118 protein-coding genes and 2 tRNA genes (2 of these 120 running past the window's edge) are annotated in these 109,456 nt (G+C 63.0%); 53 read left to right on the forward strand and 67 right to left on the reverse strand.

What is annotated here, in order from left to right; genetic code table 11:
* The 7 genes from BM045_RS12545 to pyc all read left to right on the forward strand — a co-directional run.
* Nucleotides 1–759, forward strand: partial view of a glycine betaine ABC transporter substrate-binding protein gene (locus BM045_RS12545; RefSeq protein WP_092183769.1) — the 3' portion only. The gene continues 264 nt to the left of window position 1, outside the view; 759 of the gene's 1,023 nt are visible here — the last part of the coding sequence; its start codon lies off the left edge, out of view; its stop codon occupies nucleotides 757–759.
* A gap of 259 nt (nucleotides 760–1,018) precedes the next feature.
* Nucleotides 1,019–2,047 carry a glycine betaine ABC transporter substrate-binding protein gene (locus BM045_RS12550; protein ID WP_092183771.1) on the forward strand — a complete coding sequence of 343 codons (1,029 nt, stop codon included), beginning with the start codon at nucleotides 1,019–1,021 and terminating at the stop codon, nucleotides 2,045–2,047.
* Between the two features lie 152 nt (nucleotides 2,048–2,199).
* Nucleotides 2,200–3,039 carry an ABC transporter permease gene (locus tag BM045_RS12555; RefSeq protein WP_244523003.1) on the forward strand — a complete coding sequence of 280 codons (840 nt, stop codon included), beginning with the start codon at nucleotides 2,200–2,202 and terminating at the stop codon, nucleotides 3,037–3,039.
* Nucleotides 3,040–4,107, forward strand: coding sequence for a quaternary amine ABC transporter ATP-binding protein (locus tag BM045_RS12560; protein ID WP_348271250.1), 1,068 nt, complete (start codon nucleotides 3,040–3,042; stop codon nucleotides 4,105–4,107).
* Nucleotides 4,108–4,299: 192 nt separating this feature from the next.
* Nucleotides 4,300–5,808: a putative bifunctional diguanylate cyclase/phosphodiesterase gene (locus tag BM045_RS12565; protein ID WP_092183775.1), complete on the forward strand. Its 1,509-nt coding sequence runs from the start codon at nucleotides 4,300–4,302 to the stop codon at nucleotides 5,806–5,808.
* 100 nt (nucleotides 5,809–5,908) lie between these two features.
* Nucleotides 5,909–6,322, forward strand: a complete 414-nt coding sequence (locus tag BM045_RS12570; protein WP_092183777.1) for a protein tyrosine phosphatase family protein — start codon at nucleotides 5,909–5,911, stop codon at nucleotides 6,320–6,322.
* A gap of 106 nt (nucleotides 6,323–6,428) precedes the next feature.
* Nucleotides 6,429–9,869 (forward strand): pyruvate carboxylase, encoded by a 3,441-nt coding sequence (gene pyc, locus BM045_RS12575; protein ID WP_092183779.1) that lies wholly within the window; start codon nucleotides 6,429–6,431, stop codon nucleotides 9,867–9,869.
* A 37-nt stretch (nucleotides 9,870–9,906) separates the two neighbouring features.
* On the opposite strand, the gene BM045_RS12580 is transcribed toward pyc, so the two are convergent.
* Complete coding sequence (locus tag BM045_RS12580; RefSeq protein WP_092183781.1) at nucleotides 9,907–10,209, reverse strand: YkvA family protein; 303 nt, start codon at nucleotides 10,207–10,209, stop codon at nucleotides 9,907–9,909.
* Between the two features lie 53 nt (nucleotides 10,210–10,262).
* Nucleotides 10,263–10,475: a DUF4287 domain-containing protein gene (locus BM045_RS12585; RefSeq protein ID WP_092183783.1), complete on the reverse strand. Its 213-nt coding sequence runs from the start codon at nucleotides 10,473–10,475 to the stop codon at nucleotides 10,263–10,265.
* 139 nt (nucleotides 10,476–10,614) lie between these two features.
* Between BM045_RS12585 and ispG the strand changes: the two genes are divergently transcribed.
* Complete coding sequence (gene ispG, locus BM045_RS12590; protein ID WP_092183785.1) at nucleotides 10,615–11,856, forward strand: flavodoxin-dependent (E)-4-hydroxy-3-methylbut-2-enyl-diphosphate synthase; 1,242 nt, start codon at nucleotides 10,615–10,617, stop codon at nucleotides 11,854–11,856.
* Nucleotides 11,853–11,993: a hypothetical protein gene (locus BM045_RS18930; RefSeq protein WP_170848493.1), complete on the forward strand. Its 141-nt coding sequence runs from the start codon at nucleotides 11,853–11,855 to the stop codon at nucleotides 11,991–11,993. Before ispG ends, BM045_RS18930 begins: the two co-directional genes overlap by 4 nt.
* Here BM045_RS18930 and BM045_RS12595 read toward each other — a convergent pair.
* Genes BM045_RS12595 through BM045_RS12605 form a run of 3 tightly spaced genes read right to left on the reverse strand, consistent with a single transcriptional unit; the run spans nucleotide 11,990 to nucleotide 14,009 of the window.
* Nucleotides 11,990–12,463, reverse strand: coding sequence for a YbaK/EbsC family protein (locus BM045_RS12595; RefSeq protein ID WP_092183786.1), 474 nt, complete (start codon nucleotides 12,461–12,463; stop codon nucleotides 11,990–11,992). The two genes, BM045_RS18930 and BM045_RS12595, sit on opposite strands and share 4 nt — an antisense overlap.
* Before the next feature lie 9 nt (nucleotides 12,464–12,472).
* On the reverse strand, nucleotides 12,473–13,105 hold the full coding sequence (locus tag BM045_RS12600) for an MOSC domain-containing protein (RefSeq protein ID WP_244522987.1): 633 nt from the start codon (nucleotides 13,103–13,105) through the stop codon (nucleotides 12,473–12,475).
* Between the two features lies 1 nt (nucleotide 13,106).
* The gene (locus BM045_RS12605) at nucleotides 13,107–14,009 is read right to left on the reverse strand and encodes a polyprenyl synthetase family protein (protein ID WP_092183790.1); all 903 of its coding nucleotides are present in this window, start codon (nucleotides 14,007–14,009) and stop codon (nucleotides 13,107–13,109) included.
* Between the two features lie 79 nt (nucleotides 14,010–14,088).
* On the opposite strand from BM045_RS12605, the gene BM045_RS12610 reads away from it, so the two are divergent.
* Nucleotides 14,089–14,796 (forward strand): transglycosylase domain-containing protein, encoded by a 708-nt coding sequence (locus BM045_RS12610; RefSeq protein ID WP_092183792.1) that lies wholly within the window; start codon nucleotides 14,089–14,091, stop codon nucleotides 14,794–14,796.
* Here BM045_RS12610 and BM045_RS12615 read toward each other — a convergent pair.
* Nucleotides 14,793–15,341, reverse strand: a complete 549-nt coding sequence (locus BM045_RS12615; RefSeq protein ID WP_092183794.1) for a gamma-glutamylcyclotransferase — start codon at nucleotides 15,339–15,341, stop codon at nucleotides 14,793–14,795. The two genes, BM045_RS12610 and BM045_RS12615, sit on opposite strands and share 4 nt — an antisense overlap.
* Nucleotides 15,342–15,487: 146 nt before the next feature.
* Between BM045_RS12615 and BM045_RS12620 the strand changes: the two genes are divergently transcribed.
* Complete coding sequence (locus BM045_RS12620) at nucleotides 15,488–16,459, forward strand: DUF2125 domain-containing protein (RefSeq protein WP_170848494.1); 972 nt, start codon at nucleotides 15,488–15,490, stop codon at nucleotides 16,457–16,459.
* A 101-nt stretch (nucleotides 16,460–16,560) separates the two neighbouring features.
* Here the strand turns inward: BM045_RS12620 and BM045_RS12625 are convergent, their stop codons facing one another.
* The 3 genes from BM045_RS12625 to BM045_RS12635 all read right to left on the reverse strand — a co-directional run bounded on the left by BM045_RS12625 (nucleotide 16,561) and on the right by BM045_RS12635 (nucleotide 19,429).
* A complete protein-coding gene (locus BM045_RS12625; protein WP_092183798.1) occupies nucleotides 16,561–17,532 on the reverse strand; it encodes a prephenate/arogenate dehydrogenase family protein in 972 nt (323 codons plus the stop codon).
* Nucleotides 17,529–18,629, reverse strand: coding sequence for a histidinol-phosphate transaminase (hisC, locus tag BM045_RS12630; RefSeq protein WP_092183800.1), 1,101 nt, complete (start codon nucleotides 18,627–18,629; stop codon nucleotides 17,529–17,531). The genes BM045_RS12625 and hisC overlap by 4 nt, the downstream gene beginning before the upstream one ends.
* Before the next feature lie 68 nt (nucleotides 18,630–18,697).
* Nucleotides 18,698–19,429, reverse strand: a complete 732-nt coding sequence (locus BM045_RS12635; protein ID WP_092183802.1) for a class I SAM-dependent methyltransferase — start codon at nucleotides 19,427–19,429, stop codon at nucleotides 18,698–18,700.
* 105 nt (nucleotides 19,430–19,534) lie between these two features.
* Here BM045_RS12635 and gloB point away from each other — a divergent pair, with 105 nt between their 5' ends.
* Together gloB and BM045_RS12645 are read left to right on the forward strand one after the other, a co-directional pair.
* Nucleotides 19,535–20,302, forward strand: coding sequence for a hydroxyacylglutathione hydrolase (gene gloB / locus BM045_RS12640; RefSeq protein ID WP_092183804.1), 768 nt, complete (start codon nucleotides 19,535–19,537; stop codon nucleotides 20,300–20,302).
* 160 nt (nucleotides 20,303–20,462) lie between these two features.
* On the forward strand, nucleotides 20,463–20,711 hold the full coding sequence (locus BM045_RS12645; protein ID WP_092183806.1) for a hypothetical protein: 249 nt from the start codon (nucleotides 20,463–20,465) through the stop codon (nucleotides 20,709–20,711).
* Here BM045_RS12645 and BM045_RS12650 read toward each other — a convergent pair.
* The 8 genes from BM045_RS12650 to ftsE form a co-directional block, all read right to left on the reverse strand.
* Nucleotides 20,708–21,139, reverse strand: a complete 432-nt coding sequence (locus tag BM045_RS12650) for a hypothetical protein (RefSeq protein WP_092184190.1) — start codon at nucleotides 21,137–21,139, stop codon at nucleotides 20,708–20,710. The two genes, BM045_RS12645 and BM045_RS12650, sit on opposite strands and share 4 nt — an antisense overlap.
* A gap of 121 nt (nucleotides 21,140–21,260) precedes the next feature.
* Nucleotides 21,261–22,661 (reverse strand): class II fumarate hydratase, encoded by a 1,401-nt coding sequence (gene fumC / locus BM045_RS12655; protein WP_092183808.1) that lies wholly within the window; start codon nucleotides 22,659–22,661, stop codon nucleotides 21,261–21,263.
* A 122-nt stretch (nucleotides 22,662–22,783) separates the two neighbouring features.
* Nucleotides 22,784–22,963 (reverse strand): 50S ribosomal protein L32, encoded by a 180-nt coding sequence (gene rpmF / locus BM045_RS12660; protein ID WP_092183810.1) that lies wholly within the window; start codon nucleotides 22,961–22,963, stop codon nucleotides 22,784–22,786.
* A 148-nt stretch (nucleotides 22,964–23,111) separates the two neighbouring features.
* Nucleotides 23,112–23,453 carry a hypothetical protein gene (locus BM045_RS12665; protein WP_092183812.1) on the reverse strand — a complete coding sequence of 114 codons (342 nt, stop codon included), beginning with the start codon at nucleotides 23,451–23,453 and terminating at the stop codon, nucleotides 23,112–23,114.
* A gap of 129 nt (nucleotides 23,454–23,582) precedes the next feature.
* A complete protein-coding gene (locus BM045_RS12670; protein ID WP_092183814.1) occupies nucleotides 23,583–24,392 on the reverse strand; it encodes a lysophospholipid acyltransferase family protein in 810 nt (269 codons plus the stop codon).
* Between the two features lie 37 nt (nucleotides 24,393–24,429).
* Complete coding sequence (locus BM045_RS12675) at nucleotides 24,430–24,960, reverse strand: YcxB family protein (protein ID WP_092183815.1); 531 nt, start codon at nucleotides 24,958–24,960, stop codon at nucleotides 24,430–24,432.
* Complete coding sequence (locus BM045_RS12680; RefSeq protein WP_092183816.1) at nucleotides 24,960–25,889, reverse strand: cell division protein FtsX; 930 nt, start codon at nucleotides 25,887–25,889, stop codon at nucleotides 24,960–24,962. Before BM045_RS12680 ends, BM045_RS12675 begins: the two co-directional genes overlap by 1 nt.
* Entirely contained in the window at nucleotides 25,882–26,544 is a 663-nt protein-coding gene (ftsE, locus tag BM045_RS12685) for a cell division ATP-binding protein FtsE (protein WP_092183818.1), read from the reverse strand. The genes BM045_RS12680 and ftsE overlap by 8 nt, the downstream gene beginning before the upstream one ends.
* A 217-nt stretch (nucleotides 26,545–26,761) precedes the next feature.
* On the opposite strand from ftsE, the gene BM045_RS12690 reads away from it, so the two are divergent.
* The gene (locus BM045_RS12690; protein WP_092184192.1) at nucleotides 26,762–27,727 is read left to right on the forward strand and encodes a zinc-ribbon domain-containing protein; all 966 of its coding nucleotides are present in this window, start codon (nucleotides 26,762–26,764) and stop codon (nucleotides 27,725–27,727) included.
* Entirely contained in the window at nucleotides 27,727–28,137 is a 411-nt protein-coding gene (locus tag BM045_RS12695; RefSeq protein ID WP_092183820.1) for a response regulator, read from the forward strand. Before BM045_RS12690 ends, BM045_RS12695 begins: the two co-directional genes overlap by 1 nt.
* A gap of 3 nt (nucleotides 28,138–28,140) precedes the next feature.
* Here the strand turns inward: BM045_RS12695 and lysA are convergent, their stop codons facing one another.
* The 3 genes from lysA to argH form a co-directional block, all read right to left on the reverse strand.
* Nucleotides 28,141–29,400: a diaminopimelate decarboxylase gene (lysA, locus tag BM045_RS12700; protein ID WP_092183822.1), complete on the reverse strand. Its 1,260-nt coding sequence runs from the start codon at nucleotides 29,398–29,400 to the stop codon at nucleotides 28,141–28,143.
* Nucleotides 29,401–29,465: 65 nt separating this feature from the next.
* Entirely contained in the window at nucleotides 29,466–30,185 is a 720-nt protein-coding gene (locus BM045_RS12705) for a gamma-glutamylcyclotransferase (protein WP_092183824.1), read from the reverse strand.
* A gap of 53 nt (nucleotides 30,186–30,238) precedes the next feature.
* A complete protein-coding gene (gene argH / locus BM045_RS12710; protein WP_092183826.1) occupies nucleotides 30,239–31,687 on the reverse strand; it encodes an argininosuccinate lyase in 1,449 nt (482 codons plus the stop codon).
* Nucleotides 31,688–31,709: 22 nt separating this feature from the next.
* On the opposite strand from argH, the gene BM045_RS12715 reads away from it, so the two are divergent.
* Nucleotides 31,710–32,372: a TlpA family protein disulfide reductase gene (locus BM045_RS12715; protein ID WP_244522988.1), complete on the forward strand. Its 663-nt coding sequence runs from the start codon at nucleotides 31,710–31,712 to the stop codon at nucleotides 32,370–32,372.
* On the opposite strand, the gene BM045_RS12720 is transcribed toward BM045_RS12715, so the two are convergent.
* Complete coding sequence (locus BM045_RS12720; protein WP_092183828.1) at nucleotides 32,369–32,584, reverse strand: hypothetical protein; 216 nt, start codon at nucleotides 32,582–32,584, stop codon at nucleotides 32,369–32,371. The genes BM045_RS12715 and BM045_RS12720 overlap by 4 nt on opposite strands.
* A gap of 27 nt (nucleotides 32,585–32,611) precedes the next feature.
* The gene (locus BM045_RS12725; protein ID WP_092183830.1) at nucleotides 32,612–32,794 is read right to left on the reverse strand and encodes a putative motility protein; all 183 of its coding nucleotides are present in this window, start codon (nucleotides 32,792–32,794) and stop codon (nucleotides 32,612–32,614) included.
* A gap of 214 nt (nucleotides 32,795–33,008) precedes the next feature.
* On the opposite strand from BM045_RS12725, the gene BM045_RS12730 reads away from it, so the two are divergent.
* Nucleotides 33,009–34,166, forward strand: a complete 1,158-nt coding sequence (locus BM045_RS12730) for a GGDEF domain-containing protein (RefSeq protein ID WP_092183832.1) — start codon at nucleotides 33,009–33,011, stop codon at nucleotides 34,164–34,166.
* A gap of 8 nt (nucleotides 34,167–34,174) precedes the next feature.
* Here the strand turns inward: BM045_RS12730 and BM045_RS12735 are convergent, their stop codons facing one another.
* From BM045_RS12735 to BM045_RS12745, 3 genes are read right to left on the reverse strand one after another with little or no spacing between them, the layout of a single operon-like run.
* Nucleotides 34,175–34,771 (reverse strand): cob(I)yrinic acid a,c-diamide adenosyltransferase, encoded by a 597-nt coding sequence (locus tag BM045_RS12735; protein WP_092183834.1) that lies wholly within the window; start codon nucleotides 34,769–34,771, stop codon nucleotides 34,175–34,177.
* 54 nt (nucleotides 34,772–34,825) lie between these two features.
* A complete protein-coding gene (locus tag BM045_RS12740; protein ID WP_092183836.1) occupies nucleotides 34,826–35,026 on the reverse strand; it encodes a twin transmembrane helix small protein in 201 nt (66 codons plus the stop codon).
* Between the two features lie 6 nt (nucleotides 35,027–35,032).
* Nucleotides 35,033–35,938, reverse strand: a complete 906-nt coding sequence (locus BM045_RS12745) for a LysR family transcriptional regulator (protein ID WP_092183838.1) — start codon at nucleotides 35,936–35,938, stop codon at nucleotides 35,033–35,035.
* Nucleotides 35,939–36,024: 86 nt separating this feature from the next.
* Here BM045_RS12745 and BM045_RS12750 point away from each other — a divergent pair, with 86 nt between their 5' ends.
* Nucleotides 36,025–36,972 (forward strand): NAD-dependent epimerase/dehydratase family protein, encoded by a 948-nt coding sequence (locus BM045_RS12750; RefSeq protein WP_092183840.1) that lies wholly within the window; start codon nucleotides 36,025–36,027, stop codon nucleotides 36,970–36,972.
* Here the strand turns inward: BM045_RS12750 and gluQRS are convergent.
* Nucleotides 36,969–37,826 (reverse strand): tRNA glutamyl-Q(34) synthetase GluQRS, encoded by an 858-nt coding sequence (gluQRS, locus tag BM045_RS12755; RefSeq protein ID WP_092183842.1) that lies wholly within the window; start codon nucleotides 37,824–37,826, stop codon nucleotides 36,969–36,971. The genes BM045_RS12750 and gluQRS overlap by 4 nt on opposite strands.
* Before the next feature lie 13 nt (nucleotides 37,827–37,839).
* On the opposite strand from gluQRS, the gene BM045_RS12760 reads away from it, so the two are divergent.
* The 5 genes from BM045_RS12760 (at nucleotide 37,840) to BM045_RS12780 (ending at nucleotide 40,412) form a co-directional block, all read left to right on the forward strand.
* On the forward strand, nucleotides 37,840–38,499 hold the full coding sequence (locus BM045_RS12760) for a DNA-3-methyladenine glycosylase family protein (RefSeq protein ID WP_092183844.1): 660 nt from the start codon (nucleotides 37,840–37,842) through the stop codon (nucleotides 38,497–38,499).
* Nucleotides 38,496–39,155, forward strand: coding sequence for an alpha/beta hydrolase (locus BM045_RS12765; protein WP_092183846.1), 660 nt, complete (start codon nucleotides 38,496–38,498; stop codon nucleotides 39,153–39,155). The genes BM045_RS12760 and BM045_RS12765 overlap by 4 nt, the downstream gene beginning before the upstream one ends.
* 89 nt (nucleotides 39,156–39,244) lie before the next feature.
* Nucleotides 39,245–39,802: an HNH endonuclease gene (locus BM045_RS12770; RefSeq protein WP_092183847.1), complete on the forward strand. Its 558-nt coding sequence runs from the start codon at nucleotides 39,245–39,247 to the stop codon at nucleotides 39,800–39,802.
* 59 nt (nucleotides 39,803–39,861) lie between these two features.
* Nucleotides 39,862–40,122, forward strand: a complete 261-nt coding sequence (locus BM045_RS12775; protein WP_092183849.1) for a type II toxin-antitoxin system ParD family antitoxin — start codon at nucleotides 39,862–39,864, stop codon at nucleotides 40,120–40,122.
* Nucleotides 40,122–40,412 (forward strand): type II toxin-antitoxin system RelE/ParE family toxin, encoded by a 291-nt coding sequence (locus BM045_RS12780; protein WP_092183851.1) that lies wholly within the window; start codon nucleotides 40,122–40,124, stop codon nucleotides 40,410–40,412. The genes BM045_RS12775 and BM045_RS12780 overlap by 1 nt, the downstream gene beginning before the upstream one ends.
* Here the strand turns inward: BM045_RS12780 and BM045_RS12785 are convergent.
* From BM045_RS12785 to BM045_RS12815, 7 genes are all read right to left on the reverse strand, one after another.
* Nucleotides 40,409–40,918, reverse strand: coding sequence for a disulfide bond formation protein B (locus BM045_RS12785; protein WP_092183853.1), 510 nt, complete (start codon nucleotides 40,916–40,918; stop codon nucleotides 40,409–40,411). The genes BM045_RS12780 and BM045_RS12785 overlap by 4 nt on opposite strands.
* Nucleotides 40,919–40,997: 79 nt before the next feature.
* A complete protein-coding gene (locus BM045_RS12790; RefSeq protein ID WP_170848495.1) occupies nucleotides 40,998–41,834 on the reverse strand; it encodes a DUF72 domain-containing protein in 837 nt (278 codons plus the stop codon).
* Nucleotides 41,835–41,907: 73 nt separating this feature from the next.
* On the reverse strand, nucleotides 41,908–42,753 hold the full coding sequence (locus BM045_RS12795; protein ID WP_092183857.1) for an ABC transporter ATP-binding protein: 846 nt from the start codon (nucleotides 42,751–42,753) through the stop codon (nucleotides 41,908–41,910).
* Nucleotides 42,750–43,778, reverse strand: coding sequence for an ABC transporter ATP-binding protein (locus tag BM045_RS12800; protein WP_092183859.1), 1,029 nt, complete (start codon nucleotides 43,776–43,778; stop codon nucleotides 42,750–42,752). Before BM045_RS12800 ends, BM045_RS12795 begins: the two co-directional genes overlap by 4 nt.
* Before the next feature lies 1 nt (nucleotide 43,779).
* On the reverse strand, nucleotides 43,780–44,637 hold the full coding sequence (locus BM045_RS12805) for an ABC transporter permease (RefSeq protein ID WP_092183861.1): 858 nt from the start codon (nucleotides 44,635–44,637) through the stop codon (nucleotides 43,780–43,782).
* Nucleotides 44,638–44,641: 4 nt separating this feature from the next.
* Complete coding sequence (locus BM045_RS12810; RefSeq protein WP_092183863.1) at nucleotides 44,642–45,646, reverse strand: ABC transporter permease; 1,005 nt, start codon at nucleotides 45,644–45,646, stop codon at nucleotides 44,642–44,644.
* 69 nt (nucleotides 45,647–45,715) lie between these two features.
* A complete protein-coding gene (locus BM045_RS12815; protein WP_092184197.1) occupies nucleotides 45,716–47,614 on the reverse strand; it encodes an ABC transporter substrate-binding protein in 1,899 nt (632 codons plus the stop codon).
* Between the two features lie 362 nt (nucleotides 47,615–47,976).
* Between BM045_RS12815 and BM045_RS12820 the strand changes: the two genes are divergently transcribed.
* Nucleotides 47,977–49,581 carry a GH39 family glycosyl hydrolase gene (locus BM045_RS12820; protein ID WP_092183864.1) on the forward strand — a complete coding sequence of 535 codons (1,605 nt, stop codon included), beginning with the start codon at nucleotides 47,977–47,979 and terminating at the stop codon, nucleotides 49,579–49,581.
* 256 nt (nucleotides 49,582–49,837) lie between these two features.
* Here the strand turns inward: BM045_RS12820 and BM045_RS12825 are convergent, their stop codons facing one another.
* A complete protein-coding gene (locus tag BM045_RS12825; RefSeq protein ID WP_092183866.1) occupies nucleotides 49,838–50,455 on the reverse strand; it encodes a GntR family transcriptional regulator in 618 nt (205 codons plus the stop codon).
* A gap of 69 nt (nucleotides 50,456–50,524) precedes the next feature.
* Nucleotides 50,525–51,544 (reverse strand): Gfo/Idh/MocA family protein, encoded by a 1,020-nt coding sequence (locus tag BM045_RS12830; RefSeq protein ID WP_092184199.1) that lies wholly within the window; start codon nucleotides 51,542–51,544, stop codon nucleotides 50,525–50,527.
* Between the two features lie 202 nt (nucleotides 51,545–51,746).
* Here BM045_RS12830 and BM045_RS12835 point away from each other — a divergent pair, with 202 nt between their 5' ends.
* From BM045_RS12835 to BM045_RS12850, 4 genes are read left to right on the forward strand one after another with little or no spacing between them, the layout of a single operon-like run.
* On the forward strand, nucleotides 51,747–53,441 hold the full coding sequence (locus tag BM045_RS12835) for an IlvD/Edd family dehydratase (protein ID WP_092183868.1): 1,695 nt from the start codon (nucleotides 51,747–51,749) through the stop codon (nucleotides 53,439–53,441).
* Complete coding sequence (locus BM045_RS12840; RefSeq protein WP_092183870.1) at nucleotides 53,438–54,295, forward strand: amidohydrolase family protein; 858 nt, start codon at nucleotides 53,438–53,440, stop codon at nucleotides 54,293–54,295. Before BM045_RS12835 ends, BM045_RS12840 begins: the two co-directional genes overlap by 4 nt.
* Nucleotides 54,296–54,318: 23 nt before the next feature.
* Nucleotides 54,319–55,251, forward strand: a complete 933-nt coding sequence (locus BM045_RS12845) for a dihydrodipicolinate synthase family protein (protein WP_092183872.1) — start codon at nucleotides 54,319–54,321, stop codon at nucleotides 55,249–55,251.
* On the forward strand, nucleotides 55,248–56,033 hold the full coding sequence (locus tag BM045_RS12850) for an SDR family oxidoreductase (protein ID WP_092183874.1): 786 nt from the start codon (nucleotides 55,248–55,250) through the stop codon (nucleotides 56,031–56,033). Before BM045_RS12845 ends, BM045_RS12850 begins: the two co-directional genes overlap by 4 nt.
* 42 nt (nucleotides 56,034–56,075) lie before the next feature.
* Here BM045_RS12850 and BM045_RS12855 read toward each other — a convergent pair whose 3' ends face one another.
* On the reverse strand, nucleotides 56,076–56,972 hold the full coding sequence (locus tag BM045_RS12855; protein WP_092183875.1) for a LysR family transcriptional regulator: 897 nt from the start codon (nucleotides 56,970–56,972) through the stop codon (nucleotides 56,076–56,078).
* A gap of 139 nt (nucleotides 56,973–57,111) precedes the next feature.
* On the opposite strand from BM045_RS12855, the gene BM045_RS12860 reads away from it, so the two are divergent.
* Nucleotides 57,112–58,092, forward strand: a complete 981-nt coding sequence (locus BM045_RS12860) for an aldo/keto reductase (RefSeq protein ID WP_092183877.1) — start codon at nucleotides 57,112–57,114, stop codon at nucleotides 58,090–58,092.
* A 178-nt stretch (nucleotides 58,093–58,270) separates the two neighbouring features.
* Here BM045_RS12860 and BM045_RS12865 read toward each other — a convergent pair whose 3' ends face one another.
* Genes BM045_RS12865 through BM045_RS12885 form a run of 5 tightly spaced genes read right to left on the reverse strand, consistent with a single transcriptional unit; the run spans nucleotide 58,271 to nucleotide 62,550 of the window.
* Nucleotides 58,271–58,633 (reverse strand): hypothetical protein, encoded by a 363-nt coding sequence (locus BM045_RS12865; protein WP_092183879.1) that lies wholly within the window; start codon nucleotides 58,631–58,633, stop codon nucleotides 58,271–58,273.
* Nucleotides 58,634–58,655: 22 nt separating this feature from the next.
* Nucleotides 58,656–59,813 carry an aldo/keto reductase gene (locus BM045_RS12870; RefSeq protein ID WP_092183881.1) on the reverse strand — a complete coding sequence of 386 codons (1,158 nt, stop codon included), beginning with the start codon at nucleotides 59,811–59,813 and terminating at the stop codon, nucleotides 58,656–58,658.
* A gap of 44 nt (nucleotides 59,814–59,857) precedes the next feature.
* The gene (locus BM045_RS12875) at nucleotides 59,858–60,850 is read right to left on the reverse strand and encodes an aldo/keto reductase (protein ID WP_092183883.1); all 993 of its coding nucleotides are present in this window, start codon (nucleotides 60,848–60,850) and stop codon (nucleotides 59,858–59,860) included.
* A gap of 55 nt (nucleotides 60,851–60,905) precedes the next feature.
* The gene (locus tag BM045_RS12880) at nucleotides 60,906–61,643 is read right to left on the reverse strand and encodes an SDR family oxidoreductase (protein WP_092183885.1); all 738 of its coding nucleotides are present in this window, start codon (nucleotides 61,641–61,643) and stop codon (nucleotides 60,906–60,908) included.
* Nucleotides 61,644–61,668: 25 nt separating this feature from the next.
* On the reverse strand, nucleotides 61,669–62,550 hold the full coding sequence (locus tag BM045_RS12885) for an aldo/keto reductase (RefSeq protein ID WP_092183886.1): 882 nt from the start codon (nucleotides 62,548–62,550) through the stop codon (nucleotides 61,669–61,671).
* Between the two features lie 248 nt (nucleotides 62,551–62,798).
* Here BM045_RS12885 and BM045_RS12890 point away from each other — a divergent pair, with 248 nt between their 5' ends.
* Nucleotides 62,799–63,836, forward strand: coding sequence for an alpha/beta hydrolase (locus BM045_RS12890; protein ID WP_092183888.1), 1,038 nt, complete (start codon nucleotides 62,799–62,801; stop codon nucleotides 63,834–63,836).
* Here the strand turns inward: BM045_RS12890 and BM045_RS12895 are convergent.
* The 4 genes from BM045_RS12895 to BM045_RS12910 form a co-directional block, all read right to left on the reverse strand.
* Nucleotides 63,833–64,522 (reverse strand): DUF4405 domain-containing protein, encoded by a 690-nt coding sequence (locus BM045_RS12895; protein WP_092183889.1) that lies wholly within the window; start codon nucleotides 64,520–64,522, stop codon nucleotides 63,833–63,835. The two genes, BM045_RS12890 and BM045_RS12895, sit on opposite strands and share 4 nt — an antisense overlap.
* Entirely contained in the window at nucleotides 64,522–64,980 is a 459-nt protein-coding gene (locus BM045_RS12900) for a cytochrome P460 family protein (RefSeq protein WP_092183891.1), read from the reverse strand. Before BM045_RS12900 ends, BM045_RS12895 begins: the two co-directional genes overlap by 1 nt.
* 108 nt (nucleotides 64,981–65,088) lie before the next feature.
* Nucleotides 65,089–65,997, reverse strand: coding sequence for a LysR family transcriptional regulator (locus BM045_RS12905; RefSeq protein ID WP_092183893.1), 909 nt, complete (start codon nucleotides 65,995–65,997; stop codon nucleotides 65,089–65,091).
* Nucleotides 65,998–66,097: 100 nt separating this feature from the next.
* Nucleotides 66,098–67,519 (reverse strand): MFS transporter, encoded by a 1,422-nt coding sequence (locus BM045_RS12910; protein WP_092183895.1) that lies wholly within the window; start codon nucleotides 67,517–67,519, stop codon nucleotides 66,098–66,100.
* 310 nt (nucleotides 67,520–67,829) lie between these two features.
* On the opposite strand from BM045_RS12910, the gene BM045_RS12915 reads away from it, so the two are divergent.
* Together BM045_RS12915 and BM045_RS12920 are read left to right on the forward strand one after the other, a co-directional pair.
* Nucleotides 67,830–68,699, forward strand: a complete 870-nt coding sequence (locus BM045_RS12915) for an FAD:protein FMN transferase (protein WP_092184201.1) — start codon at nucleotides 67,830–67,832, stop codon at nucleotides 68,697–68,699.
* A gap of 8 nt (nucleotides 68,700–68,707) precedes the next feature.
* The gene (locus BM045_RS12920; protein WP_244522989.1) at nucleotides 68,708–69,088 is read left to right on the forward strand and encodes an FMN-binding protein; all 381 of its coding nucleotides are present in this window, start codon (nucleotides 68,708–68,710) and stop codon (nucleotides 69,086–69,088) included.
* 388 nt (nucleotides 69,089–69,476) lie between these two features.
* On the opposite strand, the gene BM045_RS12925 is transcribed toward BM045_RS12920, so the two are convergent.
* From BM045_RS12925 to BM045_RS12940, 4 genes are all read right to left on the reverse strand, one after another.
* The gene (locus BM045_RS12925) at nucleotides 69,477–69,773 is read right to left on the reverse strand and encodes a putative Ig domain-containing protein (RefSeq protein ID WP_092183897.1); all 297 of its coding nucleotides are present in this window, start codon (nucleotides 69,771–69,773) and stop codon (nucleotides 69,477–69,479) included.
* Between the two features lie 25 nt (nucleotides 69,774–69,798).
* The gene (locus BM045_RS12930; RefSeq protein WP_092183899.1) at nucleotides 69,799–70,107 is read right to left on the reverse strand and encodes a putative Ig domain-containing protein; all 309 of its coding nucleotides are present in this window, start codon (nucleotides 70,105–70,107) and stop codon (nucleotides 69,799–69,801) included.
* Nucleotides 70,108–70,270: 163 nt separating this feature from the next.
* Complete coding sequence (locus BM045_RS12935; protein ID WP_092183901.1) at nucleotides 70,271–70,954, reverse strand: outer membrane protein; 684 nt, start codon at nucleotides 70,952–70,954, stop codon at nucleotides 70,271–70,273.
* Between the two features lie 166 nt (nucleotides 70,955–71,120).
* Nucleotides 71,121–72,287, reverse strand: coding sequence for a D-alanyl-D-alanine carboxypeptidase family protein (locus BM045_RS12940; protein WP_170848496.1), 1,167 nt, complete (start codon nucleotides 72,285–72,287; stop codon nucleotides 71,121–71,123).
* Nucleotides 72,288–72,445: 158 nt separating this feature from the next.
* Here BM045_RS12940 and BM045_RS12945 point away from each other — a divergent pair, with 158 nt between their 5' ends.
* Complete coding sequence (locus BM045_RS12945) at nucleotides 72,446–73,048, forward strand: DJ-1/PfpI family protein (protein ID WP_092183904.1); 603 nt, start codon at nucleotides 72,446–72,448, stop codon at nucleotides 73,046–73,048.
* 38 nt (nucleotides 73,049–73,086) lie between these two features.
* On the opposite strand, the gene BM045_RS12950 is transcribed toward BM045_RS12945, so the two are convergent.
* Nucleotides 73,087–75,543, reverse strand: a complete 2,457-nt coding sequence (locus BM045_RS12950) for a beta-glucosidase (RefSeq protein ID WP_092183906.1) — start codon at nucleotides 75,541–75,543, stop codon at nucleotides 73,087–73,089.
* Between the two features lie 139 nt (nucleotides 75,544–75,682).
* On the opposite strand from BM045_RS12950, the gene BM045_RS12955 reads away from it, so the two are divergent.
* Entirely contained in the window at nucleotides 75,683–76,102 is a 420-nt protein-coding gene (locus BM045_RS12955) for a winged helix-turn-helix transcriptional regulator (protein WP_092183908.1), read from the forward strand.
* A 54-nt stretch (nucleotides 76,103–76,156) separates the two neighbouring features.
* On the opposite strand, the gene BM045_RS12960 is transcribed toward BM045_RS12955, so the two are convergent.
* The gene (locus BM045_RS12960; protein WP_092184205.1) at nucleotides 76,157–77,515 is read right to left on the reverse strand and encodes an MATE family efflux transporter; all 1,359 of its coding nucleotides are present in this window, start codon (nucleotides 77,513–77,515) and stop codon (nucleotides 76,157–76,159) included.
* A 555-nt stretch (nucleotides 77,516–78,070) separates the two neighbouring features.
* Here BM045_RS12960 and BM045_RS12965 point away from each other — a divergent pair.
* The 3 genes from BM045_RS12965 to BM045_RS12975 all read left to right on the forward strand — a co-directional run bounded on the left by BM045_RS12965 (nucleotide 78,071) and on the right by BM045_RS12975 (nucleotide 79,200).
* On the forward strand, nucleotides 78,071–78,790 hold the full coding sequence (locus tag BM045_RS12965; RefSeq protein WP_092183910.1) for an AzlC family ABC transporter permease: 720 nt from the start codon (nucleotides 78,071–78,073) through the stop codon (nucleotides 78,788–78,790).
* A complete protein-coding gene (locus BM045_RS12970) occupies nucleotides 78,780–79,088 on the forward strand; it encodes an AzlD family protein (protein WP_092183912.1) in 309 nt (102 codons plus the stop codon). Before BM045_RS12965 ends, BM045_RS12970 begins: the two co-directional genes overlap by 11 nt.
* 28 nt (nucleotides 79,089–79,116) lie before the next feature.
* Nucleotides 79,117–79,200 (forward strand) — tRNA-Leu (locus tag BM045_RS12975).
* 14 nt (nucleotides 79,201–79,214) lie between these two features.
* Here BM045_RS12975 and BM045_RS12980 read toward each other — a convergent pair.
* On the reverse strand, nucleotides 79,215–79,466 hold the full coding sequence (locus BM045_RS12980) for a hypothetical protein (protein WP_092183914.1): 252 nt from the start codon (nucleotides 79,464–79,466) through the stop codon (nucleotides 79,215–79,217).
* A 170-nt stretch (nucleotides 79,467–79,636) separates the two neighbouring features.
* Between BM045_RS12980 and BM045_RS12985 the strand changes: the two genes are divergently transcribed.
* Nucleotides 79,637–80,530 carry an SDR family oxidoreductase gene (locus tag BM045_RS12985; protein ID WP_092183916.1) on the forward strand — a complete coding sequence of 298 codons (894 nt, stop codon included), beginning with the start codon at nucleotides 79,637–79,639 and terminating at the stop codon, nucleotides 80,528–80,530.
* On the opposite strand, the gene BM045_RS12990 is transcribed toward BM045_RS12985, so the two are convergent.
* The 3 genes from BM045_RS12990 to BM045_RS13000 all read right to left on the reverse strand — a co-directional run bounded on the left by BM045_RS12990 (nucleotide 80,527) and on the right by BM045_RS13000 (nucleotide 81,458).
* Complete coding sequence (locus BM045_RS12990; RefSeq protein WP_244522990.1) at nucleotides 80,527–80,754, reverse strand: sulfurtransferase TusA family protein; 228 nt, start codon at nucleotides 80,752–80,754, stop codon at nucleotides 80,527–80,529. The genes BM045_RS12985 and BM045_RS12990 overlap by 4 nt on opposite strands.
* Nucleotides 80,744–81,241, reverse strand: coding sequence for a CAP domain-containing protein (locus BM045_RS12995; protein ID WP_092183919.1), 498 nt, complete (start codon nucleotides 81,239–81,241; stop codon nucleotides 80,744–80,746). Before BM045_RS12995 ends, BM045_RS12990 begins: the two co-directional genes overlap by 11 nt.
* 140 nt (nucleotides 81,242–81,381) lie before the next feature.
* Nucleotides 81,382–81,458 (reverse strand) — tRNA-Arg (locus BM045_RS13000).
* Between the two features lie 149 nt (nucleotides 81,459–81,607).
* Here BM045_RS13000 and argJ point away from each other — a divergent pair.
* Genes argJ through BM045_RS13020 form a run of 4 tightly spaced genes read left to right on the forward strand, consistent with a single transcriptional unit; the run spans nucleotide 81,608 to nucleotide 84,199 of the window.
* Complete coding sequence (gene argJ / locus BM045_RS13005; protein WP_092183921.1) at nucleotides 81,608–82,843, forward strand: bifunctional glutamate N-acetyltransferase/amino-acid acetyltransferase ArgJ; 1,236 nt, start codon at nucleotides 81,608–81,610, stop codon at nucleotides 82,841–82,843.
* Between the two features lies 1 nt (nucleotide 82,844).
* On the forward strand, nucleotides 82,845–83,591 hold the full coding sequence (locus BM045_RS13010) for a GNAT family N-acetyltransferase (protein WP_170848497.1): 747 nt from the start codon (nucleotides 82,845–82,847) through the stop codon (nucleotides 83,589–83,591).
* On the forward strand, nucleotides 83,588–83,995 hold the full coding sequence (locus tag BM045_RS13015; protein WP_092183925.1) for a (deoxy)nucleoside triphosphate pyrophosphohydrolase: 408 nt from the start codon (nucleotides 83,588–83,590) through the stop codon (nucleotides 83,993–83,995). The genes BM045_RS13010 and BM045_RS13015 overlap by 4 nt, the downstream gene beginning before the upstream one ends.
* A 15-nt stretch (nucleotides 83,996–84,010) precedes the next feature.
* Nucleotides 84,011–84,199 carry a Flp family type IVb pilin gene (locus BM045_RS13020; protein WP_092183927.1) on the forward strand — a complete coding sequence of 63 codons (189 nt, stop codon included), beginning with the start codon at nucleotides 84,011–84,013 and terminating at the stop codon, nucleotides 84,197–84,199.
* A 9-nt stretch (nucleotides 84,200–84,208) separates the two neighbouring features.
* Here BM045_RS13020 and BM045_RS13025 read toward each other — a convergent pair whose 3' ends face one another.
* From BM045_RS13025 to BM045_RS13035, 3 genes are all read right to left on the reverse strand, one after another.
* Nucleotides 84,209–85,687, reverse strand: coding sequence for a M48 family metalloprotease (locus BM045_RS13025; RefSeq protein WP_170848498.1), 1,479 nt, complete (start codon nucleotides 85,685–85,687; stop codon nucleotides 84,209–84,211).
* Nucleotides 85,684–86,520 carry a thermonuclease family protein gene (locus BM045_RS13030; RefSeq protein WP_210185016.1) on the reverse strand — a complete coding sequence of 279 codons (837 nt, stop codon included), beginning with the start codon at nucleotides 86,518–86,520 and terminating at the stop codon, nucleotides 85,684–85,686. The genes BM045_RS13025 and BM045_RS13030 overlap by 4 nt, the downstream gene beginning before the upstream one ends.
* Nucleotides 86,521–86,723: 203 nt before the next feature.
* A complete protein-coding gene (locus BM045_RS13035; RefSeq protein ID WP_139198786.1) occupies nucleotides 86,724–86,960 on the reverse strand; it encodes a putative antibiotic biosynthesis monooxygenase in 237 nt (78 codons plus the stop codon).
* Between the two features lie 100 nt (nucleotides 86,961–87,060).
* Here BM045_RS13035 and BM045_RS13040 point away from each other — a divergent pair, with 100 nt between their 5' ends.
* The gene (locus tag BM045_RS13040) at nucleotides 87,061–87,672 is read left to right on the forward strand and encodes a TetR/AcrR family transcriptional regulator (RefSeq protein WP_092183936.1); all 612 of its coding nucleotides are present in this window, start codon (nucleotides 87,061–87,063) and stop codon (nucleotides 87,670–87,672) included.
* Nucleotides 87,673–87,676: 4 nt separating this feature from the next.
* On the opposite strand, the gene BM045_RS13045 is transcribed toward BM045_RS13040, so the two are convergent.
* Nucleotides 87,677–88,603, reverse strand: a complete 927-nt coding sequence (locus tag BM045_RS13045; RefSeq protein ID WP_092183938.1) for a peptidylprolyl isomerase — start codon at nucleotides 88,601–88,603, stop codon at nucleotides 87,677–87,679.
* Nucleotides 88,604–88,989: 386 nt separating this feature from the next.
* On the opposite strand from BM045_RS13045, the gene secA reads away from it, so the two are divergent.
* A complete protein-coding gene (gene secA / locus BM045_RS13050) occupies nucleotides 88,990–91,734 on the forward strand; it encodes a preprotein translocase subunit SecA (protein WP_092183940.1) in 2,745 nt (914 codons plus the stop codon).
* 55 nt (nucleotides 91,735–91,789) lie between these two features.
* On the opposite strand, the gene BM045_RS13055 is transcribed toward secA, so the two are convergent.
* From BM045_RS13055 to BM045_RS13075, 5 genes are all read right to left on the reverse strand, one after another.
* Nucleotides 91,790–92,461, reverse strand: coding sequence for a hypothetical protein (locus tag BM045_RS13055; RefSeq protein WP_092183942.1), 672 nt, complete (start codon nucleotides 92,459–92,461; stop codon nucleotides 91,790–91,792).
* Nucleotides 92,462–92,503: 42 nt separating this feature from the next.
* Nucleotides 92,504–93,514 carry a L,D-transpeptidase family protein gene (locus BM045_RS19070; RefSeq protein ID WP_210185017.1) on the reverse strand — a complete coding sequence of 337 codons (1,011 nt, stop codon included), beginning with the start codon at nucleotides 93,512–93,514 and terminating at the stop codon, nucleotides 92,504–92,506.
* Nucleotides 93,515–93,702: 188 nt separating this feature from the next.
* On the reverse strand, nucleotides 93,703–94,656 hold the full coding sequence (locus BM045_RS13065) for an acetyl-CoA carboxylase carboxyltransferase subunit alpha (RefSeq protein WP_092183944.1): 954 nt from the start codon (nucleotides 94,654–94,656) through the stop codon (nucleotides 93,703–93,705).
* Nucleotides 94,657–94,919: 263 nt separating this feature from the next.
* Nucleotides 94,920–95,861: a site-specific tyrosine recombinase XerD gene (locus BM045_RS13070; protein ID WP_280139466.1), complete on the reverse strand. Its 942-nt coding sequence runs from the start codon at nucleotides 95,859–95,861 to the stop codon at nucleotides 94,920–94,922.
* On the reverse strand, nucleotides 95,858–96,085 hold the full coding sequence (locus BM045_RS13075) for a hypothetical protein (RefSeq protein WP_210185023.1): 228 nt from the start codon (nucleotides 96,083–96,085) through the stop codon (nucleotides 95,858–95,860). Before BM045_RS13075 ends, BM045_RS13070 begins: the two co-directional genes overlap by 4 nt.
* A 148-nt stretch (nucleotides 96,086–96,233) precedes the next feature.
* Here BM045_RS13075 and BM045_RS13080 point away from each other — a divergent pair, with 148 nt between their 5' ends.
* Nucleotides 96,234–96,818: a shikimate kinase gene (locus BM045_RS13080; RefSeq protein WP_092183946.1), complete on the forward strand. Its 585-nt coding sequence runs from the start codon at nucleotides 96,234–96,236 to the stop codon at nucleotides 96,816–96,818.
* Between the two features lie 4 nt (nucleotides 96,819–96,822).
* Entirely contained in the window at nucleotides 96,823–97,935 is a 1,113-nt protein-coding gene (aroB, locus tag BM045_RS13085) for a 3-dehydroquinate synthase (RefSeq protein ID WP_092183949.1), read from the forward strand.
* Here the strand turns inward: aroB and BM045_RS13090 are convergent.
* The gene (locus tag BM045_RS13090) at nucleotides 97,932–98,219 is read right to left on the reverse strand and encodes a BolA family protein (RefSeq protein ID WP_092183951.1); all 288 of its coding nucleotides are present in this window, start codon (nucleotides 98,217–98,219) and stop codon (nucleotides 97,932–97,934) included. The genes aroB and BM045_RS13090 overlap by 4 nt on opposite strands.
* A 42-nt stretch (nucleotides 98,220–98,261) precedes the next feature.
* On the opposite strand from BM045_RS13090, the gene BM045_RS13095 reads away from it, so the two are divergent.
* The 4 genes from BM045_RS13095 (at nucleotide 98,262) to BM045_RS13110 (ending at nucleotide 102,985) form a co-directional block, all read left to right on the forward strand.
* Nucleotides 98,262–98,894: a J domain-containing protein gene (locus tag BM045_RS13095; RefSeq protein ID WP_092183953.1), complete on the forward strand. Its 633-nt coding sequence runs from the start codon at nucleotides 98,262–98,264 to the stop codon at nucleotides 98,892–98,894.
* 99 nt (nucleotides 98,895–98,993) lie between these two features.
* Nucleotides 98,994–99,977: a cobaltochelatase subunit CobS gene (cobS, locus tag BM045_RS13100; protein ID WP_092183955.1), complete on the forward strand. Its 984-nt coding sequence runs from the start codon at nucleotides 98,994–98,996 to the stop codon at nucleotides 99,975–99,977.
* 132 nt (nucleotides 99,978–100,109) lie between these two features.
* Nucleotides 100,110–101,996: a cobaltochelatase subunit CobT gene (gene cobT / locus BM045_RS13105; protein ID WP_092183957.1), complete on the forward strand. Its 1,887-nt coding sequence runs from the start codon at nucleotides 100,110–100,112 to the stop codon at nucleotides 101,994–101,996.
* A gap of 44 nt (nucleotides 101,997–102,040) precedes the next feature.
* A complete protein-coding gene (locus BM045_RS13110) occupies nucleotides 102,041–102,985 on the forward strand; it encodes an esterase-like activity of phytase family protein (protein ID WP_170848499.1) in 945 nt (314 codons plus the stop codon).
* Between the two features lie 192 nt (nucleotides 102,986–103,177).
* Here the strand turns inward: BM045_RS13110 and BM045_RS13115 are convergent, their stop codons facing one another.
* Complete coding sequence (locus BM045_RS13115; RefSeq protein ID WP_092183961.1) at nucleotides 103,178–103,864, reverse strand: queuosine precursor transporter; 687 nt, start codon at nucleotides 103,862–103,864, stop codon at nucleotides 103,178–103,180.
* Nucleotides 103,865–104,002: 138 nt separating this feature from the next.
* Nucleotides 104,003–104,287, reverse strand: coding sequence for a 50S ribosomal protein L28 (rpmB, locus tag BM045_RS13120; RefSeq protein ID WP_092183963.1), 285 nt, complete (start codon nucleotides 104,285–104,287; stop codon nucleotides 104,003–104,005).
* A 255-nt stretch (nucleotides 104,288–104,542) separates the two neighbouring features.
* On the opposite strand from rpmB, the gene BM045_RS13125 reads away from it, so the two are divergent.
* From BM045_RS13125 to BM045_RS13135, 3 genes are all read left to right on the forward strand, one after another.
* Nucleotides 104,543–105,277: a DUF3108 domain-containing protein gene (locus BM045_RS13125; protein ID WP_092183965.1), complete on the forward strand. Its 735-nt coding sequence runs from the start codon at nucleotides 104,543–104,545 to the stop codon at nucleotides 105,275–105,277.
* A 231-nt stretch (nucleotides 105,278–105,508) separates the two neighbouring features.
* Nucleotides 105,509–105,757, forward strand: a complete 249-nt coding sequence (locus BM045_RS13130; protein ID WP_092183967.1) for a hypothetical protein — start codon at nucleotides 105,509–105,511, stop codon at nucleotides 105,755–105,757.
* Nucleotides 105,758–106,562: 805 nt separating this feature from the next.
* Nucleotides 106,563–109,456 carry the 5' portion of a helicase-related protein gene (locus BM045_RS13135; protein ID WP_092183969.1) on the forward strand. Its footprint extends 124 nt past the window's final position, so only the first 2,894 of its 3,018 coding nucleotides appear in the window; its start codon is at nucleotides 106,563–106,565; its stop codon lies beyond the right edge, outside the window.

Below are 109,456 nucleotides of genomic sequence, written 5' to 3' on the forward strand. Positions count from 1 at the left end.
CTGGCGGCCACGGGTTCATCCATGGGTTCGACCGGCCAACCGGCGGTGGCGCCGGAAATGTGGGTCAATCGCATTGCCGACGTCTGGAATGCCGGTATCGAAGCGCAGATGCTGCGGCCTGCGGCGCAGAGCTATGTGGAAAGCCAGTTCGAAGGCTGGTTCATGCCGGACTATCTGGCGGCCGAACATCCCGAGCTGCAGGCAGCCAGTGGTCTTGCGGCGGCCCTGCCGGCGCTGGGTAAGCTGCGCTTTATCTCTTGCCCGGCCGACTGGGCCTGCGCGGTGATCAACCGCAATCTGGTCAGGGCCTGGGGGCTGGGTAATCTGGTGGAGCTGGTCGAGCCGGCAAATCGCTTCGAGATGGACACGATGATCGCCGAGGCGGTCAATCTGCGCCAGCCGGTGCTGTTCTATTATTGGCAGCCCAATCCGGTGCTGGCGCAGCTCAATTTTGTGGCGCTGGACATGGGGGACTACAACGAGGAGGCAGCACGCTGCCTGGCGCAAGTGGCTTGTGCCAGTCCACAGCCCAGTGCCTTTGCCAGCGACACCACGGTGATTGCGCTGGCCGAATGGGTGTTTACCGATATTCCGGCGATCGCCGGCTACTTCCAGCGCGCCAGCATGCCGCTCGGCACGATGAACAGCCTGCTGGCGCAGCTCAGCGAACCGGGTGCCACCGTCGAGGGTGTGGCGGAGCGGTTCGTCGCCACGCAAGAAAATCTCTGGCGCGACTGGGTCGGCGCAGGCGCGCCCTGATCGCCGGAAGCTGGGCTATTCTGCGGCAAAATCGCGGCGACAAAATATTTTTTGCTTGGTCAGTGGTGCTGACATAACTTGCTGTGCGATTTTTGAGAAAGTTTTTCTGCGCCGACAGTTTTGTCACAGTACTCACTAGTTGGCGCCCCAAGAAAAAATCGCGATATTTTACAGTCATCTGCCAAGTATTGGCTGATTTGACAGTGCTGTATTGCCATCGCTATGGTCCGGCCATCGCAAAAATCCAGGAGACGACCTGATGATATTGAAGTCCGGTGGCATTGCCGCCGCGATTGCCGTTGCCCTATTGTCGGCAGCATCTGTTCCCGCGCTCGCCCAGGAGGCTGATGCGCCCGCCTGCGGCACCGACCGCACCATCGACATTGCCGAGATGACTTGGCCCTCCGCGGCCGCCTTGGCGCATATTCATGCTACCATTCTCGAAACGGGCTTCGGCTGTGACGTCGAGATCGTCACCGGCGATACCGTTCCGACGGCCTCGTCCATGCTGACGCGCGGCACGCCGGCCGTGGCGCCCGAGCTGTGGACCAGCGCCGTCGAACAGCCCTGGGCCGAAGGCCTTGAAGCTGGCGATGTGGTGCAGCTGGGCGATGCCATCACCGATGGTACGGTGGAAGGCTGGTTCATCCCGCGCTACCTGCAGGAAGAGCATCCCGAGCTGACCTCGGCCGAAGCCGTGCTGGCGCGGCCGGACCTGTTTGCCGATCCGGAGGATTCCGCCAAGGGCCGGCTCTATTCCTGCCCGCCGGGCTGGGCCTGCGAGCTGTCGACCTCGGCGCTCTATGAGGCTTATGGCGTGGCCGATAGCTGGAACCTGTTCTCGCCCGGTTCGGGCGGTGCGCTGGATGCGTCCATCGCCCGCGCCTTTACCCGCGAAGAGCCAATCCTTTTCTACTACTGGGGCCCGACGGCGATCCTCGGCAAGTATGACGCGGTGCAGCTCGATCTCGGCGAGACCAAGCCGGAGGTCTATGTCTGCAATACCGATCCCGATTGCGTCGAGCCGGCTGGCATAACCGCCTATCCGTCTTCGCCTGCCGTGGTGGGCGCTGCCGCCTGGCTGCAGGACGAGGCGCCGGAAGTTGCCGCCTATTTCGCCAAGGTGGGCCTGAGCAATGCCGAGATCAGCGAATTGCTGGTCTATGGCGACGAGAACCAGGCCGATGCCGCCGCAACCGCGCAGAACTTCCTGCTGACCAAGCAGGACCTCTGGACCGGCTGGGTTTCCCCGGCTGTGGCCGAGAAGGTCAAGGCCAGCCTCGGCTGATCTTCCGCTGACAAGAGATATCGCGCGGCCGGGTTTCGATCCGGCCGCCTTTCGCGTGATGCCCGAGAGCGCCGAGGAACGCCCTTCGGCATCGCGCGCCAATTCCAGACAAGAGAAGACGCGTGTTCCCTGAACTGTTTGATACCAGACCCATGCGCCGGGCTATCGACGATAGCCTCAACTGGGTCGTGCGCCATTGGGGCGACGAATTCGAGGCGGCTGCCTATCCCCTGCTGATGCTGCTGAAAGCCATCGAAGACCTGCTGATTGCCACGCCCTGGTGGCTGATCATGGCAATCCTGACGGGTATTGCCTGGCTGGCCACCCGCAGCTGGAAGCTGCCAGCGGTGGTGCTGGTCTCGCTGCTGTTCCTTGGCGTGATGACGCTGTGGAAGGACGCGATGACGACCATGGCGCTGATGATCACGGCGACGATTACCGCCATCGTGCTGTCGATCCCGCTTGGCGTGTGGATGAGCCGCTCGCTCAATGTCCGCAAGATCTTCACCCCGGTGCTCGACCTGATGCAGACGCTGCCGAGCTTTGTGTATCTGATCCCGACTGTGATGATCTTCGGACCCGGCAAGATTCCGGCGCTGATTGCCACCATCGTCTATGCCGCGCCGCCCCTGGTGCGCCTGACCGATCTCGGCCTGCGCTCGGTCGATCCGGCGGTGATGGAAGCCAGCCGCTCCTTCGGCACCAATCCGAGCCAGCGCCTGTTCGGCGTCCAGATCCCCCTGGCGCTGCCGACCATCCTGGCCGGTATCAACCAGACCACGATGATGGCGCTCTCCATGGTGGTGATCGCCTCGATGATCGGCGCCGGCGGGCTGGGCTATCAGGTGCTGCAGGGCATCGGGCGGCTGGAGATCAGTCGTGGCCTGCTCGCGGGTCTCGGCATCGTGGCTCTGGCCATTATCTTCGACCGCGTCACCCAATCTTTCGGCAAACAATTGCAGGGTCGTATCGGCCTGGCGGAGGCACGCTAAATGAACGCGATGAATCCCATTCTCCAGCAGGGTGAAACCACATCCGATCTGGCCATCGCCATGCGCGGCGTCACCAAGATCTTCGGCGACAATCCGCAGCACGCGCTCAACCTGCTGCAGTCGGGAAAATCCAAGACCGAGGTGCAGGCCGAGACCAATCACGTGGTCGGGCTCGACAATGTCTCGCTCGATATCGCCAGAGGCCAGATTTTCGTGGTGATGGGCCTCTCGGGTTCGGGCAAGTCGACACTGATCCGCCACGTCAACCGGCTGATCGAGCCGACCGCCGGCGAGATTGTGGTCAATGGCAGCGACGTGCTCAAGATGAGTCTGCCCGAGCTGCGCACCTATCGCCGCAGCCAGGTGGCCATGGTGTTCCAGAAGTTTGGCCTATTGCCGCATCGCTCGGTGATCGAGAATGTCGCCTATGGGCTGGAGGTGCGCGGCGTCGGCAAGGCTGAGCGGCTGAAGGAAGCGGCCAAATGGATCGAGATCGTTGGCCTCTCGGGTTATGAAAACTCGGCGCCGCGTCAGCTGTCAGGCGGACAGCAGCAGCGCGTCGGTCTCGCCCGCGCGCTGGCGCTCGATACCGAGATCATCCTGATGGACGAGGCCTTTTCGGCGTTGGATCCACTGATCCGCTCAGGCATGCAGGATCAGTTGATCGAACTGCAGAAGTCGCTCGGCAAGACCATCCTGTTCATCACCCATGATTTCGACGAGGCGCTGAAAATTGGTGATCGCATCGCCGTGCTGAAAGATGGCGCGGTGCAGCAAGAGGGCAAGCCCGAGGATATCGTGCTGCGGCCGGCCAATGAGCATATCGAGGAATTCGTGCGCGAGGTGAACAAGGCCCGTGCCATCCACGTCCGCTCGATCATGGAAAAGGGCGAGCACGAGCCCTGCGAGGCGTCTGTCTCCAAGGATGCCCGCTGCGAGGACGTCCTGCCGCTTTTTGCAGAGCATCAATGGGTTGGCGTGGTGGATCAGGAGGGAAGGCAGATCGGCCGCGTCACCGCCAAGCAGGTGATCAAGGCGTTGGCGCGCTACACGCCTGGCATCGGCTAGTGGTAGGATAGGCTTAACCCTGCCGTCCGAGGGCGGCAGAATTGTCACCGCTTTGTCATATGGGCTGATTAGGTGGCAGTCAGCACGTCCGTCCTAAGCGTTTGTTCAAGCTGCGGTTTCGCGCCGCGTTTACGCCACGTTCAGAGATTGCTGATCTAGGATATACGTATATTTCCGGAGCAGAACAAAGCCATGCGCCGCGATCCGAACTTTGCGTCCATTCTGGTTGGCTATCGTCGCATTGCTATTGCCGTTGCTGTGCTGGTGCTCTTCACCATCGCCATCCGCCTGTTGGCGTTTTTCGATCTGCTTGGGCCAAGGGCCCTGGCGGTGATGCCGGCGGGCGCGCTGCTGATCGGCCTGGTGATGCTGGGCATCCTGATCTACGGTCATCGCTGGCTGTCGCGGCAATTGTCCTCCATCGCTGTCCAGGCCCGCCACGCCCGTGACAAGTCCAACCGCGACGCGCTGACCGGGGTCTATAACCGCGCCTTTTTCCTCGAGGCGCTGGCCGACGACGTGTTCCATGGTTCCGAGCGCCCGGTTGGCTATCTGCAGCTCGACATGGATAATCTCAAGGTGCTCAACGACAGCGCCGGCCATGCAGCCGGTGATGCGGCACTGGTGCATCTGGCACGCACCATCGAGACCGTGATCCCCGGTGGCGTACTGGGCCGGCTGGGCGGCGACGAATTTGGCGTCATCATCCTTGGCCATGACAACAAGCCTGCCCTGCGCCGGCTCGGCGAGGAACTGCTGCGGCAGCTGGAGCGTCCGGTCAACATCCTCGGTCGCTCCGTTCGCCTGTCGGCCTCGATCGGCGTTGCCATGTCGCCGCTTGATACAGTTGATCCGACGGACCTGATTTCCAAAGCCGATCTCGCGCTTTATACCGGCAAGAAGAATGGCCGCCACGCGGTCGTCTGTTTTGAACCCGACATGCTGGGTGACGAACGCCACCGCCGTTTCGTCGAGCGCGACCTGCGCGCCGCAATCATGATGAACGAACTCGAACTGCATTATCAGCCGGTGTTCGGCAGTGACATGCAGATCCGCTCGCATGAAGCGCTGGTACGGTGGCGTCACCAGGTGCGCGGCATGATCTCGCCCGCGCAATTCGTGCCGATCGCCGAAGAAAGCGACCTGATCGACAAGCTGGGTGAATGGGTGTTGCGCCGCGCCTGCGCCGACCTGGGCAACCTGGGCGGCAAGCCGGTGGCCATCAATGTGTCGCCCATGCAGCTGCGGCACAGTGATTTCGCCAGGCGTTTCGCCGAGACACTGACGGAATTGGGCACCGATCCACGCCTGATCATCGTCGAGATTACCGAGACAGTGCCGCTCAATGCACGCGCAGCGGAGCTGGATAATCTCAAGGCCCTCCGGGCGCTGGGCGTGCGCATTGCCATCGACGATTTCGGGGCAGGACATGCCAGCCTGCAATATCTGCGCGGCTTTGCCTTCGACATCATCAAGATCGACCGCAGCTATGTGATGAACCTGGGCGAGAACCGCATCGACGGCATGATCGTTACCGCGATCTGCGATATCGCCCGCTCGCTGCCGGTGGATGTGATTGCCGAGGGTGTCGAGACGCCGGAACAGCTGCGGCAGTTGCGGCTCGCGGGCTGCACGGGTTTCCAAGGTTTCTTGCTGGGTCGGCCGCAGCCCCTGCTCAAGGCGGAAGCCGTAGCTGCGTGACAGGCTGGTGACAGCTATCCTTCTGTTGCAGTTGCATCGGGCATGACCGGACAGATATAAGGGTCGCGGGAAGCCGGTTTGTGGCAGCGGGAGTAGTGCCTTGGATTTGAAGCGGATCAACGAACACGTCAGCGTTTCGGGCCAGATTCAGCCTGAGGACGTTGCCGCGCTCAAAGAGGCCGGCTTTACCGCCATCATCAACAATCGGCCCGATGGCGAATCGCCTGACCAGCCGGACAGCGCCGAGATCGAAGCGGCCGCCAAGGCTGCCGGTCTCGCCTATTATGCCATTCCATTGGGCCGTGAAGGGGTTTCTCCCGACATGGTCGAACAGACCAAATCGGTGCTCGAGGGGAGCGCTGGTCCGGTCTTTGCCTTTTGCCGTTCGGGAACGCGCTCGACCACCTTGTGGGCGCTTAGCCAGGCCGGCGAGGCCGATGCAAGCGAAATCATTTCGCAGGCGGCCGAGGCCGGCTACGACATGAGCCATCTCGCCGGCCATCTCAGCCGCTAGTTTTTGCGATTTCACGGTTGGGCGGTCAACCGTCCCATCCGTTGCCAACGACCTGAGCCGGACCCGCAAGCGGGTCCCCAACCCCTCCTGCTCGGATATGCAATCGATGCCAATCAAAAAAATCCTCGTCGCCAACCGCAGCGAAATCGCCATCCGCGTGTTCCGCGCCGCCAATGAGCTCGGGCTCAAGACCGTTGCCGCCTATGCCGAAGAAGACAAGCTGGCGCTGCACCGCTTCAAGGCCGACGAAGCCTATCTGATCGGCAAGGGCAAGGGGCCCGTCGAGGCTTATCTGCAGATCGACGAATATATCCGCATCGCCCGGATTTCCGGCGCCGATGCCATCCATCCCGGCTATGGCCTCCTTTCGGAATCACCGGAATTTGTCGATGCCTGCGAGGATGCCGGGATCATCTTCATCGGCCCGCGCGCCCAGACCATGCGCGACCTCGGCAACAAGGTTGCGGCGCGCAATATGGCGATCGCCAGCAATGTGCCCGTGGTGCCGGCGACCGAAGCGCTGCCGGATGATCCAGAGCAGATCAAGAAGCTAGCCGCCGAGATTGGCTATCCGCTGATGCTGAAAGCCTCCTGGGGCGGCGGCGGGCGCGGCATGCGCCGTATCATGGACGAGACGACGCTGATTGCCGAAGTGAGCGAAGGCAAGCGCGAGGCCAAGGCCGCCTTCGGCAAGGACGAGATGTATCTCGAAAAGCTGATTGAGCGGGCGCGGCATGTCGAAGTGCAACTGATCGGTGACGACCACGGCAATCTGGTGCATCTGTTCGAACGCGACTGCTCGGTGCAGCGGCGCAACCAGAAGGTGGTCGAACGCGCACCTGCGCCCTATCTCGATGACGCTGTGCGCAAGGAGCTGACCGACGCGGCGGTGCGGCTTGGTTCTGCCGCCAGCTATCGCGGTGCCGGCACGGTCGAATTCCTGATGGATGCCGATACCGACAAGTTCTACTTCATCGAAGTGAACCCGCGCATCCAGGTCGAGCATACCGTCACCGAGGAAGTGACCGGCATCGACATCGTCAAGGCGCAGATCCACCTGCTCGATGGCGCGGTGATCGGCACGCCTGAGTCCGGTGTCCCGCTGCAGCAGGACATCAAGCTCAACGGCAATGCCATCCAGTGCCGTGTCACCACCGAAGACCCCGAGCAGAATTTCATTCCCGACTATGGCCGCATCACTGCCTATCGCGGCGCCACCGGCTTTGGCGTGCGTCTCGACGGCGGCACGGCCTACGCCGGGGCAGTGATCACCCGCTTTTACGATCCGCTGCTGGAAAAGGTCACCTGCTGGGCGCCAAGTGCAGAAGAAGCGATCGCCCGCATGCATCGCGCCCTGCGCGAATTCCGCATCCGCGGCGTCTCGACCAATCTGGCCTTCCTTGAAAACATCATCACCCATCCCGACTTTGTCGAGAACCGCTATACGACGCGCTTCATCGATACGACGCCGGAGCTGTTCAACTTCAAGCCGCGCAAGGACCGCGCGACGAAGCTGCTGAGCTATATCGCCGACGTGACGGTCAACGGACATCCCGAAGTACGCGACCGGCCCAAGCCGCCGGCGGAAGCTGCGGCGCCGGTGGTGCCGGAATTTCCCGCGCTCAGCGTCATCGAGGGATCGCGTCAGGTGCTGGAGCGCGAAGGTCCGGCGGGCCTCGCCAGCTGGATGAAGAAGCAGAAGCGGGTGCTGTTTACCGACACGACGATGCGCGATGCGCATCAGTCGCTGCTGGCGACGCGCATGCGGAGCTTCGACATTACCCGCATTGCCCAGGCCTATAGCCGTGGACTACCGAACCTCTTCTCGCTCGAATGCTGGGGTGGCGCGACCTTCGACGTCTCGATGCGCTTCCTCAACGAGGATCCGTGGGAGCGGCTCAGCAAGGTGCGCGAAGGCGCGCCGAACATTCTGACCCAGATGCTGCTGCGCGGGTCGAACGGCGTCGGCTACACCAATTATGCCGACAATGTCGTCAAGTTCTTCGTCAAGCAGGCGGCCATCGGCGGCGTCGATGTGTTCCGTGTCTTCGATTGCCTCAACTGGGTCGAGAACATGCGCGTCTCGCTCGACGCAGTGATCGAAGAGGGCAAGGTCGCCGAGGGCGTGATCTGCTATACTGGCGACTTGTTCGACCCTGACCGCTCCAAGTATAACCTCAAGTACTATGTCGGGCTGGCGCAGGAGCTGGAAAAGGCCGGCGCGCATGTGCTGGGCCTCAAGGACATGGCGGGGCTGCTGAAGCCCGCCGCGGCCAAGAAGCTGATTTCCACTCTGCGCAACGAGACCGACCTGCCGATCCATCTCCATACCCACGACACCTCGGGTGCCGCGTCTGCCACGGTGCTGGCAGCGGTGGAAGCGGGCGTCGACGCAGTGGATGCGGCGATGGATGCGCTGTCGGGCACGACCTCGCAGCCGACGCTGGGTTCCATTGTTGCGGCGATTGCCGGCAGCGAGCGCGATCCGGGCCTCGACGCCAAGGCGATCCGGCAGATCTCCTTCTATTGGGAAGCGGTGCGCACGCAGTATCGCGCCTTCGAAAGCGATCTCAAGGGCGGCGCGTCGGAAGTCTATCTGCACGAAATGCCGGGCGGCCAGTTCACCAATCTCAAGGAACAGGCGCGCTCGCTGGGGCTGGAAACCCGCTGGCACGAGGTCGCCCAGACCTATGCCGACGTCAACCAGATGTTCGGCGATATCGTCAAGGTGACGCCCAGCTCCAAGGTGGTCGGTGATATGGCCTTGGCCATGGTCTCGGCGGGCCTCAAGCGGGCCGATGTCGAAAATCCGGACAAGGACATCGCCTTCCCCGATTCGGTGGTGGGCTTCTTTGCCGGTGACCTGGGCCAGCCGCCGGGCGGTTTTCCCGAGGCGCTGCAGAAGAAGGTGCTCAAGGGCCGCACCCCGCTCACCGAACGCCCCGGCTCCTACCTCAAGCCGGTCGATCTCGATGCCGAGCGCAAGAAGATCGCCGACGAGGTCGGGCATGAGGTCGACGATTTCCGCCTCGCCTCATACCTGATGTATCCGAAAGTCTATTCGGATTTCGAGAAGACCCAGGAGCGCTACGGCCCCACCGAAGTGCTGCCGACGCCGGTGTATTTCTACGGCCTTTCGGAAGGCGACGAGCTGTTCGTCGATATCGAAAAGGGCAAGACGCTGGTGCTGCAATATCTCGGCCGCGCCCCGACCAATGAAAAGGGCGAGGTCCGCGTCTTCTTCGACCTCAACGGCCAGCCGCGCACCATTGTCGTGCCGGATCGGCTCAAGGCCGGCGAGGTCAAGGTTCGCGCCAAGGCCGTGCCGGGCGATGCCAAGCAGGTCGGCGCGCCGATGCCGGGCGTGATCTCGACGCTAGCGGTCAAGGAAGGCCAAACGGTTCAGGCTGGTGATGTGATCTGTTCGATCGAGGCGATGAAGATGGAAACCGCCATCCATGCTGAAGTGGATGGCGTGATCGCCGAGCTCCTGATCAAGCCCGGCGACCAGATCGACGCCAAGGACCTGCTGGTCCGGCTGGAATAGCAAAAGGCCCGGAGCAATCCGGGCCTTGTTGTTTCGCTCAAACCCGGCGGGCGCGGCCGTTGATGGTCTGGCCGTTGCGCTCGCGCATGTCGGCCCTGACCGGGATCGGCAGGCGGGAAACGATCCAGCCCACCATCATCGGCACCAGCACGATATCGTCGATCCAGCCGGCCAGCGGTATGAAGTCGGGGATGATATCGATCGGGTTGATGAGATAGAAGGCGACGAACAGCGTCGCGGCCTTCAGCATCAGCGGGGTTTCGGGCGCGAAGAAGGCCTTCCAGAGCTGGACGACTTCTTTGCGGAAGAGGACGAGGCGGGGGAGGAGCATCTTGAACATGCTCAATAAATGGTCCCGTTCCCGGATGGTTCAAGACCTCGGCGATCACATTGTCAGTTGATCAGCCCGCCTTTTTCCTTGAGCAGCTTTACGATGGCCATGGCATGGCCATGCCCGAGGCCATATTCGGCCTTCAGCCAATCGGTGATTACCGTGGCCTTGGTGCCCTTCTGGGTGAAGCCTTTTTCGGTGGCCAAGCGGATGAATTCGTCGGGGCTGACGCCGGTCTGGGCTTCGATATTGGTGAGATAGGCGGCAAAACTCATGGCTGGCTCCTCGCTGGCTTTTCGTAGCATCGACGCGTGGCGCTGCGCCAGTTCGACACGCTTGCGCTATCATCAATCAGAAACATTGCACGGATAGGCTGACAGGCTTATTTCTCCCCTCGAACAACTGAGGTGTTTCATGGCTGGCCCGGCAATGCGCAGGCAATCGGTAGGCGTCCACGTCGGCGGCGTGCAGGTCGGTGGCGGGGCCCCCGTGGTCGTCCAGTCGATGACCAATACCGATACGGCCGATATCGACGCCACGGTGAAGCAGGTGATGCAGCTGGCCCGCGCCGGCTCGGAAATCGTCCGCATCACGGTGGACCGCGACGAGTCGGCCGCTGCCGTGCCGATCATTCGCGATCGCCTGAGCTTCATGGGCTATGACGTGCCGTTGGTGGGCGACTTTCACTATATCGGCCACAAGCTTCTTACAGATCACCCGGCCTGTGCCGAGGCGCTGGCGAAATATCGCATCAATCCGGGCAATGTCGGCTTCAAGGCCAAGCGCGATACGCAGTTCTCGACGCTGATCGACATTGCCAATCGCTACAACAAGCCTGTGCGTATCGGGGTGAATTGGGGTTCGCTCGACGAAGAACTGCTCACCAGGCTGATGGACGAGAATGCAGCCTCCGAGGCGCCAATCACCGCCGCTGCCGTGCAGCGCGAAGCGATCATCCAGTCGGCTCTGCTCAGCGCCCAGCGCGCCGAAGAGCTGGGTATGGGACGCGACAAGATCATCCTCTCCACCAAGGTCTCGGATGTGCAGCACCTGATAGCGGTCTATCAGGACCTGGCGGCCCGCTGCGACTATGCGCTGCATCTGGGGCTGACCGAGGCGGGCATGGGCACCAAGGGTGTTGTCGCCTCGTCGGCCGCTTTGGGCATTCTCATGCAGCAGGGCATTGGCGACACGATCCGTATTTCGCTGACGCCCGAGCCGGGTGGCGATCGCACCACCGAGGTCAAGGTGGCGCAGGAATTGCTGCAGACCATGGGCTTCCGCCAGTTCCTGCCGGTGGTGGCCGCCTGCCCGGGTTGCGGGCGCACCACGTCCAACACCTTCCAGCACTTGGCCAAGGACATCCAGGATCACCTGACGGCCTCGATGCCCGACTGGAAAGAGCGCTATCCGGGCGTCGAGACACTGTCGGTGGCGGTGATGGGCTGCATCGTCAACGGTCCGGGCGAGAGCAAGCACGCCAATATCGGCATTTCGCTGCCCGGTACCGGCGAGACCCCGGCTGCCCCCGTGTTCATCGATGGCGAAAAGGCCGTCACTCTGCGCGGCGCCGATGTGGCCGACCAGTTCAAGGTGATGGTGGCCGATTATATCGAGCGCAAATTCGGCCAGGGCCAGAAGACGGCTGCCGAATGAGCCTGGAACCGCAACGCGACGGCAATTACCGCCCCCGCACCTTTCTCCAGGTGCTCTACGGCAATCCGCGGCGCTGGATCTATATCGGCCTGCTGATTGTCGTGCTGCTCGCCCTGCGCTGGACCGGCAATCTCTAGTCGCCGTTCGGCGGCACGCAGGCGTCGACCCATTTGTTGCCGCAGAGTTCGGCCAGCCGCGCGACGCTGAGCGTCACCGAGGCATGGGTATCGCCGCCGGCCGGAATCATCACGTCATAGACCTTGATCGAGACGTCGAGATAGATCGGCAGCGGGGCGGGCAGGCCGAAAGGGCAGACGCCGCCGACCTGGTGGCTGGTGAGGCGCAGCACGTCCTCGGCGCCCAGCATGCGTGGGCGGCCGCCAAAGGCGGTCTTGGATTTCTGGTTGTCGAGCCGGGCATTGCCGCGGGTGACCAGCAGGAATTCCTCGTCCTTGACCTTGATGCAGAGCGTCTTGGCGATCTGGCCGGGTTCGACGCCATGCACGGCGGCGGCGAGCTCCACCGTGGCGGTTGAGGCTTCGGTGACCTCGACGACGAGATCAGGCGCGCGCAGGGCGAGGTCGGCTTGGACGGACGCTAAGGACATGGAAAACTTTCAGAACAGGCTGGCGAGTTTGTCTTCAAACTTGAAGCGGGTCTTCTCGCGGATCGGGGTGGTCAGCGCGCGGCGCATGAAGGCCGGGTCGATCTGCTTGACCACATCGAGCGCCATCAGCTCGCTGACGGTGATGCGCTCACCGGCGAAGGGCGTGTAAATGACGTCCATGCCCGGCTCGACCGTGCCGGGCGTCAGCACGCGGCAATAGGCGCCGGGGCGGCCGGCGCGGTGAAACTTCTTGACCCACATCGGATCGCCCATCAGCGCGGCAAAGGTCATGCAGGGCGTGCGGTGATAGGTAACCTCCAACTCGACCGGCCCCATGGCAAAGCGATCGCCGATGGCAACGCTGCGGCCCTCGACGCCTGAGATGGTGAGGTTATCGCCGAACCAGCCCGGCTCGATGCTGCGGCCGAGCTGGTCGGCCCAATACTGATAGTCGTCGGCGAAGTAGACGTAGACCGCCTGATCAACTCCGCCGTGGTGCTTGCGGTCGCAGACGGCGTCGCCGCTCAGGCCCATGCGATCGATCACAGCGCTTTGCACTGGCGTCTTGATGATGCCGGTCAGCGGCTTGTAGCCCTCGATATGCCGGGCGGTGCCATGGTTGACGCTGAGAAGCTCAGGCATGTCAGTTCTCCCGGCTGGCGAAATATTTCGCCGTGGCGCGCAGGCCATCGGCCTTGGGGCCAAAGGTGCGCAGGGCAAAGAGGGCTTGATTGACGATTTCTGCGAGGCGCGCTCTGGCGCCATCGAGGCCGAGTTCAGCCACCAGGGTCTGCTTGCCGGCGCTGGCATCCTTGCCGGTTGCCTTGCCCATGGCCTCGGGCGTGGCGGTGACGTCGAGAATGTCGTCGGCGAGCTGGAAGGCGCGGCCGGCGGCTTCGGCATAGGCGGTGAGGACCGAAAGGGCGCGGGCATCGGCACCGCCCAGAATCGCACCCATGCGGACGCTGGCGCGGATCAGCGCGCCGGTCTTCATCGCCTGCATGGTGGAAATCTCGTCGCCGGAAAAGCCACCCTGTTCGCCCTCGATATCGCGCATCTGGCCGCCGACCATGCCGCCCGCACCCGAGCCGCGCACCAGTTCGGTGACCAGCGCAATACGTGTCGCCGGATCGGGATGGCAGGCAGGGTCGGCAAGCAGGCCGAAGGCGTGGGTGAGGAGGGCATCACCGGCGAGGATTGCCGTGGCCTCGTCATAGGCCTTGTGCACGGTGGGGCGGCCGCGGCGCAGGTCGTCATCGTCCATGGCCGGCAGGTCGTCGTGGATCAGCGAATAGCAGTGGATCATTTCCACCGCCAAGCCGGCAGTCAGCGCGCTTGCGGCGGGCACATTGAAGATGGCGGCCGCCTGGCGCACCAGCAGCGGCCGCAGGCGTTTGCCGCCCTCCAGCGCACCATGCCGCATGGCGGCGACGACGCGTTCGGCGGCCGGGCCGGGGCCGGAGAGACGCGCGACTTCGAGCTGCTGCGCCAATCCGGCTTCGACGTCCCTGGCGCAGTTGGCAATGTCGGCGGCGAAATCATACATGTGTCGTTGCTAGCCGGTTGATAGGAGCGGGGCAAGATGGCGCCTTTCCGTGGCGCCCCGCTTTGGCTATTGAGCCCCCATGGCACGACGCAAAGGCATCTGGCGGATCCTGCGGCCCATCGCAATGGTGGTGGGTCTGCTCATCGCCGTGCCGGTGGTGCTGACGCCGCTTTATCTGGTGATCGATCCCGTTTCCGTGCCGATGCTGGAACGCTATCTCACCGGCCGAGCGGTCGATCGCCAGTGGCGCGATATCGGCGATATATCCGATCGGCTGAAGGCCTCGGTCATTCTCTCGGAAGATGGCCAGTTCTGCCGGCATTGGGGCGTGGATTTCGGTGCGCTGCGCGAAGAAGTGGAACGCTATATGGAGGGCGAGGATGCGCGCGGCGCCTCGACCATCACCATGCAGGTGGCGCGCAATCTCTTCCTCTGGAACTCACCCAGCGTCATCCGCAAGGCGCTGGAAGTGCCGCTGGCGCTCTATGTCGATCTGGTGCTGCCCAAGCGGCGGATCATGGAGATCTATCTCAATATCGCCGAATGGGGGCCGGAGGGGCAGTTCGGCATTGCCGCTGGCGCCCAGCGGGCCTTTGGCATCACGCCACAAAATCTGGACTGGCGGAGGGCGACACTGCTGGTGACGGCTTTGCCCAATCCCATGCTGCGCCAGCCGGGGCGGCCATCACAAGGTATGCTGCGCATCGCGGGCATCATCGAGGGACGCGTCATGGAATATGGCCAGCGCGCCGCCTGCGTCGGTGACAACGGCCGGCTGGCGCTCTAGGCGGCCTGCTCCTGCGTCAGCAGGTCGGCCAGCGCCATCAACTGGCGATCGCGAATGCCGAGTTCGCCGAGATGGCGGGCGGTGTTGAGCACATAATCCACATTGCGACCCGAGAGACCGACGCCGGCCCGCACCATGGCGGCCTGCTGGTCGAGATCGAGCCGGCCGGCAAACTGCTCGTGGTTTTCATCGACGAGAAAGGCAAGCGCGCTGACCGTGCGGCCATCGGCCAGGCGCACCGGCCGCATCACGTCGCGATAGACGGCTGTGACCTGCTCGCGCTCCTGCAGATAGGCATAGACCTGGGCCCAGTCGCTGTCGGCCACTTCGAACACCATGCCGCGGCAGGAGCCGCCGCGCGCCAGGCCGAACACCAGGCCCGGCTGTTCCACCGTGCCGCGATGGTGGTGTGAAACAATAGACAGGCTGCGATGGGCGCCCTTGAGCAGGCCCTGTTGGGCCGAGACATGGGCAAAGCCCGGGTTCCAGATCAGGGACCCATAGCCGAAGACCCAATGGGTCGCTGTCGTTTCCAAATCGCGCATCGTCCTACTCTCAACGCAAAACCTAGGCAGACTTGCGGCGGCAAGCAATGGCCTGCCTGTCAGTTATGGGTCCTGCAGCGCCGGCGCCACCCGGATTTGACTACGCCTCTTTAGTCGACCGGCCGGTAAAGGTAAGACTGCCCGCCATGAAGAAGCGAATCATCCTCCTCGGCTCTGTCGTCATTGGTGTCATCCTCCTGTGGAGCGCGGCCTGGCTCGTGTTCGCCGGCATGATCAAGCAGAATATCGAAGCCATGGCGCTGGCCGATGGCGTGCTGACGCCGCGCGCGACCTGCGAGACGCTCAATGTTGGCGGCTTTCCCTTCCGCTTCGATGCCGATTGCGTCAATGCGCGGGTGGTCAGCGGCGATGTGGTGGTGGATGTGCCAGGGATTCGCGCCAGCGCGCTGGTCTATTCGCCGACCTTCATCCGCGCCTCGGCGCTTGGTCCGCTACAGCTGACCGACAATTTTACCGGCACGCGTAACAGCGTGGCCTGGGCCGGGCTGGAAGCGAGTCTCAGGCTCGACAACTGGCGCATCACGCGCGGCTCGATTTCGGGCACGGACATGGTGTGGAGCGATACGCTGTTCGGCGATGCAGTGATTGCGGAGAGCCCGCTGGTGGAGCTGCATCTGTTCGATATTCCCGAGCAGCATGATGCAGAACGGCATGTGTCGGCGCTGGCCGCCTATGCGCGGGCGCAGAATGCGTCATGGCCAGGCCTGACGCTTACCGACACCAATGCCGAGATCCAGCTCGAACTCAGCGGCCTGCCCGACGATGTACGCTATTGGGGCGATCCCATGCTGTTGCCGGCCCTGCAGCAGGCGGGCGGCAAGCTCAATATTGTCTCGATCCACGCCACCGATGGCGACTCGACGCTCGATGCCAGCGGCGAGCTCGGGCTCGATCCGCAGGCCATGCTGGACGGCCAGATCGCCATCACCTCCACCGGCGTTGCCGAGCGGATCGGGCCGATGATCGAGGAGCCGTTTCGCACACTGGTGCTCGGCACGCCGGGCGCCGATGGGGTCTACAGCAATCAGCTGACCTTCAAGGCCGGCGCGATTTTTTCGGGGCTTGTGCCCATCGCGAGCGTGCCGCCGCTGTATTAGCGTTCCGAGCGGGCCTTACCTTCGTGCCATTCGAGCGTAGCTCTCATGGCCTTGCCTGCTCAAATCGCTCCAATGGAGCGATTTGCCCCTGCGGGTCGCAGTCAAGCGTCCTCGCCGCCATCATGCTCGCGCACAAACGGAATGTCCGGCACCGGCGGGGCCTCGTGTGGGCGGCCAAAGTCGGGGGCGGCGGTTTCCTGGCCGGCCGAGATGATCGAGCGGCGGATGGCGCGGGTGCGGGTGAACATGGCCTCCAAGGCCGGTCCGTCGCCCATGCGCACCGAGCGCTGCAGCGCCGATAGGTCTTCCGAAAAGCGGCCGAGCATTTCCAGCACGGCATCGCGATTGGTCAGGAAAATGTCGCGCCACATCACCGGGTCCGAGGCGGCGATGCGGGTGAAATCGCGGAAGCCCGAGGCCGAGAATTTGATGACTTCGGACTGGGTGGCGGCTTCGAGGTCGGCGACCGTGCCGACGATATTGTAAGCCACGAGATGCGGAATATGGCTGGTGATGGCCAGCACCATGTCGTGGTGGGCGGCATCCATGCTCTCGACCTGGCTGCCCATGGCGCGCCAGAAGGTGGCGAGCTTTTCGATCTTGGCCGGATCGACTTCGGCGCCTGGAGTGAGAACGCACCAGCGGCCGGTGAACAGTTCTGGGAAGCCGGCTGACGGGCCGGAATGCTCGGTGCCGGCAAGCGGATGGCCGGGAATGAGGCTGATGTCTTTTGGCACAAGCGGCGCCAGCGTTTTGACCACGTGACCCTTGACCGAGCCCACGTCGGACAGGATGGCGCCCGGCTCCAGTGCGGGCGCGATGGCCTGCATGACGCCTTCATAGGCGCCAATGGGCGTGCAGATGATCACAAGATCCGCGCCGCGCACTGCTTCTGCGGCATCCAGCGTATAGATATCGCCCAGACCCAACTCGCGCGCTTCGTCGAGCGTTTCCAGCTTGCGGGTGGCGATGGAAATGACTTCCACCAGGCCTTGCCGGCGGGCGGCGAGGGCGATGGAGGAGCCGATCAGGCCGATGCCGATCAGGGCGAGTTTGCGAAAATGGACCGTCATGCGACCTTGACCAATGCCTTGAGAATGCCGGCGACGCCGCGCATCGCCTGTTCGGAACCGATGGAAATGCGCAGGGCATCGTGAATGCCATAGGAAGCGCCGATTTCGCGCACGATCAAGCCGCGCTCGCGCAGCGTCTCGAAGGCCAGCGCGGCGTGTTCGGCGTCTGGAAACAGCACCATGACGAAATTGGCCTGGCTGGGGATAACCCGGAAATGGTTGGATTCATCCAGTTCGGCCGTGATCCAGTCGCGCCATTGCGCATTATGAGCCTTGAGCTTGTCGTTGAACTCGCTGTCGCGTGCCGCGGCGGCACCGGCCAACTGGGCCGGCAAGTTGACGTTGAACGGGCCGCGAATGCGGTTGATGGCGTCGATGACGTGGTCTGGCCCGAACATCCAGCCTATGCGGGCCGCAGCGAGCCCCATCTTGGAGAAGGTGCGGACCATGACGACATTGCTCGCCTCGCGCACCAGGTCGGCGCCGACGGTAAAATCCTCGGCCGTCACATATTCGGCATAGGCATTGTCGATCACCAGCATGATGTCGGGCCGCAGGCCGGCATGCAGGCGCCTCACTTCGGCGTCCGGCAGATAGGTGCCGGTTGGATTGTTGGGATTGGCCAGCCAGATGATTTTGGTCCGGGGGGTGACTGCCGCCAAGAGCGCATCGACATCGGCGGTGTAGTCGTCCTCGTCGACCATGACGATCGCGGCGCCCGCTGCCTTGGTGATGATCGGATAGACCGAAAAGCCGTAGCGGTTCATCACCGCCTCGTCGCCTTCGCCGAGATAGCACTGCGCCAAGAGGTGCAGCAGGTCGTCCGAGCCATTGCCGCAGACGATCAGCGCCGGATCAAGCCCATGCACTTCGCCGAGCGCGGTGCGCAGCACGCGGCTCGACCCCTCTGGATAGATGTCGAGATGTTCGGACGCCGCGCGAAACGCTTCCATGGCCTTGGGGCTGGCGCCGAGCGGGCTTTCATTGGCCGACAGCTTGATCGAATTGCTCCCCGGCGCGCCGGACTTGCCGGGCAGGTAGGGGGCAATATCGAGGATACCGGGCTGTGGAACGGGGCGAAGAGGTGCGTCGGACATGATGCCAATCTGGGCGGAAAAACCGCGCGGACCATAGTCAAAGCCATGCGCGATGGCAAAGGAAAGCGTCAGCCCTGCCGCGCCGTAGCGGTGTTCATGCTGGGCACGCGGACGAAGCGTTCCTCGCGCTTGCGGCGGGGAATGGCCGGGAAGGCTTCCTTGCGGGCGCGCACGCAGATGACGCCGCTCATCGCCGGGCCGAACAATCGCCCGGCGCGCTCGAAGGCGCGGGTGGATTTCAGCACCAATGCGTTTTGCACCGGCGGCAGGAACAGGCCATCGCGCCAGGCTTCGGGCACGAAGCTGTGGTCGCGCAATAGCTTGTCGAGCTGGCTGCCGGAATAGGGATTGCCCTGGCCGAAGGGGGTATTGTCGCGCTGGGCCCAGATGCCGCGACGGCGCGGTACGACGATGATCAGCTGCCCATTGGGCGCCGTGATACGCCAGAGCTCGCGCATCAGCTCCTCGGCATCGGCCACATGCTCGAAGGCATGGATGGCGATGGTGAGGTCGACAGCGGCATCGGTCAACGGCATTTCCAGCGGATCGCACAGCACGGTATGGCTCGGGCCCTCGCGCGGCCAGGCCGAGGCGCCCTGCCGTGCCGGCATGAAGGCCAGCACGCGCTCGGCCTTGTCGAGGGCAAAGCGCAGATAGGGCGTCGCAAAGCCGAGACCCAACACGCGCTTACCGGAAACGTCCTCGGCCAGGCCCACGACCTGTTCGCGCACCAGCGTCCGCGAAATGCGGCCCAGTGGCGATTTGTAATAGGCAATGAGGCGGGTCACGTCGGCGGTCATGGTTCCAACTCTGCCGGTTTCGCGCGGACTTGTCCAATTGGCCGGTTGTCATGGGCAGGCGCTACCCCTAGCTATCGAGGCAAAGAGTTTTGAAGGAGCCGTGCCATGAGTCTGATCGTCGATGTATTTCCCGCGCGCAGCGATAATTTCGGTTACCTGGTGCATGACACGGCCACTGGCCGCACCGCCGCGATCGACGCGCCGGAAGCCGCGGCGATCAAGAATGCGCTGCTGCATCGCGGCTGGACGCTGAGCGATATTTTCATCACCCACCACCATATCGACCATGTCGAAGCCATCCCCGAGCTCAAGGCGGAGTTTGGTGTGCGCGTGGTCGGGCCGCGGGCCGAGGCCGACAAGATTGCCGATCTCGACGAACTGGTCGCCGGTGGCGAGACACTGGCGCTGGGCGAGACCGTGTTCCAAGTCTATGACGCGCCGGGCCATACGCTGGGGCAAATCGTGTTCCACGACGCGGCCGGCAAGCATCTGTTCACCGCCGATGCGCTGTTTTCACTGGGCGTCGGCCGCATGTTCGAGGGCACGCCGGGGCCGATGTGGGAAGGCGTCAAGGCGCTCCGCGCATTGCCTGACGATACGCTGGTGTATTGTGGCCACGAATATACCCAGAGCAATGCCAAGTTTGCCCTGTCGATCGACCCCGACAATGTGGCGCTGCAGAAGCGCGCAGCCGAGGTCGATGCCCTGCGTATTGCCGGCAAGGCGACGATCCCCTTCCTGCTCGGCGAAGACAAGGCGGCCAATCCGTTCCTGCGCGCCGATGCGCCGGAACTAGCCAAGCACTACGGTCTCGAGGGCGCTTCGCCCGCCGAAGTGTTTGCGGCCATTCGCAAGGGCAAGGATACGTTCTAGCCTAGACGCCTGATTTAACCATCTGACGCTTTTTAGGAGCCTAAAGCGTTAACAAAACGTTAGCATCTGGCACGAGGATTGCTCTTAATAGGGCATCGGGCCGGATGCTTTGTTTCATTTCGAGACAGATCGGCCCGCTTTGAGACAAAGCGAGGCTGATATGGCCAAGAGTGAGAAGGTGATTGCACTACCGGTGCCGCTTGCGGCGCCCGGTGCCAAGCCGTCGCTGGCCCGCAATCCGACCGCCGCAGCCTTTGTCAGCCAGCTTTTGGCGGAACGCGGCAACCTGCCGCCGCAGCGGGCGCGTCGGCGCGGCAATGCCGAGGGCGCCATCGGCGCTTATGCCGATGGTGCCAAGGTGACGGTCAAGCGCATGCCCCTGGGTTATCGAACGACGATCGTCGCCTAGCCCATTGTCACGTCGCGACCGGCGCTGGTGATCGATACCGTGAAGCCGGCGACGACGTCGATCAGCGCCATGACCATGAGCAGGAAGAACACCGAGCTCGAGGCTGCGCCGGCCAGCAGGAATTCGATCAGGAAAGCCACGAAGAGCACCATGGAGAGCATGTGCTCGACGATGGACGAGCGCCCGGCATTGGTCGATTTCAGCACTTCGATGAACAGGCAGACAATGCCGATCACCAGCAGGAAATCGCCGGCCGTGATGGCCCATGGCGTGCCGGATACCATGGGAATGGTGAAGAGCCCATTGGACCAGCCGGCGGGCGAGCCACCGAAGAACAGGAATGCCACGATATTGTAGAGCACGAAGGGCACGACCAGCAGCGGCGGGATGAAGGTCCCATTGCGACGCGTGGCATGTGGGGTCGGCATATAGACGGTTTCGGTCATCGGGTGGCTCCGGTTCGACGGAGCCACCATGCCAGAGGAATGCGAAATGAGAAAGGCGGCCGCTGGATGCCAGCGACCGCCTTCTGTTACTGGATGTCTGGTCTTACTTCTTGAGCTTGAGCGGCCCGACCATCTGTTCCGGCTTTACTTCGGCGTCGAATTCGTCGCCGGTGAGCAGGCCAAGCTCGATCGCCGTCTCGCGCAGGGTGCTACCATTCTTGTGGGCGGTCTTGGCGATCTTGGCGGCATTGTCGTAGCCGATCTTGCGGTTGAGCGCGGTGACCAGCATCAGCGACTTGTTGACCAGCTCGTCGATGCGCTTGCGGTCGGGCTCGATGCCGACGGCGCAATTGTCGTTGAACGACTTGGCACTGTCCGCGAGAAGCCGTACGGCCTGCAGGAAGTTATAGGCGATGACCGGCTTGAAGACGTTGAGCTCGAAATTGCCCTGCGATGCAGCAAAGCCAATGGCGGCGTCATTGCCCATGACATGGGCGACGACCATGGTCATGGCCTCGGACTGGGTCGGGTTGACCTTGCCCGGCATGATCGACGAGCCGGGCTCGTTTTCCGGAATGGTGATTTCGCCCAGGCCCGAACGCGGACCGGAAGCCAGCCAGCGCACGTCATTGGCGATCTTCATGAAGGCCACGGCCAACTGCTTCAGCGCGCCGGAAGTGCCGACAAAGGCGTCGTGGCCGGCCAGCAGCGCGAATTTGTTGGGGCCGGTGACGAAGTCATGGCCGGTCAGCGTGGCGATTTCCTTGGCCACGGCCACGGCATAGTCGGGGTGGGCGTTGAGGCCCGTGCCGACGGCCGTACCGCCGAGCGCCAGCTCCTTGAGCTGGGGAATGGTCGCCTTGATGGCGGCGATCGCGTAGTCGATCTGGGCGACCCAGCCGGAGATTTCCTGGCCGAGCGTCAGTGGCGTCGCGTCCTGCAGATGGGTGCGGCCGATCTTGACCACATCCATGAATTCTTCCGACTTGGCATGCAGCGTATCGCGCAGCAGGGCGACACGCGGGAACAGATAGTTTTCCAGCGCCTCGACGGCGGCGATATGCATGGCGGTGGGATAGGTGTCGTTGGACGACTGGCTCATGTTGACGTGGTCATTGGGATGCACGGGTTTTTTGGAGCCCATGGTGCCGCCGGCCAGCTCGATGCCACGGTTGGAGATGACCTCGTTGACATTCATATTGGACTGGGTGCCCGAACCGGTCTGCCAGACGACGAGCGGGAAGTGATCGGCAAGCTTGCCGGCAATCACTTCATCGGCCGCGGCGACGATCAGGTCGCGCGTCGCTTCATCGAGCAGGCCAAGCTTGTGGTTGGCCAGGGCCGCGGCTTTCTTGAGCACGCCAAAGGCCGTGACGATTTCGGTCGGCATCTTCTCGCCGCCGATGTCGAAATTCATCAGGCTCCGGGCCGTCTGCGCGCCGTAGTATTTGTCGGTCGGGACCTCGATCGTGCCCATGGTGTCCGATTCAACGCGCATGCTCATAAAGTCACTCCCGGATTGGCCGCTTCAAACGCGGCTTGATAACAGCAAAACGGCCGACCCTCAGTGAGGATCGGCCGTCGCAATATCATAGATCGAGGGCAGTTTGCGCCTCGTCTTTGGAATTAGTTCTTGGCCGCGAGGACCTGACGACCGCGGTACATGCCGGTCTTGAGGTCGACGTGGTGCGGACGGCGCAGCTCGCCCGAATCCTTGTCTTCGACATAGGAACCAGCGGAAAGGGCGTCGGCCGAGCGGCGGAAGCCGCGCTTCATCGGCGAGGTCTTGCGTTTTGGAACTGCCATGGTCGGTACTCCGAATTCAATATCGTTGCGCCGCCAGAGCGGCCCAGAGAATTCATCTCTGAAGGGGTTGGTGGCGTCTATAGAGGAAGACGAAGAGCTTGGCTAGAGGCTTGTGAAAGAGTCGTCACACTAACTCTGCGCCGCCAAATCAGGCCGCCTGCGCGCCCTGCAGCGGCTCAGCACCTTCGAGGTCCCAGATGGTAGCGAGGCGTTCGGCATTACCGGCCGAGAGCACGCGGAAGACGCGGTCGGCGCAGTCGAGCGCCAGGCGAAACCGCGTGCGGCTCATCGGATCGGCGACCAGTTCATCGGTCGAGCCGACCCACATGACGTGGCTACCCTTGGCCAGCACAAAGAGCTGGGCTTCATTCATGGCGAAGCGTTCGAGATTCTCGCTGAGCAGGCCATAGGTCTGGCCGGAGCGGCCCTGCCAATTGCTGTGGCGGCCAAAGCCGTGAACCAGAACATTGCTATCGACAATTCCAGTCATTTCACGCCCCACAGATGACATCTGCCCAATGAGAACAAAATTAGAACAAAACACAAGACATGTCAAGCGCCACTGCGCATGACCTCAATATATATGTTAGTGTTCGCCAAAAGCGTCAATATGTAGTGGTTATGGGGTGTTTGCCTGGGCCTGGCGCAGCGCATCGACCTTGGCCTGAAATTCCGGCGTCAGCGGCCGGCCGAGGCCACGATCGACGGCTTCGAGAATCAGCTGATTGGAATGGGTTTCGATGGCGGATTTGAGGCGTTCCATGAAGACGTCGGCCGAGAGACCGGCTTCGATGGCTGGGAGGAACTTGCCCTCGGCCGTGCCTGGCCAGATCATCAGGCTATTGCGGCCCCAGAACAGGCCGGAGTTGAGCGCCACCGGCACCACCGGGACATTGAGCTCCATATAGAGCCGCACAATGCCCTGACGATAATCGGCCGGGGCCAACGGCGCCTTGCGGGTGCCTTCGGGGAAGATGACGATGCGGCAGCCACGTTCGACGGCGGCATGGGCCTGCGCCATCATCAACGGAATGGCTTCGGCGCCCTTGCGGCGATCGACTTCGATACAGTCGAGCGAGCGGGCGGCCCAGCCGAAGAAGGGAATGCGCATCAGCTCCTTCTTGACGATATAGGCGGGACGGCCGGCATGCGGGAAAATGGCGAAGACATCCCAGTCGCTCTGATGCTTGCTGGCAATGATACAGCCGCCTTCGGGGATGTTTTCCTGCCCGGTCATCCTGGTTTTGACGCCGGCCAGATAGCGCAGGAATTTCAGGTTCGAGCGGCACCAGTATTTGGCCATGGCCCAGCTCAGCGGGGTGCGGCCGCTGATCAGGGCGATGATGCCCAGCGTGATGGCGACGATCGCCGTCTGGCCGATGAAGATGAAATAGAACACGGCCGTACGCAGGGCCTGGATCGCTGCCATTCTCAATTCCTCCGCCGCGTCGCCGGGGCGAACGGGCTTAGCGCCCGATCCCGGCGAGATGCTGCCGCAGGCTGTGGTACTGGTCCGGGGGAAGGACCCGTTTCGGGATCACCCTATATAGGCGATCGGACTCGAACAGAAGAATAGTTCGCTTGTCCTCGCTCCAGCGCAGGAAATGGCTCCACGGCATGTCGAAGGCGCCATATTCGGTATCGGCGGTCAGGTGTTCGCTCGTCCAGCGATAGGCCAGCTCGCCCTGCAGCGAACGCTGCTGCCGAAAGGTCCGGCGGGCCGCCACGGGCATGATGACCTGCATCACCGCCGCTGTGGCGGCAAAGGGGGCGAGGGATAGCGCCAGCAGGAAACCGGCATTATTCTGCAGCGCCTGGGGATCACCCATGGCCGGGCCGAGCGTGAGCCAGGCGACGAGCGGGAGGATGATCAGCCAGAGTAGCACAAGGCCGATCATGGTGCGGCGCTGGGTCAGGCCCGACCAGCCATAGAGCTGGCCCGCCGCAACGAGATCGTCTTCAGTCAGGCGAAACCGCGCGCTGGCGCAGTCTGGCATCAGGAGGTTTCAGCCAGGAAGCGGCGCACGGTGACGCGCGAGGTGATGGCAGTGAGCGCCGCGATGACCGGAACCACCGCGGCGATGCCGATAATGCCGGCAAGGCCCAAAGCAAAGCGGCCGAACAGCACGCCAACCTGCGCGCCGGCTTCGCTCGACAACATGCCGCCGGCCGCCGTTCCGATCAGGGTGAAAAACAGCACCGCCGCAACCGTGCCCAACAGCCCGCCCTGCAGGCCGATCGAGAGAAACCGCCCCTGGAATTCCCCGGCAATGAATTTGTTGGAGGCGCCGATATAATGCAGCACGTCGACGATTTCGCGATTGGTCGCCATGGCGCCGCGGGTGGCAAAGACGATGGCCAGCACGGTCGCCGCGCCGATCAGAATCAGCACCAACAGCCCCGAGACCACGATGGTGCCGGCCATGGTGTTGAGCTGCTGTCGCCAGGCGGCATGGGTATCAAGGCTGGCGCCCTTGATGGCGCCGAGATTGCGCTCCAGCCCTGCGATATCGGCATCGGCCGGATCGGCCAGTTGCACCACGACGAGGCGCGGGATTTCGATGGCGGTCAGATCCAGCCCGGCGCCGAGCCAGGGCTCGAGCAGGGCCTGGCTTTCCTCGACGGTGATGGCGCGGGCCGAGGCCACGCCGGGGGTGGACTGGGCCAGCGACACGGCGGTGCGCAGATTGCTGTCCATCACCTCGCCCTCGACCGGGCGGATCTGGATGGTCACCTCGCGGCCGACATCGGCCGACCAGGCAATGGCGGATTTTTGCACCAGCACGACGCCGCCGAGGGTCACGGCGGAGAGGAAGCTCATGATGGTGATGAGCAGCAGCAGGGTGCGGCCGGCAACGCTCTTTTCGGGAACGATGGGGGCGGCGCCCTTGCGGGCTGGGATCAAGGCCCGGACGCGCTCAATCATGGATGGTGAGCTCCCCCTTTTGCAGCAACATGCGCGGATAATTGAACTTGTCGAGCAGCGGCAGCTCGTGGGTGGCCAGAATGATCGTCATGCCCAGCGTGCGGTTGAGCTCGGCAAAGAGATGGACCAGGCGGCTCGACAGGTCGGGATCGACATTGCCGGTGGGCTCGTCGGCCAGCAAAACTTTTGGTCGGGCGATGACGGCGCGGGCAATGGCGGCGCGCTGTTTTTCGCCGCCCGACAGCAGCGAGGGCAGGGCATTCATCCGCTCGCCAAGGCCGACCCATTCGAGCAGTTCGGTGACATTGGGCCGGTATTCGCTTTCCGGCTGACCCAGCACGCGCAGCGGTAGCGCCACATTCTCGAAGGTAGTCAGATGATCGAGCAGGCGGAATTCCTGGAAGACGATGCCGATATGGCGGCGCATCTGCAGCAGGCGATCCTGGCTGAGATTGCTCACATCCTCGCCAAACATCGTCACCGTGCCGCGGCTGGGTTTTAGCGACAGCAGCAGCAGGCGCAGCAGGCTGGTCTTGCCGGCGCCGGAGGGGCCGGTGAGGAAATGAAACGAGCCCGGCTCGACCGAAAAGCTCAGGTCCCGCAGGATTTCCGGACCATTGCCGTAGCGCAACCCGACATTGGAAAACTCGATCAAGAGGGCAGGCTCCCGGAAAGGTCCGCAGACGAGGCGAATCATATGTTGTGCGCATCATAACAGCCAGAAGCCCGGCATGCGCATGATGGGCCTCATGGCGGGACGAAAGCGGCACAAATGTGGTGGATTGTCAGCGCCGTGCGCAAGGTTTGAGGAGTTTTAACCCCCGCTGGATAGTGTCGGTCTTCTGTAACTGCGTTCCAATGCGTCTGGCCCGATGATCATCACCTGTCCACACTGCCAGACCAAGTACCAGGTGACCTATGAGGCCATCGGGTCGGCTGGTCGCAAGGTGCAATGCGCGCACTGCCAGCAGGCCTGGCAGCAGGTGCCGCTGGACAAGGAAACGCCCGGCACGCCCGAGCAGAAAAAAGCCTCCGAGGTCATCACCGAAGACGGTCTCGACGACGCCATGGCGGCCGAGGAGCACAAGGTTGCCTCGGAAGTCGCCAAGCGCCTGGCGATGGAAAAGCTCGAAAAAGCCGCCGAGGAGGCGCAGCACAAGGCGTCTGCCGCCGCGGGCAAGATTGAAGCCGCCGTCATGCGCAAGCGGCAGCGCGATTTCTCCAAACGCCAGAATGCGCGCGTCGCCGACCTGCCGCTGGCAAAGCTGCGGCGGAGCCTGCGCATCGGCGGGGCTTTGGCACTGGTTGGCATTGCCGCGACCGCCTATTTTGGCCGCGTCCAGGTGGTGGAAAAGTTTCCCGCCATGGCCGGCGTCTATGAAGCCGTGGGCCTTGGCGTCAATGTGGTGGGTCTCGATTTTTCCAATGTGACGACGCTGCAGTCTTTGCGCGACGGCAAGGAAGTGCTGTCGGTTTCGGCGCAGATCGTCGGGCTCCAGCCTGATCCGGTCGTCGTGCCGGCGGTTGTGGTGACCCTGCTCGATAGCCATGGGCAGGGCGTCTATGAGTGGAGCGTCACCCCAGCGGTGCGCGACCTGATGGCCGGCGAACGCGCCACCTTCGATACCCAGCTGACGCTGCCGCCGGGCGAAGCCTCCAGCGTGCGGCTGAGCTTTGCCGGCGGACATAGTATTCCGATCGTCGCGGGCGGAGGAACCCCGGCCACCGCGTCATCGATCGAGCATGATGCGCCGACAGGCCATGCCGAACCGGCGGGCCATGAACCAGCGGCGCCTGCCGCCGCTACTGAACACACACCGACCCCGGAGCATCACTGATGGCCCGCATTCTAGTTGCCGAAGACGATCCATCGGTGCGCGCCTTCGTGGTGAGCGCCCTGACCATGAAGGGTCATGAGGTCGTCGCCGAAGAAGATGGTGGCCTTGCCGCCGAAACCGCCGATGCCGAGAACGGGCGCTTCGACCTGCTGCTCTCCGACATCAAGATGCCGATCATGGACGGCATCGGGCTGGCGCTGCATGTGGCGGCGAAATATCCCGAGATCATCATCGTGCTGATGACCGGCTTTGCCGACCAGCGCGAGCGGGCGCATGGCCTCGATGCTCTGATCTATGACGTCATCACCAAGCCCTTCACCCTCGCCGACCTGTTGCAGAAGGTCGATGACGCGCTGGCGGGCAAGCCGGTCGAAGTGGTGTCGCTCGCCCGCCAGGCGCGCGAGCAATAGGCCTCAAACCCAGTCGGGCACCGAATCCAGCGCGATCAGCGCGTCGATCGACTTGCGCGGACGGATGACGTGGAATTTCTCGCCGTCGACCAAAACTTCCGGGATCAGCGCCCGCGAATTGTACGTGGATGCCATCACCGCGCCATAGGCGCCGGCGCTCATCACGGCCAGCAGGTCGCCTTCCTTGACGCGGGGCATGGTACGGGCCTTGGCCAGGTAATCACCCGTTTCGCAGACCGGGCCGACGATGTCGGCGGTGATCGGGGCGAGGTTGGAGTGATTGACCGGCACGATGTCGTGATGCGCCTCGTAGAGCGTGGGGCGGATCAGGTCGTTCATAGCCGCATCGACGATGACGAAATTGGTGCCGCCTTCCTTCACATATTCGACCTTGGTGACGAGGATGCCGGCATTGCCGACCAGCAGGCGTCCCGGTTCGATCACCAGCGTGCAGCCGAGCTGGCCGATCTTGTCGCGCACCACGGCCGCATAGGCAGCGGGGAGCGGCGGGGCGGTTTCGTCGACATTATAGGGAATGCCCAGACCGCCGCCGACATCCACATGGCGGATGTCATGGCCGTCAGCCTTGAGCGCCTTGACCAGTTCGGCCATCAGGCCAAAAGCGGTGCCGAAGGGTTCGAGATCGGTGAGCTGGCTGCCGATATGCATGTCGACGCCGACCGCTTGGACATTGGGTAGCTCGGCAATGCGGCGATAGACGTCGCGGGCGCGGGCATAGGGAATGCCGAACTTGTTCTCGGCCTTGCCGGTCGAAATCTTGGCATGGGTGCGGGCGTCGACATCCGGGTTGATGCGGACGGAGACATGAGCGGTGAGGCCCATATCGGCGGCCACCATGGAGAGCCGCTCGAGCTCGGGCTCGCTCTCGACATTGAAGCACTTGATGCCGACCGAAAGGCCCCGGCGCATTTCGGCAATGGTCTTGGCCACGCCGGAAAAGACGATCATTTCCGGCTTGATGCCGGCGGCCAAAGCCCGTTCCAGCTCGCCCAGCGAAACCACATCGGCGCCGGCGCCTTCGGAGGCCATGAGCTTGAGCACGGCTTGGTTGGAATTGGCCTTCATGGCATAGGCCAGCAGCGTCGGAATGCCCTCGAAGGCTGCCTTCACCACCCGCACATGTCGGCGCAAGGTGGCGCTGGAATAGACGTAAAACGGCGTGCCCACCTTGTCGGCAAGGTCGTTCAGATTGACGTCCTCGGCATAGAGGGTTTCGTCGCGGTGATGAAAATGGTGGACCAAGGCCGGCGCTCCGTCGGATGTGCCCTAGGCTCTAGTGCAAAGGCCCAAAAAACAAAAGCCGGGACTTAGCGATCCGGCTCATAGGCCGCCTCGATGCGCTCGGCCACCAGCGACTGCAATTGCCAGAGATGCGGATCGTGGATTCCCATGTCTTCGAGATGGGCCACGGTGGCGAAGAGATATTCGGCCATCGAGCCGCGCGAGCCGACGGCCTTGGACAGGACATCGGCGATCTCGTCGACCGACAGGCCCGAAATATAGCGGCCGGAGTGGCGGTCGATGCAGAAGGTGATGGCGCGGATCATCCGGTCGCCGGACTTCACATTGACCCAGCGCGGTGGAAAGGCCGATGGCAGCCAGCCCATTTCGCGCTCCAGCAGCTTGACCATATTGGCATCAACCTGTCCGGGCGGCAGGCGATACAGCACACCATTGCAGGCGCCGCCGCGATCGAGCGCCAGCATCAGGCCGGGATTTTCATCCGAGCCACGCCAGCGATTGTTCCAGCCGAGGCAAAAGGCCCGATGCCATCCGCGCACCAGACCGGTGCGCATTTCGACGAAGTCGCAGGCCGGTTTCCAGATCAGCGAGCCATAGGCAAAGATCCAGACCTCGTCCTGGCTGCGGTCTGGGCCGAGCAGGGTGTCGAGCGTTTCAGCATAGTCATCCGCCGTTGCCGCCCGCATCCCTTCGCGCGGGGGCGGCATGTCCTCGGATGCATCTTCGGGGATCAGATAGCCGACGTGACGCTCGGTGAGGCGCATCTGTCTTTGTCGGCCAGCCATCCACAACAGTCCAAATCAGTGAAGCACACCGGTATGGTATGCCTCGGGCGATTTCATTCAACCCCGCCGTCACCATGGCCGCCATGCTTTTTCTTGCCGAGCGGCTTGGGCTCATGCGGCTCGCCGGTGAGTTCGGTCTTCCAGCGCGCAGCCTGGATCAAAACGTTTGCCGGATCCGTGCCGCCATAGGACTTACGGGCGGCGACCGAGGCCTCGACGGTCAGCACCTTGTGCACGCGGCTGTCGATACGCTGGTCGACAAATTTGAAGTCCTCGATGGTCAGGCCTTCGAGGCCGCAATTTTTCTGCTCGGCCAAAGCGACGATCTGCCCGGTGATATGATGGGCGTCACGGAACGGGATATTGAGCTCGCGCACCAGCCAGTCGGCAATATCGGTGGCGGTGGAGAAGCCGGCGGCGGCCGAGACGCGCATGCGTTCGCGATTGGGCGCCATGTCGGCGACCATGCCGGTCATGGCGGCCAGCGACAGCGACAAGGAATCGAGCGCGTCGAAGGCGACTTCCTTGTCTTCCTGCATGTCCTTGGAATAGGCCAGCGGCAGGCCCTTCATGACGACGATCAGCGAGGTCAGCGCTCCGAGGATGCGGCCGATCTTCGCGCGCACCAGTTCGGCAGCATCGGGATTGCGCTTCTGCGGCATGATCGACGAGCCGGTGGTGAACTTGTCGCTCAAGCGGACAAAGCCGAACTGTGCCGAGGACCAGATCACCATTTCCTCGGCAAAACGCGACAGATGCATGGCGCAGATCGAGGCAGCAGCCAGCGTTTCGAGAATGAAGTCGCGATCCGAGACGGCATCGAGCGAATTGGCGGTGGGCCGGTCAAAGCCGAGCTTTTCGGCCGTCATGTGCCGGTCGATCGGATAGGGCGTGCCGGCCAGTGCCGCCGAGCCGAGCGGGCTTTCATTGAGGCGCTTGCGCGCATCGAGCAGCCGGCCGGCGTCGCGGCCGAGCATTTCGACATAGGCCAGCAGGTGATGGCCAAAGGTCACCGGCTGGGCGCTCTGCAAATGGGTGAAACCGGGCATGATGGTCTCGGCTTCTTCTTCGGCCTTCTCGACCAGCGCCAGCTGCAGCGTATGGACCTGGACCACCAGCGTATCGATCGTGTCACGGACATAAAGCTTGAAGTCGGTAGCGACCTGGTCGTTGCGCGAGCGGGCCGTATGCAGGCGCCCGGCGGCATCGCCGATCTTTTCGCGCAGACGGCTTTCGACATTCATGTGAATGTCTTCCAGCGCCCGCGAGAACGTGAAGCTGCCACCCTCGATTTCGGCCAGCACCTCGGTTAGACCGGCGATGATGCTGTCGCGGTCTTCCGTCGTCAGAATGCCCGTTTCGGCGAGCATTGTGGCATGGGCGATCGATCCGGCAATATCCTGGCGGAACAGACGCTGATCGAAGCCGATCGATGCGTTGATTTCTTCCATGATGGCGTCGGGGCCGGTGGCAAACCGTCCACCCCACATCTTGTTGCTCATCGAATACCCCGGAGACTAGTTCATGACCGAAACGCACGCGCCCCGCCCCGGAGCAACGAGCCGGGTTCGGCTGTGGATCATCCTGGGCTTGGCGGGATTGGCGCTAGCTATAGCGGCGTGGGTCATGCTCGGCAATGCCGCCGGGGCAAAGGAATGCCCGGTGCAGGACGAAGCCGCCGCAGCGATCGATGCGGCGGCGACCGGCGAGCTGGCAGCGCTCAATGGCACGGGCGAAGGGCGCGGTTATGCCAGCATGGCGTTCAAGAATGCGGCCGGCACGGAGATGAGCATCGCCGATTTCAAGGGCAAGGCGCTGCTGGTCAATTTCTGGGCCAGCTGGTGCGTGCCTTGCCGCGAAGAAATGCCGGCGCTCGATGCCCTGGCCACCAAATACAATTCCGACACCTTCATGGTGCTGCCGATCAATCTCGATATCGGCGCGGGCGGCCTCGAAAAGGCGCAGGGGTTCCTCGACGACAACCAGTTCGCCAACCTGCCGCTCTATGCCGACAACACCTTTGCGGCCTTCGACCGCCTAAAGACGCAGGCGGTGGCGATCGGCCTGCCGGCAACGCTGGTGCTGGATGAGAATGGCTGCGAGCTGGCCGTGCTGCAGGGGCCGGCGGAATGGAATACCCCTGACGGTGAGCGGGTGATCGAGGCGCTGCTGGGGCTTGGCGCCTAGATCAGGCGGTCAACCACGGCGCCGGAACTGAGCGCTGGGACTTCACCCTCCGGGGTGACCCGTTCGGCTTCGGCCCGCCTTTCATCAAGGGCTTGCAGCAGCTCGCCACGCAGTTCTGCGACCTTGCCGAGCGAAGCGTCCTGCGGTGTTCCGGATTGATCGACGAGGCGGTTGATCATCACGTTGGGGCCGATACCGAGAGCATTGCTCATCGTCACATCCCTCCAGCCTGAATTACGTCAGGCGAGCTTGTCAATCTTGACGCCCTGGCCGGGCGGTGGTGCCGACAGGGCCGTCTGCATCAGCGTTTCGAGCAGGTCGGTCTGCATGTCATGGCTCTTCTTGAACACGGCGACCTGCATGCTAGTCTGCAGCTTGCTCGAGTTCATCGCGACAACCTGCATCGTCAGGTCGGAATTCATGCCGGACCTCCTGTGCTGATAGTCCAAGCGTCACGCTAGGCGCGACATGTGAACAAACCCTTCGCCAGCCATGACATTTTGATGAAATGTGACTGTTTAACCTGTTGTTAACGGCGCTGGCAGGCAGTGCCTGTATGGGTATCCAAGTTTATCGCTCGCTTACGTTTCTGCTGCCAGATGGAGCCATACCGGCGCCAAGGGCACTCGCATTTCCATGTTTTTCCAAGACCTTTTCATCGCGCTGATTCACGGCATTAGCCTTCTGGCCTTGCTGGCGATCTGCTTTGGCCAGGTCGAGCGGCAATATTGGCCGCAGGGACTGCGCTCGGTGGTGCAGGGGCTGATCTTTGGCTGTGGGGGCATCATCGCCATGATGGCCCCAGCCCGAATCGGCGACGGTATCATGGTGGATTCCCGCGCGCTGATCGTGGCTTTTGCAGCGGCCTTCGGTGGCTGGCCGGCCGCGCTGGTCGCCGTGGTGATCAGTGGCAGTTACCGGCTATGGCTTGGTGGGCTCGGCGCCATGCCGGGTGCCGCCGGCATAGCCGTTGCCGCGCTGCTCGGCCTCGGCTGGCGCTATTTCCTGCGGCCCAAGACCCGCATCAAGGCGCGCCATCTGGTGGTGCTGGGGCTCGTCGTCTCCTGCTATCTCTTTACCGGCATCGCCATGGGCTATTCGACCTTGGCGATCCTGATCGGCATGATTGCGCCCTATATGGTCGCGGCTTCGGTGTTTGCGTCCGTTCTGCTCGGCCTATTCGTCGATCGCGAGCTCAACCAGATCGACCGCGAACAGGCTTGGAAGACAAGGGCGCTGACCGATCCCTTGACCACGCTGCCGAACCGGCGCGCCTTCGAGCGCGGCATTGCCGGGCTGCGGCTCGACAACAAGGAATCAGCGCTGCTGATTCTCGATCTCGACCACTTCAAACTGGTCAACGATAGCCATGGCCATGCCGCGGGTGACTATGTGCTGCAGCAGGTGTCGATGATCCTGCGCGCCAATATGCGCAATCGCGACCTGCTGTCCCGGCTGGGCGGCGAAGAACTGGCCGTGCTGCTGCCCGATACCGGCGCCATCAAGGCGCAGGAAATTGCCGAGCGGCTGCGCGCTTCGATTGAGGCGCTGGATATCCATTGGGAAGGCCAAACCATCAAGATCACCGCCAGCTTTGGCGTGGCGGTGGCGCCCGGCGTCATGCCGAGCAATGAGCTGTTCGTGCAGGCCGACGCGGCGCTTTATGCTGCCAAGCGCAGCGGCCGCAATAGGGTGGTGATGTCGGGTGAGGTGCTGCTGCGTCCAGCCATGGGTATTGGTTCGGTGCAGGCGCCGGCCGTCATCGAAAAGCCGGCCCCCGGTCGCGCCGCCTGAGTCGGAGCTTAGCCGCCCTTTTTCACATCGCCATAGTTGCCCGGCACCCAGAGCACGTCTTTGGCGCCATTGTTATTGGCCACGCGCGACAGCACGAACAACAGGTCCGACAGCCGGTTTAGGTAGCGGATGGCTTCCGCACTGGTGTCGCTTTCCAGCGAGGCCAGTTCGGCCGTGATGCGCTCGGCGCGGCGGGTCACCGTGCGCGCCAGATGCAGCGAGGCAGAAAGCGGTGTGCCGCCCGGCAGGATGAAGCTTTTCAGCGGCTCCAGATCGGCGTTGAAATGGTCGATCTGCTTTTCCAAAAATTCGGTCTGCACCGGGCGGATGCGCAGCGACGGGTATTCGGCATCGGGCGCATCGGCACCCGGCGTTGCGAGATCCGAACCGACATCGAACAGGTCATTCTGGATGCGGCCGAGGATCATATCGATCTTGGGCATGGAGCCGGTGTGGACACGGGCCAGGCCGATCGTGGCATTGGCCTCGTCGACCGTGCCATAGGCCTCGACCCGCAGGTCGAACTTGGCACGGCGCGGGCCGCGCACCAGGCCGGTGGTGCCGTCATCGCCGGTCTTGGTATAGATGCGGTTGAGCTTGACCATTATCTGGGCATGACCTTTTCAAAAAACCGGCGACCACTTTTTTGGGTCATGCCTTTAGCCGCGCCCGCCGCCGAAGAAGAACAGCGCGGCCATCAGCAGGATCAGCGCCACGGCCTGGCCGATGACGCGCAGCCGCATCAGGCGTTGGCTGGTATTGCCCGGCCCGCCCTTGAGCATGTTCCACAGGCCCATGCCGAGCACGATCACGACGAATAGCAGCACAAGGGCAATGGCGATATTGAGAGCGGTTTCCATGGGGTCCTACCGTTGGGAGTGCTGGCCACTGATATAGGTCGCGAGCCCCTCCGCCAACGCGTCATAAATGGCACGGATCCGATGCGAGGTGAACAATTCCCTGTGTGTGGTGAGCCACACTTCCAGTGGAGGAATGCGCAGGTCGATCGGCAGCGCCACCATGCCGGGCGTGTCACGCACGAGGCTCGCCTGGGCAAAGCCGATACCGAGTCCGGAACACATCAGCGACCACAGTAGCGGCTGGTCATCGGTGCGCAGGCGGAAATTGTCGCGCGACAGTTTCAGTCCGAGCTTTTGCGCATGGACAATAATGCCGTCGAAACGGTCGAAGCCGACCATGTCGTGGGTGAAGAGGTCGTCCACCGTTGCCGGCGTGCCGCGACGCGCCAGATAGTCCTGATGCGCAGCCGGCACGATGGGGATCTCGCCCAGCCGCTTTGTGACCAGTTCGAGCTGGGTCGGGCGGAACATGCGGATGGCGATATCGGCCTCGCGCAGCAGCAGGTTTTCGCTCGAATCGGATGGCACCAGCTCCAGCGCAATGCCGGGGTGGCGGGAGCGGATCGGCAACAGGAGAGACGGCAGCACGTGGTTGGAAATCACCGCGCTGGCGGTGATGCGCACCGTGCCGCCCAGATCATCCTGCGCCCCTTCGGCCATGATGGCGGCCTCGGCCAGCGACGCCTGGGCGCGGGTGACCGGCTCATAGAGGCGCAGCGCGGTGCTATTGGGCTTGAGGCCTGTGAGGCTGCGCTCGAACAGTGGCAGGCCGAGATCGGCTTCCAGGGTTTCGATATGGCGCCCCACCGTCGGCTGGCTGATGCCCAGCTCGCGTGCCGCAGCCGACAGCGAGCCATTGCTGACCACGGCCACAAAACTGCGCCACAGCGCCCAGTCCGGTTCTCTATTCATAATTGAATATATGACCCTCGCATTCAGCCGATATCCGCACGCTATTGAATGGATGATGCTCTGTCCACCGACAAGGAGACAAGGCGATGAGCAAGGGTAATGTGACAATTCTGGGCATCAACGGCCATATCGGCCACCACGCGGCGCAAGCATTCGTGGACGCTGGCTTCACGGTGAAGGGGTTTGGTCGCAGCAATCGCCTGCCGATCACTGGCGTCAGCTTCGTTCAAGGCGATGCCGGCAGTCTTAACGATTTGAAAGAGGCTGTGGCCGGCGCCGATATCGTCGTCAATGCGCTTAACCTGCCCTATGACAAATGGGATAGGGGCCGAGCCGAAGCCCAGCTTGCCACGGTGATCGCCGCTATGGGCGATAGCGGCAAGACGCTGATGTTTCCGGGCAATATCTACAATTATGCCGCCAGCGACCGGCGCATCGCGCCCCCCACGCCCCAGCGCCCGCAGACCCCGCGCGGCGCCATTCGTGTGCGCCAGGAGGAAATGCTGGCCGCTGCGTCGAAGGCCGGAAAACTCCAGACCATCATCATCCGCGCCGGCGATTTCTATGCCGCCCATAATACCGGCGACTGGTTTGACCAGGCGATCATGATGGATGCCAAAAAGGGCAAGATCTACCGCATGGCCGACGCCGATATCGGACACGCCTGGGCCTATCTGCCCGACCTCGGCCGCGCCTTCGCCAAACTGGCCGAACAGCGCGATGCCCTTGGGGCCTTCGAGAGTTTCCACTTTGCCGGACACTATGTGACGCATGGCGCGCTGATGGCGGCGATCACCAAGGCCTCGCCCGCCCCGCTCAAAGTCGCGGCCCTGCCGTGGCTGGTGCTCTATGCCATGGGGCTGACCAATGGCGTGATGCGCGAAGTGGTCAAGATGCGCTACCTCTGGAACAATCCGATGGAATTGGTCGATCCGCGGCTCGATGCTATGCTGGGCCCAGATTTCGGCACGCCGTTCGACGTGGCGGTGGCCGAAGTGGTCAAGCCGTTCCTGACCCAAAGGGCGGCCGCCTAAAGCCCGACGGCGCGCCGGACATCCTCCGGCGTCCAGCCCTTGGCGCGCAGGTCGCCCAGGCTTTCCGAATGGCGCGACTTCGCCAGCTTCTTGCCGTTGTCGTCGAGAATGAGCTTGTGGAAATTGTAGATCGGCGAGGGCAGGCCGAGCAGCATCTGCAGTAGCACATGCATGTCGGTACCAGCCTCCATGTCGCGGCCGCGGGTGACATGGCTGACGCCCTGCGCCGCGTCATCTACCACGACGCTGAGGTGATAGCTGGTCGGCATTCCCTTGCGCTGCAGCACCACATCGCCCCAGCGCTCGGGTCTTGCGTGGCGGATCTGCGGGCGGTCACTGATCGAGGGGCCGACCACGGAAAAGGTGAGCATACCGATGCGGGCCATGGCCCCCGACACGTCGATGCGAAACTGTACCGCGTCGCCGCGCTCAAGCCGCTCTATCTGTTCGCCGCGATCCATGTGCCGGCAGGTGCCGGCATAGAGCGGCGCGCCCTCTGGATCCAGCCCGATGGCATGTGCGGCGAGGTCCGCGCGGCTGCAGAAGCACGGATACAGCAGGCCCTGGTCGCGCAGCTGATTGCCGGCATCGGCATAGATATCCATCCGCTCGGACTGCGCCATCACCGGTTCCGGCCAGTCCAGCCCCAGCCAATGCAGATCATCGAAGATCGCCGCGACAAATTCGGGTTTACTCCGTTCCGCATCGATGTCTTCGATGCGCAGCAGCGCCGTACCGCCAAGCAGGCTGGCGGCGTTCCAGGTATAGAGCGCCGAATAGGCATGGCCGAGATGCAGCCGCCCATTGGGGCTGGGGGCAAAGCGAAGGACGGGTTTTGCGAGTTTTTGCGACACGAGTGTTTTCTACATGACCCCGATCCCGCCGTCACCGCGCATCGACAGCGCTGAAGCGATTGCCGCCCATATCGAGCTGCTGGTCAGTATCGATCCACGTCTCGCCGCCGTGCGCGATTTTGCCGGGCCAGTGGCGCCGCGCATCAACCCGCCCGGTTTTGCCGGCATGGCCAAGGTGATCACCGGCCAGCAACTCTCGGTCACCAGCGCCGCCGCGATCTGGGGGCGGTTCGAGCAATTGCCCGGTGCGCTTGATCCGCTGACCTATCTGGCGCTCAGCGAAGAGGCCGTGCGGGCCACCGGCTTTTCCGGCGGCAAGTTCCGTACCGTCCGCGTCATTGCGGAAGCCATGGTGGCGGGTGAACTGGACTTCTCCCATCTCGAAACCCTGCCGGCCGATGAGGCGGTGGCCTATCTCGTGGCCCACAAGGGCATCGGGCCATGGACGGCTGAGGTCTATCTGATGTTCTGCGCCGGCCATCCCGATGTGTTTCCGGCCGGCGATCTCGCCCTGCTCAAGGCGGTGCAGCACGGCCTCGGACTTGACGCGCGGCCGAGCATCAAGGAGATGATCCGGATCGCTGCCTCCTGGGCGCCATATCGTTCGGCGGCCGCCCTGCTGTTCTGGCGCTATTTCGCGGTGATGCGCGACCGAGAAGGAATCCTGTTGTGACCAAGCTCTCCGGCCCCATGCTGCCACCCGCCTCGGGCGGATTGCCCAAACAGGCCGTGGTGCTGCTGCATGGCTATGGCAGCGACGGGCACGACCTGATCGGTCTTGCGCCGCACTGGCAGGGCATTCTGCCGGATGCCGTGTTCATTTCGCCCAATGGCCCCGACCAATGCCGGCAGCTGGCCTCAGGCTTCCAGTGGTTCGACATCAGCTTCGATGCCGACCGCCTCGCCAGCCGGCAGGAGGGCGTCATCACGGCCCGGCCGGTGCTGGTCGAATTTCTCACCGACCTGTGGAGCCAGAGCGGCATTACCCCGGAAAACACCATCCTCGCAGGCTTCAGCCAGGGCGCGATGATGGCGCTGCATGTCGGGCTGTCGCTCGAAAAGCCGCTGATGGGCATCATCGCTTTTTCCGGCGCCTTCCTGCCGCCGGAGGGTTTCGGGACGACAGAATTGCCGAATACTCCGGTCTGCCTAGTGCATGGCGACATGGACGAGGTGGTCGATCCCGAGCACAGCGCCGATGCCGATGTGGCGCTGCGGCTGGCCGGCTATGACGTGAGCTATCATGTCAGCGAGGGCATCGCCCATGGCATCGCCCCGGACGGGCTGGAATTTGCCACCCAGTTCATCGCCCGGGTCGCCGCAAAATAAGCCATTAACGCCCGCTTCACAGGCCTGACATATTGGGCCTAGTATAAGAGGGCTATGGACTTACTCGATTCCCGATCCGGGAGACTCTAGTGACCATCCACGTGTCGCCTGAGGCCTGTCCCGCGCTGGTACTGAACGCCGACTTCCGGCCGCTCAGCTACTATCCATTGTCGCTTTGGTCCTGGCAGGACGCCATCAAGGCGGTGTGCCTGGACCGGGTGAATATCGTCTCGCTCTACGATACGGTGATCCACTCCCCCAGCTTCGAAATGCGGCTGCCCAGCGTCGTCTCGCTGCGCGATTATGTGAAGCCGGCGCGTCATCCGGCCTTCACCCGCTTCAACGTCTTCCTGCGCGATCGCTTTCAGTGCCAATATTGCGGCGCCAGGGATGACCTGACTTTCGACCATGTCATTCCCCGCTCCAAGGGCGGCTTGACCACCTGGGAAAATGTTGTGGCGGCCTGTGCGCCCTGCAATCTGCGCAAGGCCAATCGCATGCCGAGCGAAATCCGCATGTTCCCGCACCAGACGCCTTACCATCCAACGGTGCATGACCTGCATAACAACGGCCGGGCCTTCCCGCCCAACCACCTGCACCAGAGCTGGCTGGACTATCTCTACTGGGACATCGAGCTTGAGCCGTAGGACTTGCCGCTTCGCCGTCCAATAACTATTATTGGTCGTGACCAGGCAGGAGAGCACGCATGGCGATCAGCGCAGAACTGGGCGAAAATCTGGAGAGGGTCGTCAACGACCTCGTCGAGAATGGGCGTTACAACTCCAAGAGCGAAGTTTTGCGCGAAGGCGTGCGACTGGTGCAGGAGCGCGAGGCTGCATTTCAGCGGTTGGCGGCAAAGCTGCAAGCAGGGCAGGACGACATTGACGCCGGGCGGGTCCATCCTGCTGAGGAGGTGTTTGCCGAGTTGCGTGAACTCATCGATCAGATAGCGAGAAAGGCTTCCTGATGCGTGTCGCGTTTTCCACAGAGGCAAGACGCGATCTTCGTTACATAGCAGTCTTTATATCGGCGGATAGTTTAGGAGCAGCCTTCAAGTTGGTTGGCGAGTTGGAAACCGCTTGCCTCGGCTTAGCAGATCATCCCCAGCGCTATGAGCTTGTTCCAGGGTTCGAACACCTGGCCTATCGTCGCCGACCGCTTGGCAATTACGCGATTATTTATGCTGTCAGCGACACCATACTGATCGTACGCGTCCTTCACTCGGCCATGGATCTCTCAACCGCGCTCGGCGACTAAACCCGACGGCGATGCCGCGACTGGGCCCAGATCGAAATGCCCAGCAGTCCGACAATGGCCACTGAAATCAGCGCGTTATAGCCGGCCAGCGAAATCCCCAGGAAGCGGAACTGCACCACGTCGCAGCCGATCACCGGGGTCAGGTTGTTGAGCGAGCTGAAATCCATCATTTCGCCGACGCCGGTGCAGGCGGTCGGGCCGGGCCAGAAGCCCCATTCCACACCCGCGTGATAGCTGCCCATATAGGCGCCCCAGACGAAGATCGCAGTGACCACGGCCATGGCGATGTACCACACCGCCAGCGGCAGGCGGTTCCAGGTCACCAGCACGGCCAGCAGGATCGGTAGGCCATAATAATAGGCCAGGCGCTGCCCGAGGCAGAGCTCGCAGGGCACCAGCCCCCCGATCAGCTGCGACCCCCAGGCAGCGGCGATGGTGATGAAGCCGAGCACGAAGGCGAGGCCGGCCGATTTCTTGTCGAGCGGGTGGAGAATGGAGGCGGCCATGCTGGAAAACTCTTGGGGTGACGCTGGTGGCTGAATAGACCGCGATTGCGGCAAATTCCAGCGGGGAACGGGCTTGTGATCAGTCGCCGGGGAGGGTGATGCCGGCAGCCTGTCGCAGGGCAATGGCATTGGCAGGGGCGTGCAATTTGTCCTCATGCACGAAATAGGCAAACACGTCCTTGCCCGCGTCAGCCCAGGCTTTCACTGTCTTTGCCCAATCGGCAATATCGTCAGCCTGATAGCCCTGCGCGTCGCCCCGCGCCGGCCCCTGCAACCGGCAATAGGCAAAGTCGGCGGTTAGCTCGCGCGACGGGTTTTCCGCCGTGTCGGCAATCACGCGGGCCATATTGTGCTCAGCCAGCAGCGCATTGACCTCGGGCACATCGAAACTGGCGTTGCGCAGCTCGATGGCGTGGCGGATCGGGCCAACGCCCGCGGTGTCGAGAAAGGGTTCGCTCTTCAATCGTTCGTCGGCCTTGCTCGACAGTTTCACATAGTCCGCCGTGGTCTTGGGCAGCAGGTTCAGAAAATTCGCCAAAACATCCCGGTCATAGCTGACATTGGGCGGCAGCTGCCAGACGAAGGGGCCGAGCTTGGCGCCCAGCGCCAGCGGTCCCGAGGCGAAAAAATTGGCCAGCTCGATCTCGCAGTTCTTCAGCCGCTTGATATGGGTGACCAGCTTCGGGCCCTTGATCGAAAACACAAAGCCATCGCGCGCCGCCTCGCCCGCCCATTTGGCAAAGCTTGCCGGCTTCTGGTTGGCGCGGAAGGTGGCATTGATCTCAATGCTGCCCAGGCGCGAGGCGGCACAGGCCAGCTCTTTTTTCTGTACCAGGCCTTCTGGAAAAAACGTCCCGCGCCAGGGCTCGAATACCCAGCCGGCGGTTCCAGTGCGTATCACACCCGTCGAGGCCATAAAAATCTCCGCGATTTTCTGGCCCATTAGTGGCACGCGGTCAGGCCGATGTCAGCAGGCCCGCAGCGCAGAATCAGCCGGCAGCGGCTGCGCTGCGCAGGCGGATGGCGGCCGAGGCCGCTCTGGGATCGGGTGGAAGCACGGCGTTCTTGAGGGCGATGGAATAGGGATGCGTGGGATTGTCCAGCACCGCCCGCGCATCGCCGCTTTCGATCACCACGCCCTTTTGCATGATGATGACGCGGTCGGAAATATAGTAGGCCGTCGCCAGGTCGTGGGTGATGTAGATGATCGAGACCTTCAGCTCATCGCGCAGCGAGCGGAACAGGTTGACGATCGACATGCGCAGGGACGCATCGACCATGGAGACTGGCTCGTCGGCGACGATCAGCTTGGGCGAGGGGATCAGCGCACGCGCCACGGCGACACGCTGCAATTGCCCGCCGGAGAGCTCGTGGGAAAACCGACCCTTGATCTCGGCCATGGAGAGGCCGACGCGCTGCAGGGCTTCGTCACAGACGCGCTCCTTTTCCGCCTGGTTATTGGCGCCGGCGAAACGATGCGCGGTGCCGAACAGATAAGCGTCAACACGGGTCAGCGGGTTGAAAGCCTCGAAGGGGTTCTGAAACACCGGCTGCACCCGCGCCATGAAGGCTTCGCGCTGGCTGCGGTTGCGGATGGTGCTGATATCGGTGCCGTCAAACACCAGCCGGCCGCTATTGGGCACTTCATTGCCCAGCATCATCTTGGCCATGGTCGACTTGCCCGAGCCGCTTTCGCCGACAATGGCGAAGATTTCAGGCTTGTCGGCATCGAGCGAAAAGCTCACGTCATTGACCGCCTTGATGCTCTGCCGGGAGAACAGGCCGCCGACGGGATAGAGCTTGGTGACGTGGTCGAGTTCCAGCAGCTTGCTCATTTGACGGCAACCTCCCCGGCACGGAAACAGGCGACGCGGCCGCCGATGGCGCTGGGCAGCATTTCCGGCACCTCTTTGGAACAGCGGTCGATGGCAATCGGGCAGCGCGGATGGAAACGGCAACCGGATGGTGGATTGGCAAGGCTCGGCGGCTTGCCGGCAAGGCTCTTTCGCGTCGAGACATCGCCGATGCGTGGCAGGCTGGCGATCAGATGGGCGGTATAGGGGTGCTGCGGATTGTCGAACATGGCCTGGGTGGGGCCTTCCTCGGCAAGGCGGCCGGCGTACATGATGGCGAGACGATCGGTGATCGCGGCATGTACCGACATGTCATGGGTGACAAACACCACCGATGAGCCCAGGCGCGCCTGCACCTCCTTGAGCAGGCCCAGCACGTCCTGCTGCACCAGCACGTCGAGGGCCGTGGTCGGCTCGTCAGCGATGATGAATTCGGGCTCGCAGACCGTGGCGAGCGCAATGGTCACGCGCTGGCGCATGCCGCCCGAGAGCTGGTGCGGAAAGGCCTCCAGCACATTGGGATCAAGCCCGAGCTTTTGCAGGTGGCTTTCGACGCGCTGGCGAAAGGCCCGGCGGTCCAGCCCCATGTGGCGGAAGGCGAAGTCGTTGAAAGCATGCTTGATGCGGCGCACCGGGTTCAGCACGCTCATCGAGCCCTGCATGATATAGCTCAGGTTTTGCCAGCGCGCCGCCTTCATCTTTTCGGGCTCGGCATAGACGTCGATATGGGTGTCACCGAAGCTGAAGTTGACGCTGCCGTCGACCACCCGCATCGGCGGGCGGATGGCGCCAGCCAGGGTCTTGATCAGGGAGGTCTTGCCCGAGGAGCTTTCCCCGGCAATGCCATAGACCTCGTTGCGGCGCACTGTGAGGCTGATGCCGTCGACGGCCCGCACCTCGCGGCGCACGCCGAACATGTCGTTGACGTAATAGGCCTTGAGATCCCTGATGGTCAGGACATCCTGGGCCTGGGTGACGGCGGGTTTGAAATCGAGAACCTCGGTCATCTCACGCTCCCATGCGCGCGAGACGGCTGCGCGGATCGATATATTCGTTGACCGACATGGCCAGCAGGAACAGGCCGATGAACAGCATCACCACGGCCACCATGGGCACGGCGATCCACCACCAGATGCCGGCCACCATGGCCGAATGGGCATTGGCCCAGTAGATCATGCCGCCAATGGTCGGGCGGTTGATGTCGGAAAAGCCCAGGATTGAAAGCGTGACCTCAAGGCCGATCGCCCAGATCAGGTTATTCATCGTGGTGAAGAAGACGATCGGCATCACATAGGGCAGGTGCTCGCGCAGCAGGATCTGGGTGGTGCGCATGCCCGAAAACGCCGCGTGGCGGGTGAATTCGCGCGTGCGCAGCGACAGCGCCACCGAACGGATCAGCCGGCTGTCATGGGTCCAGCCCAGCAAGGCCGCGGTCAGCGCCAGCACCGGCCAGGTCATCTGGTCGCGCAAGACGAAGACCAGCAGCAGCAGGATCGGGATATTGGGCAGCGCGCCCAGCGTGTCGTTGAAGGCCATGATGGCCTGGTCGGTCTTGCCGCCGACATAGCCGGAGATCAGGCCCACCGCGATGGCGATCACGCGGCTGATCAGCGCCACCACAATGCCAAAGATCAGCGTATTGCGCATCGAGGCGGCCAATTGCCAGAACATGTCCTGGCCGCGGCTATTGGTGCCCAGCCAGTACTCCGATCCTGGCGGCATGTCGGGGATGACCGCATAGGTCATCATCTCGTCATAGGGGGCAAAATACGACGCCACGACCACGGCCAGAATGATGGCGATCAGTAGCGAGCCGAACAGGAATTCGCGGTTGTAGCGCAGCAGGTCACGAAGAACTTTGAACATGGTGCTATCCCAGCTTCACGCGTGGATCGATCAGCGGATAGGTGATGTCGATCAGGAAAACCGCGACGGCCACGGCGATGACGGAAAAGGTCGTGACACCCAGCACCAGGCTATAGTCACCGGCATAAATGCCCGCGACCATCAGCTTGCCGATGCCGGGATAGTTGAAGATGAACTCGACGATCACCGCGCCGCCGAACACATTGCCCAGGCTCAGCGCCAGGCCGGTGACCTGCGGCAGCATGGCGTTGCGCGCCACATATTGCGAGAAGACCGTGCGCGATGGCACGCCGCCCAGTTCGGCATAGACCACATGGTCGTCGGTGACGATATTGGAGACCAGCGAGCGCATCGAGATGAACCAGCCGCCGATCCCCACCAGCACCAGGGTCAGCGCCGGCAGCGTACCATATTGAATGACCGAGGAAATATAGGCCCAGGTCATGCCGGGCTCGAGGTTGAGCTGGGCGCCACCGCTGATCGGCAGCACGGGCCAGAGAAAGCCGAAGATGATCAGCAGCGTCAGGCCGGAAATATAGGTCGGGATCGGCTGCAGGGCCATGACGAAGAGGCCGACCACCTTCATGGCGCGGCTGTTGCGGAAATAGCCGGCAATCGCCCCAAGCGTATTGCCGACCACCCAGGCGATTAGGGTGGCAAGCGTCAACAGGCCGATGGTCCAGGGCAGGGCGCGGCCGATAATGGTCATCACCGGGGTCGGAAAGGCCGACAACGACGGACCGAAATCGCCACGCAGTACGCGGCCCCAGAACAGGAAATACTGCTCGATCAGCGACCCTTCGGTGCCATAGAGCTCGCGCAGCGACTGGCGCAGGATCTCCACCGAGCGCGGATCGGTGGCGCCGAAACTGGTGACCAGCGACAGGGTCTGTTCGACCGGATCGACCGGCGAAAAATGGGCAATCAGGAAAGCCAGCGTCACCCCCGTGACGACGACGAACACCAATTGTCCGAAGCGCTTGGCGACATAAATGAGAAAGCCGTTCATGGGCGTTCCGATCTGGTGATGACGGAGACGGATGGACCGGCTGGATTGCCCAGCCGGTCCGGCTCGGTATCAGGGCTTGGGCGCGTTCGGATTGGCCTGCAGGGCCACGATCATGTAGCGCAGGTTGCTCCAGTTCGGGCCCGAGGCGGCGTAGGGATTGTCCGCAGAGGGATAGCCAGTCCAATAGGTCGTGTCGAAGGGCGCGAACTTATTGTAGGCCATCAGCGGGATCATCGGCATCTCCTCGACGACGAGCTTGAGGTAGTCGATGCCCAGTGCCACCACTTCCGGCGAGTCGAAGGCCAGCGAGCGGTTGCGGTCGATCAGCGCGTCAAGGCGCGGATCCTGCCAGCGCTGCAGGTTGCGTGGCGGCTGGATTTCGCCGGCCGGCTTGATGAAGTCGCTGCGATAGCTGTCGAGGAAGAAGCTGAGGTCGGGGTGGCCGCCCCAGGTTTCCACGGTCCAGTAGATGGCGGTTTCGAAGTCGCCGGTGCCGAGGCGCTGGCCATTGGTCGGGCCGGCGACGTCAACGGTGGCCTTGATGCCGGCCTGGCTCCACTGCTGGGCAATGGCGGTGCCGGCACGGGCCAGGGTCGGAATGGCATCGCCTTCAACCATGACGCGGATTTCGAACGGCGTGCCATCGGGCTTGAGCCACTGGTTGCCATTCTTGGTAAAACCGGCCTTCTGCAGCAGCTCGGTTGCCGCCTGGACGTCCTGCTTCCACCAGCCGAAGCCGAATGAACGCTGCAGGGCAGCCTCATCGGTCGGGATCTGATCCGGCCACTGGTTGCGCACCATATTGGCGAGCTGGCTGGCAATGGTCGGATCGTAGGGCTTGATGGTCTGCGTGCCGGTATTGAGCTCGAAACTGGTCAGCCAGTCCTGCATCGGGATGAAGTAGTTTTCCGGCGCAGAACCGGTCGGCGGCACGCCGAGAGCCGAAAGGTTGGCCGCACCACGATAGGAGCCAAGGGCAACGGCACGGATATCGATCAACAGCGCCAGGGCCCAGCGGACGTCCTTGTTGTCGAACGGCGCCTTCTGCAGGTTGAACAGCACCGATGGCAGCGTCGGATCGGGATGGGCGAAGGGGAAATGCGGCAGCCAGGCGGCGGTCTCGGGCGCATCCTTCATGATGGCGAACATGCCTTCGGGGGCAATGTCGTTGATCACGTCGAGATTGTGGTTGCGCTGGGCGATGACGCGGGCTTCCGGATTACCCGAGGCGGCATAGACCACATATTTCACTTCAGGCGGCGTGTCCTGCAACATGCCGATGGTGGTGCGCTGCCAGTCGTCGCGCAGCTTCCAGATCGCCCAGTTTCCGCCCTTGTCGTAACTGTTGAGCACATAGGCGCTGAGTGAGACCGGCGGATTATTGTTGAAGGCCAGCGGATCTTCGACCTTTTCGAAGATATGCTTGGGCATGATCCAGGCGGCGTTCCAGCGCACCGTGAACAGCGTATGGAAGCGCGAGTTTGGCGCCTTGAGATTGAAGGTGACCGTATTGCGGTCGGGGCTTTCGATACTGTCGACATTGAGCGAGAAGGGCGCGCTCCAGCCCATGCCGGGATGATCGATCTGGGTCTGGACGGTATAGACCAGGTCGTCGGCGGTGAATTCGACGCCGTCGCTCCAATAGACGCCTTCGCGCAGCTTCACCGTCATCGAGGTGAAGTCGTCATTATAGATCGGCGGCTCGGTGGCCAGGGCATTGGTCCAGGCGTCGGCGCCGCCTTCGGGGTTGATCCACCACAGCGTGTCGGTGGTCAGCTGCTGCTGGCCGTTGACATTGGCGCCACCACCGGGGGCCCACAGGTTGAACCAGTCGGCATTCTGCGCCGTCGGTCCCTGGATGATCAAAGCCTCGTTGCGGGGAATGCCCGCGATGAAATCCTGGCCAAGGGCCGGCAGCGCCAATAGTGACGCGACAGCTGCCAGGGCAATCTTCGTAAAGAGCCTCATGCGTTCCTCCTCGGTGCTCGCCACGCGAGCCCTTCCTCACTGGATGGGCGGGCGCCCCTCCGGACCGAACCCCCCACGCCGCGCCTCCTCAAGCGCACTCAACTCCCCGCGGGGAACAGGTCCATAGTCGCTTTATCGACAATTTCCGCTCAACCAGCAACCTAAAATATCAATAATCTCGGATAAAACAGATGAAATCTGACATTTCATGGTTTGGATTGAGCATTATTATTGACAAAGAGGTGTTTTGGCTTAGCTTCGATGCGGCGTCGCGCACCCATTGCAGCAGCGCAACCAGCCAAGCATCATCACGGCCCGGTCTTCTGGAGGAGGCTCGGCAGATACCCCGCCAGAGGAAGCTCATGACTGAACCGATCAAGGTTTCGACGACAATTCACGCTGACCAGCCGACCGAGCCCTATCATCCGCTGTGGAACTGGTTTGGCTATGACGAGCCGAACTACACCTATTCCCCGCATGGCAAGAAGCTGCTCAAGGAGCTGACGGAGCTCAGCAATACGGCGCCCCATATCCGCACCCACAACCTGCTGACCTCGGGCGATGGCGTGGCGGCTCTCAAGTGGGGCTCGACCAATGCCTATAGCGAGGATGCCGACGGCAACCCGGTGTATGACTGGACCATCATGGACCAGATCTTTGATGCCTATATGGAGGCGGGCAATATCCCGCTGGTGCAGATCGGCTTCATGCCTGAGGCGCTGTCGGACTTCCAGGGCGAGTACAAGCATCACTGGGCGCCGGCCGATCCCTATGCCACCATCATGACTGGTTGGGCTGTGCCGCCCAACAATCTCAAGAAATGGGGCGATCTGGTCTATGCCTGGGCACGGCACATGGCCGACCGCTATGGCGAGGAGAAAGTCTCGACCTGGCCATGGGAAGTCTGGAACGAGCCGGATGGGCTCTACTGGCACGGCACCATCCCCGAATTCTGCGAAATGTATGACGTCAGCGCCAAGGCGGTGAGGCGGGCTCTGCCCAATGCCCGCGTTGGTGGTCCGCACACCTGCGGCGCCTTCTCCAATCCCAAGGCGCAGAAGTTCCTGCGCGAATTCCTGCAATATGTCGTCGACCACAAGTCGCCGCTCGACTTCATCGCCTTCCACGCCAAGGGCAATCCGGTGATCTGGAAGGATCACGTGCGCATGGGCGTGCACAAGCAGTTGCGCGATATCGAGACCAATCTCGATATCATCAACGAATTCCCCACCCTCAGCCACCTGCCGGTGGTGATCGGTGAAAGCGATCCGGAAGGTTGCGCTGCCTGCTCGGCCCGCGTGCATCCGCAGAACGGCTATCGCAACGGCCCGCTCTATAGCGTCTATGTCGTCGAGAGCATGCTGCGCACCTATGAGCTGGCCAAGCTCAAGAACATCCATATCGAAGGCGCCGTCACCTGGGCCTTCCTGTTCGATGACCAGGCCTGGTACGACGGCTTCCGCGATCTCGCCACCAATGGCGTCGACAAGGCGGTGCTCAACGGCTTCCGCATGCTCGGCAAGCTGGGCGGCGATTGGCTATCCACGCAAAGCAGCCATCGCCGCGACCTGCAGGAGATCATGGAACACGGCGTGCGCGGCGAGCCCGACGTCAATGTGGTCGCGACCCGCGATGACAAGGGCATCAGTGTGCTGGTCTGGCATTATCACGACGATGACGAAGCCGGCCCCGATGCCGAGGTCAGCATTGCCATCGACGGCTGGGGTGATCGCAAGGCGTCGCTCAAGCACTTCCGCATGGACGAGACCCACTCCAATTCCTTTGGCGTCTGGAAAGCCATGGGCAAGCCGGAAAATCCGCAGGGCGCGGATTATGCCAAGCTCGAAGCCTCGGGCCAGCTCGCCCAGATCGAAGACGTGGCCAGCGTCGCGGTCAACGGCGGAAAGATAGAGCTTCGGACCACGCTGCCGCGTCAGGGCGTATCCCTCCTGCGCCTCGACTGGTAGGTCCGACAGAGGAGCGCGCCCCACTCCCTGGCGCGCTCCATCTTTTTCTTAGCCTCTTGAGGGGGGCTTTGGTGGGGCTCTGTGGCCAGCCATCACCCCACCCTCAATCCCTCCCCATTCAGGGGAGGGAAGCCCTCGCTCAGCGGACTCGATCTTTCTTATCCCTCCCCCTTGTGGGGAGGGTGGCCCCGAAGGGGTCGGGTGGGGGACTGGGAGCTCTAAGCTGAACGCTAGCTAAGGGAGAGTTTCAACAGCCTCACACAAGCCGGTTGAGATACCGCGCCTTGCTCGGCTGCAAATGGTCGACACAGAGCTGCGCCAAAACCCAATTATCCTGCCCCCTGAGCATTTCGATCATCAGCCGGTGATGGTCATGGGCGATGCGCAGGGCGTCGGTATTGGCCATGGAATTGGCCCGCACCGGCAGGCTCAGCCGCATGTAGAGCTCGATCGACTGCACCAGATGATCATTGCCGCAGGCGCCGAACAGCGTCAGGTGAAAGCGGTCATTGGCCTCGTGCACGCCGCGCAGGAAGCCGGCTTCGATATGCTGGCCGTGCTCGGCATGGATGGCATTGAGTTCATCGATCAGGCTTTGCGGCGCGGGCAGCGGAATCCACAGCGCAGCCTGCCGCTGCAGCAATTCGCGCACCGCGTAGATTTCCTGCACCTGCTTGGGCGTCAGCGAGCGCACCGTGGCGCCGCGATTGCGCTCGCGCACCACGATGCCCATGGCTTCGAGCTGCACCAGCGCCTGGCGCGCGAAATGCCGCGTCACGGCAAAGCGAGCCAGCAGCGTATCCTCGGTCAGCCGCGTGCCTGGGGCCAGGCGGCCGAAGATAATGTCTTCCTCGAGCGCCCGGGCAATCGACATGTCGTCATGCTCGTCGGGATGAATATCGTTTGCGGCTTTCAATTGAGGCTCCTGGCAGTCAGGCCTATTCTAGCGCGGTTCGCGCGCCGGGTCGAACGCTGCCAGCCGGTAGATATCCTCCACCAGCTTCAGCGTCTCGAGATTATCTTCCGGCGAGGTCTCGAAGGGCATGCCGTCATCCAGCCGGTCGATGAAGTGCTGGATCGCAGCGTCATAAGAGCCCTGATAGGTCGCGTCGGCATCGAACTGCTCGTCGCGGTCGGCCGCGCCTGCAGCGGTCAGGCGGTTGCCATCCAGACTCACGGTGCCCCGGGTGCCGATGATCCGCAACTGGTCGCGCGGCGCCGGTGGCGCCCCATGCACGGCCAGATTGCCTATCACCTGCACCAGCACGCCATCCACCCGCCGCCGCAGGGTGATCGCTGCAATGTCCTCGGCCACGATGTCCTTATTGCTGCGCTCAAGCTTGGCCGCCACCACATCCATGTCGCCGATCAGGAAACGCAGCGTATCGAGCTGGTGGATCAGCACCTCCATCACCAGCAGCCGCTCCTGTCGGGCAAAGAACGGCTGGCGCACCAAAGCGGGTCGTTGGCCCGCCGCATCGCGGATCATGCCGCTCGACAGAAAATCCAGGCGCACCTGCCGGACCTCGCCGACCAAGCCCTCGTCGAGCCAGCTCTTGAGGTGGCGATACCAGGCGCGGAAACGCCAGTTCTCATGCACCATCAAACGACAGGCAGGTTGCAAGCTTTCCAGCAGCAAGCTTGCTGCAAAGTGGGTGGTTGCCAGCGGTTTCTGGCAAAGGATGGCGACCCCGCGCGATGCCGCCAGTTCCACCAGTTCGGCGTGATATTCGCGCGGTGCGCAGATATCGACAATATCGAGGTCGGCTGCATTCAGCATGGCCTCAGCACTGGCAAACACCTGAGGGATAGCAAAATTCTCCGCTCGTGCGCTGGCCGTTTCGAGCGACGGATCGGCAATGGCTACCAGCTCGACGCGATCGGCCAGCTTCTGCCACGCCGGCAGGTGGTATTGGCTCACCCAACCGGCACCAATCACCCCGAGACGCCGCCTTTTCCGCATTTCCGCCTGCATTCGCGGCCCTCCCAATGCGCTTATTTGTCAATAATCTATCGGATGAGTCCGCGCTGCAACAGCGATTTCATCCAAAAATACAGGTGATTGTCAACTTCGCGCAAAGTGTTTTATTGACAATTCGGCTTGCGGGTTTAGGTTGGCAGGCAAGCGGCGAAGGTCAACCTCCGCCTTTCGGGAGGATTGTATTTTGTCCAACGGGCTGCGCCGCAAGCTGACCAGCTATGGCGATCAGGGCTTCTCCCTGTTCCTGCGCAAGGCGTTCATCAAGGCGATGGGTTATTCCGACGATGCGCTCGACCGGCCCATCGTCGGCATCGCCAATACCTATTCCGACTACAATCCCTGCCACGGCAATGTCCCGCAGCTGATCGAGGCGGTCAAACGCGGCGTGATGCTGAATGGCGCGCTGCCCATGGTCTTCCCGACCATCTCCATCCACGAGAGCTTTGCCTCGCCCACTTCGATGTATCTGCGCAATCTGATGGCGATGGAAACCGAGGAAATGATCCGCGCCCAGCCGATGGATAGCGTGGTGCTGATCGGCGGCTGCGACAAGACCCTGCCGGCCCAGATCATGGCGGCCGCTTCGAGCGAAATCCCGGCGATTTTCCTGCCGACCGGCCCGATGGGCACCGGCCATCATAAGGGCGAGCGGCTCGGCGCTTGCACCGACTGTCGCCGCATGTGGGGCCGCTTCCGCGCCGGCGAGATCGATGAGGCCGAGATAACCGAGGTCAACAACAAGCTGGTCTCCTCCATTGGCACCTGCACCGTCATGGGTACCGCCAGCACCATGGCTAATCTCACTGAGGTCATGGGCCTCTGCCTGCCCAAGGCCGGCTCTGCTCCCGCCACCGATTCCGAACGAATGCGCCTTGCCGAAGCCACCGGCGCGCAGGCGGCCAAGCTGGCCAGCGAGGGCGGGCTGACCGTGCGCGAACTGCTGACGCCCAATGCCATCAAGAATGCTCTCGTCGCCCTGCAGGCCATGGGTGGCTCGACCAATGCGGTGGTGCATCTGGCGGCCATCTGCGGCCGGCTGGGCTTCAAGCTCGACATGGACCTGCTCGACCAGATCGGCCAGCGCGTGCCGCTGCTGGTCGACCTGCAGCCTTCGGGCCAGCATTACATGGCCGAATTCCACAAGGCCGGCGGCGTGCCGGCGCTGCTCAAGGAAGTGCGCCACGAACTCGATGACACTGCCCCCACGGTCTATGGCAGCAGTATCGGCCAGGTGATCGACGCGGTGATCGACGAGCCGGGCCAGACCATCATCCGTACCGTCGTCGCGCCGCTCAAGCCGATCGGCACGCTGGCCGTGCTGAAGGGCAATCTCACCCCGCGCGGTGCGGTCATCAAGCAGTCGGCCGCCTCCAAGATCCTGATGCAGCACACTGGCCGCGCCGTGGTGTTCGACAGCGTCGAAGACCTCAGTAACCGCATCGACAGCGACGATCTCGACGTCACCGCCGATGACGTGCTGGTATTGCGCAATGCCGGCCCCAAGGGTGCGCCGGGCATGCCGGAAGCGGGCTACCTGCCCATTCCGCGCAAGCTGGCGCGGCAGGGCGTCAAGGACATGGTGCGCATTTCCGACGCGCGGATGAGCGGCACCGCCTTTGGCACGGTGATCCTCCACATCTCGCCGGAAGCCGCCGACAATGGCCCACTGGCCATCGTCCGCACTGGCGATACCATCACGCTCGACGTGAAGGCGCGCCGCATCGATCTCAATATCGACGCCGCGGAATTCGACCGCCGCATGGCGGCGCTGCCGCCCATTCCCGAGGGTCCGACCCGCGGCTATGCCCATCTCTATCATCACCACGTGATGCAGGCCGACGAAGGCGCCGATTTCGATTTCCTGCAGGTTGCCCCGTGACGGATCAGAACGCTCCGCTTTGCCTGGCGCCGCTCCCTCTGTCTCGCGATCCGCTCTCCCGCCTGCCAGCCGGCACAGTGGATAGCCATTTCCATGTGTTCAAGGCCGGCGCGGTGCTCAATGTCCCGCGCAGCTACACCCCGCAAATCCAGACCCTGGTGCAGTGGCAGGACCTCGCCGCCAGGCTCGGCATGGCGCGTGGCGTGCTGGTGCAGCCCAGCGTCTACGGCGTGGACAATTCCGTGCTGGTCGAGGCTCTTTGTGCTGATCCGGCAAATCTACGCGGCGTGGTGGTCATCCCGCCCGAGACCAGCACGGACGAGCTGGCGCGGCTCGACCGGCTCGGGGTGCGCGGCATCCGCATCAACCTGCGCAACAAGGCCGGTATTGGCCTCGATGCCTTAGAGGCTCTGGCGCCGCGCATTCGTCCGCTGGGCTGGCATGTGGTGTTCCAGGTGGGGGCCGAGGCGATTGCCAGTGTGGCCGAACTCGCCGAGCGCCACGGGCTGACCGGCATTATCGACCATCTTGCCTTCATGTCGCTCGACCCGGTCGGACAGCCGCTCGATGACCTCAAGCGCGCCCTCGACGGCGGGCTGCTCTATGCCAAGATTTCGGCGCCCTACCGGCTACGCGATACGGCCGGTCACGCCGGGTATAGGCAAGCAGTTCGTAGTCTTGTAGACAATTATACAAACAGGCTCTTGTGGGGCAGTGACTGGCCGCATACTGAGCTGTTCGACACCATGGTGGAGGATGCCGATCTGATCGATCTCAGCCTCGATGTGGTGCCGCCGCAGGCGCGCGAGCTGGTTTTCGTGCGCAACGCCGAAATGCTTTACTGGTCGCGCTGACCCATCCCGAGCGGAGAATTCTGATGCCATTGCTCACCGAAGACGCGAAAGGCGTCTATGTGATCGCCGTTACCCCCTTTACCGATGCCGGGGAGGTGGACTGGAACAGCGTCGACCGCATGGTCGATTTCTACGAGGAAAAAGGCGTCACCGGGATGACCATCCTGGGCCTTTTGGGTGAAGCGCCGAAGCTGACCTCGGAAGAATCCCGCGCCATTGCCAAGCGCGTCATCGACCGCGTTGCCGGCCGGCTACCGATCGTTGTCGGCGTCACCGCGCCGGGCCTCGCGCCGATGCGCGAACTGGCCGCTTCGGTGATGGATCTGGGCGCGGCGGGCGTCATGGTGGCGCCGCCGTGGACCACCAAGACCGACGACCAGGCCTATGCCTTCTATGCCTCGGTCGGCGATGCCCTGGGCAAGACCCCCTGGGTATTGCAGGATTATCCGCTGACCACCAATGTGACCATTGCCCCCAAGGTGATCGAGCGCATCATCAAGGATGTGCCGACCTGCGTCATGCTCAAGCATGAGGACTGGCCGGGCCTTTCCAAGATCACCGCCCTGCGCGCCTCGAGCGACAAGGGCGAGACGCGCCGTATCTCCATCCTCTGCGGCAATGGTGGCCTGTTCCTGCCCGAGGAAATGGGCCGCGGTGCCGATGGCGCCATGACCGGTTTCTGCTATCCGGAAATGATGGTCGGCGTGGTCGAGAGCTATGCCAAGGGCGATGTGCAGCGCGCCCACGACATTTTCGACGCCTATCTGCCGCTGGTGCGCTACGAGCAGCAGCCGGGCATCGGCCTATCGGCCCGCAAATATGTGCTGGCCAAGCGCGGCGTGATTGCCTCCTCTGCCCTGCGCAAGCCGGGCGGCGCGCTCTCAAAGGGCGATATCGCCGACGTTGAACTGCTGCTGGCCCGCCAGGACAAGCGCATCGCGGAGCTTGGCCTGTGAAGCTCGGGATCGCAGGCAAGCGCGCAATTGTCCTGGGCGCCAGCAAGGGGCTGGGTGCGGCCATCGCTGTCGCTTTGGCCAATGAGGGCGTCACCGTCATCGGCGGCGCCCGTTCGGTGGATAAGATCACGGCGCTTAATCAACGGCTAGAAGCCAATACAAGCGGCACTATCACCGGCCTGTCGCTCGATCTCTCAGATCCGGCTTCGGTGGCCGCCTTCATCAGCGCGGTGGAAAGCGCCGGTGGTGCCGATATCGTTGTCAACAATTCCGGCGGCCCGCCGCCAGGCGAAGCCGGCACCATCGCGCCCGCAGAATTTTCCCGCGCCTTCGACACCATGGTTACCCCGCTTGTCGCCATCACCCAGGCCATGCTGCCCGGCATGAAGGCGCGTCGGTGGGGTCGTATCGTGACGCTGACCTCCTCGGGTGTCGAAGCTCCGATCGCGCGACTGGCTTTGTCGAATGCCCTGCGCCAGTCGCTGGTCGGCTGGAGCAAGACGCTGGCCGCCGAAGTGGCCGGTGACAATATCACCGCCAATGTGGTGGTGCAGGGTCGCGTCCACACCGATCGCGTCGATGAACTGGACGCCGGTGCCGCCAAGCGGCTGGGCAAGAGCCTGGACGAGGTGCGGGCGCAGTCGATCGCGACCATTCCGGCCGGCCGCTATGGCAGACCGGAGGAGCTGGCCGATGTCGTTACCTTCCTCGCCAGCGAACGCTCGTCCTATATCACCGGCAGCCTGATCCGCGTTGACGGCGGCATGCTCAAGAACATCTGAGCCTGGTAGCATCCCCATGATCGCCGATGCCGGTGCCGCCGGCTAGGTCGGACGATAGCGCAGGGCCTCGATCAGCCTGGCAAAGGCCGGCGAGGTCTGACGCCGGCTGGGATAATAAAGATGATAGCCGTCGAAGCTCGGCATCCAGTCATCAAGCATGCGGACCAAAGCGCCGGTTCTCAAGTGCGGCGCGGCAATGTCTTCGGGGATGCAAGCCAGGCCCGATCCGACCAGCGCGGCCGACAGAATGTGGCTGCTGCTGCTGAATGCCAATTGACCGTCGACCCGGACGTTGAGCCGCCGTCCGTCCTGCTCGAACTCCCACACATAATTGCCGCCATGGGTCGGCAGGCGAAGATTGATACAGACGTGGTCGGTCAGGTCCTGCGGGCTGGCGGGCAATGTCCGGCCCTTGAGGTAGCTGGGGGCGCCAACCACCGCCATTGCCCAATCGGGTCCAATGCGCACAGCGATCATGTCCTTGGCCAGCTGCTCGCCCAGACGCACCCCGGCGTCATAGCGCTGCGCGACGATGTCGACGAGACTGTTTTCCGAAATGAGCTCCAGCCGGATATCGGGATAGTCTTTGGTGAACCTCTGTAGCCGGGGCCAGAGCACTGCATTGATGGCGTGCTCACCGGCGCTCAGGCGGATCGTGCCAGCGGGCTTGTCGCGAAACTCACTGACCTGGGCCAGCGCAGCGTCGACTTCCTCGAAGCGCGGCTCGACCGTGGTCAACAGGCGCTCGCCCGCCTCGGTGGCAGAAACACTGCGCGTGCTGCGTGTCAACAGCCGCACGCCAAGCCGTTTTTCCAGCCGGCTCAGCGCGTGACTGAGCGCCGACTGCGACAGGCCGAGACGCGCTGCAGCGCGGGTAAAGCTTCGCTCCTGCGCGATGGTGATGAAGGCTATGAGGTCGGCAATGTTATCGCGATCCATGCCGCAGTCTATCATGAACGCCATTCATAGGATCAAGCAGATTAGCCGCCCTAATCAGATGAGTGCGGATGGCCTATCTTGGGTGACAACATACTCGAACGTTCAATCGACCGACCCGGCAAGCATGAGGAAACACAGCATGAAAACCAGAACACTCGGCAGCAGCGGCCTTGAGGTCTCGGCCATTGGCCTGGGCTGTATGGGGATCAGCCAGTCCTATGGCACGCCGCTCGCAACACCCGTCGGCGTCAAGCTGATCCGCGACGCCTTCGAGCGCGGCATCACCTTCTTCGACACGGCCGAAGTCTATGGCCCGTACAAGAACGAAGAGGTGGTCGGAGAGGCGCTTGAGCCGATCCGCGACCAGGTGGTGATATCAACCAAATTCGGCTTCGACATTGCCGGGGGCGGCGCACCGGACAGCCGCCCGGCCAGCATCCGCAAGGCGGTGGAAGGCTCGCTCAAGCGGTTGCGCACCGATCGCATCGACCTGCTCTATCAGCACCGCGTCGACCGCAACACGCCGATGGAAGAGGTGGCTGGTACGGTCAAGGAACTTATCGCCGAGGGCAAGGTCAAGCATTTTGGCCTGTCCGAAGCCGGTGTCGCCAATATCCGACGCGCTCACGCCGTGTTGCCAGTCACCGCGCTGCAGAGCGAATATTCGCTGATGTGGCGTGAGCCGGAAGAGCAGATTCTGCCCGTGCTCGCGGAACTCGGCATCGGCTTTGTGCCGTTCAGCCCGCTGGGCAAGGGTTTTCTCACTGGCACGATCGATACGGACACCAAGTTGGCGGAGACGGACTTCCGCAACACCGTGCCGCGCTTTGATCCGGAGAACCGCGCCGCCAACCAGGCAATGGTCGACACAGTGAGGACCATTGCTGCCGACAAACAGATCACCCCGGCCCAACTGGCGCTGGCCTGGGTACTGGCGCAACAGCCCTGGATCGCGCCCATACCAGGCACCACCAAGCTGCATCGGCTCGAGGAAAATATTGGTGCTGTCGACGTCACTTTCACTGCGGCAGAACTGGCCGCCATCGCGGCCGCCGTCAGCGGCATCGAGATCAAGGGCGATCGCTACTCGGCGGTCAACCAGGCGCGCATCGACCGGTAAACAAGCGGATCTATAGGCGCGCGAAACCAAATATCCACTCAGGGCAAAAACCACTTTGTTTTCCAATGCTTGTATTAAACCAAATATCCAAATCGACGGTGGCGCTGGGCCAGATTACAAACGCAAACAAAAAGGCCGCGCCAGTGTGCGCGGCCTTCCCCATCCATTGCCTCATACGTCAGGTGCGACGTTTTTCGACCTCTGATCTGCGATAGAAAATGGTCCTGCCCTTTTTCCTTCTTGATACCCAAGTCGATGCCGGTTCAAGACCACGGCCTATCAGCACGCCGAATTCGAAACCCGACACCAAGTCCTTCTTCAGCGCGGTCTTCGAGACATAAGTGCGATGAAAATCTTCGATCTGGGCACGATCGAAAACGTGGGTAAGACCGGCCGGCAGTTGGTCCGTCGTGGGGCTGGAGAGAAAACCGTTCGTGGCTAGATTGCGGATGTTCCCTGCCCTAGTACCAAGGAACGCTGCCACCTCCCTAGCTTTCATGGGGCGCTCGATGCCAGCAACTACGCTCAAAACCTCAGCCATGAGGCGCCTTGCCGAGTTGTCATCAGGAGCGCTCGGCCGCCTCGACGCCGGAAAAGGCGAGGACAGCATCGGGAAGGCGGGCGCCTTGGATCTCGATGGCGGCAACTGCAGCGTTCAGATCGCTGACTTCGTCTGCCGTGAATTCGATTGCCGCAGCGCCAGTGTTTTCCAGCATGTGGGCCATCTGCGTCGTGCCCGGGATGGGGACGATGAACGGCTTCTGCGCCAGCAGCCACGCCAGTGCGATCTGGCCGGGGGCCGCCTCTTTCCGTTCTGCCCAGTCCTTGACCAGATCGACCAAGGCCAGGTTGTGCGGCAGGTTGTCCTCCGAGAAGCGGCCTTCATTGGCCCGGATATCGCCGGGGGCGAAGCGCGTCGCCGCGTCGATGGCGCCGGTGAGGAAGCCCACACCCAGCGGGCTCCAGGGCACGAAGCCGATGCCCAGTTCCTCGCAGGTGTCGAGAACCTGGTCTTCCGGGCCGCGCCACAGCATGGAATATTCGCTCTGCACGGCGCTGACCGGGGTCGTCGCATGGGCGCGGCGCAGGGTGTTCAGACCCATTTCGCAGAGACCCCAATGCAGCACCTTGCCCTCGTCCATCAATTCCTGGATGGCGCCGGCCAGGTCCTCGATCGGCACCTGGGGATCGACGCGGTGCTGGTAGAGCAGGTCGATGCGATCGGTGTTGAGGCGCTTGAGCATGTTCTCGACCACCAGCTTGACGTGGTCCGGCTTGCTGTTGAGGCCGGGGAGGCGCTCGCCGGTCTCCTGGTCGATGTTCCAGCCGAACTTTGACGTGATGGCCACCTGGTCGCGGAAGGAGGCGATGCCTTCGCCCAGAATGCGCTCGACCTCCCAGGGGCCGTAGGCCTCGGCCGCATCGAAGAAGGTTACGCCATTGTCGAAGGCGGCGCGGATGATGTTGTGCATCTCCGAGCGCGTCGGCACGGTCGTCTGGTAGGTGCGGCTCATGTTCTGCACGCCCAGGCCAATGCTGGACACTTCCAGCGTGCCCAGCATGCGGCGCTGAGGGGTGGCGGGCGCAGTGGTAGCAGACGAGCCCGACGCGGCGTCCTGCGCCTGCGCGGTGGCGGCGCCGATCAACGGTACCGCGGCCAGAGCGCCGGCCGCGGCGAGCAGGCCCCGCCGGCTCATGGACATGGATTCACTGGACGTCATATTGCGTTCCTTTCGTTTATGGGGTCGTGCGTTCTTTTCAGCTTTCAGCGGCCGGCCATGGCGGCATTGGCCGGTGGATAGCGGTCGCCCTGCGGACGGATGCCGGCCAAGCCGGCTTCGATCTGCGCCAGGTCGTCGGCATTCAGCTCAAGGGTCGTCGCGCCGATATTTTCCTCGACGCGGTGCAGCTTGGTGGTGCCGGGAATCGGCACGATCCAGGGCTTTTGCGCCAGGAGCCAGGCCAGCGCGACCTGCGCGGCCGTTGCATTCTTCGAGGTGGCAACGCCATTGATCACGTCGACGAAGACTTGGTTGGCGGCGCGGTTTTCCGCCGAGAAGCGGGGCTGCTTGCTGCGGAAGTCGTCGTCGCCAAAGGTCTGCGCCGTATCCACCTTGCCGGTGAGGAAGCCCTTGCCCAGCGGCGCGAACGGCACGAAGCCGATGCCCAACTCCTCGAGCAGCGGCAGGATGTCTTTTTCCCGATCACGGAACCAGAGCGAATATTCGCTCTGCAAGGCGGCTAGCGGCTGCACGGCATGGGCCCGGCGGATGGTGGCGGCGCCGGCCTCGGACAGGCCAAAATGGCGCACCTTACCCTCGTCGATAAAATCCTTGATCGTGCCGGCCACATCCTCGATCGGTGTGTCGGGATCGACGCGGTGCTGGTAATAGAGATCGATATAGTCGGTCTGCAGGCGCTTGAGCGAGCCTTCGATGACCTTGCGGATATGGGCCGGCTGGCTGATCGGCTTGCGGGCAAAGCCGGCACTGTTCTCGATGTCGAAGCCGAATTTGGTGGCGATGACCACCTGCTCGCGCACCGGCCGCAGCGCCTCGCCGACGAGCTCTTCATTGGCATAGGGGCCATAGACTTCGGCCGTGTCGAAAAAGGTGATGCCGCGATCGACGGCGGACCGGATGAGCGTGATGGCTTCCTTGCGGTCCATGGCGGCGCCATAAGCGGCACTCATGCCCATGCAGCCCAGGCCGATGGCCGAAACTTCAAGGCCTGACCGGCCCAGTTGACGTTTTTCCATCTGTTTCCTTTCGGTTCAAGCAGGCCGGGGCGCCGACGGCGCCCCGGATGATCGGCTAGCCCTCCTGCGCGGTGGGGCGATAGAGGATCTCGTTGACGTCCATGTCGGCCGGCTGGCTGATGGCGAAGAGCACGCAGCGGCCGAAGCTCGAGGCCGGGATAGCCAGCTTTTCGTAGAAGCCGGCAATGCCCTCGGCCACGCCCGGTGCTTTGACCGAAGCGGGCAGCTCGGTATCCACGGCACCGGGGGAGATGATGGTGGTGCGGATATTGTAAGCTTTGACCTCCTGCCGCAGGCCTTCCGAGATGACCCGGACGGCATGCTTGGTCGCGGCATAGACGGCATTGCCCTGGCGCACCGTATGGCCGGCGACGGAGGAGACATTGATGAAATGGCCGCTCTTCTGGGCCTGAAAGTGCGGCAGGGCCGCGGCAATGCCCCAGAGCACGCCCTTGATATTGACGTCGATCGCCTGGTCCCATTCGTCGAGACGGGCCATGTCGAGCGGCGCCAGTGGCATGATGCCGGCATTATTGATGACGACATCGACGCGACCAAAGGTCGTCACGGCAAAGTCGATGAAGGCGCGAACCTGGTCGCGATCGGTGACATCGAGGGCAAAGACCGCGACATTGGCCGCGCCGAGTTCATCGGCGAGCGCCTGCAACCGGTCGAGCCGGCGCGCGCCGAGCACCACCTTGGCCCCGGCCGCCACAAGTTGCCGCGCCGTCTCGGCACCGAGGCCCGAGCTGGCGCCGGTTATGGCGACGATTTTTCCACTTACGTTTTCCATGGTATTTCCTAGTTCAGGCGAAAGCTCATGCCTCGGGAATGGCACGGCCATAGGCTTCAAGAGTGATGGCTTCAGGTTCAGGTCCACCGCGCATACCGGTGTCGAGCGCATCGATCTGCGCTATCTGTTCAGCCGACAGGGTGAAATCGAAGACATCGAAATTCTCGGCAATGCGGGCGGGTTTGACCGACTTGGGGATCACCGAGCGGCCCTCCTGCAGGTGCCAGGCCAGCATCACCTGGGCGGCGGACTTGCCATGCAGGCGGGCGATCTCGACGATCACCGGATCCTCGAGCGTGCTCTTGTTGCCGCCGCGATAGAAGGTAATGCCGCCGATGGGCGACCAGGCTTGGGTCAGGATGTCGTGCTGTTTGTTCAGTTCCTGCAGCTTTCGTTGCTGGAAATAGGGGTGCACCTCGATCTGGTTGACCGTGGGGACGACCTTGGCGGCAGCCAGCAGTTGCTCGATATGCTCGGGCATGAAATTGCTCACGCCGATGGCGCGCACCTTGCCGTCGGCCAACAGCGTCTCCAGCGCCCGATAGGCATCCAGGGTCTTGTCGAAGGCCGAGGGCAGGGCCTGGTGCAGGATCAGCAGGTCGATCTGCTCGATGCCCAGCTTGGCGGCGCTCTTGTCGAAGCCGTGCAGCGTCTGCTCATAGCCGTAGTCGCTGATCCAGATCTTGGTCTCGATGAAGATGTCGGATCGCGCCAGGCCCGAGCGGGCGATGGCGGCGCCGACTTCGCGCTCATTGCCATAGGCCGCGGCGGTATCGATATGGCGATAGCCGACGCGCAGCGCCGCTTCCACCGCCTGGCTGGTTTCTTCGGGCGGCGTCTGGAACACGCCCAGGCCCAGGGCCGGCATGGTAACGCCATTGTTCAAGGTTAAATTCGACACCGACATTCGGAGCTCCTACGCATCGAGTGGTTTTTTCTGTGCAATAGCTAGGCCCGATCAGGGGCGTCGATTAGGACCTCGATGGCACTTGGGCCAAGAACCCCAGCTAATGAATAGAAGTGGCATCCAGATGCGTTGGGCACCTTCAGCTGCGGCGATTGAGTGGCCAGCCTTATCGGCGCTATCGGCACTGCCGGGCTAGCCATACCATCGGGCCAGCGCGATGTTGGTGGGGCAATGACAGCATCGGACCCATGCCAAAGACCAAGTCTTCAGCCACCCGCTCCGGGAAGCGCAGCCGCGGCCAGGCCCTCGCTGGCTGGCTCGTGACCATGGGACTGTCGACGGCGCCGCTCGCCGCCGGGCTCGAGCCGCTGGCGGCCATCACCCAGGCGCAACCCGGTGATGCGGTACATTTCGGCGTGGATGACGCCCTGGCGGATATCGTGCGGAATCCGGCCTTCGCTGGCTTGGGCCAGCATCTGCTGCCGCGGCCGGGGCCGCTGTTCGATGCCGATCTGAAGCTCAGAGCGATCGCTTCGCTATTGCCCTATCACAGCAATGTCCACCCCGAAGAGATTGCCGGGTCGCTCGATCGCCTGGCCGCGGACGCCCTCGCCGGACAACAGGTTTTCTACCCGATCTACGGGGAAAACGAGATCGCCCGGGATCCGGCGAAAGCAGATACCGGACTGTTCCTGTTGCGGGGCCATCCCGGCGCGCCCTTTGCGCTGATCGCCCCGGGCGGCGGATTTTCCTATGTCGGAACCTTGCATGAGGGCCTGCCTTATGCGCAAACCATCAGCGACCTCGGGTACAATGCCTTCGTGCTGCGCTATCGGGTCGGCCAGGGCCAGCGCGTGGCCACCGAGGATATGGCGGCAGCACTCTCGTTCATCTTTGCGCATGCTGACGCGCTGGATGTTGGCACCGACAAGTACTCCGTCTGGGGCAGTTCGGCCGGGGCCCGCATGGCGGCGCTGATCGGCTCGCATGGCGTTGCCGCCTTTGGTGGCGACGATCTGCCCGGGCCCGCTGCCGTGGTGATGGCCTATACCAGCCATGCGGACATCGCCCCAGTGGAACCACCCACCTATGTGATCGTCGGCCAGCATGACGGGATTGCGCCGCCGTCGGCCATGGAGGCGCGGGTGAAGGCGCTCCGGGCGCGCGGCACATCGGTGCAATATCGCGTCGTGCCGGGTGTCGCCCATGGCTTCGGCACCGGGCAGGGCACGCCGGCGGAAGGCTGGATCGCCGAAGCCGTCGCCTTCTGGCAGGTCGCGCCCTAGACGGCGCGGGTGCTGCGCAGGGACTGCAGGGCCGCTGCCATGTAATGGCCGATGCAAGCGAAGAGCCCGACGATCGCGCCATAGTGGAGCATGAAGCCGCCCGCATTGGTGGTGAAGTCCCACATGTCGAGCGCCGGGATGTTGAGCAGCTTGTCGACCAGCAAGACCTGCATCATGCTGTAGGCGCCATAAAGCGCGATCAGCAGCGCGCCGGCCCGGGCGATCCAGCCTATGGCAGGGAAGTCCACGGCGAGATGCCGCCTCGCCAGGGCCATGACTCGCGACCAGTGCAGCCCCAGATGCAGCCCCATGGCAACAAGCGCCCAATAGGCCACGAGCACATGCGCCTCGCGGGCCGAGTAGCCGACATCGATCGGCAGGAAGGCAAACAGCGTCTGCGAGACCATCAGGCTGGTGACGGCGAGACCGAGCATCAGCAGCAGGATCGCGGCATTGATCAGCGCCGCATAGCCTCGCCGGGGGGGCCAGCGGCCCTTGCCGAGGGCACCATACCAGCGCAGCACGGTGAAGTTGTGCAGGATCAGCAGCGCCAGAAACAGGGTGCCGACGATCTCGTGGAACAGGTTGCCCTGCCACCAATAGGCCAGGCCAAGGACGAACAGGACCGCGGCGGCCAGAACCACCGCGAGCCTTGTGGCAGGGCTAACGCTCAGGCCGGCGCTCATCACTCGCTCAGGATATCGCTGAAGGTGAACATGAATTCGCTGTCGCCGCGCGATTGGTGGCAGCCCATGCAGCGGTCGGCCGCCTCGGCCGTGTTGTTGGACTTGTCGGGATGGAAGGCTTGGAACTGCCAGTCGCCGGTGCGATTGGCGTAATCTTCCCCCCAGCCGGCGCCCTTCTGCATGATGAAATAGCGGAACACTTCGCCGCCGCGATAATCAACCAGCACGACGTGGGTGCCATCGGGCATGGGTTGACCGGCCCGCACGGCGGCAAGGGCCTCGGGCGAGGTCAGCATATGCTCGGTGACTTCGCCGCGGGTGACCGTCGTATAGTGCTCGAGCGCCTCGAGGTCGGGGAAAACGACGCGGTTCGGCTCGGCGGCCGCGGGCAGCACCTCAAGGGCAAAAATACCGGCGAGCAGCAAGCCGCCCAGGGCGAAGGGAATACGGAAAGTCATGCGGCCTCATCGGGTTGTTCGGGTCCAAGTTAGGCACTCGGTCCCTGCCCGATTAGGCGCGTCTGCCCGATAGGTCCGATAAGCGGTGCTTCTCAGTCCGTACGGACCTCAAGCCGTCTGGGCAGCGCCGCGATAGCGCATGGCGTCGACGAAGAGCGAGAAGGCCGCCGAATGGTGGCGGCGGTTGGGATAGTAGAGATGGTAGCCGGTAAAGGTCGGGCTCCAGTCCTCGAGCACCCGCACCAGGCGCCCCGCAGCGATATGCTCCAGCACCTGGTCCTCGGGCAGGTAGGAGAGGCCGATTCCCTCCAGCACCGAGGCGAGCCGCATGCCGGTATTGTTGAACACGGCCTGGCCTTCGACCCGCACCTTGATCTCGTGGCCGTGCTTTTCGAATTCCCAGGGAAACAGCGTGCCATAGGTGGGCAGGCGGATATTGATGCAGTTATGCCCGGTCAGGTCTTCCGGGGTAACCGGCGCCGGAAAACGAGCGAAATAGTCCGGCGTCCCCACCACGGCCATGCAAATGTCCGGGCTGATCCGCACCGCGATCATGTCCCGGGCGATCTGCGCCCCCAGCCGCACACCAGCGTCGTAGCGCTCGGCGACGATGTCGGTGAGACCATAGTCGACGATGATCTCGACATTGATGCCGGGATTGTCGCCGAGGAATTTGGGCAGGGCCGGTCCGATGACCGACAGGGCCGGATGCTCGCCGGCAGTGATGCGGATCGTGCCCGAGGGCCGGTCCTTCATTTCCGACAGCGCGTTGACCTCGCCTTGGATCTCCTCGAAACGGGGTTCGAGACTTTTGAGCAGTTGTGCGCCGGCATCGGTTGGCGCCACGCTGCGGGTCGTTCGGGTCAGCAGGCGGATATCGAGGCGCTCTTCGAGGCCGCGAATGGTCTGGCTCAGCGAGGATTGCGACACGCCCAGCTTGGCCGCCGCCTTGGTGAAACTCTGCTCGCGGGCGACGACCACGAAGGCAGCCAGGTCGTTGAAATTGGGCAGCGCCATTCATTTGTCTCGCTTCTTGCTCGCAGGGGAACTTAGCTCCCCGTCAATAAGTGCGAAAGTGGCGCAACCTGACGTTTTGGTGACCCGGGCGTATTTCCCGTCAGGCGGGGCGGCTCCTGTGACCCTGCAGCCAGGAAAATTCGGGCTGCAGCGGCGCGATGAAGACCAGGATCAGGATGATCGCCAGGAGGTTCATCGCCGCAGCGCCCAGCAGGGCCATGTTGATCTGGTGACTGAGCAGGGCCGTGCCGACCAGATCGCTGGAACCGGCCGCGGCAAACACCACGACGAGCACGCTCAGCCCCAGCGAGCCGCCGATCTGATGCGCCACATTGACCATGCCCGAGGCGGCACCCTGGTCGCGCGGCTCGACCGCCCGCAGGCCGAATGTGGTGAGCGGTCCCAGAATGGCGCCATTGCCGAAGCCGAGAATGAGCATCGGTATGGACACGGCGGTCCAATAATTGGCGCTCGGGCCGGCTTGGGCCAGGAGGAAAAGCCCGATGGCCAGTAGGCCGATGGCGATGACCAGCACGCCGGCCTGGCCAAGCCGCGCAGCCAGACGGGGAACCGCCAGGGCGGCAATGAAGGTCGGGATGGTCATCGGCAAAAAGCCGATGCCGGCCCACAGCGGGGAAAAGCCCAGCACCTGCTGCATCAACTGGGTGGCAAAGAAGAAAAAGGCAACGATCGAGCCGACCACCAGCATGCGCGCGACGTAGGCCACCGAACGCTCCGCACTGGCGAACAGCCGCAGCGGCAGCACGGGCGCGGCGGCCCGCGACTCGATCCAGATAAAGCCGATCAGCACCAGGATGGCGACGGCAAAGGATGTCAGAGTCACCGGATGCCCAAAGCCGAGTGCCGCGGCATTGACGATGCCGTAGACCAGGGCGGTCGAGCCGATGGTCGAGGTCGCCGCACCCGGGATGTCGAACCTGGCATCGGTGCGTGCGGTCTCGCTCAGCACGCGGCGGACGGCAAACCACAGGCCAATGCCGACCGGCAGGTTGATGAGAAAGCCGACGCGCCAGGAGACGAGGCCGGCAAAGATGCCGCCAAGCACCAGGCCCAGGCTGGCGCCGAAACCGGCCACCATGGAATAGAGCGACAGGGCCCGTGTGCGCTCGCGGCCTTCCGCGAAGGTCGCCGAGATGATCGACAGCACGGTCGGCGCAAGTATCGAGGCGCCGATGCCCTGCACGGCCCGCGCGGCGATCAGCTCCCAGGCGGTCTGCGACAGGCCGATCACCACCGAGGACAGGGTGAACAGCATGATGCCGACGAGGAAGATCCGTTTGCGCCCGAAGGCATCGCCCAGCCGCGCCGACAGCAGCAGGAAGCCGCCGAAGCAGAGGAGATAGGCATTCTGCACCCAACTAAGCGACACCGGATCGAGCGCCATGGTCACGCCGATTTCCGGCAGGCCGGTATAGACGATGGAAAGATCGAGCACGATCATGAAATAGGCGGTGAGCACGATCGCCAGGATCGTGTTGGGATTGGATTTCGGCACGGACATGAGCGCTCATTTCTGCCCGCGGACAGGTCGCGGGCACCAGGTGCAGCCATTCTTCTGGCTGCGGGTGACAACCCTGCTGACCTGGTGGCAAGGCTGAACCTAAGCGGCCGAAAGGTCGGACTGTAGACGCCCAAATCATCACGGTCTTAGTGGCCTGGCTAATCAATCCGACGAGGAGGACCCAGTAGCTGGTGTGCGTATTGATCGAAAATGACACTAGGTCCATGCGTCGAGGCGGCATAATCCGAATGCTGGCCCGGGCGTTGTGGTTGTCATGCAGAGCCAGACGCAAGCCCCGAACGACGCCAGCATGGGCGACCGTACAGTCAGCTTCGAAGGCATCGGCACGCATTGGGTGATCGACACCGCCAAACCGATCGGCCCGGCGGTGCGCGCCGAGATCCTCGATTGCGTGGAGAGCTTCGACCGGCGTTGGTCCAGGTTTCGACCGGACTCGCTCGTGACCCGGATTGCCCGCGGCGAGGTGGACCAGATGGTTCTTCCCGACGAAGACATTGCCCTGTTCGAGCTCTACGACCGGCTGTCCGACTTGACCCATGGCGCCGTCGATCCCCTGGTCGGTGCCCAACTCGAACACTGGGGATACGATGCCAGCTATAGCCTCAGGCCAAAACCCGGACGGCCGCCGCGAGACCAGAGTTGGGAAACGGCCCTTGTTCGACAAGGCGGCCAATTGCAGGTCAAACAACCCGTCACCATCGATTTCGGCGCCGCCGGCAAGGGGTTTCTGGTCGATCGGATCGCGGCGATCCTTGCCAAGGCAGGCCATGCCGATGTGTTGGTGGATGGCTCGGGCGACATGCGCCGCAGCGGATCGGGCACGACCCGTGTAGGCCTGGAACATCCCTTTGCCGAGCGCAGCGTGATCGGGGTCGCCGACCTGGGTGTAAATGCGCTCTGTGCCTCTGCCACCAACCGACGCGCCTGGGGCGATGGCTTGCATCACGTGCTCGATGCGCGCAGTGGCGATCCAGTGCGCAAGGTCGTGGCCACCTGGGTGACAGCCGCCAGCGCAACCGTGGCGGATGGCTTGGCGACGGCACTGTTTTTCGTGCCGGCCGCGCAACTCAGACCGCATTTCGATTTCGAAGCCGTCCGCATGTTCGTCGATGGCACCGCCGAACGAACGACCAACTTCCCCGGCACACTTTTCACCTAGGAGACAAGATGACTGACCCAATGCAGAGACTGCGCCTGTCCGGCGCCGCGGCAACTTTTCTGGCCTTCTCGGCCGCCAACGCGCACGCGCAGCCAGCGCCCTATCAGGACGGCACCTATACCGCCACCGGTGAATATGGCGGCCAGCCGTCCCACATCACCGTCACCGTCGAACTGCAGGATGGCATTATCCGCTCCGTCGACGTGGAGCCACATGCCTACGTACCGCGCTCGCTCGAATTGCAGGAGGCCTTCGCCGAAGCGGTCCCGGCTGTCGTGGTCGGCAAATCGATCGACGAGGTCAACGTCGGCAAGCTGGCCGGCTCGAGCGGCACCCCGGTCGGCTTCAACGACGCTATCGCACAGATCAAGCGGCAGGCGGCAGTTTGAGAAACGCGCGTCTGCTGGTTCGAACGTCGGCAAGCCGCCCCATCCGCCAAGGCGGTGCTGGCCTGTAGGCACTCCCAATCTGGAGTGGCAGCTTTCACCGGTGTCCAAGCTGAAAGCCGCCAGTCCGCTACCCACCCCCATCCAGACATGGCGACTGGCTGGAGTTGAATGACCGGGTTGCCGCCTAAAGCACGAAAAGAAGGCCGTCAGTTTCCTGTCGACCCTTAATCCGCTTGTTTGCCCATTGCCTATCTCGCACCATCGCGTTCAGATCACGTCTTCAGACAAACCATTAAACCTGATGCCGCGCCCGCCCCACCTTGGGCGGAGCAATTATTTCACTCCGATTCCCATTGAGTGTTTATGCACGAAGACTCATTCCGCATTTTCACCGAGTTTGGGCGAAACTATTTGTGCGCCGACACACCGTGCCGCCCTTGCTGTCGCTGGCGGTGACCGCGATGGCGATCTTGCCGATGTCGTCATCGTCGGGGCGCCCGGAGAATGTTCGGCTTACCGCATCGAACTTGAGCCAGGCTGGCAGCGCCGCCCCAGGCCCGGTGCGGGCACTGAGCTCAGCGCGTCGCCAATCGCTATTAGCGAAGGTATTAGCCGGGAGGGTGAAGCTGAACTGGCCGTCATCGGCTATGACCTTGTCGACGATGTCGTTGGCGACTACTGGCACAGCATTGGCCGCCGGGGTCGCGCCGTCAGCTGGATATCGAAACTGCCGCCTGACCCGCAGGTGGCTTGCCGCTGAAGGTGCGTGTGGTAGCATCGAACACCAGCCAGCCTGGCAGCGGGCTGCCATCGGCCAGCTTGGCGGAATAGGTCATCGGCTCGTCGTCGACAAAGGCGCCGGCCGAAACGGTATAGCTGAAGCCGGTACCGGCGGTGCCGGCTTGTTCGGCAATCGGCACCATGTCGCGCGGACCGCGGTCGAACTTATTGACCACGAGGTCGAATGTGTCGACCACGCTGCCGCCATGGTCGATCCGGCGAACAACATCAACCTTCAAGCCTGATTGAAGCACTAATGGATAACTGGAATCAATTGGGGCCCGGGACACTCATGAAACCCAGTGTTTCTGGGCATCTTGAGAGCTCCGGACCCCAAAATTTTAGGCTTAGTGGATAAAACGATTCACGCGCCTACATTTCCAAGCGGTCGATGGCCGATCGCTAGAACTTGTAGTTGATACCGGCGCGGACGACGCTGAAGCGCTGGCTGACGTCCTGGTTGCCGATCGGGGCGGGCAGGCCGTTGTAGCTCTGCGTGCCGAGGTCGACGTAGAGATATTCGGCCTTGAACGAGATGTTGTCGGTTGCCTTGGCCTCGAGGCCGGCGCCGAGCGTCCAGCCCATGTGGGTGGCCGACTGCGAGGTGGTGACGCCACCGGCATTGGTCAGGCTTGCCGTGCCGCGGCCAGCGGCGAAGCCGCCGGTGACATAGGGCATGACCTGGCCAAAGCTCATGCCGGCGCGGCCGCGGACGGTGCCGAAGAAATCGACGCTGGACTTGAACGTGTCGGCGCCAACGGCTTCGCTATAGCCGATGCCCGACCACTGCAGATCCGCTTCGGTGCCGAGCACGAAGCCGCCCATGTCGAGATTGTAGCCGGCCTGGGCACCGAAGGCTGCGCCATTGGTGTTGTTCTCGGTAGTGGGGCCGCCGATGGTGGCGCGACGGGTAACGCCGCCGAAACCGTAGTCGCCGTTAACACCGGCGTAAAAGCCCGACCAGCCGGAAACCGGGGTGGGCGAATAGATGGCGCTGGAGCCGCCGCCGTTCCAGCCAAGATCCGCTGCCTGGGCCGCGGCGGAAGCCATAAGGAACGCGGCGAGTGTGATGCCAATGCGCTTCATGGGGATCCTCGTCAGTAGGTGGTTAATGTTGAGCGCAAAATGCGACCCAAGGCCTTAACACCACGGTAAGGAACACGGTTAACGGCATGCAGAAGCGCCATGGCTGGCGTTCACTTCTGCGTTGGACGCATGGAACTTTGTCGATGGTGCTGAGCGCGCTGGAAAATCAGCGCGAGGCGGGGCGCGGGCGAGGATAGGGCGTCGCGCTGCCGGCGGCGACGGCGGGCACTGCGATGACGCCCGGCCGCAGATCGCCGGACAGCGAGGCCTCGGTCACCGGCACCGGATAGAGCGCTACATGGGCCGGACGCGGGCGCGGCAGGCTGACGCCGACGGCAATGCGGCCGAGGTCGGTGGCGACATAGGAGGCCGGCACGATGGTGTCGATCAGATTGCTCGGCTGGCCCTTGAGGCCCATCGGGAAGGCGGCTTCCTGGCCAGCGACATAGGTCTTGGCATCCTTGCCGCAGATCAGCGGGCGCATATCGACCGGCGCAGCCCCGACATTATTGCCAAGGGTCAGCACCGTCTGGCCGGTGGGCTGGGTCGCGCCGTTGAGGCCCTTGAGCAGCAGTTCGGCGGCGCGCTCGTTGCGGTCGCGGCCGGACGAACCGCCCAGCACCACGGCCAGCAGGCGGCGTCCATTGCGCTCCACAGTGGCGACAAGATTAAGCCCAGAGGCGCAGACAAAGCCGGTCTTCATGCCGGTGGTGCCGGCGAAGGTTGCCAGCAGCTTGTTTTCCGATTCCAGCTTCTTGCCATTGAGCACCACGGTGCCGGTGCCGAAGATCGGCAGATATTGCGGAAAGCTCTGGCGGATGTAGAGCGCCAGCACGGCCAGGTCGCGGGCCGAGGTGACCTGGGCCGGATCATGCAGCCCATTGGGATTGGCGTAGTGCGTGGCCGTCAGCCCCATGCGCTGGGCGGCGTCATTCATCATGGCGACAAAGGTTGCCTCGTCACCGCCGACGGTTTCGGCAATGGCGACCGAGACGTCATTGGCCGATTTGACCAGCATGACATAGAGCGCATCCTGCATGGAGAGCGCGCTGCCCACCGGCAGGCCGGATTTCGACGGCGCTTCGTTCCAGGCATTCTTGGAAATGACCACGGGCGTCTGCAGCGTCACCTTGCCAGCGGCGATCTGCTCGAAGGCGACATAGGCCGTCATCATCTTGGTCAGCGATGCCGGATGCCAGGGCTGGCCCGCTTCATCGGCATAGAGCACGCTGAAATTGTCCATGTCGACCAGCAGCATCGGGTTGGCACGGACGGGCGCAAGGCTCAGCACGGCCAGGAGGAGGGCGAGGACAAGACGGCGAGCAAACAGCACGGGCAAACGGCTCCACGAAGGCTGGAAAATCGGCATCCTTCTACCAGCGAGCCGGGTTTACCTCAATGGAAGGCGGGCGGTCTGACAGGCAATTGAACGCTGCTGACACGATCTGTCTCCCTTCTGCATCAGTCTTTCGCGGCAAGAGGAGACAGACCATGACCACGATCATCACCGTTCTAACCGAGGGCTATGCCGATTGGGAAACCGCCCTGCTCAACGCGGTGGCACGCAGCTTTTACGGCGTCGAGACCCGGTTCGCGACGCCGGGCGGGGCGCATGTCACCTCGTCAGGCGGGCTCAAGGTCACGCCGGATCTGGCGGTAGAAGACATTGATGTCAGTGCCATAGACGCGCTGGTGGTCAACGGCGGATCGGCCTGGAGCCAGGATGACGCGCCGGATATCGCCACGGTGCTGGTCGCCGCGCGGGACGCCGGCAAGGTCGTGGCCGGCATTTGCGATGCAACATTGGCTTTGGCCAAGGCCGGTCTGCTCGACGACATCGAACACACCTCCAACTCGGCCGAAAACCTGCCGCCCACTGGCTACCAGGGTGCCGACCATTATCAGGATCAGCCATCCGCCGTCGTCGCCGGCAAGATCGTCACGGCCCCCGGAACGGCGCCGGTCAGCTTCATGGCCGGGGTGATGCAGTCACTCGGCCTGCGCGACGGCAATCTCGACTATTACCTCGGGCTCCATGCGGCCGAGCACTTCGACCCGTCCCGCAGGGCAGACCGCTCCAGGGGAGCGATCTGAGGCGAGAAGGCCATGAGAGCCATGCTCGAATGGCAAGTCTAGACCGGCAGCATCAGCGTCGTCTTGCGGCTGACCTGTGCGCTCAGCGGCAGGTCAGCGGAGGACAGGCCCACGCGCAGCGTGAAGCTGCCGTCTTCTACCAGCCAATGCTCGGCTTTGGTCCGGTAGTAGGCAAAGGCGCGGGCGTCGAGCGTCAGCGTGATCTGGCGGGTTTCGCCGGCCCGCAGCGTCAGCTTGCGGAAGGCTTTCAGCTCCTTTTCCGGCCGCGGGTCGGATGCTGCATCGTCCGAGACATAGAGCTGCACCACCGTCGCGCCATCGCGATGCGAGGTATTGCTGACGGTGACGCCGACCATCACCGTGCCCTCGGCCTCGAACTCGGCGTCGTCCACGGTGAGGTCACCAATCTCGAAACTGGCATAGCCGAGCCCAAAGCCAAACGGGAACTGCGGCGTCATGCCGTGCTTGTCGTAGTGGCGGTAGCCGACGAAAATCCCCTCTTCGTAGCGCACCTTGCCTTCGTGGCCGGGATAGACTTCGCGGTCCTGGCTATGGGCGGGATTGTCGGCCCAGCGGGTTGGAAAGGTCTGTGGCAGGCGACCGGAGGGTTCGACCGTGCCGGTCAGCACATCGGCAATGGCATTGCCGGCTTCCTGGCCCGGGTACCAGGCCTGCAGTAGCGCCACCACCGAACCGATCCACGGCATTTCCACCGGGCCGCCGGTCTGCAGCACCACGATGGTATTGGGATTGGCCTGGGCAATCGCCGCGACCAGTTCGTTCTGCCGGCCCGGCAGGTCGATCGAGGGCAGGTCAGAGCCTTCGGTGTCCCATTCGCCATTGCGCCCGACGAAGACAATCGCCGTATCGGCATTGCGGGCGATCCGCACCGCCTCGGCAATCGCCGCATTGCCCAGCGGTAGGCCGATACCGGCAGCGAAGGCGGCGAGTCCCAGTGTGGCAAAACCCTTGGTGGCAAATTCGATCACCACTTCATAGGTCCGCCCGGCCTCCATCTGCATTGTGCCGACCACCTCGTCGCTGCCCTCCTCGAAGAAGGTGCGGCCCTTGGTCCAGTTGGTCCAGTCATCGGCCACCAGCTGGCCATCGATGAAGACCTTGGCGAAGCCGGCCGCATAGATACCGACACGATGCTCGCCCGAGGTGTCAGGCGTAAAGCTGCCGGTCAGCCGCGCCGAAAAATGCAGCGGATCAACCTTGCCCTCGGCGACATTGCCAATCCAGAAGGCCTGCGCCTCGTCCTGCGCACCGATATGCACCGGCTCGCCCGCCAGCGTTTCATTGGCGAAATATTCGACGGTAAAGGCGCCGCGCAGCAGCGGCTCGAAGCGGTGGTTGGTGCAGCCGGGCGCATAGCGCAGGCGCTCCTCGCCGAGGGCCTCCACCAGGCCCTGCCACGGCGAGATGCGATAATGCGCATTGAGCTGGGCGCTGCCGCCGCCCATGATCTGCGCGACCTTGGCATTCGGCCCGATGACGGCAATGCTGCCATGGCCCTTGAGCGGCAATGCGCCATTGTTCTTGAGCAAAACCGCCGCCTCGGCACCGGCGCGGCGGATCAGCGCGCGGTGTTCCGGCCGATCATTGGCCACTTCCTTGAATTCGCGGTGATCGTCGAGCGAACCGACCCGCTGCATCAGCCGCAGCATGGCGATGACGCGCTGGTTGAGGATAGCCTCGCTGACCGCGCCGGATTTGACCGCATCGACCAGCTTCTGCCCGCGATCGCGCGGCGGCCCCGGCATTTCGAGGTCGAGCCCGGCATTGACCGTCTCGGCGGTGGAATGGCTGCCGAACCAGTCGGACATGACGATGCCCTGATAATTCCAGTCCTTGCGCAACACGTCGGTCAGCAGCCACTCATGTTCGGAAGTGAAAGTGCCGTTGAGCCTATTGTAGGAGCTCATCACGCCCCAGGTCTCGGCTTTCTTGACCGCCATTTCGAAGGGCACCAGATAGATTTCGCGCAAAGCCCGCTCGTCGATCTCGCTCGACATGGTGGTGCGTTCGATCTCGCTTTCATTGCCGACGAAATGCTTGATCGTTGCGGCAATGCCTTCGCCCTGCAGGCCCGTGATATAGGCCACGGCCAGTTCGCCACTGAGGATCGGATCTTCCGAATAGCATTCGAAATTGCGCCCATTGGTCACCGAGCGGTGGATATTGACCGTCGGCGCCAGCAGCATATGCGCCTGCTTGGATTTGACCTCGTCGGCCAGCGCCGCGCCGATTTCCTTGACCAGATCGACATTCCAGGTGGCGCCCAAAGCGATGCCGACCGGGAAGCTCGCCGATTTGACGCCGCCGATCAGCGAGCCGCCGCCGCGCGCGCCATTGGGCCCGTCGGTGACGCGCAGCTTGCCGATGCCCAGGCGCGGAATGGCCGGCACGGACCAGAAATCTTCGCCCGACAGGATCGACACTTTTTCTTCGAGCGTCATCTGTTCGGCAAGGCTTTCGATACGGTCGCTCATGGCAGGCTCCTCGGCAGACGTTTTGCCCTGAGTGACAGGCTTTGGCGCCGACCTGTCAACCGACATGGCAATTGTACCCTAGGCACAGAAAGGAACCGTGGCTATATAAGTGACTGAGATACCGACCCGAGGCCTTGCCATGTCCCTGCACGACACATCCAAATCCGCCAATTGCCACGCCATGAGCGATGTCCTCAATCGCATCGGCGACAAGTGGAGCGTGATGGTCGTCGGCATGCTGGGCCGCAATGGCACTTTGCGCTTCAACGAGCTCAAGCGCACCATCAATGGCGTCAGCCAGCGCATGCTGACGCTGACCCTGCGCAATCTCGAGCGCGATGGCCTGGTCACCCGCACCATCTATCCGGAAGTGCCGCCGCGGGTTGAATATAGCCTGACCGAAATGGGCAAGACGCTGGACGGCCCGATCAGCAAGCTGTGGGACTGGTCGGCCGAGCACCACACCGCGATCATCGAAGCGCGCGACATCTATGACGCCCGCGAAACTGCCGTCGCCGCTGCCGCCGAACCCCGCAAAGTCGCCTACGCGCAGGGGTAAGCACCGGCCGGATTCCTCCCCCTTTTCAGGGGGAGGTTAGGTGGGGGGTATGCGCTAAACCAGCGCCACGATTTTCTTCTTCAGCCAGACAAAGCGATACCAGCTCGCCTGTAGCACCAGCATCATGGTGAAGCTGGCCGCATAGGCCACCCAGATGCCGGTGAGGCCCAGACTGGTCTGGCTCAGCCAGATCGCGCCCGGCAATTCGATGCAGAGGATGCAGGCCAGAGCGATCAGCATGGGCGCATAGACCGTGCCGCTGGCGCGCATGATGCCGGAGAACACCACGCTCCAGCCGAAGAACAAAATGCTCCACAGCACCACGTGCAGTAGCGTCTCGGTCAGCTCCACCACGGCGGGATCGGTGATGAACAGCGCCACCAGATGCTGGCTGAACAGATAGGCCAGGGTGATCAATCCGCCGGTGATGATGAGGTTGAGCACCAGCGCCGTGCGGGTGATGGCACGCAGCTGGTCCATCTGTCCGGCACCAATCGCCTGGGCGCCAAAGATCGAGGCGGCAATGCCGATCGACATGGCCGGGAACTGCACATAGCTCATCACTTGGCCCAGCGCGCCATAGGCGGCGGTGGCGTCCGAGCCGAAGCGGTTGACCAGCCCCACCACGACAATACCGGCCACCGATGAGGTCACCATCTGCAGGCCCGCAGGCACGCCCAGCTTGAGGATCAGCCCGAGCAGCTTGACGTCCGGCCGGACGATGGCGGTCAGCAGCACGCGATCGGGCGCCAGCGGCATGTTGCGGGCGCGCATATAGATGACGAGAAAGATGATGACCGTGACGAAGCCGGAAATGGTCGCCACGGCCGCCGCGTTGACGCCGATCTGCGGCAGGCCGAACCAGCCGAGGATCAGCGCAGGCGTGACCACCAGGCCCACCAGCATGGACATGATCAGCGACAGCAGCGGCGTCACGGTGTCACCCACGCCGCGCAGCACCGAGGTGGCGACAAAGAAGATGAAGAAGGCCGGCATGCAGACGAACATGATGCGGGCATAGCCCACGGCGATATGCAGGATATTCTCCGGCGCGCCGAGCACCGAGAGGATCTGTTCGGTCCAGACGCCGCCGACCACCGCGACCACGAGGCCCAGCATGATGGCCGTGGCCATGGTCGTACCGGTGACCTGCTTGACCTTGTCGATATTCTTGGCGCCCCAGGCCTGGCCAATGAGAACGGTCGAGCCAGCCGAGAGGCCAATGGTAAAGCTGAGGAGGAAGAACAGGATCGGGAAGAAGGTGGCGATGGCGGCGAGCGCTTCAACGCCGATCAGTTGGCCGACATAGATGGAATTGAGCGTGCCCGACAGCGCCTGCAATATATTGGCGGCCATCAGCGGCACGAGAAACACCAGGAACCGCTGCCAGAGCGGCCGGGATTGCGGGGTCATGAAAAACACTCCGAAGGATCACGAAACAATAGCGTCACGTCACTGGCCCTTGGGCAGGCGGTCCGGAAACCGGGCGACTGCAGGGACCTGTTCACACGCGATGTTTCGAGTGCCGGCTGGACGGGCGCGGGAGGCATGGAAATGACACGCCGGTTTGGTAGCGCGGGGGAGCAGGCTGCGTCAATGTGTCTGGGTGGAGTGAACCAATGTCTCCCAATCCATCGGACGGTACCCACCCCGCCGATTGTTCATCTGAAGACCTTCACCCCCACGATGTCATCCCGGCCTTGAGCCGGGACCCATCTCGAGATCGCGCCACAGCCGCAAGGTGGCTCGATCTGGCGGCGTGCGGCAAAATCTCAGGATGGGTCCCGGCTCAAGGCCGGGGTGACACCGAGGGTGTGGGCAACTCAGTGTCACCCCAAAGTGCAGCACTTTCGCACGTGGCTGAATGCACGGTGCATCACCACCACAAATACCCACCATCACCACTTGTCATCACCCCACTGCCGATTCCCCGATGCACTCCAACCCATCCCTCGCTACAAGCGCATCATGTCCATCGCCACTACACCCTACCGCTTCTCCGACCAGTTCTATGCCGGCGCCCGCGCCTGCATTCCCGTGGTCATTTCGGTGGCCGCCTATGGTGTGGTCTGGGGCGTGCTGGCGCGCGGCGCGGGCCTGAGCCTGTTGGAAGTCATCCTGATGAGCGGGCTGGTGTTTGCCGGTTCGGCGCAATTCGTCGCGCTCGACCTCTGGACTGTTACACCATCCACCCTGCCGATTGGGCCGCTGATCCTCGCCGCGCTGATCGTCAACCTGCGCTATCTGCTGCTCACCGCAACCCTGCGCCCGCTGTTCCGACCCGACCAGCAGGTCAAGGGCGCGCTGCTGATGGGCATTGTCTCGGACGAGACCTGGGCCATGACGGTCGGCGAAATGGCCAAGGGACGCGGCACCGTGGCCTTCCTCCTCGGCGGTGGCGTGTTTGCCTATGCCTGCTGGATGGCCACCACGGTGATCGGCCATACGCTGGGCTCGGCTATCGATGACCCGCGCACCTACGGGCTCGACTTCGCCTTCACCGCCACTTTCCTCGCGCTGCTGCTCGGCATGTGGAAGGGCAAGGGCGATATCATTCCTTGGCTGGTGGCAGCGCTGGCCGCCATCATCTCGGCCAAACTCATTCCCGGCAGCTGGTACATATTGATCGGCGGCATTGTCGGCAGTCTGGCCGGCGCCATTGCAGACAAGGTGCGCCATGTGGACTAGCCCGGAAGCCCTCATCGCCATCCTGGGCATGGCGCTGGTCACCTTTGCCGTCAAGGCCGGTGGCCTGCTGCTGGCCAATCGCCTGCCGCGCCACGGCTTTGCCGCCGCCTGGCTGAAACATATTCCCGGCGCCGTGCTGGCCTCGCTGGTCGCCCCGGCCATTGTCACCGGCAGTCCGGCCGAACTGATTGCTGCCGCGGCGACGGCTCTGGTGTTTGTCGCCACCCGCAGCCTGTTGCCGGCCATGGCGGCCGGCGTTCTGGCGGTCTATCTCGCGCGTCTCTGGCTTGCAGCCTGATCCGACCTGCGCTAGAGACCTCAATCGTGCCCCTCTGGCGGAATGGTAGACGCAGAGGACTCAAAATCCTCCGTCGCAAGACGTGCCGGTTCGAGTCCGGCGGGGGGCACCACTTTCCCCATAGTACTATGCGGCTTCCTGCTGCTGCATCCTGAGCTCGATCGCCTCGATCAAGCGCCGATAGGCGACGATCAGCCGGCCGATACGGCGAGCATGACGAGGATGCTCCAGCCCCAGCTGGATCAGCCATTTGGCCTCTTCGCGCAGGATGTGCACAGCTTCGGCCCGCCGCGTTGAAATTACCGCCATCCAGTTCCAGGCGCGCAGCATGCGGGCCGATTTGCGCAGCCGCTTATCGAGGTCAAAATCTGCGGGCAAGACGTCGCTCCGGTACTAGAACCGGCGCTGAACGATCTCGCCTACGGGTTGTTCCGTAGAAGCCTGAGCATGGTTGGCGAAGGGTTACCCGCGCCCTTCGGCTTCGGAAAAGGTCGGAACGGACTGGGTCGTGAAACCATTGGCCGCTCACACATTCAAGGAGCACACCCATGGCCGACCGTCTCACCATGCAGGATCCGCGCAAGCAATATCCGGCCCCGCCGTTTCCGCAGCAGAAGCAGGCGGCGCCCGGCGTCGCTGCGAAAATGGACCCCAAGCCAGATCATGGCGAGGAAAGCTATCAGGGCTCGGGCAAGCTGAAGGGCCGCAGGGCGCTGATTACCGGTGGCGATTCCGGCATCGGTCGCGCCGCTGCCATCGCCTATGCGCGTGAGGGCGCCGATGTCGCCATTAGCTACCTGCCCAGCGAGGAGGCCGATGCCAGGGAGGTCATCGCGCTGATCGAGGCCGAGGGCCGCAAGGCGCTGGCCCTGCCGGGCGATATCAAGGATGAAAGCTGGTGCCAGCAACTGGTCAGCAAGACGGTAGAAGCCTTTGGCGGGCTGGATATTCTCGTCATCAATGCGGCGCGCCAGCAGTTCCGTGAGGATATTTCGCAGGTCACGACGGAAGATTTCGACGCGACGCTCAAGACCAATCTTTATGCGCTACACTGGATCGCCCAGGCCGCCACGCCGCACCTGCCGCCCGGCGCATCGGTGATCACCACAGCCTCGATCCAGGCTTATGATCCGTCGCAGATCCTGCTCGATTATGCCACAACTAAGGCCGGCATCGTTGCCTATACCAAGGCGCTGTCCAAGCAACTGATCGAGAAAGGCGTACGTGCCAATGTCGTGGCACCCGGCCCCTTCTGGACCGTGCTGCAGCCGAGCGGCGGCCAGCCCGACGAGAAAGTCGAGAATTTCGGCAAGGACAGCGATTTCGGCCGGCCGGGACAGCCGGTGGAACTGGCGCCGGTCTATGTGCTGCTGGCGTCGCAGGAGGCAAGCTATATCAATGGCGAAGTGTTCGGCGCCACCGGCAGCGGCGGCGTGGCCTAGCCGCGGGTGATGGTAAAGCGCATGACATCGCCGTCGGTCTCGATGGCATAGTCATGCCCCTGCTGCTTGCAATGCAGCGGAATATCCACCTTGGCCATCGGGTCGGTGGCCAGCACCACGAATACGGCGCCGGGCGGCAGAGCCGCCAGGCGTTTCTCCATCTTGAGCACGGGCAGCGGGCATTTCAGCCCGCGCGCGTCGATGATTTCAGGCTCAGTTGCCAAGAACCAGCACCCAGTAAATCCCATAGCTGGAGCTGGGGTTGAACATCACTGCAACGCCCGCCTTGGTTGCATTGGCGCGCAGGCCTGCCGCGTCGGCGGGGCTGTTGCGCCAGCCCGAGAAGGTCTCGGCAAAGGTGGCGTAACCGGCGCTTAGCTTCATGGTCAGCCCCTGCGGCGAGCCGGGCGGGGTGCCCGTCTGGGCATATTGATTGGCCAAAGCCTGGGCGGTGCCGTCGAGTGCCGTATCGGAGACCAGCGCTGGCAGGCCATTGGTAGCGCGATAGGCATTGATCAGCCCGATGGCCTCGGCCCGATTGAGCGTCGCGCCTGGCTGGTCCATGCGGGCCGACAGGCCCTGCGACAGCGCGCCCGCCGTCGTGCTGCCGCCCCCGGCCATGCCGCCCATGCTGCAGGCGGCGAGCGTTGCCGCAGCCAAAAGAGTGGCGAGCGGCAGAATGGCCGGCTTGAGGGCGCGCAAAAAGGTCATGGTGATCCTCGGGTCAAATGTCGAAAAACTGTGTTGGCCCGATTAGGGGCCCAGCAAGGCTAAAAGATGGTTGCGAAATGCGAGAAAGCTGCCTGCAAACGCAGGCTTGCTTCCTCGTTTGCTTGCTGCTCGACGGCAGGTGGTGACCCCGGCGGGATTCGAACCCACGACCCCCGGATTAGGAATCCGGTGCTCTATCCAGCTGAGCTACGGGACCACGGTTTGGGAAATACCAGTTCGGGCCTGGGGTTACAAGTTGGCGCGGGCCGCGCGGCAATATTGTGCCTGAAACGCCGCGCGCGCTTGCGAATGACATATTCTTGGGGCACACCGGACAGCGATTTTACTCCATGAAGGCTTGTGTCCATGGCTGCCCATCCGGTTTCTCCCCTCGCGCCCAAATCCTATCCGGAGCTGCCGGTCATTGCCGGCATGCGCTTTGCCACGGCCGAGGCCGGGATCAAGTACAAGAACCGCACTGATGTGCTGCTGATGGCTTTCGACGAGGGCACCACGGTTGCCGGTGTGCTCACCAAGTCCAAGTGTTCCTCGGCTGCGGTGGATTGGTGCAAGGCCAATCTGGCTGGCGGCGTGGCGCGTGGGCTGGTGGTTAATTCGGGCAATGCCAATGCCTTCACCGGCGCTAAGGGCCAGAAGAGCGTTGAGCTGACGGCCGACTATGCGGCCAAGGCGCTGGGCTGCGCGACTCACGAAGTCTTCCTCGCCTCGACCGGCGTGATCGGCGAGCCGCTGCCGGCCGAAAAGTTTGCCGGCGTGCTCGAGGACGCGGCGACGCGGCTGGGCGATACGCCGTGGATCGAGCCGGCCAAGGCCATCATGACCACCGACACATTCCCCAAGCTCAATGGCGCCATTGTCGAGCTGGATGGCGTGGAAGTGAAGATCAACGGCATCGCCAAGGGTTCGGGCATGATCGCCCCCGACATGGCCACCATGCTGAGCTTTGTCGTCACCGACATGCCGATCGCCGCACCGGTGCTGCAGGCGCTGCTGAGCCAGCATGTGCAGACGAGCTTTAATGCCATCACCGTCGATAGTGACACTTCAACCTCCGATACGCTGCTGGTGTTTGCCACTGGCAAGGCTGCGGTCGATCCGATCGTGAGCCTTGAAGATCCACGCGCCGAGATTTTCGGTGAGGCGCTCAAGGATGTGCTGTTCGATCTGGCCATCCAGGTGGTGCGCGATGGCGAAGGCGCCACCAAGCAGGTTTCGGTGCATGTCGAGGGCGCGGCCTCCGACGCATCGGCCTTCCGCATTGCCAAGGCAATCGCCGACTCGCCACTGGTCAAGACCGCCATTGCCGGCGAAGACGCCAATTGGGGTCGCGTGGTGATGGCCGTCGGCAAGGCGGGCGAGCCGGCGGACCGCGATAAATTGGCGATCCGCTTCGGCGATCTGCTGGTTGCCAAGGATGGCGAGCGCGCCGCGGTCTACGACGAGGCCGCCACCAGCGCCTATATGAAGGGCGAAGACCTCGAGCTGACCGTCAGCCTCGGCCTCGGCGAGGGCCGTGCCACGGTCTATACCTGCGACCTGACGCATGGCTATATCACCATCAACGGCGACTATCGGAGCTAAGATGGCCCTGCCTACAGTCGAAGCCTTCGAGCGGGCTGGCCTTGCCGCCTGGCCCGGCACGGACGTTCATTGGGACGGCAGCTGGGTGCGTCGTGCTGCGGGCGGCTATACCAAGCGCGCCAATTCGGTGCAGTGTCTCGACCCCGAGGATGGCGAGGATGCCGACCTGCGCGTCATTTCGGCCAGCACCTGGATGGTGGTTCGCCGCATCAAGCCGGTGTTTCGCATTACGCCGCTGGCAGCACCCGAGCTGGTCGAAACGCTTGATGATGCCGGGTGGCAGAGCATCGACGAGAGCCATCTGTTTGCCATGGAGCTTGGCGCGCAGCAGGCTGATCCCGAGGCCAAACTGCTGCCGGTGCTCGATCCGGCTTTCCTTGCAGTACAGCGGCAGCTGCAGAACTATAGCGATGCGACCATGGCCGGGATGCAGGCACTGCTCGCGGCCTTCGTCGTGCCGGCGACCGGCATTGTGGTCTATCGCGATGGCGCGCCGGTCGCGAGCGGGTTGATGGCGATCGCCGATGGCATTGTGATCACCGGTAATGTGGTCACCGACCCGAGCCGACGCCGCCAGGGCCTTGGCGCTGCCATGATGCGCAGCGGGCTGGAGTGGGCCCGCGGCAAGGGTGCCACGGTCGCGGCGCTCAATGTCCAGGCTGATAATCCGGGTGCCCAGGCGCTCTACGAAGGCCTCGGCTACCGTCACCAGTATGACTATAGCTACCGCATTCCGGGTGCCCAATGAGCGGACAGAAACTGCTTCTCGTCGTGGCGGTCGCGCTGGTCGATGCCGACCGCCGTGTGCTGATCGCCCAGCGGCCCGAGGGCAAGTCGATGGCCGGGCTCTGGGAGTTTCCTGGCGGCAAGGTCGAGCCGGGTGAAAGTCCCGAGGCCGCGCTAATCCGCGAGTTGGAAGAAGAACTCGGCATTTTGACGAAAACTGCCTGCCTGGCGCCAGTCTCCTTCGCCAGTCATTCTTACGAGAATTTTCATTTGTTGATGCCACTTTACGCCTGCCGGAAATGGCAGGGCACGCCGGAGCCGAAAGAGCACATTGCGCTCAAATGGGTCCGGCCGCAGAACCTGCGTGACTATCCCATGCCGCCGGCTGACGAGCCATTGATCGCTGCCTTGTGCGATCTGCTGTAATCCGCGGGGGCGCGCATGCTGGCCAAAGAGATCAAGAATTTTCTGGCCGATGAGCATGGCGCGACGGCCGTCGAATATGGCCTCATCACGCTGCTGATCGCCGTAGCGGTCATCGCCAGCGCCACCGTGCTTGGTAATAATCTGCGCGCGCTGTTCAACAATGGCGCGGCCGAAGTGTTCGCCCGCCAGGCCGCCAAGCTCTAGCGTCCCAGACTACTGCAGCGCGACGACCTTGTATTTCTGGCCGGCGGCAATGGCATCGCCGGGATAGAGGTCGTTGATGATATAGAACAGTTCCGTGCCGCGATTGAGCCCGGCCATCTGCCGTGCCAGCGAATCGGCGGTGTCGCCGGCCTTGGCGGTGACGACGCGAACGGCCACCTTGCGCACCTGGTTGAGATCGGACGCGTCGGCGCGGCGGAAGCTCTTCAGCGTTGCCTCGGCACCCTGGGCAAAGCGGCTGCTGTCGCTCTTGGCGGCAAAGATGAAGCGGTAGACCTGGCCGTCGAGGCGCATCACCGAGACGCGGAAGAACCACTGGTCGGTCTGGGCCAGGCCCGAGGCCATTTCGATGCCATTGTAATTCTGCGTGGTGACGCTGTCGGTCTTGAGGCCGGCGATCCAGCCGGACTTGAGATATTCCGCCAGCGGCACATTGGCCTGCACATCGGCGCTGTCGAAGCGCACGGCCTCGCCATCGCCGGCCACGCCGACCACTGCACTCTGCGAATTCTGCAAAGTATAGCCATTGGGCACGGTGAAGGTAAATTTGGACGCCGTATGGATGAAGCGGCGGCCAACGATCGAGCCCTGTGCCGGGCTGTCGCCAAAGGTCAGGCCGGCAATCGACGCCAGATAGTCGTCGCGGCCGATCTCGCCGGAACCGGCCTGGCCGAACATGGTCTTGGCGGTATCGAGCGCCTTCTGGATGCGGGCCGGGGTCGAGGGGTGCGACGAGAGGAAGCCCTCGCCGCCATTTTCGCCGGCCGAGAAGCTGGCAAAGCGGCTCATCACGCCAAGGAAACGCGCGGCGGCCTGGCTATCATAGCCTGCCTTACCGGCAAACTTGATGCCCTCGCGGTCGGCTTCGAGTTCCTGGTTCTGGCTGAAGGCCGCCATGCTCTCGCGGGTGCGGTTGGCGGTGGCGTCGGTAGAGGTATCGCCACCGAACACACCAGTGATGACGCGATCAACGATCTGCGTCGTGCGGGTGCGGTCGGTGCGCGCGCGCGCATGGCGCAGCGTCACGTGGGCGATTTCATGGGCCAAGACGGCCGCCAGTTCGCTGGTGTCGGAAGCCAGCGCCAGGATGCCGCGCGTCACATAGATATAGCCGCCGGGCAGGGCGAACGCATTGACCTCGGAACTGTCGAGGATGGTGACCTGGAACTGGGCATTGGGCTGATTGGCGGCAGCCAGCAGCCGTCCGACGATGCGGGCCACCATGATTTCGGCCGGGCGGTCGGAATAGACGCCACCATAGGCGGCGATGATGCGCGGATGCTCGCGGCGGCCGATCACCACGTCATCGGGGTCGGTACCTTCAGGCACGACGGTTGGCGCGCGCACGTCGCCGGTCTGGCTGACGGCGATATTGCTACCGGTCAGGCTGCTGCAGGCACTCAGTGCCAGCAGCGAGACTGCCAGCGTGCCATTGCGCAATGCTTTGCCGAAATGCCCCAAACCCGTCATTGTAGTGCCAGAACCTCGAGCTGCTCGGGATGGGTGATTTCGATGCGTGGACCATCCCGGTCGTCCACCCATCCGCGCAAGCGCAGCAAGGCATTTTCCAGCGTCAGCGGATCTATCCCCGCTTCGGCAAACAGCCGCAAGGCCTGGGCCTCGATGACGGCGGTGAAGTCTTCTTTGTAGAACCGGCCGAAATTGAGGTAGACCCGCCCGCCGCGTTTTTCGGCAAGAACGACCCGGCCTTCGACAAGTTCGTAATGGCCGGCCCGGGCGATGAGGTCGCCGGGCGCGTCCGCCGCACGGATGCTGTAATAGGGATCGGTCCAGATTCCAAGCCCGCCGAGCCGCGCGCGGCCTTCCGCAGCAAACAATAAATCGAGACAGGCGCGGTTATCTGGGAAGGAATAGACCCGGGCCAGCCCCTTGGCGACCATGGCCTGCTGCGCCCAGATCTCGCCCTCAGGCGTGGTGACGAAAACATGGGCCAGCACGCGGCCATAGCGGTCGATTTCCTCGCCGCCAAAACCCAGTCGCACCGGTTTATTGAGCGCTAGCTCTTCCAGCGCCGTCTTGGCTTCGGGTGCCAGCGGCCAGGTGACAAAACCCGGGCGGTCGAGCGGCAGCTTGGGCGCCTGGGTGCCGATCATTCGCACCACGCGGCCGTCGTCGAGAATGACGGTATCGCCATCGGTCACCGAAGTGACGACGCCGCCATCTTCCATGCGCAGGTTCTCGCAGGCCAGCGCCGCGACGGACACGGCGCTCAGCGCGGCAATGGCTGCGAGACGGACGAAACTGGCGTTGAGCAAAGCGGGCCCCGGAAAGATTTCATTCACCATGCACCCGAATACGGCAAAAAATGATGAACTTCGAACCGGCCAACGGCAAAATCACGCCAGTGGCGTGATTTAGGTGCTTTGCCGATCTTCTGCGTAGCAGATGAAAAGCTCCAGTGGAGCTTTTCAAATCAAGAAGGCCATGAGGCCTACGGCCGAATGGCAGGAACCGGCCAAAGGCAGAACGATCGAAGCTGCTGCAATTAGACGGCTACCGGCTTCTTACCCGAAATAAACGCATCGAAGCGCTTGCCGATAAACGGTACGATCAGCATCACAATGGTGGTGGCCATGAACGGCACGAGCACCAGGCTGCGCTGCCAGATGTCCCAGCTGGGGGTGAGCGGCATCAGGATATAAAGATAGAGCGTAACGACGGGATAGACGAAGACCGTCATGACCAGCGCCATGCGGAGACGGGAAGCGAGGGAGGGTTGCATTCACTGACCTCAATTGAAACGGTACGTTTCGTTATATATCGGAACGACACGTTTCGTTCAAGTTCTTTTCTTCTGCTCGGATTTCACCCATATTGGGATCATGAACCAGATCCATGCCGATGATAGCGACGACCGCCGCCGATCCATTGGCGCCCGCCGCAATCCCGAAACCGAACAGGCCATCCTCGCGGCGGCCGAAGCGATCGTGGCCGAACAGGGCATTGCCGGCTTTTCCATCGAGGCGGTGGCCAAGCGGGCCCGCGCCGGCAAGCCGACGATCTACAAATGGTGGCCGGGCAAGACGGCGCTGTTACTGGACGTTTACCACCGGCAGAAGCCGGCCTCGGTGCATATGGACACCGGGACGGTCGAAGGCGACTTGCTGGCGTTTCTCACCGGCGTCTTTGCCCATTGGGGTGGCGGCGCCGGCGATCTGTTCCGCTTCGTCGTTGCCGAAGCCCAGCGCGACGACGTGGCCGCAGAATCGCTGCGGGCCTATGCGGCGGAACGCCGGCTGCAATCGGGCGAGATTTTCCGGCGCGGCATCGCGCGCGGAGAACTGTCGGCGGATACGGATGTGGGGCTGGCGGCCGATATGCTGGCCGGCTTTATCTGGCAGCGCCTGCTCACCGGCCGCATCGAACGCGCCCCCCAGCAATTGGCGCAAGTCGCCCGGCAAATGGTCCGGGGGCTGCTCGCCCCCGGAGCCTGATCAGTTACTGTGCCGTCGCGCCGGCAGCATCGGTCTCGGTCTGCGCATCAACTGCAGCCTTGAGCGCGGCATCCGGAATGTCGATCGTCACGCCATCCATCAGGCGAGCGACGGTCGTATCAAACGTCGACATCAGCAGCTGCTGCTGCAGCTGGCCGGCGACCTGCTCGAAAGCCGGCGGGGTGGACTCGCGCTTTTCTTCCAGCTTGATGACATGCCAGCCGAACTGCGACTGCACCGGGGCCGACACCTGGCCCACATCGGTCAGGGCAAAGGCGGCTTCCTCGAAGGGGGCGACCATCATGCCGGGGCCGAAAAAGCCCAGGTCGCCGCCATTGGCTGCGCCGGGATCGATCGACTTTTCCTTGGCCAGGGTGGCGAAATCGGCGCCGCCATCGAGTTGGGCCTTGACTGCATTGGCCTCTTCCTCGGTCGGCACCAGGATGTGGCTGGCGCGGATTTCCTCGGTCGGCTTGAAGTCAGCGATGAACTTGTCATATTCGGCGCGCACGGCTTCTTCGGTCACTGCATTGGCGATGGCGTCGGCGAAATAGGCGCGGCGCAGGGCGCGGTCTTCGAGATAGGCAAGGCGCTGCTGGAACAGCGGGGTCTCGGCCATGCCGGCATCTTCGCCCGCCTTGGCCATCACCTTCATGTCGATCAGCACGCGCAGCAGGAAGGGCTTGCGCTGTTCTGCCGGCATCTGACCCAGTTCCTGGGTCAGGTCTTCGGCGGCAAAGCTCAGGTCAGCCTCGGTGATCGGCTCACCGCCAACCGTTGCCACCACGGCGTCGGGCGACACGGCTTCAGCAGCAGGCGCTTCGGCTGCCGGCGCCGCGTCCTGGGCCAGGACCGGGGCGGCCAGCGCACCGGCGGCAAGCATCAGGGCGAGCATGCTGGTGCGGGCAAGGCGCAGTGAGGAAGAAATCATGAGGTAAAGTCTCCTGGGCCGGCGCTTGTGCTGCGCCCTGGCTCGTTGAAATGCTGCACGCGCGGTCCAGCGGGCCGGCGCGGGTTCGAGCCTGCCCTCACATAGCAACGGGGCCAAAATGTGCCGCGCGGCGTCGTCGAGCAACCAATGGTCGAAAAACCCGTTTCAACCGGGCTCTCTGGCAGGGCATGCCGAGGTGTCGCCCATTTCGGCGACGTTGACAAGACAAGGGCTCGCTCTTACATCTCAGCCGCTTTTTCCGTCGCCTGACGGGATACCAGAAATTGACAAGCCGGAAAGGCTTTCTCATCGCGTCGACGTGGCCGAACGGGCCTTTCCCGCACCTCCCCCGCAGCACAGTGATGAGTGATAAAAGGATCTGATCTATGGCATTTGGCTCGCTCGCCCGGCGGATCTTCGGTTCCCCGTCAGATCGGTCCGTGAAGCGCTTCCAGAGCAAGGTGACCGCGATCAACGCGCTCGAGCCTGAACTGGAAAAACTCAGCGACGAGGCGCTGCGCGCCCGTACCGCCGAGTTCAAGGCGCATCTCGAAAAAGGCGGCAGTCTCGATGATTTGATCGTGCCCGCTTTCGCCACCGTGCGCGAGGCCGGCAAGCGCGTGCTCGGCATGCGCCACTTCGACGTGCAGCTGATCGGCGGCATGGTGATGAACGAAAGCGGCATTGCCGAAATGCGCACCGGCGAGGGCAAGACGCTGGTCGCCACCCTGCCGATGTATCTCAATGCCTTGACCGGGCAGGGTGCCCATCTCGTCACGGTCAATGATTACCTGGTGAAGCGCGACGCGGCCTGGATGGGCCAGATCTACAACTTCCTCGGGCTCAGCTGGGGCGTCATCGTCCATGGCATGACCGATGCCGAGCGCAAGGTGGCCTATGCCGCCGATATCACCTACGGCACCAATAACGAACTCGGCTTCGATTATCTGCGCGACAATATGAAATATACGCGCGCCCAGATGGCGCAGCGCGGCCATGCCTTCGCCATCGTCGACGAAGTGGATTCGATCCTGATCGATGAGGCGCGTACGCCGCTGATCATTTCGGGCCCGTCCGACGATCGCAGCGATCTCTATCTCAAGCTCGACGCCATCATCCCGATCATCGGCGAGGATGATTTCGAGCTCGACGAAAAGCAGCGTGCCGCCACCTTTACCGACCAGGGCATCGAAAAGCTCGAGGCGCGCCTCACCGAAGAGGGCCTGCTCAAGTCCGGCTCGCTCTATGATGTCGAAAACGTCGCGCTGGTGCATCACGCCAATTCCGCGCTGCGTGCCCACAAGCTGTTCCGCAAGGACAAGGACTATATCGTCCGCAACGATGAAGTCGTCATCATCGACGAATTCTCGGGCCGCATGATGCCGGGCCGCCGCTATTCGGAAGGCCTGCATCAGGCGCTGGAGGCCAAGGAAGGCGCTAAGATCCAGCCGGAAAACCAGACCCTGGCGTCGATCACCTTCCAGAATTATTTCCGCCTCTACAAGAAGCTGGCTGGCATGACCGGTACGGCGGCGACGGAAGCCGAAGAATTCGCCGATATCTACAAGCTCGACGTGGTCACCGTGCCGACCAACGTGCCGGTGCAGCGCCGCGATGACGAAGACGCCATCTTCCGCACGGCCGCCGAAAAGTTCGATGCCATTGCCGAGCTGATCAAGGAATGCCACGGCCGCGGCCAGCCGGTGCTGGTCGGCACGACGTCTATCGAAAAATCCGAAATGCTGGCCGAGCTGCTGCGCGCCAAGAATGTCGGTTCGATGAATGTGCTCAATGCCCGTCACCACGAGCAGGAAGCCTTCATCGTCGCTGACGCCGGCCTGCCCGGCGCCATCACCATTGCGACCAATATGGCTGGCCGCGGCACTGACATTCAGCTCGGTGGCAATCTAGAAATGCGCATCGAAAAAGAGGCCGCCGGTCTCGAAGGCGAGGAGCGCGAAGCCAAGATCGCCGAGATCAAGAAGACCATTGCCGAGCACAAGGCTGCCGCGCTGGCTGCCGGCGGCCTGATGGTCATCGGCACCGAGCGCCATGAGTCGCGCCGTATCGACAACCAGCTGCGTGGCCGTTCCGGCCGCCAGGGCGATCCGGGCCATTCGGCCTTCTTCCTGTCGCTGCAAGACGACCTGATGCGCATCTTCCCGGTGGATTCGATGGATTCCATGCTGGGCAAGCTGGGCCTCGAACAGGGCGAGTCGATCACCCACCCTTGGGTCACCAAGGCCATCGAACGCGCCCAGGGCAAGGTCGAGGCGCGCAACTTCGATATCCGCAAGAATATCCTCAAATACGATGACGTGATGAATGATCAGCGCAAGGTGATCTTTGAGCAGCGCATCGAGATGATGGATGCCGAGGATGTCAGCGAGACTGTCGTGGAAATGCGCCACGACGTGGTCGAGAACATCGTCAACAAGTCGATTCCGCCGCGCTCCTATCCCGAGCAGTGGAATGTGGAACAGCTCGAAGCGGCTGCGAAAACCTATCTCAATATCGACGTGCCGGTGAAAGCCTGGGCAGCGGAAGAAGGCATTGATGCCGAAACCGTCACCGAGCGCCTGACCGCCGCTGCCGACGAGGCTGCCGAAGCCAAGCAGCGGCGCACCATTGCGGCACTCTCTGCGGCCGGCCAGGAAAACCCGACCGTGATGCGCCAAGTCGAAAAGTCGATCCTGCTGCAGTCGATCGACGGGCTGTGGCGCGAGCATCTGGTGACGCTCGATCACCTGTCGAAGGTGGTCGGCTGGCGCGGCATCGCCCAGCGCGATCCGCTGACCGAATACAAGCAAGAAGCATATGAGCTGTTCCAGGGCCTGCTGGCCAACCTGCGCGAACTGGTGACCACCCAGCTCAGCCATGTCGAGCTGCAGCCTCGCCCGGTTGCGCCGCCAGTGCCCGACCTCAGCCAGCTGCGCGAGACCCATATCGACCCGCTGACCGGCGAGAACGACGCCGATGGCGGCGACACCATCGCCGACTCGCTCGGCGCCGTGGGCAGCGACCCCTCGCTCGCTCCGATCGACCCGAAACTGCTCGAAGGCGTTTCCCGCAACGCCCCATGCCCGTGCGGCTCCGGCAAGAAGTTCAAGCACTGCCACGGTGCGTTCTAAATAAGAAAAGGCCCGGAGCGATCCGGGCCTTTTGCTTTGTGACGATAGGTTCGGTTCAGCAGCTTACCCTGATCTCTGCGAAATCGGTCATCCCGTCCGCCCCTGCCGAGACCACGCCCAGCATGCAGGCGCTGCCCGGCATGGCGATCGTGCCGCCGGCGGCGACCACCGTGCCATCGGCCAGCGAGATGAAGCCATTGTCCACCGCGCCGATTTCCACCGACACCCCCTGGCCGCAAACCGGGTAATTGTCGCCGGCCGCAACCATGAAGCGCGTGCCGGTCGGCAGGCAATCGCCAGATGCTGCTGCGGTGGTGGGTGCGGCTGCTGCAGGTGTAGCGGGCAAAACGGTTGCAGCGGAAGCCGGCGCATTGCGCCAGTTCTCTTCCAGCACGCTCAGCCGGTTGGAGAGGTCTTGCAGGCCCGCGGTATCAGTCGCCGCTGCCGGGGCAGCGCCCTGCCGCTGGCTGTAGAGATCAAGGCTCAGCCGCAATTGCGCGATATCGGTCGAAAGGCGGATGACCTCGCGCTGCGTCTCAGTATAGGTCCAGGCGCTGGCGCCGATTGCGGCAACGCCCACCAAGCCCACGGCAAAGCTCAGGATATTGGCCAGCGGTAGGCGACGGCGTGGCGGGCGGACAGTGTCCACGCGCGTGTCACCCTGGATGTCGACGGATGGGGTCTCTTCCAAAGCGATGGTCTCCTGCTGGCTGGCCGGATCAGTCACGCCAGATTGCGGCCCTGATATGGTGGCGCAGCCACTGCTTTGCTAGCGGGCCAGCCGCGGCATGGGCACGGGCGCCGGCTTGCCGGTGATCACTGGTACCACATCGGCATCCTTGCCGCCGGCACCGAACATATTGCCGATCGAGCCAATCACGCCGGAAATCGCCGCCGTCCGTTCTTTCAGCGCTGCCTCTTCGCGGGCAAGACGCGCCACGCGGTCGGCTTCGCTTTCAACGGCCTTGGTAAAGGCCTGTTCTTCAGCAGCGAGCTTTTCGGCCATGCCGGGTGCCTGGGCGGTCGCGGGGCAGGGGCCCATCGGGTCGAGCGCGCCAGTGCCGGAAGCATTGAAAATATACTGTTTCTCGCAGACGTCCCAAGCGGGCGGCGCCTTGGTCAGCTCGAACAGGTCATAGCCTTCCTTGATGTCCTTCCAGAAGCTCAGGTGCTGGTTGGAGGCTTCCTTGGCGAGGTTGGCCGCGGTCATCTTGAAGGGGAAAATCTGCAGCTGGAAGCTCTTGTTACCGCCCTTGAAGGTCTCGCGGGCCAGGGCATAGATTTCGGCAATGCCATCGTCGGTCATGGCGTAGCAGCCACGCGACGAGCAATCGCCATGCACCATAAGATCGCTGCCGGTGCGGCCATGCACGCGGTCGAACTTGTTGGGAAAGCCGGTGTTGAAGGCCAGGTAGTAGCTGGACTTCGGGTTCATCAACCCGGGCGTGATCGTATAGAAGCCCTCTGGGCTCTGCCGGTCGCCTTCCTTGACTTTCGGACCAAGCACGCCGGAAAAGGCGCAGATCTCATAAGTCTTGAACATCTTGTACTGGCCGGCGCTGGTCTTCTTCCAAACCTCCAGCGTTTTTTCCTGCTTGAAGATGCGCACCACCATGGCCTCGCCGGGCGTCGAGCCCATGGCGCGCAATCCGCTGACAGTGGCGCTGGGCAGGGGCTGGTTATGGCGATTGTCGCTCGACTTGGGCAGGAAGCCGCCACAGGCGACGAGGCCAAAGGCCAGCCACAAGAGGATTACGGCCGAGCAAAACTTGCGAAGCATTATGGCGGTCAAGATCGGCGGCCCGGTGCGAAACAAAACTGTCCCGACCCATAATGGATCGTGGTTACCCAAGCATGAGTTTTGCTGGTGAACGAAGCGTTAGCACGGAGATTATTTGGCTGGAAGACGGACACGATCACGCGAGCGTGTGGGCTTTACACCTCTCCCCAGGGGGAGAGGTGAAGAAACTAGAGCGTCGTGCCGATGGCCAAGAACTTCTCGCGGCGATGCTCACGAGTCTCGAGGCGTCCCTTGCCAGCGAATTCAGCGAAAAAGCCGGCAATGGCGTCGCGGGTCGAGGCCATCACGGCCTCGTGGTGGCGATGGGCGCCGCCGGTGCCTTCGGGGATAATGGCGTCGATGACGCCAAAGCCCAGCAGGTCCTGCGCGGTGATCTTCTGCGCGGTGGCCATGTCCTGCGCACGCGCTGCGTCACGGAACAGGATGGAGGCGCCGGCTTCGGGCGAAATCACCGAATAGATGGAATTTTCCAGCATCAGCACGCGGTTTGCTACGGCAATGGCGATAGCGCCGCCCGAGCCGCCTTCGCCGATGACGATAGCGATATTGGGCACGCCCAGTTCCAGGCATTTTTCTGTCGAGCGGGCGATGGCCTCGGCCTGGCCGCGCTCTTCGGCGCCGATGCCGGGATAGGCGCCGGCGGTGTCGACGAAGGAGATCAGCGGAATGTTGAAGCGATCCGCCATTTCCATGACGCGCACGGCCTTGCGATAGCCCTCGGGGCTGGCCATGCCGAAATTATGCCTGAGGCGGGTCTCGGTGGAATTGCCCTTTTCCTGGCCGATCACGGCCACGGACTGGCCGTTGAAGCGACCAAAGCCGGCCTGCAAAGCCGCGTCTTCGCGATACTTGCGGTCGCCGGCCAGCGGCATCCACTCAGTGATCAGCTTGCTGATATAGTCGGAAAAATGCGGGCGCTGCGGGTGGCGGGCCACCTGCGTCTTCTGCCAGGGCGTCAGCTTCTTGTAGATCTCGACCAGCGCCTCGTCGGCGCGGCTCGACAGCCGGTTGACCTCTTCGTCGATGCTCACGGCCTGGTCCGTCGCGGCCATGGCTTTCAGCTCGGCGATCTTGCCTTCGAGGTCGGCAACCGGCTTTTCAAAATCGAGATAGGACTGCATTCCACCTGCCCGTTATGGGTCGTTCTTGCCGACCCGGGGATATGGGCCGCTGCTGTTACGCCTTAAAGTGGCCGGAAAGTGGCGATGGCGCAATGGCAAGTCAAGGCTTGAGGCCGGATGAGGCACAGGAAAGCGGCATAGTTCCCGATCCGGTGCGTCCACCCCCACCTGGCCTACCTCTGCAGAGGGGGAGGGACAAATCGGGTTTTAGGCATGATCTCTGGCCAGCCACCGGCCAGATTCCTCCCCCTGTCAGGGGGAGGCTAGGTGGGGGTATCCGACAAAGACTCTTTTGAATTTCCGCCTTCCGCCAGCGGATGATGCGTTTCGACCAGCGTGCGCAGCTTTTCGTCCAGCACATGGGTGTAGATCTGGGTCGTCGAAATATCGGCATGGCCAAGCAGCATCTGCACGACGCGCAGATCCGCACCGCCGGCGAGCAGATGGCTGGCGAAGGCATGACGCAGCACGTGCGGAGCCACGCGGGCCGAACTGATGCCCGCCTTAGCTGCGAGGATTTTAAGATCGCGCGCAAACACCTGCCGGCTCAGATAGCCTTCAGCCCCGCTCGCCGGAAACAGAAACACCCCCGGCTCCAGTGTCGCCACATAGGTCTTGATCGCATCTCGCGCCCGGTCGTTGAGCGGCACGACGCGCTCCTTGTTGCCCTTGCCCTTGACCGTCAGATAGCTGGTGTCGCGCATCACTGCCGAGCGGCGCAGGCTCACCAGCTCGCTGACGCGCAACCCGGTAGCATAGAGCAATTCGAGCAGCACATAGAGCCGCAGTGCCGCAGCTTGCTTCTCCGGTGCGGCGGCCTTGTTGGCCTCCTGCTCGGCCGTTACCAGCAGCTTGTCGACCTCGGCAATGGATAGCACTTTCGGCAGCGCCCTTGCGCTTTTCGGGCTGGCGATGATGCGGGTTGGATCGTCGCCGCGCAGATTGTCGGCGCAGAGGAAGCGGTGAAACTGCCGGATCGCGGACAGCCGCCGGGCGGCCGATGAAGCTGAGAGCCCGTCCAGCCGTAGCCGGTCGAGATAGGCGTTAACGGTAAAGCGATCGACCGCCAGCAGCGTCATCTGCCGGCCAGCGAGAAAGCCGGCATAATCGCTGAGATCGCGGCGATAGGCGTCGATGGTGTTTTTGGCCGCGCCGCGTTCGGCGCTCATCATTTCGAGGAAAGCCCCGACCAGATGGTCACTCACGGTGTCGTCGGCTCCGCAGCCGGAGGGGCGTCAACTGGCTCGGCCGGCTCAGCCGGCATGCCGGGCAGGGGGCGCTGGCCGCCATTGAGCAGTTCGGCGGCGGGAATGCGGATGGTCACCGGCTTGGGCGTCGGCTCGACGAAACTCACCAGCGCGATCATGCCGGCATAGACGAGGCCTGCGAGGAAAAGCAGGGTGATGATGAGGCGGATCAGGGTTGGCATGGCGGTCCGTCATTCAAAACTGGGTATAATTTGACAGCAAAAGGTTTCGTTTCCGTAGGCATGATGGCTTTTTGGCGCAGGGGGCCGCAAGTTCTTGACAGCAGGGGCCGGGGCGGCTTGATAGCGCTCATATTCTGGGGATCGCCTTGTGACACGACCGGACGCGGCATTGCGGCAGGCCCGCGCCGAACAGCTTGTTGAACGCCTGGGTGGCCGGCCGCTGGTGCTGGTTGGCATGATGGGCGCCGGCAAGACCACGGTCGGGCGCCGGCTGGCGGCGCGCCTCAATCGCCATTTTCTCGATAGCGACGAAGAGATCGAGAAGGCGGCGCAGATGACCATTCCCGAAATCTTCGAGCAGCGTGGCGAGCCCGAATTCCGCGCCGGGGAAACCCGCGTCATCGCCCGCGTGCTCAAGGAACATGCCGTAGTGCTGGCCACCGGCGGCGGTGCCTTCGTCAATGAAGAGACCCGCGCGTTGGTCAAGGGCGAGGCCATCTCGGTTTGGCTCAAGGCTGAGATCGATATCCTGTTCGAGCGCGTCTCCCGCCGCTCAAATCGCCCGCTGCTCAAGACTGCCAACCCGCGCGCCACGCTCGAGAAATTGATCGAGGACCGCTATCCCATCTATGCCGAGGCCGATGTCACGGTCGTCTCGCGCGACGTGCCGCAGGATGCGGTGGCGGGCGATGTCGTGGAAGCCGTGCTTTCCTACCTCCAGCGTCAGGACTGATCTGATGGCCCAAATCGCCCACACGGTTCACGTCGCCCTCGGCGACCGCGCCTATGACATCCTGATCGGCGACACGCTGCTCGATGACGCCGGCGCCATTCTCGCCGAGCGTTTCCCCGGCCGGCGCTATGGCATCATCACCGACGAGAATGTCGCCCAGGTGCAACTGCCGCGGCTGGTGGCTTCGCTCGATGCGGCAGGCCTCTCGCATACAGAAATCGTGCTGCCGGCCGGCGAATCGACCAAATCCTGGGCATTTGTCGGCCAGGCTGTCGAAGGCATTCTCGCCGCTCGGCTCGAACGGGGTGACCTGATCATCGCCTTGGGTGGCGGCGTCATTGGCGATCTCGCCGGCTTTGCTGCTTCGATTGCCCGCCGCGGCATGGATTTCATCCAGATGCCGACCTCGCTGCTGGCGCAGGTCGATAGCTCGGTCGGCGGCAAGACCGGGATCAACTCGCCGCATGGCAAGAACCTGATCGGCGCCTTCCACCAGCCCAAGCTGGTGCTGGCTGATCTGTCGACGCTCAATACCTTGTCGCCCCGACAGTTCGCCGCCGGCTATGCTGAAGTAGTCAAATATGGCTTGATCGATGACGAGGAGTTCTTCTTCTGGCTCGAGGCCAATCAGAAGGACATCTTCGCCGGTGGCCCCGCTCGTGGCGAAGCGATTGCCCGCTGCTGCGCCCATAAGGCCCGCGTGGTGATCGAGGACGAGAAGGAACTCGGCGTTCGCGCCCTGCTCAACCTCGGCCACACCTTCGGCCATGCCCTGGAAAAAGACACCGGCTATTCCGATCGCCTGCTGCATGGCGAAGGCGTCGCCGTGGGCATGGTGCTGGCGCATGGTTTTTCCGCCAGGCTTGGCCTGGCACCCAGCCAGGATACCGGCCGCATTGCCGCGCACTTGAAGAGCTCGGGCCTGCCCACCACTTTAGGGGACATCCCGGGCACTCTGGGCTCCACCGAAACCTTGATGGCCGCCATCGCGCAGGACAAGAAAGTCTCGCGCGGCGCGCTGACTTTCATCCTCACCCACGGCATCGGCCAGGCCTTTATCGAAAAGAATGTCGACGGGACGGCCGTGGCAGCGTATCTGAACGAGATGCGGGCCTAGCCCTCGCGTTCGGGGAAGGCCGCATCACTGGGCAAAACCTCGATGGCGAGGGCGTGGATGGGATTGTCCATCAGCGCGGCCAGCACTTCGTGAACGGCGCGGTGTTGCGCGACACGGCTCATCCCGTCAAAATGACGGGTCGCGATTCTGACACGAAAATGGGTTTCACCACCCTCCCGCCACCCGGCGTGACCGTGATGCTCCATCGATTCGTCGATGACATCGAGGAAAGCGGGGGCAAACGCCGCAGTGAGCTTGGCTGTTATGGTGTCTCTGGCACTCATGGCGCTGGTCTCTTTCTGATTTTGGCACCTAACTAGGCGAGAATGAAACTGTCGTCCAAGATCTTCGATTCCATTCGCATCAAGCCGCGCAAGGAAGAAAAAGCTGCGCCGATCGAACACGTCTGCGATTGGGAGGGCTGCGAGCTGGCCGGGGAATACCGTGCGCCCAAGGGCGCGCGCAGCGAAGGGCAGTATCACCATTTCTGCCTCGAGCATGTCCGCCACTATAATACGGCCTTCAACTTCTTTGCCGATATGGACAAGGAACAGCTCGACGAAGCGCTGCATGCCCCGCCCAAGGCGGAGTCGCGCTCAAGCTTTGCAACCGGGAATCCGAGCATGAATGCTTCGGCGGCCCGCGCCGCGCGCGAGAGCCTGCGCCCCGGCGACAAATATGGCGATCCCTTCGGCGTCTTCGCCAAGTATCGCCATCGCCAGTCGCAGAAGCCGGCCACCGAGCGGGTCAAGCCGCTGCATGAGCAGGATCGCCGGGCGCTGGAAACCCTCGGCATTATCGGCCAGCCCAAATCCGAGGACATCAAGCGGGCCTATAAGACCTTGGTCAAAATCCACCATCCCGATGCCAATGGTGGCGACAAGAGCTCGGAAGACCGGCTCCGCACCATCATCTCGGCCTATAGCCATCTCAAGAAGGTCGGGCTCGTCGCGAAGTAGGCATGCCCGATCGGTGGCTACCCCCGGTGTCACAATGCTGCTATAGAGCGCCCGACTTTTCAGCCGTCCTCATTGATCCTTCCGCCAAGAGCAAAGCCCATGACTGAGTACACCAATCTGCCCGACACCGAATATTCGGCACGGGAGCTGTTCGGTATCGACACCGACATGAAGGTGATGGGCTATAAGGAAGCCAATTCGCACGTACCGCCGATGGATCCGGACTATCTGTTCGATCGCAACACGACGCTGGCCATTCTAGCCGGCTTCCAGTTCAACCGTCGCGTCATGGTGCAGGGCTATCACGGCACCGGCAAGTCGACGCATATCGAGCAGGTCGCGGCGCGCCTCAACTGGCCGCTGGTCCGCGTCAATCTCGACAGCCACGTCTCCCGCATCGATCTCGTCGGCAAGGACGCGATCGTGCTCAAGGACGGCAAGCAGATCACCGAATTCCGTGACGGCATCCTGCCCTGGGCCGTGCAGAACAATGTTGCTCTGGTGTTCGACGAATATGACGCTGGCCGCCCGGACGTGATGTTCGTGATCCAGCGCGTGCTCGAAGTCGCGGGCCGCCTGACCCTGCTCGATCAGAACCGCGTCATTGTCCCCCATCCGGCCTTCCGTCTGTTCTCGACCACCAATACGATTGGTCTGGGCGATACGTCGGGCCTCTATCACGGCACCCAGCAGATCAATCAGGGCCAGATGGACCGCTGGTCGCTGGTGACGACGCTCAACTATCTGCCGCATGACAAGGAAGTCGGCATCGTCCTGGCCAAGAACAAGGCCTATGGCGAGACCGAGAAGGGCAAGAAGCTCATCTCCAACATGGTGCGCCTCGCCGACCTGACCCGTCAGGCCTTCATCAATGGCGATCTGTCGACCGTCATGTCGCCCCGCGCCGTGATCACATGGGCCGAGAATGCCACGATCTTTGGTGGCGATGTCGGCTTTGCCTTCCGCCTGACCTTCCTCAACAAGTGCGACGAACTCGAACGCCCCGTGGTGGCCGAATTCTACCAGCGCGTGTTCGGCGAAGACCTGCCGGAAAGCTCGGCGAACCTCGCCGTCACGGCCTAAGTCGCGACGTCCCTGCCGTCTGGCAGGGCACCGAGCGCGCCACAACTTCACCTCTCCCCGCGTGGGAGAGGTCGGCCCAAAGGGCCGGGTGAGGGGGCCTTCCTTCCCGGTCACACAGTGAACCGGTAGACCATGGCACAACCTCCGCGCAGCAAAGCCAATAAGCCCGACCAGACCCAGCTGTTCAAATCAGCCATGGGTGCGACGGTGCGCGCCATCGGCGGCAAGGCCGATCTCGAAGTCACCTTCACCGCCGACCGGCCGCTGCTGACCTCCGACAAGGCGCGCCTCGCCAATCTGCCCCGCCTGCCGACGCGGCGTGATATCGCCATTGCCCGCGGCCAGGGCGATGCCATGGCCATGCGCCTCGCCAGCCACGATCCCGATGCGCATCGCAAGCGCGCGCCGATGGACCCGATCGCCCGCGCCGCCTTCGATGCGCTGGAACAGGCCCGCGTCGAAGCCTTGGGCTGCGTGCGCATGCCCGGCATGGTCGGCAATATCGGGGAAATGCTGGAAGACCGGCTGTTCCGCGCCAATTTCGCCGAAGTCTCCGACAAGGGCGATGCCCCCATTGCCGAGGCCCTGGGCCTGCTGCTGCGCGAGAAACTTGCTGGCGTACCGGTGCCGCCCTCGGGCCATGCGCTGGTCGATCTGTGGCGCAAGGAGATCGAGGACAAGGGCGGCAAGTCGCTCGATGCGCTGCTGACCCGCTTCGAAAACCAGGATGAATTCTCCAAGGCCGCAAAGGCCCTGCTGCGCGACCTCAACCTGGTGCCCGAAAGCGAGCTGGAAGACCCGTCCGACAGCGACGAAGAGTCTGACGAGAACCAGGAACCCGATCAGGGTGACGCGTCCGACAAGGCGCCCGAACAGGGCGAAGGCGAGAACGACGCCGACCAGAGTCAGGATGACGAGCAGGCCGGCGAATCCGAAGAGACCGGCGATGTCGACGGCATCGAATCGGACATGGCCGATACCGACGAGGACGCGGCCGCCGAAGCCGGCGAAGACGCGCCCATGCCGCCCCCGGCCAAGGACGGCGGCACGCAGCTCTCCAACCAGTTCAACTACAAGGTTTTTACCCAGAAGTTCGACGAGATCGTCAAGGCGGCAGACCTCTGCCCGCCCGACGAGCTCGACCAGCTGCGTGCCCTGCTCGACAAGCAGCTGGAAAACCTTGCCGGTGCGGTCGCGCGCCTCGCCAACAAGCTGCAGCGCCGCCTGATGGCCAAGCAGAACCGCAGCTGGCAATTCGACCTCGAAGAGGGCCTGCTCGATACGGCGCGCCTCACCCGCGTGGTCACCGATCCGATGCAGGCTCTGTCCTTCAAGGTCGAGAACGACACCGATTTCCGCGACACCATCGTCACGCTGCTGATCGATAATTCCGGCTCGATGCGCGGCCGGCCGATCACCATTGCGGCGATCTGCGGCGACATCCTCGCCCGCACGCTGGAGCGTTGCGGCGTCAAGGTCGAAATCCTCGGTTTCACCACACGCGCCTGGAAGGGCGGCAAGAGCCGCGAAGCCTGGCTCGAAGCTGGCCGTCCGGCCAATCCCGGCCGCGTCAATGACGTGCGCCACATCATCTACAAGGCCGCCGACGAGCCGTGGCGCCATGCCCGCCGCAACCTGGGGCTGATGATGCGCGAAGGCCTGCTGAAAGAGAATATCGACGGCGAAGCGCTCGAATGGGCGCGCAAGCGTTTGATGGCCCGCCCGGAAGCCCGTCGCATCCTGATGGTGATTTCCGACGGCGCCCCGGTCGATGACTCGACCCAGAGCGTCAATGCCGGCAATTATCTCGAAGCCCATTTGCGCCAGGTGATCGAGGATATCGAGACCCGCTCGCCGATCCAGCTGGTGGCGGTCGGTATCGGCCATGACGTGACGCGCTATTATCGCCGCGCCGTAACCCTGCTCGATGCCGAGGAACTGGCCGGCGCGCTGACTGACGAACTGGCCGCGCTGTTCGACGAGGAAATGCCGGCCCAGACACGGCGGCGCGGCAGGTGATGAGGCGGCTCGCCGCCCTCATTCCCCTGCTCATGGCGGGTGTCATGCCCACCATTGCCGTCGAGGCCCTGGTGACGGCAACCCCGGTCACCAGCTTTGGCAATGCCGCCATCGGCCAGCAGGTCGATCGCATGGTGTTTCGAGGCGGCATTGCCATGACCAGCCCGGACGACACCTTTGGCGGCCTCTCCGGCCTCACCATGACCGGGCCGAACCATCAGGCGCTGTTCGTCACCGATCGCGGCAATTTCGTCACCGGGCACCTGCTCTATGACGATGCCAATGCGCTGTTCGGCTATATCGGCGTCACCGTAGAACCGATGCGCAATTCCAAGGGCGATGTGCTGCCGCGCCAATATGCCAAGGATGCGGAAAGCGTCGATACGATCTACCGCGCCGGCGAGCCGATCGGCGTGCGTGTCGGTTTCGAACACCTGACCCGCGTGGCCGATTACACCCTCACCAATGGCATTCCCGGCGGCGCCGCCCGCGAAGTGCCGATCCCCGACTGGCTGACCGACGCGCGCACCAATGAGACACTGGAATCAGTCTGCATCGCGCCCCCCGCCTCCCCGGTCGCCGGGTCGACGCTGCTGATCGCCGAGGAAATGCTCGACCAGGCCGACAACCACCGCGCCTATCTGCTCGGCCAGAACGACAAGGGCGAGCTCAGCTATCAGAACAGCCCGGTGGTCAATCCAACCGAATGCACCTTCCTGCCCAATGGCGACCTGCTGGTGCTGGAACGCGGCATCTCCATGCTGAGCTTCGTCATGAACCTCCGCCGCGTCCCGGCCGCAGAGGTTCGCGCCGGCAATCTGATGGTCGGCGAATTGCTGCTTACGGCCACCGGCGGCTCGATCGACAATATGGAATCCCTGACGGTGCACACGGCGCCCGATGGCGAGCTGCGCGTGCTGATCGGCTCGGACAATAATTTCAATGATTGGCAGCGGTCACTGCTGCTGGAATTTGCGCTGGTGGATTGAGAGGGTGGCTGCTGGCAGCCTCATTCTCTCCACACCCGCGATGTCACTCCGGCCTTGAGCCGGGGCCCATCTCAAGATCACGCCACAGCCGCAAGGTCGATCGAACGAGCCACCTAGCGGCAGACCAGAGATCTCAGGATGGATCCCGGCTCAAGGCCGGGATGACACCGACTTTTTGGTAAGGACGGTGGCTTAAGCCACAGCCCCAAGCGCCGGCAGCGGCCTGATCCGCCCCATCAGCGCCCGATACGGCGCGAGCAACAACAGTGCTGCCAGGAACTTCACCGAGAAATCGCCAGCCGCCAGTGAGATCCACAGCGGCACTTCGGGACCAATGCCCAAGAAAGGAGCCGGGAAGCCCAGCGAACCATCCGGCATCCCATACAGCGCATCGATCCCGGCAAACACTGGCGCAAACGACAGGCTGAAGAAAATCGCCGTGTCGATGATCGAGCCAAACAGCGAGCCGAGCAGCGGCGCCACATACCAGGCCCTGTTGGCACGCAGGCGCGAGAAGATCGAAATATCCAGCAATTGCCCGACGATGAAGGCCGAAGCCGAAGCCGTCGCAATACGCTGGGTGGTGGCTGCCGCGCCGCCGGCATTCCAGGGCAGCGGATGGTAGCTCAGATAAAACGACAGCCCGAGGCCGACGACAAAGCCGGCCAGCGCCACGATGCGCGCGCGCTGGGCGCCGTCGTAGCGGTTGGTCAGGTCGGTGATAAGGAAGGCAAACGGGAAGGTGAAGGCGCCCCAGGTCAGCAGGTCGGCCAGGTTGACCGGGCCGAGCTGGACGGCGAAGGGGTAGAGCACCAGGATATTGGACGCGGCCACGACCACGACCATGGCGGCAACAGCCGCCAGGAAACGAGCAAGCATCAGAATGCACCTCAATGTAACCGCGAGCCAGCATCAGACCGGAGCGGAGGCAATCTAGGACGGGCAGGCATGCCCGTCAAAAAAACAAAACCGCGCGGAGTTGCCTCCACGCGGCTTAAAATTCTGTCGGCCGATCGCTTAGGCAGCGAGGGCGGCACGAATTTCCTTCTTGATGCCCTGGGCCAGCGTCGACAGCGTGTCGTCGCTCTGCTTGAGCAGGAAGGCGTCGAGGCCACCGCGGTGTTCAACGGTGCGCAGCGCAGCAGCCGAAATGCGGAACTTGATGCCGCGGTTCAGCGCGTCCGAGATCAGGGTGACATTCACCAAGTTCGGGAGAAAGCGGCGGCGGGTACGGTTGAGGGCGTGGGAGACGTTGTTGCCAACCATCACACCCTTGCCAGTCAGTTCACAGCGACGTGCCATTTGAAGATATCCTATTTGTGTAAAGGTCCTGCGTGGCGGAGAAGTCCGCGACGGGCCTCGATTGTTGTGAAATCTGGCGGTTCCTTAGAGAAAACGGGGGGCGGCGTCAAGGCAAAGCGCCCTCAAAGCCCCGCGAGCGCCTTGCGGGAACCACAAGTGGCAGGCAGTTTTGACCGACATGCTGATTCGCGCACACGAGATATCTGGCCCTTGATCCCGCTCCGTCTTGCATCCCTCGTTCCGCTGGCCGCCCTAATGAGCCTGCCCCTCCAGGCCGCCGAGGTCGATGCCACGGCCAATTACGTGCTGACGCTGGGCGGCATCAATATCGCCACCATGGCGGTGGACCTCAAGGACGACGGCAGCCGCTATAGTCTCGATCTCTCCGCCAATGTCGCCGGCCTCGGCGCCGTGGTGTCGAGCGGTACGGCCACGGCCAGTTCAACCGGGCGTTCCGGCAGCGTACTGCAGGCCGAGGAATTCGACCTCCAGACCAAGGCCAATGGCGAGACCTTCACCATCGACGTCTCCTTTGCCGGTGGCAATGTCTCGGCCTTCAAGGTCGATCCGCCGATCATCGACAATTACGACCGCATTCCGCTCGAGCGCAGCCATCTGACCGGCGTCAGCGATTTCCTCTCGGCCTTCGTGCTCAAGGGCGACGGCCTCGACAAGAGCCTCTGCCAGCGCGAAACCCATGTCTTCACCGGCGTCGAGCGCTTCAATATCGAAATGGCCTATGCCGGCGATGACGAGGCCACCTCGCCCCGCACCGGCTACCAGGGCCCGGTCGTGCTCTGCACGGTGAACTACAATCCGGTCTCGGGCCATTTCACCAGCTCCGACATCACCAATTACATGGCCGACAGCGACCGCATCATCATCTGGTACGCGCCGCTCGCCGAAACCGGCTTCTACATCCCCTACCGCGTGCTGCTCGGCACCAATATGGGCGATCTGTCGATGGTGCTGACCAGCCTGCGGAACTGAGGGGCTTCTTAAGAGCGCCCTACCCAACCTTCCCATTCACCAGCCGGATTCCTCCCCCTTTTCAGGGGCTTCGATCCGGCCGGAGGCAAAATAACGCCAGCGGCGTGATTTTAGGGGAGAAGGCCGTGAGGGCTGTGCCCGAACGGAATGGCTAGATGGAGTATTCTTGCTTTCTACCTTCACTGGGGCCCTGAGCAGTGGGCACCGGCGTGCCATTCGGCCATAGGCCTCATGGCTTCTCCCCTAAATTCGCTCCACTGGAGCGAATTTGCCTTCGGCCGGGTCGAAGTGTCCCATCCTGATACCGTCAAAGGCTTTTTTGACAATTTTGTCATGGCACACATCCAGATAGCGGGCGGTCAGGTGTTAACGCCGCCGAGCTGCCCAAAAATGTTCGCGCAATGGTCCGGTCAGATTCGACCGAAAAGCGCCGAAATTAATCCTCTGGTCATCAAAATGAAGCGGTTTGGCCTGTTTTGAGCCGCGCACCGGCCCGCAATCACCCGGCTAGTATCCCGCAGACCGCCAACCCACCGCCCCTAGCCGTGAACAAAGCCGCATTTGCGCCCTTCGCCCGATTCTACCCCTGTTCGTTCCGGGTTTGACCTGATGGTTAATTGCGCGAATGGAACAGCGGGAAATCTGTCCCGGATCGGGAAAGGCAAAAAACTGATGTGCTCCTGACGTCCCACACCCACGGTGTCACCCCGGACTTGAGCCGGGGCCCATCCTGAGATCATACCCAACGCCGCCAGATCGCGGTCCAAACTACCACCTTGCGGCCGTTGCTAAATATCGAGATGGATCCCGGCTCAAGGCCGGGATGACACCGTGGGTGGGATAGTTCTCGATGGAGGAAGGCCGTCCCATCCTGGCACGGTCAATGCCCGCAATCCTCAATCTGAATCCACCCACCCCAGCAAAGCGGCCCCTCCTGTGATAAATCCACCAGAAATCTTTGCCAAACAGCAGTTTACCCGCTGTTCACAAACGCCCGATTCCCGGCCAAATTCATCCTTCAGCAATACAGTTGAACCGATTTCAACCCGTGCCCCGGCGCTTCGCCCTATTTCCCGCCGTCCTAGTGCTTATACTTAAGCTAGACTACCATCCATAGCCGCGAACAAAGCGGGATTCATTGGGTCGCGCCGATTCGGTGCCGTTTCGTTCCTATCCTGTTCCTGATGTTAACCATGGTGATAAAAGCGTCACCTGTTCTGTCCTTTCTTGGGACAAGCTCCAGGACCTCTCGCAACCGGTGAAGACACAACCTACATTGCCGGCAATGACTTTCGCCCCGCCCCAGTCGGTCAAGGCCATCCTCGGCCCCACCAATACCGGCAAGACCTATTATGCGATCGAGCGCATGCTGGCCCATCCCACCGGGATGATCGGCCTGCCGCTGCGTTTGCTGGCGCGCGAAGTCTATCAGCGCTGCGTCGAGCGGGTGGGCGAGGGCGCCGTGGCGCTGGTCACCGGCGAAGAGCGCATCGTGCCGCCCAAGCCGCGCTTCTGGGTCTGTACCGTCGAAGCCATGCCGATGGATATCCGCGTCGATTGCGTGGCGATCGACGAAATCCAGACCGCCATCGATTTCGACCGCGGCCATGTCTTTACCGACCGCATCCTGAATGCCCGCGGCAGCATGGAAACCCTGTTGCTGGGCGCCGCCACCATGGCGCCGATTATCCGCAAACTCCTGCCGCATGCCGAAATCATCGACCGGCCGCGCTTTTCCCAGCTGACCTATGCCGGCTCCAAGAAAATCTCGCGCCAGCCGACCCGCTCGGCCATCGTCGCCTTCTCAGCCCGGCAGGTCTATGCCATTGCCGAACTGATCCGCCGCGAGCGCGGTGGCGCCGCCGTGGTGATGGGCGCGCTATCGCCCCGCACCCGCAATGCGCAGGTGGAGCTCTATCAGAATGGCGATGTGGATTTTCTCGTCGCCACCGATGCCATCGGCATGGGTCTCAACCTCGATATCCACCATGTCGCCTTTGCCGACGACCATAAGTTCGATGGCCGCACCAGCCGCGAATTGACGCCCGCCGAGATCGGCCAGATCGCGGGCCGCGCCGGTCGTCATGCCCGCAACGGCACCTTTGGCGTCACCGGCGGCACCGACGCCTTTGACGAAGAATTGGTCGTGGCGCTCGAAACGCACGACTTCGCGCCGGTAAAAGTGCTGCAATGGCGCAACAATCAGCTGGATTTCTCATCCATCGCTGCCCTGCAACATAGTCTCGATGCTTCGCCCGAACACCGGAGCCTCACCAGGGTGCCGATCGCCAAGGACCAGCAGGCCCTCGAGTTCGTGTCGCGCAATGAGGCTGGTGCGCTGGCGCGCGGTCTCGATGGGGCGCGCCTGCTCTGGGAATGCTGCCAGATCCCGGATTATCAGGGAATTTCGCCGGCTGCGCATGGCGAAATCGTCACCAAGGTCTATACCGACCTGGTCAAGAAGCGCCATGTCAACGCCGACTGGATTGCCGAGCAGGTCCGCTTTTGCGACAATACCAGCGGCGATATTGACACGCTGAGCAACCGGATCAAGCAGATCCGGACATGGACCTTCGTCGCCAATCGCAAAAACTGGCTTGCAGACCCTTCACATTGGCGCGAAAAGACCCGAGACATTGAGGACAGGCTGAGCGACGCTCTTCATGAGCGATTGACCCAGCGCTTCGTCGACCGGCGCACCAGCGTCTTGCTGCGTCATCTGAAAGACAAACGTATGGCATCTTCCGAGATCAATGAGCGCGGCGAAGTACGGCTGGAAGGCCATCTCATCGGCACGCTTGAAGGCTTCCGTTTTACCCTGGCACGCAATGATGGCGACGCCGACATCAAGGGGGTGCGCACGGCAGCCGACCAGGTGGTGGCGCCAGAAATCCATAACCGGGCTGACCGGCTAGCCGGAGCCCCGAACGAAGAGTTCGTGCTGGCCACCGATGGCAAGCTGCGCTGGAAGGGCGATATTGTCGCCGAGCTGATCGAGGGCGATGCGCTGTATCGTCCGCGCATCCTGATGCTGGCCGATGAATCACTCACCGGTGTCGATCTCGAACGCGTGCAGGATCGCCTGTCGCTCTGGCTGCGCCATCACATCAACACCGTGCTCGAAGGCGTCATGGCGCTGGAAGCGCCGGCCGATCTCGAAGGCACTGCCCGCGGTATTGCCTACCAGCTCTATGAGCATATCGGCCTGATCCCGCGCGCCCAGGTGGCCGATGACGTCAAGAATCTCGATCAGGACGTCCGCGGCAAGCTGCGCAAGCTGGGCATCAAGTTCGGCGCCTACCACATCTACCTGCCGCTGAGCCTCAAGCCCGCTCCGCGCGAGCTGGCACTGATCCTCTTCGCATTGAAGAATGGCGGCGTACGTCAGGCCGGCGTCACCGATATTCCGCATATCGTTCTCTCGGGCCGCACCTCTTTCGTGGTCGATCCCGAAGTCGATACCCGCCTCTATGAGACCGCCGGCTTCAAGGTGGCCGGTAAGCGTGCCGTGCGCGTCGATATCCTCGAGCGCCTTGCCGATATCATCCGTCCGCTGATCGCGCTCGATGCCGGTCGTCCCTATGCCGGCGAGCTGCCGGCTGGTGCCGCCGAAGGCAATGGTTTCCGCGTCACCGTGGAAATGACCTCGCTGCTCGGCTGCTCGGGCGAAGACTTCGCCTCGATCCTCAATTCGCTGGGCTACAAGGTCAAGCGCACTCCAAAGGTCGCGGCAGCAGTTGCCGCCGAGGCCTCTGCCGAAGCTGCGGCGCTGGAAGAAGTGCTGGCCGAAAATCCGGCGAGCACCGATGCCGTCGAAGAACAGCCCGTCGAGGCCGTCACCGCCGATGCCGTCCCGTCGGTGGAAGCCGATATCCCGGCCACCACCATTGTCGAAGCTGCGGCCCCAAGTGCCGAAGCCGAGCCTGCCGTTGCGGCAGAGCCCGAGTTCGACGAAGTGTGGTCGCCGGCTGGCAAGCGTCCGGACAATAAGCGCCACGGTGAAAACCGTCGCCGTCCGGAAGGCGAGACCCAGGCCAAGCGTCCCGAGCGCAACCAGCGCCCGTCGGCGCCGCGTCGTCCAGAAGGCGAAGTGCAGGACCTTACCAAGGCTCGTCACCTGCAGCCCAAGCCGACCCGTCCGGAAGGCCGCCCGGCCCGCGCCGAAAACCGTCGCCCGGA

Source organism: Devosia sp. YR412, assembly GCF_900110945.1.
Taxonomy (GTDB): domain Bacteria; phylum Pseudomonadota; class Alphaproteobacteria; order Rhizobiales; family Devosiaceae; genus Devosia.

Excerpts from the sequence above, each read along its gene's own strand:
- BM045_RS12550 (WP_092183771.1), top strand. The coding sequence starts at position 1,019 with ATGATATTGAAGTCCGGTGGCATTGCCGCCGCGATTGCCGTTGCCCTA.
- BM045_RS12555 (WP_244523003.1), top strand. The coding sequence starts at position 2,200 with ATGCGCCGGGCTATCGACGATAGCCTCAACTGGGTCGTGCGCCATTGG.
- BM045_RS12560 (WP_348271250.1), top strand. The coding sequence starts at position 3,040 with ATGAACGCGATGAATCCCATTCTCCAGCAGGGTGAAACCACATCCGAT.
- BM045_RS12565 (WP_092183775.1), top strand. The coding sequence starts at position 4,300 with ATGCGCCGCGATCCGAACTTTGCGTCCATTCTGGTTGGCTATCGTCGC.
- pyc (WP_092183779.1), top strand. The coding sequence starts at position 6,429 with ATGCCAATCAAAAAAATCCTCGTCGCCAACCGCAGCGAAATCGCCATC.
- BM045_RS12580 (WP_092183781.1), bottom strand. The coding sequence starts at position 10,209 with ATGTTCAAGATGCTCCTCCCCCGCCTCGTCCTCTTCCGCAAAGAAGTC.
- BM045_RS12585 (WP_092183783.1), bottom strand. The coding sequence starts at position 10,475 with ATGAGTTTTGCCGCCTATCTCACCAATATCGAAGCCCAGACCGGCGTC.
- ispG (WP_092183785.1), top strand. The coding sequence starts at position 10,615 with ATGGCTGGCCCGGCAATGCGCAGGCAATCGGTAGGCGTCCACGTCGGC.
- BM045_RS18930 (WP_170848493.1), top strand. The coding sequence starts at position 11,853 with ATGAGCCTGGAACCGCAACGCGACGGCAATTACCGCCCCCGCACCTTT.
- BM045_RS12595 (WP_092183786.1), bottom strand. The coding sequence starts at position 12,463 with ATGTCCTTAGCGTCCGTCCAAGCCGACCTCGCCCTGCGCGCGCCTGAT.
- BM045_RS12600 (WP_244522987.1), bottom strand. The coding sequence starts at position 13,105 with ATGCCTGAGCTTCTCAGCGTCAACCATGGCACCGCCCGGCATATCGAG.
- BM045_RS12605 (WP_092183790.1), bottom strand. The coding sequence starts at position 14,009 with ATGTATGATTTCGCCGCCGACATTGCCAACTGCGCCAGGGACGTCGAA.
- BM045_RS12610 (WP_092183792.1), top strand. The coding sequence starts at position 14,089 with ATGGCACGACGCAAAGGCATCTGGCGGATCCTGCGGCCCATCGCAATG.
- BM045_RS12615 (WP_092183794.1), bottom strand. The coding sequence starts at position 15,341 with ATGCGCGATTTGGAAACGACAGCGACCCATTGGGTCTTCGGCTATGGG.
- BM045_RS12620 (WP_170848494.1), top strand. The coding sequence starts at position 15,488 with ATGAAGAAGCGAATCATCCTCCTCGGCTCTGTCGTCATTGGTGTCATC.
- BM045_RS12625 (WP_092183798.1), bottom strand. The coding sequence starts at position 17,532 with ATGACGGTCCATTTTCGCAAACTCGCCCTGATCGGCATCGGCCTGATC.
- hisC (WP_092183800.1), bottom strand. The coding sequence starts at position 18,629 with ATGTCCGACGCACCTCTTCGCCCCGTTCCACAGCCCGGTATCCTCGAT.
- BM045_RS12635 (WP_092183802.1), bottom strand. The coding sequence starts at position 19,429 with ATGACCGCCGACGTGACCCGCCTCATTGCCTATTACAAATCGCCACTG.
- gloB (WP_092183804.1), top strand. The coding sequence starts at position 19,535 with ATGAGTCTGATCGTCGATGTATTTCCCGCGCGCAGCGATAATTTCGGT.
- BM045_RS12645 (WP_092183806.1), top strand. The coding sequence starts at position 20,463 with ATGGCCAAGAGTGAGAAGGTGATTGCACTACCGGTGCCGCTTGCGGCG.
- BM045_RS12650 (WP_092184190.1), bottom strand. The coding sequence starts at position 21,139 with ATGCCGACCCCACATGCCACGCGTCGCAATGGGACCTTCATCCCGCCG.
- fumC (WP_092183808.1), bottom strand. The coding sequence starts at position 22,661 with ATGAGCATGCGCGTTGAATCGGACACCATGGGCACGATCGAGGTCCCG.
- rpmF (WP_092183810.1), bottom strand. The coding sequence starts at position 22,963 with ATGGCAGTTCCAAAACGCAAGACCTCGCCGATGAAGCGCGGCTTCCGC.
- BM045_RS12665 (WP_092183812.1), bottom strand. The coding sequence starts at position 23,453 with ATGACTGGAATTGTCGATAGCAATGTTCTGGTTCACGGCTTTGGCCGC.
- BM045_RS12670 (WP_092183814.1), bottom strand. The coding sequence starts at position 24,392 with ATGGCAGCGATCCAGGCCCTGCGTACGGCCGTGTTCTATTTCATCTTC.
- BM045_RS12675 (WP_092183815.1), bottom strand. The coding sequence starts at position 24,960 with ATGCCAGACTGCGCCAGCGCGCGGTTTCGCCTGACTGAAGACGATCTC.
- BM045_RS12680 (WP_092183816.1), bottom strand. The coding sequence starts at position 25,889 with ATGATTGAGCGCGTCCGGGCCTTGATCCCAGCCCGCAAGGGCGCCGCC.
- BM045_RS12690 (WP_092184192.1), top strand. The coding sequence starts at position 26,762 with ATGATCATCACCTGTCCACACTGCCAGACCAAGTACCAGGTGACCTAT.
- BM045_RS12695 (WP_092183820.1), top strand. The coding sequence starts at position 27,727 with ATGGCCCGCATTCTAGTTGCCGAAGACGATCCATCGGTGCGCGCCTTC.
- BM045_RS12705 (WP_092183824.1), bottom strand. The coding sequence starts at position 30,185 with ATGGCTGGCCGACAAAGACAGATGCGCCTCACCGAGCGTCACGTCGGC.
- argH (WP_092183826.1), bottom strand. The coding sequence starts at position 31,687 with ATGAGCAACAAGATGTGGGGTGGACGGTTTGCCACCGGCCCCGACGCC.
- BM045_RS12715 (WP_244522988.1), top strand. The coding sequence starts at position 31,710 with ATGACCGAAACGCACGCGCCCCGCCCCGGAGCAACGAGCCGGGTTCGG.
- BM045_RS12720 (WP_092183828.1), bottom strand. The coding sequence starts at position 32,584 with ATGAGCAATGCTCTCGGTATCGGCCCCAACGTGATGATCAACCGCCTC.
- BM045_RS12725 (WP_092183830.1), bottom strand. The coding sequence starts at position 32,794 with ATGAATTCCGACCTGACGATGCAGGTTGTCGCGATGAACTCGAGCAAG.
- BM045_RS12730 (WP_092183832.1), top strand. The coding sequence starts at position 33,009 with ATGTTTTTCCAAGACCTTTTCATCGCGCTGATTCACGGCATTAGCCTT.
- BM045_RS12735 (WP_092183834.1), bottom strand. The coding sequence starts at position 34,771 with ATGGTCAAGCTCAACCGCATCTATACCAAGACCGGCGATGACGGCACC.
- BM045_RS12740 (WP_092183836.1), bottom strand. The coding sequence starts at position 35,026 with ATGGAAACCGCTCTCAATATCGCCATTGCCCTTGTGCTGCTATTCGTC.
- BM045_RS12745 (WP_092183838.1), bottom strand. The coding sequence starts at position 35,938 with ATGAATAGAGAACCGGACTGGGCGCTGTGGCGCAGTTTTGTGGCCGTG.
- BM045_RS12750 (WP_092183840.1), top strand. The coding sequence starts at position 36,025 with ATGAGCAAGGGTAATGTGACAATTCTGGGCATCAACGGCCATATCGGC.
- BM045_RS12760 (WP_092183844.1), top strand. The coding sequence starts at position 37,840 with ATGACCCCGATCCCGCCGTCACCGCGCATCGACAGCGCTGAAGCGATT.
- BM045_RS12775 (WP_092183849.1), top strand. The coding sequence starts at position 39,862 with ATGGCGATCAGCGCAGAACTGGGCGAAAATCTGGAGAGGGTCGTCAAC.
- BM045_RS12780 (WP_092183851.1), top strand. The coding sequence starts at position 40,122 with ATGCGTGTCGCGTTTTCCACAGAGGCAAGACGCGATCTTCGTTACATA.
- BM045_RS12785 (WP_092183853.1), bottom strand. The coding sequence starts at position 40,918 with ATGGCCGCCTCCATTCTCCACCCGCTCGACAAGAAATCGGCCGGCCTC.
- BM045_RS12790 (WP_170848495.1), bottom strand. The coding sequence starts at position 41,834 with ATGGCCTCGACGGGTGTGATACGCACTGGAACCGCCGGCTGGGTATTC.
- BM045_RS12795 (WP_092183857.1), bottom strand. The coding sequence starts at position 42,753 with ATGAGCAAGCTGCTGGAACTCGACCACGTCACCAAGCTCTATCCCGTC.
- BM045_RS12800 (WP_092183859.1), bottom strand. The coding sequence starts at position 43,778 with ATGACCGAGGTTCTCGATTTCAAACCCGCCGTCACCCAGGCCCAGGAT.
- BM045_RS12805 (WP_092183861.1), bottom strand. The coding sequence starts at position 44,637 with ATGTTCAAAGTTCTTCGTGACCTGCTGCGCTACAACCGCGAATTCCTG.
- BM045_RS12810 (WP_092183863.1), bottom strand. The coding sequence starts at position 45,646 with ATGAACGGCTTTCTCATTTATGTCGCCAAGCGCTTCGGACAATTGGTG.
- BM045_RS12815 (WP_092184197.1), bottom strand. The coding sequence starts at position 47,614 with ATGAGGCTCTTTACGAAGATTGCCCTGGCAGCTGTCGCGTCACTATTG.
- BM045_RS12820 (WP_092183864.1), top strand. The coding sequence starts at position 47,977 with ATGACTGAACCGATCAAGGTTTCGACGACAATTCACGCTGACCAGCCG.
- BM045_RS12825 (WP_092183866.1), bottom strand. The coding sequence starts at position 50,455 with ATGTCGATTGCCCGGGCGCTCGAGGAAGACATTATCTTCGGCCGCCTG.
- BM045_RS12830 (WP_092184199.1), bottom strand. The coding sequence starts at position 51,544 with ATGCGGAAAAGGCGGCGTCTCGGGGTGATTGGTGCCGGTTGGGTGAGC.
- BM045_RS12845 (WP_092183872.1), top strand. The coding sequence starts at position 54,319 with ATGCCATTGCTCACCGAAGACGCGAAAGGCGTCTATGTGATCGCCGTT.
- BM045_RS12855 (WP_092183875.1), bottom strand. The coding sequence starts at position 56,972 with ATGGATCGCGATAACATTGCCGACCTCATAGCCTTCATCACCATCGCG.
- BM045_RS12860 (WP_092183877.1), top strand. The coding sequence starts at position 57,112 with ATGAAAACCAGAACACTCGGCAGCAGCGGCCTTGAGGTCTCGGCCATT.
- BM045_RS12865 (WP_092183879.1), bottom strand. The coding sequence starts at position 58,633 with ATGGCTGAGGTTTTGAGCGTAGTTGCTGGCATCGAGCGCCCCATGAAA.
- BM045_RS12870 (WP_092183881.1), bottom strand. The coding sequence starts at position 59,813 with ATGACGTCCAGTGAATCCATGTCCATGAGCCGGCGGGGCCTGCTCGCC.
- BM045_RS12875 (WP_092183883.1), bottom strand. The coding sequence starts at position 60,850 with ATGGAAAAACGTCAACTGGGCCGGTCAGGCCTTGAAGTTTCGGCCATC.
- BM045_RS12880 (WP_092183885.1), bottom strand. The coding sequence starts at position 61,643 with ATGGAAAACGTAAGTGGAAAAATCGTCGCCATAACCGGCGCCAGCTCG.
- BM045_RS12885 (WP_092183886.1), bottom strand. The coding sequence starts at position 62,550 with ATGTCGGTGTCGAATTTAACCTTGAACAATGGCGTTACCATGCCGGCC.
- BM045_RS12890 (WP_092183888.1), top strand. The coding sequence starts at position 62,799 with ATGCCAAAGACCAAGTCTTCAGCCACCCGCTCCGGGAAGCGCAGCCGC.
- BM045_RS12895 (WP_092183889.1), bottom strand. The coding sequence starts at position 64,522 with ATGAGCGCCGGCCTGAGCGTTAGCCCTGCCACAAGGCTCGCGGTGGTT.
- BM045_RS12900 (WP_092183891.1), bottom strand. The coding sequence starts at position 64,980 with ATGACTTTCCGTATTCCCTTCGCCCTGGGCGGCTTGCTGCTCGCCGGT.
- BM045_RS12905 (WP_092183893.1), bottom strand. The coding sequence starts at position 65,997 with ATGGCGCTGCCCAATTTCAACGACCTGGCTGCCTTCGTGGTCGTCGCC.
- BM045_RS12910 (WP_092183895.1), bottom strand. The coding sequence starts at position 67,519 with ATGTCCGTGCCGAAATCCAATCCCAACACGATCCTGGCGATCGTGCTC.
- BM045_RS12915 (WP_092184201.1), top strand. The coding sequence starts at position 67,830 with ATGGGCGACCGTACAGTCAGCTTCGAAGGCATCGGCACGCATTGGGTG.
- BM045_RS12920 (WP_244522989.1), top strand. The coding sequence starts at position 68,708 with ATGACTGACCCAATGCAGAGACTGCGCCTGTCCGGCGCCGCGGCAACT.
- BM045_RS12935 (WP_092183901.1), bottom strand. The coding sequence starts at position 70,954 with ATGAAGCGCATTGGCATCACACTCGCCGCGTTCCTTATGGCTTCCGCC.
- BM045_RS12945 (WP_092183904.1), top strand. The coding sequence starts at position 72,446 with ATGACCACGATCATCACCGTTCTAACCGAGGGCTATGCCGATTGGGAA.
- BM045_RS12950 (WP_092183906.1), bottom strand. The coding sequence starts at position 75,543 with ATGAGCGACCGTATCGAAAGCCTTGCCGAACAGATGACGCTCGAAGAA.
- BM045_RS12955 (WP_092183908.1), top strand. The coding sequence starts at position 75,683 with ATGTCCCTGCACGACACATCCAAATCCGCCAATTGCCACGCCATGAGC.
- BM045_RS12960 (WP_092184205.1), bottom strand. The coding sequence starts at position 77,515 with ATGACCCCGCAATCCCGGCCGCTCTGGCAGCGGTTCCTGGTGTTTCTC.
- BM045_RS12965 (WP_092183910.1), top strand. The coding sequence starts at position 78,071 with ATGTCCATCGCCACTACACCCTACCGCTTCTCCGACCAGTTCTATGCC.
- BM045_RS12970 (WP_092183912.1), top strand. The coding sequence starts at position 78,780 with ATGTGGACTAGCCCGGAAGCCCTCATCGCCATCCTGGGCATGGCGCTG.
- BM045_RS12985 (WP_092183916.1), top strand. The coding sequence starts at position 79,637 with ATGGCCGACCGTCTCACCATGCAGGATCCGCGCAAGCAATATCCGGCC.
- BM045_RS12995 (WP_092183919.1), bottom strand. The coding sequence starts at position 81,241 with ATGACCTTTTTGCGCGCCCTCAAGCCGGCCATTCTGCCGCTCGCCACT.
- argJ (WP_092183921.1), top strand. The coding sequence starts at position 81,608 with ATGGCTGCCCATCCGGTTTCTCCCCTCGCGCCCAAATCCTATCCGGAG.
- BM045_RS13010 (WP_170848497.1), top strand. The coding sequence starts at position 82,845 with ATGGCCCTGCCTACAGTCGAAGCCTTCGAGCGGGCTGGCCTTGCCGCC.
- BM045_RS13015 (WP_092183925.1), top strand. The coding sequence starts at position 83,588 with ATGAGCGGACAGAAACTGCTTCTCGTCGTGGCGGTCGCGCTGGTCGAT.
- BM045_RS13020 (WP_092183927.1), top strand. The coding sequence starts at position 84,011 with ATGCTGGCCAAAGAGATCAAGAATTTTCTGGCCGATGAGCATGGCGCG.
- BM045_RS13025 (WP_170848498.1), bottom strand. The coding sequence starts at position 85,687 with ATGACGGGTTTGGGGCATTTCGGCAAAGCATTGCGCAATGGCACGCTG.
- BM045_RS13035 (WP_139198786.1), bottom strand. The coding sequence starts at position 86,960 with ATGCAACCCTCCCTCGCTTCCCGTCTCCGCATGGCGCTGGTCATGACG.
- BM045_RS13040 (WP_092183936.1), top strand. The coding sequence starts at position 87,061 with ATGAACCAGATCCATGCCGATGATAGCGACGACCGCCGCCGATCCATT.
- BM045_RS13045 (WP_092183938.1), bottom strand. The coding sequence starts at position 88,603 with ATGATTTCTTCCTCACTGCGCCTTGCCCGCACCAGCATGCTCGCCCTG.
- secA (WP_092183940.1), top strand. The coding sequence starts at position 88,990 with ATGGCATTTGGCTCGCTCGCCCGGCGGATCTTCGGTTCCCCGTCAGAT.
- BM045_RS19070 (WP_210185017.1), bottom strand. The coding sequence starts at position 93,514 with ATGCTTCGCAAGTTTTGCTCGGCCGTAATCCTCTTGTGGCTGGCCTTT.
- BM045_RS13065 (WP_092183944.1), bottom strand. The coding sequence starts at position 94,656 with ATGCAGTCCTATCTCGATTTTGAAAAGCCGGTTGCCGACCTCGAAGGC.
- BM045_RS13075 (WP_210185023.1), bottom strand. The coding sequence starts at position 96,085 with ATGCCAACCCTGATCCGCCTCATCATCACCCTGCTTTTCCTCGCAGGC.
- aroB (WP_092183949.1), top strand. The coding sequence starts at position 96,823 with ATGGCCCAAATCGCCCACACGGTTCACGTCGCCCTCGGCGACCGCGCC.
- BM045_RS13090 (WP_092183951.1), bottom strand. The coding sequence starts at position 98,219 with ATGAGTGCCAGAGACACCATAACAGCCAAGCTCACTGCGGCGTTTGCC.
- BM045_RS13095 (WP_092183953.1), top strand. The coding sequence starts at position 98,262 with ATGAAACTGTCGTCCAAGATCTTCGATTCCATTCGCATCAAGCCGCGC.
- cobS (WP_092183955.1), top strand. The coding sequence starts at position 98,994 with ATGACTGAGTACACCAATCTGCCCGACACCGAATATTCGGCACGGGAG.
- cobT (WP_092183957.1), top strand. The coding sequence starts at position 100,110 with ATGGCACAACCTCCGCGCAGCAAAGCCAATAAGCCCGACCAGACCCAG.
- BM045_RS13110 (WP_170848499.1), top strand. The coding sequence starts at position 102,041 with ATGCCCACCATTGCCGTCGAGGCCCTGGTGACGGCAACCCCGGTCACC.
- BM045_RS13115 (WP_092183961.1), bottom strand. The coding sequence starts at position 103,864 with ATGCTTGCTCGTTTCCTGGCGGCTGTTGCCGCCATGGTCGTGGTCGTG.
- rpmB (WP_092183963.1), bottom strand. The coding sequence starts at position 104,287 with ATGGCACGTCGCTGTGAACTGACTGGCAAGGGTGTGATGGTTGGCAAC.
- BM045_RS13125 (WP_092183965.1), top strand. The coding sequence starts at position 104,543 with ATGAGCCTGCCCCTCCAGGCCGCCGAGGTCGATGCCACGGCCAATTAC.
- BM045_RS13130 (WP_092183967.1), top strand. The coding sequence starts at position 105,509 with ATGGCTTCTCCCCTAAATTCGCTCCACTGGAGCGAATTTGCCTTCGGC.